Source organism: Pseudomonas sp. SWRI99, assembly GCF_014270125.1.
GTDB classification, from domain to species: Bacteria; Pseudomonadota; Gammaproteobacteria; order Pseudomonadales; family Pseudomonadaceae; genus Aquipseudomonas; species Aquipseudomonas hamedanensis.
On record NZ_JABWQR010000012.1, the window covers coordinates 57672 to 172607 of the forward strand.

General features: G+C 59.4%; 103 protein-coding genes, 10 tRNA genes and 3 pseudogenes (1 of these 116 cut by a window edge). 30 read left to right on the forward strand and 86 right to left on the reverse strand.

Annotation, left to right across the window (positions count from 1 at the left end; genetic code table 11):
* The 7 genes from HU743_RS11905 to HU743_RS11935 all read right to left on the reverse strand — a co-directional run.
* A protein-coding gene (locus HU743_RS11905) for an OmpA family protein (protein ID WP_186648801.1) crosses the window boundary here: on the reverse strand, positions 1 to 467 show its 5' portion. The gene continues 445 nt to the left of window position 1, outside the view; 467 of the gene's 912 nt are visible here — the first part of the coding sequence; it begins with the start codon at positions 465 to 467; its stop codon lies off the left edge, out of view.
* Between the two features lie 117 nt (positions 468 to 584).
* Complete coding sequence (locus HU743_RS11910; RefSeq protein WP_186648803.1) at positions 585 to 3986, reverse strand: Ig-like domain-containing protein; 3402 nt, start codon at positions 3984 to 3986, stop codon at positions 585 to 587.
* 210 nt (positions 3987 to 4196) lie between these two features.
* Positions 4197 to 6614, reverse strand: coding sequence for a transporter substrate-binding domain-containing protein (locus tag HU743_RS11915; protein WP_186648804.1), 2418 nt, complete (start codon positions 6612 to 6614; stop codon positions 4197 to 4199).
* Positions 6611 to 7423 (reverse strand): response regulator transcription factor, encoded by an 813-nt coding sequence (locus HU743_RS11920; RefSeq protein WP_346656522.1) that lies wholly within the window; start codon positions 7421 to 7423, stop codon positions 6611 to 6613. The genes HU743_RS11915 and HU743_RS11920 overlap by 4 nt, the downstream gene beginning before the upstream one ends.
* A 151-nt stretch (positions 7424 to 7574) precedes the next feature.
* On the reverse strand, positions 7575 to 8240 hold the full coding sequence (locus HU743_RS11925; RefSeq protein WP_186648805.1) for a response regulator transcription factor: 666 nt from the start codon (positions 8238 to 8240) through the stop codon (positions 7575 to 7577).
* A gap of 305 nt (positions 8241 to 8545) precedes the next feature.
* A complete protein-coding gene (locus HU743_RS11930) occupies positions 8546 to 9439 on the reverse strand; it encodes a LysR family transcriptional regulator (protein WP_186648806.1) in 894 nt (297 codons plus the stop codon).
* A 4-nt stretch (positions 9440 to 9443) separates the two neighbouring features.
* Complete coding sequence (locus HU743_RS11935; RefSeq protein WP_186552402.1) at positions 9444 to 10130, reverse strand: cysteine hydrolase family protein; 687 nt, start codon at positions 10128 to 10130, stop codon at positions 9444 to 9446.
* Between the two features lie 282 nt (positions 10131 to 10412).
* On the opposite strand from HU743_RS11935, the gene HU743_RS11940 reads away from it, so the two are divergent.
* Entirely contained in the window at positions 10413 to 10952 is a 540-nt protein-coding gene (locus HU743_RS11940) for a GAF domain-containing protein (protein WP_186648807.1), read from the forward strand.
* Between the two features lie 210 nt (positions 10953 to 11162).
* Here HU743_RS11940 and HU743_RS11945 read toward each other — a convergent pair whose 3' ends face one another.
* The 4 genes and pseudogenes from HU743_RS11945 to HU743_RS11960 form a co-directional block, all read right to left on the reverse strand.
* Positions 11163 to 11306: a hypothetical protein gene (locus HU743_RS11945; protein WP_186648808.1), complete on the reverse strand. Its 144-nt coding sequence runs from the start codon at positions 11304 to 11306 to the stop codon at positions 11163 to 11165.
* A gap of 384 nt (positions 11307 to 11690) precedes the next feature.
* Positions 11691 to 11887, reverse strand: a pseudogene (locus HU743_RS11950) (hypothetical protein); the annotation flags it as partial.
* Positions 11888 to 12374: 487 nt separating this feature from the next.
* On the reverse strand, positions 12375 to 12983 hold the full coding sequence (locus tag HU743_RS11955) for a tail assembly protein (RefSeq protein WP_186648809.1): 609 nt from the start codon (positions 12981 to 12983) through the stop codon (positions 12375 to 12377).
* Positions 12984 to 13519: 536 nt separating this feature from the next.
* Positions 13520 to 13951: a hypothetical protein gene (locus HU743_RS11960; RefSeq protein ID WP_186648810.1), complete on the reverse strand. Its 432-nt coding sequence runs from the start codon at positions 13949 to 13951 to the stop codon at positions 13520 to 13522.
* Between the two features lie 135 nt (positions 13952 to 14086).
* Here HU743_RS11960 and HU743_RS11965 point away from each other — a divergent pair, with 135 nt between their 5' ends.
* From HU743_RS11965 to HU743_RS11975, 3 genes are read left to right on the forward strand one after another with little or no spacing between them, the layout of a single operon-like run.
* Positions 14087 to 14896, forward strand: a complete 810-nt coding sequence (locus tag HU743_RS11965; protein WP_186648812.1) for a hypothetical protein — start codon at positions 14087 to 14089, stop codon at positions 14894 to 14896.
* Between the two features lie 8 nt (positions 14897 to 14904).
* Positions 14905 to 15663 (forward strand): hypothetical protein, encoded by a 759-nt coding sequence (locus tag HU743_RS11970; RefSeq protein WP_186648814.1) that lies wholly within the window; start codon positions 14905 to 14907, stop codon positions 15661 to 15663.
* Positions 15664 to 15713: 50 nt separating this feature from the next.
* Positions 15714 to 15926 (forward strand): hypothetical protein, encoded by a 213-nt coding sequence (locus HU743_RS11975; RefSeq protein WP_186648816.1) that lies wholly within the window; start codon positions 15714 to 15716, stop codon positions 15924 to 15926.
* Positions 15927 to 16084: 158 nt separating this feature from the next.
* On the opposite strand, the gene HU743_RS11980 is transcribed toward HU743_RS11975, so the two are convergent.
* On the reverse strand, positions 16085 to 16366 hold the full coding sequence (locus HU743_RS11980; RefSeq protein ID WP_186648818.1) for a DUF4236 domain-containing protein: 282 nt from the start codon (positions 16364 to 16366) through the stop codon (positions 16085 to 16087).
* 114 nt (positions 16367 to 16480) lie between these two features.
* Between HU743_RS11980 and HU743_RS11985 the strand changes: the two genes are divergently transcribed.
* On the forward strand, positions 16481 to 16822 hold the full coding sequence (locus tag HU743_RS11985) for a hypothetical protein (protein WP_186648820.1): 342 nt from the start codon (positions 16481 to 16483) through the stop codon (positions 16820 to 16822).
* Positions 16823 to 16901: 79 nt separating this feature from the next.
* The gene (locus tag HU743_RS11990; protein WP_186648822.1) at positions 16902 to 17105 is read left to right on the forward strand and encodes a hypothetical protein; all 204 of its coding nucleotides are present in this window, start codon (positions 16902 to 16904) and stop codon (positions 17103 to 17105) included.
* Positions 17106 to 17227: 122 nt separating this feature from the next.
* On the opposite strand, the pseudogene HU743_RS11995 reads toward HU743_RS11990, so the two are convergent.
* A pseudogene (locus tag HU743_RS11995) lies at positions 17228 to 17634 on the reverse strand (phage tail protein); the annotation flags it as partial.
* A 1-nt stretch (position 17635) separates the two neighbouring features.
* Here HU743_RS11995 and HU743_RS27185 point away from each other — a divergent pair.
* A pseudogene (locus HU743_RS27185) lies at positions 17636 to 17836 on the forward strand (site-specific integrase); the annotation flags it as partial.
* Between the two features lie 80 nt (positions 17837 to 17916).
* Here the strand turns inward: HU743_RS27185 and HU743_RS12000 are convergent.
* The 9 genes from HU743_RS12000 to thrS form a co-directional block, all read right to left on the reverse strand.
* Positions 17917 to 17993 (reverse strand) — tRNA-Pro (locus HU743_RS12000).
* A gap of 89 nt (positions 17994 to 18082) precedes the next feature.
* Positions 18083 to 18439 carry a MerR family transcriptional regulator gene (locus HU743_RS12005; RefSeq protein WP_003179985.1) on the reverse strand — a complete coding sequence of 119 codons (357 nt, stop codon included), beginning with the start codon at positions 18437 to 18439 and terminating at the stop codon, positions 18083 to 18085.
* On the reverse strand, positions 18420 to 18722 hold the full coding sequence (gene ihfA / locus HU743_RS12010; RefSeq protein WP_002553164.1) for an integration host factor subunit alpha: 303 nt from the start codon (positions 18720 to 18722) through the stop codon (positions 18420 to 18422). Before ihfA ends, HU743_RS12005 begins: the two co-directional genes overlap by 20 nt.
* A 3-nt stretch (positions 18723 to 18725) precedes the next feature.
* Complete coding sequence (gene pheT / locus HU743_RS12015; RefSeq protein ID WP_186648824.1) at positions 18726 to 21104, reverse strand: phenylalanine--tRNA ligase subunit beta; 2379 nt, start codon at positions 21102 to 21104, stop codon at positions 18726 to 18728.
* A gap of 26 nt (positions 21105 to 21130) precedes the next feature.
* Positions 21131 to 22147: a phenylalanine--tRNA ligase subunit alpha gene (gene pheS / locus HU743_RS12020; RefSeq protein WP_003226365.1), complete on the reverse strand. Its 1017-nt coding sequence runs from the start codon at positions 22145 to 22147 to the stop codon at positions 21131 to 21133.
* A 109-nt stretch (positions 22148 to 22256) separates the two neighbouring features.
* Positions 22257 to 22613, reverse strand: coding sequence for a 50S ribosomal protein L20 (gene rplT, locus HU743_RS12025; protein ID WP_002553161.1), 357 nt, complete (start codon positions 22611 to 22613; stop codon positions 22257 to 22259).
* Positions 22614 to 22640: 27 nt separating this feature from the next.
* Positions 22641 to 22835 carry a 50S ribosomal protein L35 gene (gene rpmI, locus HU743_RS12030; RefSeq protein ID WP_002553160.1) on the reverse strand — a complete coding sequence of 65 codons (195 nt, stop codon included), beginning with the start codon at positions 22833 to 22835 and terminating at the stop codon, positions 22641 to 22643.
* Between the two features lie 60 nt (positions 22836 to 22895).
* On the reverse strand, positions 22896 to 23447 hold the full coding sequence (infC, locus tag HU743_RS12035) for a translation initiation factor IF-3 (protein WP_169432615.1): 552 nt from the start codon (positions 23445 to 23447) through the stop codon (positions 22896 to 22898).
* Positions 23447 to 25369, reverse strand: coding sequence for a threonine--tRNA ligase (gene thrS, locus HU743_RS12040; RefSeq protein WP_186551927.1), 1923 nt, complete (start codon positions 25367 to 25369; stop codon positions 23447 to 23449). Before thrS ends, infC begins: the two co-directional genes overlap by 1 nt.
* A gap of 372 nt (positions 25370 to 25741) precedes the next feature.
* On the opposite strand from thrS, the gene HU743_RS12045 reads away from it, so the two are divergent.
* A complete protein-coding gene (locus HU743_RS12045; RefSeq protein ID WP_186551928.1) occupies positions 25742 to 26044 on the forward strand; it encodes a hypothetical protein in 303 nt (100 codons plus the stop codon).
* Between the two features lie 290 nt (positions 26045 to 26334).
* Positions 26335 to 26547 carry a cold-shock protein gene (locus tag HU743_RS12050; protein ID WP_047229330.1) on the forward strand — a complete coding sequence of 71 codons (213 nt, stop codon included), beginning with the start codon at positions 26335 to 26337 and terminating at the stop codon, positions 26545 to 26547.
* 72 nt (positions 26548 to 26619) lie between these two features.
* On the opposite strand, the gene HU743_RS12055 is transcribed toward HU743_RS12050, so the two are convergent.
* Together HU743_RS12055 and HU743_RS12060 are read right to left on the reverse strand one after the other, a co-directional pair.
* Positions 26620 to 26937 (reverse strand): I78 family peptidase inhibitor, encoded by a 318-nt coding sequence (locus tag HU743_RS12055; RefSeq protein WP_186636119.1) that lies wholly within the window; start codon positions 26935 to 26937, stop codon positions 26620 to 26622.
* Between the two features lie 166 nt (positions 26938 to 27103).
* Positions 27104 to 27406, reverse strand: coding sequence for a hypothetical protein (locus HU743_RS12060; protein WP_186648826.1), 303 nt, complete (start codon positions 27404 to 27406; stop codon positions 27104 to 27106).
* Between the two features lie 128 nt (positions 27407 to 27534).
* Here HU743_RS12060 and HU743_RS12065 point away from each other — a divergent pair, with 128 nt between their 5' ends.
* The gene (locus tag HU743_RS12065) at positions 27535 to 27735 is read left to right on the forward strand and encodes a hypothetical protein (protein ID WP_186648828.1); all 201 of its coding nucleotides are present in this window, start codon (positions 27535 to 27537) and stop codon (positions 27733 to 27735) included.
* A gap of 32 nt (positions 27736 to 27767) precedes the next feature.
* Here HU743_RS12065 and HU743_RS12070 read toward each other — a convergent pair whose 3' ends face one another.
* The 8 genes from HU743_RS12070 to HU743_RS12105 form a co-directional block, all read right to left on the reverse strand.
* A complete protein-coding gene (locus HU743_RS12070) occupies positions 27768 to 28796 on the reverse strand; it encodes a nucleoside hydrolase (RefSeq protein ID WP_186551932.1) in 1029 nt (342 codons plus the stop codon).
* A 31-nt stretch (positions 28797 to 28827) separates the two neighbouring features.
* Positions 28828 to 29232, reverse strand: a complete 405-nt coding sequence (rbsD, locus tag HU743_RS12075) for a D-ribose pyranase (RefSeq protein ID WP_186648829.1) — start codon at positions 29230 to 29232, stop codon at positions 28828 to 28830.
* Positions 29229 to 30146: a ribokinase gene (gene rbsK / locus HU743_RS12080; protein ID WP_186648830.1), complete on the reverse strand. Its 918-nt coding sequence runs from the start codon at positions 30144 to 30146 to the stop codon at positions 29229 to 29231. Before rbsK ends, rbsD begins: the two co-directional genes overlap by 4 nt.
* Before the next feature lie 24 nt (positions 30147 to 30170).
* On the reverse strand, positions 30171 to 31190 hold the full coding sequence (locus HU743_RS12085; protein ID WP_186551935.1) for a LacI family DNA-binding transcriptional regulator: 1020 nt from the start codon (positions 31188 to 31190) through the stop codon (positions 30171 to 30173).
* Positions 31191 to 31197: 7 nt separating this feature from the next.
* A complete protein-coding gene (locus tag HU743_RS12090; protein WP_186648831.1) occupies positions 31198 to 32175 on the reverse strand; it encodes an ABC transporter permease in 978 nt (325 codons plus the stop codon).
* Positions 32172 to 33725: a sugar ABC transporter ATP-binding protein gene (locus tag HU743_RS12095; protein WP_186551937.1), complete on the reverse strand. Its 1554-nt coding sequence runs from the start codon at positions 33723 to 33725 to the stop codon at positions 32172 to 32174. Before HU743_RS12095 ends, HU743_RS12090 begins: the two co-directional genes overlap by 4 nt.
* Before the next feature lie 56 nt (positions 33726 to 33781).
* Positions 33782 to 34738 carry a sugar ABC transporter substrate-binding protein gene (locus tag HU743_RS12100; protein WP_186551938.1) on the reverse strand — a complete coding sequence of 319 codons (957 nt, stop codon included), beginning with the start codon at positions 34736 to 34738 and terminating at the stop codon, positions 33782 to 33784.
* Between the two features lie 199 nt (positions 34739 to 34937).
* Positions 34938 to 35390, reverse strand: coding sequence for a hypothetical protein (locus HU743_RS12105; protein ID WP_186622506.1), 453 nt, complete (start codon positions 35388 to 35390; stop codon positions 34938 to 34940).
* Positions 35391 to 35738: 348 nt separating this feature from the next.
* Between HU743_RS12105 and HU743_RS12110 the strand changes: the two genes are divergently transcribed.
* From HU743_RS12110 to HU743_RS12120, 3 genes are all read left to right on the forward strand, one after another.
* Positions 35739 to 36827 carry an asparaginase gene (locus tag HU743_RS12110; protein ID WP_186648832.1) on the forward strand — a complete coding sequence of 363 codons (1089 nt, stop codon included), beginning with the start codon at positions 35739 to 35741 and terminating at the stop codon, positions 36825 to 36827.
* Positions 36828 to 37015: 188 nt separating this feature from the next.
* Complete coding sequence (locus HU743_RS12115) at positions 37016 to 37285, forward strand: DUF1654 domain-containing protein (protein ID WP_186622505.1); 270 nt, start codon at positions 37016 to 37018, stop codon at positions 37283 to 37285.
* A gap of 4 nt (positions 37286 to 37289) precedes the next feature.
* The gene (locus HU743_RS12120; RefSeq protein ID WP_186551942.1) at positions 37290 to 37979 is read left to right on the forward strand and encodes an endonuclease I family protein; all 690 of its coding nucleotides are present in this window, start codon (positions 37290 to 37292) and stop codon (positions 37977 to 37979) included.
* Between the two features lie 51 nt (positions 37980 to 38030).
* Here the strand turns inward: HU743_RS12120 and HU743_RS12125 are convergent, their stop codons facing one another.
* Both HU743_RS12125 and HU743_RS12130 read right to left on the reverse strand, forming a co-directional pair.
* Entirely contained in the window at positions 38031 to 38945 is a 915-nt protein-coding gene (locus HU743_RS12125) for a siderophore-interacting protein (RefSeq protein ID WP_186648833.1), read from the reverse strand.
* Between the two features lie 87 nt (positions 38946 to 39032).
* A complete protein-coding gene (locus HU743_RS12130; protein ID WP_186648834.1) occupies positions 39033 to 39401 on the reverse strand; it encodes an SPOR domain-containing protein in 369 nt (122 codons plus the stop codon).
* Between the two features lie 250 nt (positions 39402 to 39651).
* Between HU743_RS12130 and csrA the strand changes: the two genes are divergently transcribed.
* Complete coding sequence (csrA, locus tag HU743_RS12135) at positions 39652 to 39846, forward strand: carbon storage regulator CsrA (protein WP_003179932.1); 195 nt, start codon at positions 39652 to 39654, stop codon at positions 39844 to 39846.
* A gap of 217 nt (positions 39847 to 40063) precedes the next feature.
* Here the strand turns inward: csrA and HU743_RS12140 are convergent, their stop codons facing one another.
* The 3 genes from HU743_RS12140 to HU743_RS12150 form a co-directional block, all read right to left on the reverse strand.
* Positions 40064 to 40519 (reverse strand): DUF2214 family protein, encoded by a 456-nt coding sequence (locus HU743_RS12140; protein ID WP_186648836.1) that lies wholly within the window; start codon positions 40517 to 40519, stop codon positions 40064 to 40066.
* Positions 40520 to 41316: 797 nt separating this feature from the next.
* A complete protein-coding gene (locus tag HU743_RS12145) occupies positions 41317 to 41511 on the reverse strand; it encodes a hypothetical protein (protein ID WP_186648838.1) in 195 nt (64 codons plus the stop codon).
* Positions 41508 to 42239 (reverse strand): zeta toxin family protein, encoded by a 732-nt coding sequence (locus HU743_RS12150; RefSeq protein WP_186648840.1) that lies wholly within the window; start codon positions 42237 to 42239, stop codon positions 41508 to 41510. Before HU743_RS12150 ends, HU743_RS12145 begins: the two co-directional genes overlap by 4 nt.
* Positions 42240 to 42296: 57 nt before the next feature.
* Here HU743_RS12150 and HU743_RS12155 point away from each other — a divergent pair, with 57 nt between their 5' ends.
* Positions 42297 to 42557 carry a hypothetical protein gene (locus HU743_RS12155; protein ID WP_186648924.1) on the forward strand — a complete coding sequence of 87 codons (261 nt, stop codon included), beginning with the start codon at positions 42297 to 42299 and terminating at the stop codon, positions 42555 to 42557.
* Between the two features lie 98 nt (positions 42558 to 42655).
* Here the strand turns inward: HU743_RS12155 and HU743_RS12160 are convergent.
* Positions 42656 to 42732: transfer RNA gene (locus HU743_RS12160), tRNA-Val, on the reverse strand.
* 182 nt (positions 42733 to 42914) lie between these two features.
* Here HU743_RS12160 and HU743_RS12165 point away from each other — a divergent pair.
* Positions 42915 to 44198 (forward strand): FAD-binding oxidoreductase, encoded by a 1284-nt coding sequence (locus HU743_RS12165; RefSeq protein WP_186648842.1) that lies wholly within the window; start codon positions 42915 to 42917, stop codon positions 44196 to 44198.
* Positions 44199 to 44254: 56 nt separating this feature from the next.
* Here the strand turns inward: HU743_RS12165 and HU743_RS12170 are convergent, their stop codons facing one another.
* The 23 genes from HU743_RS12170 to leuC all read right to left on the reverse strand — a co-directional run bounded on the left by HU743_RS12170 (position 44255) and on the right by leuC (position 69395).
* Positions 44255 to 45226: an XdhC family protein gene (locus HU743_RS12170; protein ID WP_186648844.1), complete on the reverse strand. Its 972-nt coding sequence runs from the start codon at positions 45224 to 45226 to the stop codon at positions 44255 to 44257.
* 1 nt (position 45227) lies between these two features.
* On the reverse strand, positions 45228 to 46442 hold the full coding sequence (locus tag HU743_RS12175; protein ID WP_238351736.1) for a cytochrome c: 1215 nt from the start codon (positions 46440 to 46442) through the stop codon (positions 45228 to 45230).
* A gap of 29 nt (positions 46443 to 46471) precedes the next feature.
* The gene (locus HU743_RS12180; RefSeq protein ID WP_186648847.1) at positions 46472 to 47011 is read right to left on the reverse strand and encodes a (2Fe-2S)-binding protein; all 540 of its coding nucleotides are present in this window, start codon (positions 47009 to 47011) and stop codon (positions 46472 to 46474) included.
* Positions 47004 to 49835, reverse strand: coding sequence for a xanthine dehydrogenase family protein molybdopterin-binding subunit (locus tag HU743_RS12185; protein ID WP_186648848.1), 2832 nt, complete (start codon positions 49833 to 49835; stop codon positions 47004 to 47006). The genes HU743_RS12180 and HU743_RS12185 overlap by 8 nt, the downstream gene beginning before the upstream one ends.
* Before the next feature lie 481 nt (positions 49836 to 50316).
* A tRNA-Asp gene (locus HU743_RS12190) sits at positions 50317 to 50393 on the reverse strand.
* Between the two features lie 93 nt (positions 50394 to 50486).
* A tRNA-Asp gene (locus HU743_RS12195) sits at positions 50487 to 50563 on the reverse strand.
* 55 nt (positions 50564 to 50618) lie between these two features.
* Positions 50619 to 50694, reverse strand: a tRNA-Val gene (locus tag HU743_RS12200).
* Positions 50695 to 50880: 186 nt separating this feature from the next.
* Entirely contained in the window at positions 50881 to 51657 is a 777-nt protein-coding gene (locus HU743_RS12205; RefSeq protein WP_186648849.1) for an SDR family oxidoreductase, read from the reverse strand.
* Positions 51654 to 52865, reverse strand: coding sequence for an O-succinylhomoserine sulfhydrylase (locus tag HU743_RS12210; RefSeq protein ID WP_186648850.1), 1212 nt, complete (start codon positions 52863 to 52865; stop codon positions 51654 to 51656). Before HU743_RS12210 ends, HU743_RS12205 begins: the two co-directional genes overlap by 4 nt.
* Positions 52866 to 52938: 73 nt before the next feature.
* Positions 52939 to 54444 (reverse strand): amidophosphoribosyltransferase, encoded by a 1506-nt coding sequence (purF, locus tag HU743_RS12215; RefSeq protein WP_007956466.1) that lies wholly within the window; start codon positions 54442 to 54444, stop codon positions 52939 to 52941.
* Between the two features lie 41 nt (positions 54445 to 54485).
* The gene (locus HU743_RS12220) at positions 54486 to 55046 is read right to left on the reverse strand and encodes a CvpA family protein (protein ID WP_186552365.1); all 561 of its coding nucleotides are present in this window, start codon (positions 55044 to 55046) and stop codon (positions 54486 to 54488) included.
* Positions 55047 to 55144: 98 nt separating this feature from the next.
* The gene (locus tag HU743_RS12225; RefSeq protein ID WP_186624028.1) at positions 55145 to 55801 is read right to left on the reverse strand and encodes an SPOR domain-containing protein; all 657 of its coding nucleotides are present in this window, start codon (positions 55799 to 55801) and stop codon (positions 55145 to 55147) included.
* The gene (gene folC, locus HU743_RS12230; protein ID WP_186648851.1) at positions 55785 to 57092 is read right to left on the reverse strand and encodes a bifunctional tetrahydrofolate synthase/dihydrofolate synthase; all 1308 of its coding nucleotides are present in this window, start codon (positions 57090 to 57092) and stop codon (positions 55785 to 55787) included. The genes HU743_RS12225 and folC overlap by 17 nt, the downstream gene beginning before the upstream one ends.
* Entirely contained in the window at positions 57089 to 58009 is a 921-nt protein-coding gene (gene accD / locus HU743_RS12235; RefSeq protein WP_186624032.1) for an acetyl-CoA carboxylase, carboxyltransferase subunit beta, read from the reverse strand. Before accD ends, folC begins: the two co-directional genes overlap by 4 nt.
* A 200-nt stretch (positions 58010 to 58209) precedes the next feature.
* Complete coding sequence (locus tag HU743_RS12240; RefSeq protein ID WP_186648852.1) at positions 58210 to 58842, reverse strand: phosphoribosylanthranilate isomerase; 633 nt, start codon at positions 58840 to 58842, stop codon at positions 58210 to 58212.
* A gap of 63 nt (positions 58843 to 58905) precedes the next feature.
* Positions 58906 to 59730: a tRNA pseudouridine(38-40) synthase TruA gene (truA, locus tag HU743_RS12245; protein WP_186552368.1), complete on the reverse strand. Its 825-nt coding sequence runs from the start codon at positions 59728 to 59730 to the stop codon at positions 58906 to 58908.
* Positions 59731 to 59997: 267 nt separating this feature from the next.
* Entirely contained in the window at positions 59998 to 62628 is a 2631-nt protein-coding gene (locus HU743_RS12250) for a FimV family protein (RefSeq protein WP_186648853.1), read from the reverse strand.
* A gap of 208 nt (positions 62629 to 62836) precedes the next feature.
* A complete protein-coding gene (locus HU743_RS12255) occupies positions 62837 to 63847 on the reverse strand; it encodes an aspartate-semialdehyde dehydrogenase (protein WP_186648855.1) in 1011 nt (336 codons plus the stop codon).
* 246 nt (positions 63848 to 64093) lie between these two features.
* Positions 64094 to 65206: an aspartate-semialdehyde dehydrogenase gene (gene asd, locus HU743_RS12260; protein WP_186552358.1), complete on the reverse strand. Its 1113-nt coding sequence runs from the start codon at positions 65204 to 65206 to the stop codon at positions 64094 to 64096.
* Positions 65207 to 65272: 66 nt separating this feature from the next.
* The gene (leuB, locus tag HU743_RS12265) at positions 65273 to 66355 is read right to left on the reverse strand and encodes a 3-isopropylmalate dehydrogenase (RefSeq protein ID WP_186648857.1); all 1083 of its coding nucleotides are present in this window, start codon (positions 66353 to 66355) and stop codon (positions 65273 to 65275) included.
* 54 nt (positions 66356 to 66409) lie between these two features.
* A complete protein-coding gene (locus tag HU743_RS12270) occupies positions 66410 to 67177 on the reverse strand; it encodes a class I SAM-dependent methyltransferase (protein WP_186648858.1) in 768 nt (255 codons plus the stop codon).
* A gap of 143 nt (positions 67178 to 67320) precedes the next feature.
* A complete protein-coding gene (gene leuD / locus HU743_RS12275; RefSeq protein ID WP_186623428.1) occupies positions 67321 to 67965 on the reverse strand; it encodes a 3-isopropylmalate dehydratase small subunit in 645 nt (214 codons plus the stop codon).
* Positions 67966 to 67976: 11 nt separating this feature from the next.
* Positions 67977 to 69395, reverse strand: coding sequence for a 3-isopropylmalate dehydratase large subunit (gene leuC, locus HU743_RS12280; protein WP_186552354.1), 1419 nt, complete (start codon positions 69393 to 69395; stop codon positions 67977 to 67979).
* Positions 69396 to 69534: 139 nt separating this feature from the next.
* On the opposite strand from leuC, the gene HU743_RS12285 reads away from it, so the two are divergent.
* Positions 69535 to 70425: a LysR family transcriptional regulator gene (locus HU743_RS12285; protein ID WP_186648859.1), complete on the forward strand. Its 891-nt coding sequence runs from the start codon at positions 69535 to 69537 to the stop codon at positions 70423 to 70425.
* A 68-nt stretch (positions 70426 to 70493) separates the two neighbouring features.
* The gene (locus HU743_RS12290) at positions 70494 to 73772 is read left to right on the forward strand and encodes a PAS domain S-box protein (protein ID WP_186648860.1); all 3279 of its coding nucleotides are present in this window, start codon (positions 70494 to 70496) and stop codon (positions 73770 to 73772) included.
* Between the two features lie 49 nt (positions 73773 to 73821).
* Here the strand turns inward: HU743_RS12290 and HU743_RS12295 are convergent, their stop codons facing one another.
* The 11 genes from HU743_RS12295 to uvrB form a co-directional block, all read right to left on the reverse strand.
* On the reverse strand, positions 73822 to 74265 hold the full coding sequence (locus tag HU743_RS12295) for an Hsp20 family protein (protein WP_186648861.1): 444 nt from the start codon (positions 74263 to 74265) through the stop codon (positions 73822 to 73824).
* Positions 74266 to 74384: 119 nt separating this feature from the next.
* Positions 74385 to 75344 (reverse strand): tRNA-dihydrouridine synthase, encoded by a 960-nt coding sequence (locus tag HU743_RS12300; RefSeq protein ID WP_186552350.1) that lies wholly within the window; start codon positions 75342 to 75344, stop codon positions 74385 to 74387.
* Positions 75345 to 75502: 158 nt separating this feature from the next.
* Positions 75503 to 75952, reverse strand: coding sequence for a thioesterase family protein (locus HU743_RS12305; protein ID WP_186648862.1), 450 nt, complete (start codon positions 75950 to 75952; stop codon positions 75503 to 75505).
* 46 nt (positions 75953 to 75998) lie between these two features.
* Positions 75999 to 76832, reverse strand: a complete 834-nt coding sequence (locus tag HU743_RS12310) for an alpha/beta fold hydrolase (RefSeq protein ID WP_186648863.1) — start codon at positions 76830 to 76832, stop codon at positions 75999 to 76001.
* A 30-nt stretch (positions 76833 to 76862) separates the two neighbouring features.
* Entirely contained in the window at positions 76863 to 77402 is a 540-nt protein-coding gene (locus HU743_RS12315) for a TetR/AcrR family transcriptional regulator (protein ID WP_186552347.1), read from the reverse strand.
* 181 nt (positions 77403 to 77583) lie between these two features.
* Positions 77584 to 77659 (reverse strand) — tRNA-Glu (locus HU743_RS12320).
* 80 nt (positions 77660 to 77739) lie between these two features.
* A tRNA-Ala gene (locus tag HU743_RS12325) sits at positions 77740 to 77815 on the reverse strand.
* A gap of 53 nt (positions 77816 to 77868) precedes the next feature.
* Positions 77869 to 77944 (reverse strand) — tRNA-Glu (locus tag HU743_RS12330).
* Between the two features lie 79 nt (positions 77945 to 78023).
* A tRNA-Ala gene (locus HU743_RS12335) sits at positions 78024 to 78099 on the reverse strand.
* A gap of 201 nt (positions 78100 to 78300) precedes the next feature.
* The gene (gene gltX / locus HU743_RS12340) at positions 78301 to 79782 is read right to left on the reverse strand and encodes a glutamate--tRNA ligase (protein ID WP_186623423.1); all 1482 of its coding nucleotides are present in this window, start codon (positions 79780 to 79782) and stop codon (positions 78301 to 78303) included.
* 279 nt (positions 79783 to 80061) lie between these two features.
* Positions 80062 to 82077 (reverse strand): excinuclease ABC subunit UvrB, encoded by a 2016-nt coding sequence (gene uvrB, locus HU743_RS12345; protein ID WP_186637572.1) that lies wholly within the window; start codon positions 82075 to 82077, stop codon positions 80062 to 80064.
* A gap of 334 nt (positions 82078 to 82411) precedes the next feature.
* On the opposite strand from uvrB, the gene HU743_RS12350 reads away from it, so the two are divergent.
* On the forward strand, positions 82412 to 83608 hold the full coding sequence (locus HU743_RS12350) for an amino acid aminotransferase (RefSeq protein ID WP_186648864.1): 1197 nt from the start codon (positions 82412 to 82414) through the stop codon (positions 83606 to 83608).
* 229 nt (positions 83609 to 83837) lie between these two features.
* Entirely contained in the window at positions 83838 to 84038 is a 201-nt protein-coding gene (locus HU743_RS12355; RefSeq protein ID WP_186648865.1) for a hypothetical protein, read from the forward strand.
* Here HU743_RS12355 and HU743_RS12360 read toward each other — a convergent pair.
* On the reverse strand, positions 84035 to 84265 hold the full coding sequence (locus HU743_RS12360) for a hypothetical protein (protein ID WP_186648866.1): 231 nt from the start codon (positions 84263 to 84265) through the stop codon (positions 84035 to 84037). The genes HU743_RS12355 and HU743_RS12360 overlap by 4 nt on opposite strands.
* Positions 84266 to 84484: 219 nt before the next feature.
* Between HU743_RS12360 and HU743_RS12365 the strand changes: the two genes are divergently transcribed.
* Positions 84485 to 84560, forward strand: a tRNA-Asn gene (locus tag HU743_RS12365).
* Between the two features lie 126 nt (positions 84561 to 84686).
* Here the strand turns inward: HU743_RS12365 and HU743_RS12370 are convergent.
* The gene (locus HU743_RS12370) at positions 84687 to 86213 is read right to left on the reverse strand and encodes a nucleobase:cation symporter-2 family protein (RefSeq protein WP_186552474.1); all 1527 of its coding nucleotides are present in this window, start codon (positions 86211 to 86213) and stop codon (positions 84687 to 84689) included.
* A 253-nt stretch (positions 86214 to 86466) separates the two neighbouring features.
* Between HU743_RS12370 and HU743_RS12375 the strand changes: the two genes are divergently transcribed.
* Both HU743_RS12375 and HU743_RS12380 read left to right on the forward strand, forming a co-directional pair.
* On the forward strand, positions 86467 to 86751 hold the full coding sequence (locus tag HU743_RS12375; protein WP_186648868.1) for a BrnT family toxin: 285 nt from the start codon (positions 86467 to 86469) through the stop codon (positions 86749 to 86751).
* 3 nt (positions 86752 to 86754) lie between these two features.
* A complete protein-coding gene (locus HU743_RS12380; protein ID WP_186648870.1) occupies positions 86755 to 87090 on the forward strand; it encodes a BrnA antitoxin family protein in 336 nt (111 codons plus the stop codon).
* Here HU743_RS12380 and HU743_RS12385 read toward each other — a convergent pair.
* The 4 genes from HU743_RS12385 to HU743_RS12400 all read right to left on the reverse strand — a co-directional run bounded on the left by HU743_RS12385 (position 87087) and on the right by HU743_RS12400 (position 91436).
* Positions 87087 to 87920, reverse strand: coding sequence for an arylamine N-acetyltransferase (locus HU743_RS12385; protein WP_186648872.1), 834 nt, complete (start codon positions 87918 to 87920; stop codon positions 87087 to 87089). The genes HU743_RS12380 and HU743_RS12385 overlap by 4 nt on opposite strands.
* An 89-nt stretch (positions 87921 to 88009) precedes the next feature.
* Entirely contained in the window at positions 88010 to 88804 is a 795-nt protein-coding gene (gene xth / locus HU743_RS12390) for an exodeoxyribonuclease III (protein ID WP_186648874.1), read from the reverse strand.
* 82 nt (positions 88805 to 88886) lie between these two features.
* Positions 88887 to 90329, reverse strand: a complete 1443-nt coding sequence (locus HU743_RS12395) for a mechanosensitive ion channel family protein (RefSeq protein WP_186648876.1) — start codon at positions 90327 to 90329, stop codon at positions 88887 to 88889.
* Positions 90330 to 90569: 240 nt separating this feature from the next.
* Positions 90570 to 91436, reverse strand: a complete 867-nt coding sequence (locus HU743_RS12400; protein ID WP_186648878.1) for a pirin family protein — start codon at positions 91434 to 91436, stop codon at positions 90570 to 90572.
* A 346-nt stretch (positions 91437 to 91782) separates the two neighbouring features.
* Here HU743_RS12400 and dkgB point away from each other — a divergent pair, with 346 nt between their 5' ends.
* Positions 91783 to 92586: a 2,5-didehydrogluconate reductase DkgB gene (dkgB, locus tag HU743_RS12405; RefSeq protein WP_186648880.1), complete on the forward strand. Its 804-nt coding sequence runs from the start codon at positions 91783 to 91785 to the stop codon at positions 92584 to 92586.
* On the opposite strand, the gene HU743_RS12410 is transcribed toward dkgB, so the two are convergent.
* From HU743_RS12410 to HU743_RS12440, 7 genes are all read right to left on the reverse strand, one after another.
* Positions 92587 to 95805 (reverse strand): transporter substrate-binding domain-containing protein, encoded by a 3219-nt coding sequence (locus HU743_RS12410; RefSeq protein WP_186648882.1) that lies wholly within the window; start codon positions 95803 to 95805, stop codon positions 92587 to 92589.
* Between the two features lie 10 nt (positions 95806 to 95815).
* Positions 95816 to 96439 (reverse strand): response regulator transcription factor, encoded by a 624-nt coding sequence (locus HU743_RS12415; RefSeq protein WP_186648884.1) that lies wholly within the window; start codon positions 96437 to 96439, stop codon positions 95816 to 95818.
* 138 nt (positions 96440 to 96577) lie between these two features.
* On the reverse strand, positions 96578 to 97015 hold the full coding sequence (locus HU743_RS12420; RefSeq protein ID WP_186623404.1) for a chemotaxis protein CheY: 438 nt from the start codon (positions 97013 to 97015) through the stop codon (positions 96578 to 96580).
* Positions 97016 to 97106: 91 nt separating this feature from the next.
* Entirely contained in the window at positions 97107 to 98309 is a 1203-nt protein-coding gene (locus HU743_RS12425) for an EAL domain-containing response regulator (RefSeq protein WP_186648886.1), read from the reverse strand.
* 525 nt (positions 98310 to 98834) lie between these two features.
* Complete coding sequence (gene mgtA / locus HU743_RS12430) at positions 98835 to 101534, reverse strand: magnesium-translocating P-type ATPase (protein ID WP_186648888.1); 2700 nt, start codon at positions 101532 to 101534, stop codon at positions 98835 to 98837.
* A 569-nt stretch (positions 101535 to 102103) separates the two neighbouring features.
* Complete coding sequence (locus tag HU743_RS12435) at positions 102104 to 103441, reverse strand: SidA/IucD/PvdA family monooxygenase (RefSeq protein WP_186550995.1); 1338 nt, start codon at positions 103439 to 103441, stop codon at positions 102104 to 102106.
* Positions 103442 to 103575: 134 nt separating this feature from the next.
* The gene (locus tag HU743_RS12440; protein WP_186550994.1) at positions 103576 to 104058 is read right to left on the reverse strand and encodes a sigma-70 family RNA polymerase sigma factor; all 483 of its coding nucleotides are present in this window, start codon (positions 104056 to 104058) and stop codon (positions 103576 to 103578) included.
* A gap of 321 nt (positions 104059 to 104379) precedes the next feature.
* Between HU743_RS12440 and HU743_RS12445 the strand changes: the two genes are divergently transcribed.
* From HU743_RS12445 to HU743_RS12455, 3 genes are read left to right on the forward strand one after another with little or no spacing between them, the layout of a single operon-like run.
* Positions 104380 to 105555 (forward strand): efflux RND transporter periplasmic adaptor subunit, encoded by a 1176-nt coding sequence (locus HU743_RS12445; RefSeq protein WP_186648890.1) that lies wholly within the window; start codon positions 104380 to 104382, stop codon positions 105553 to 105555.
* On the forward strand, positions 105556 to 107526 hold the full coding sequence (locus HU743_RS12450; RefSeq protein ID WP_186622452.1) for a MacB family efflux pump subunit: 1971 nt from the start codon (positions 105556 to 105558) through the stop codon (positions 107524 to 107526).
* 7 nt (positions 107527 to 107533) lie between these two features.
* A complete protein-coding gene (locus tag HU743_RS12455) occupies positions 107534 to 108928 on the forward strand; it encodes an efflux transporter outer membrane subunit (RefSeq protein ID WP_186648892.1) in 1395 nt (464 codons plus the stop codon).
* Between the two features lie 173 nt (positions 108929 to 109101).
* Here HU743_RS12455 and HU743_RS12460 read toward each other — a convergent pair whose 3' ends face one another.
* The gene (locus tag HU743_RS12460) at positions 109102 to 110730 is read right to left on the reverse strand and encodes a PvdJ/PvdD/PvdP-like protein (RefSeq protein WP_186648894.1); all 1629 of its coding nucleotides are present in this window, start codon (positions 110728 to 110730) and stop codon (positions 109102 to 109104) included.
* 183 nt (positions 110731 to 110913) lie between these two features.
* Between HU743_RS12460 and pvdM the strand changes: the two genes are divergently transcribed.
* The 3 genes from pvdM to HU743_RS12475 are packed head-to-tail and all read left to right on the forward strand — an operon-like array spanning position 110914 to position 114524.
* A complete protein-coding gene (gene pvdM / locus HU743_RS12465; protein WP_186648895.1) occupies positions 110914 to 112263 on the forward strand; it encodes a pyoverdine-tailoring dipeptidase-like protein PvdM in 1350 nt (449 codons plus the stop codon).
* Between the two features lie 33 nt (positions 112264 to 112296).
* The gene (locus tag HU743_RS12470) at positions 112297 to 113583 is read left to right on the forward strand and encodes an aminotransferase class V-fold PLP-dependent enzyme (RefSeq protein WP_186648897.1); all 1287 of its coding nucleotides are present in this window, start codon (positions 112297 to 112299) and stop codon (positions 113581 to 113583) included.
* A gap of 50 nt (positions 113584 to 113633) precedes the next feature.
* Positions 113634 to 114524: a formylglycine-generating enzyme family protein gene (locus HU743_RS12475; protein ID WP_186648916.1), complete on the forward strand. Its 891-nt coding sequence runs from the start codon at positions 113634 to 113636 to the stop codon at positions 114522 to 114524.
* Positions 114525 to 114936: the final 412 nt, after the last annotated feature.

The following is a 114936-nucleotide window of genomic DNA, read 5'->3' on the forward strand; positions in this document are numbered from 1 at the left end:
TGGGCTTGCACGCGGCTCGCCGCCAGCTCGCGCTCGGCGTCGGCCCGCGCAACGACTTGCGGCGCGCCGGTGCTGGTGCTGTTGACGCGCAGGAAGTAGGTTTTGCCGCCCTGAAACTCAGCCCGATAGGTGTCGCTGTTCTTGCCTTTGTACAGCGGCGCGTCGTTCAGGTAGGCACCCAGAGTATGGTCGCCCGGCTTGACGCAGAACGCGGTGTAGCCACCGGGCAGCAAGCCGGTGTGGAAGCGGCGGTCTACATAAACGTGGGCCGCGCCCTTGTCGGCCTGCCCGGCTTCGGCCGCGCGGTAGTACACCACCTGAACCTGATCGTTGGCGACCGGAGCCACCGGCTGATAGGCCGCGCCAAAGGTCTTGGTTTCCGGCGCGGCCTGTGCCAGCAGTGGCAGACCGGCGAACAGCAGTGCGCCGCACAGGACAAAAGGGGTCGCGTGGTTTCGTTTGAACATGGTCGTGACTCCACCACGGGTGCCGTTCAAGCGGCACCCGGGTATTGAATGTATGGGAAAGTTGGCGAATAAACGGGTAACCCGCAGGGACAGAGCAAACGCCCCGCCCCGCTAGCCTTACACCAGGTTGGTGGTGACCCCGTCCTGGACCAGTAACTGAGCGTCCAGACTCGAATGCTGGAACACGTTGTAGGTAATACCTTCTACCGTGACCGCACCTTGCGCCGCCCAGTCGCCCGGATCGGTCCCGTCGGCGAGCAGGTCGTCGAGGTTGACCTCATCGCCGGCGTTGCCCTTGACCATCATCTGGACAGTTTCATCGCTGGTGAACAGTGAGGTTTCACCTTGTTCCAGTACGTCACCGAGGGACAGATTCAGGGTGTTGTTGCCGGTGCCGGTGATGTCGATGATTTCGATGGACTCCAGTTTTCCGATAATACCTAGATCAAGCGTCTGTGTTGTGCCTGTCAAACTCAGAGTATCGACCCCAAGACCACCGTTAATAGCGCCGCTGCCCGCCAATAGGCCGACGTCAGCTAACGAGAAAACATTGTCAGCTTCGCCACCGTAATACTGAACATCGCCTTGAGTAATCGTTTGGTTAATCTCTGCGACAGTTTCCCCAGTAGCCGAGTACCCCTCGACCCCCATCTGAATATCATCTATCCAGAATGCACCTATTGTTCGGCCGGTAGCCTCCAAAGTTACAGATGAAAAAGTTAGTCCGTATGGTAATTCAGCTGTAATGACGTAAGGGGTGCCACCAGGAGAATCATCAATAAAACTCTCCTCATAAACTTTTGTGTTGTTCTGATCATAGAATACGGCGGTAACCTGCTCACCGAAATTTAAGTCACCTATCGTCATAGACATGTAACTAAAGTCATGACTTTTCATATCAAGTTGGATTTTCGAACCTGCGCTAATGGTCATAGCCATGCTGGGCGAAGGTGTCGTCCATCCCCGTCCGTCGCCAAAGCCCGTTGTACCCCAACCCAGATCAGGGCCGACAGCGATAGCTCGAAAGTCGAAATTGGAGAGCGCAATCACATCGCCTGCCGCCATGGTCGTTGGTGACTGCGAATTGAAATCTTCAACAATTATATTTGAGTCGGTTTTCTCATAAATTACATAAGAAGAGACATTGCCAGCCGTATCAACGATAGCAGCCGCGATAACATTTGAATTTCCCTTATCTGCAGAAGACCACGATACCGATACAGCCCCCGCGTCAATATCATCCTGACTTAGTGACTGCTCGACAATGAAACCGTCGATTATCAAATGGATCTTGCTGCCTACAGTCAGACCACTACCATTGAACTCAATTTCAACATTCGTACCATCCCACTTCACCGTATCGGGCACAGCGACAGAGGTGTTCACGGTAACGGTCTGACTGGAAGCATTTGCATTACACGCTAAATCGGTAACGCGCGTTTGAATTTCCCAGCTACTGCTGTGGCTATTCTGGTCAATAAAGCTCCAGCCCCCAGCACCATCAACCAAAGCATCCAGCCAAGTGACACCACCATCCGTGGACACCTGCACTTTTTCGCCAGCCGCCAACGCAGCACTCAACGTGCCCTGAATCAAACGCCCCGCCGAACCGTCATTGGTAACGAAGTCACTGCTGTCAGCACCGCTGTCCTTGCCCATGCTGGTAACCACGGCCTGTGCCAAAGGCGCCGTGAGGTCTATAACAAAATCCAGCGCACCGCTCGGATCACTCTCGTTGCCCGCCTTGTCGCGGATTACGATATCGACGCTGTACGCATCTTCGGGAAGGTCGTGTTCTGGTGTCCAGGACCAGGTACCGTCGCTTTTTACGGGCGTAGTACCAATAATGGCGCCCTTGTTGCGGATGACCACGGTGTCGCCAAACTCCAGGCCGACGCCCTTGAACTCCGGTCGGGCGTCATTGGTTTCATCGCCCGGTTTGATTTTGTCAATAATCGGATCCTGGTCATCCCACGCACCTTCAAACGCCTTACCCTCCCCGATGCTGCCGTCACCCGGCATTACCGGCGCCTGGGTATCAACGATGATCAAGTGCGGATCGGAAGGATCACCTTCGTTGCCGGTAGGGTCTTTGATCACGACCACCACTTCATGGTTGCCGTCGTCCAGCGCAGGGACCGGAATGAATGACCAATTGCCGTCGCCATCGGCGGTGGCTTCGCCGATCACTTCGCCGTTGTCCCTGATGATCACGGTATCGCCCGGTTCCAGGCCGCCGCCATTGAAGATCGGCTGCTTGTCCGAAGTGGCGCCGCCGTTGCCGATAGGATCACCGGACTGGTCAACGACTTCGCCGATCACGCCTTTGCCCGGTATTACAGTATCGATAATGATGGTGTACGGATCGGACGGCAGGCCGGCATTGCCAGCGGCATCGACCGCGACAGTGGTAAGCACGTGCTGGCCATCGCCCCACGCGGTTTCCGGCGTATAGCTCCAGGTGCCGTCGGCATTGACAATGGTTGACCCGGTTTTCACACCATTGGCGTAGACGTCGATACGCGCGCCGGCTTCGCCGGTGCCGGTCAGCGTCGGACGGTTGTCGTCGGTGTAGCCGCCATTCGCAACAGGGCCGGTGTCGTTGCCTTCATTGTCAATCACAGCAGAAATTGTCGATTTGCCGGGTGCGGTCACATCGACGATCAGCTCAAAGCCTTCGGACGGGATGCCCTCGTTGCCGGCAGGGTCTTTTTCAACGACGACGAGGTTGTGCGCACCTTCAGGCAGCGGCGTGGTGGGGGTGAATTCCCAGCTGCCGTCTTCGCCAACCACTACTTCGCCAATGACGACACCGTTGTCCCTGATGACAACCGTGTTGCCCGGGGTGCCGGTGCCGGTGAAGGTCGGGGTGCGGTCGTCGGTGGCGCCACCGTGGCCGATCAGTCCCTGCTCGTCACCGACGTTGTCATAAACACCGGCGATGGGCGCGGTTGGCGGGACGCCCGGGGCGTGATCATTACCGCCGTCGCTTTTGTTACTGACGGCATACGCCACGCCACCCAGCGCCAACGCCCCGAGACCGAGCATGGCCGGCATGAAGCCCATGCCGGCCATGCCCATCAGACCAGCGCCAGCGCCCGCGACCAGACCAGTGCCAAAGCCCGGCAACTGATCCGAAGCCAGCACCTGGGCCGAAGAGTCGCCATCCATCAGGAACGCGGCTTCGTGTTCGGCGTCAGCGTCGGAAGCAACGTACTCGTGGTACTCGCCGTCTTCGGCCATGCCGACCAATTGGCTGTCGCTGCCGTAGAAGTCTTCGATGATCAGTTGCGGCTGATCCAGCTCGGCGCCTTCAAGGCTGACGTGCAGGTCTTTGCCGACCCGCTTGACGGTGATGTTCTGTGGCGCGACACCTTTCTCGCCTTCGGCGAGGATATAGCTGCCGCCGCGCACGGCTTTGATTCGTACCGGTTCACCCGCCGCGGCGCTGCGAAGCTCTTGCGTCTGGGTAATCGTCTTGCCGTCTACTACGGCGATATTCACTGCACTTGGGTTCACGTGCTCTGCCTTCAATTAGTCAGGTTGCTCATCACACCGGGAGTGCCCGGCACGCCTTCAATCAACCAAGGCATTCCGCTTTTTTGGGGGGCCTTAGAGGTATAAGAATTCTCTTGAAGGAGGCGGTCCGCCGATATGAGACCTGTCCCAAAAGCTCAACCATTCGGGATTTGCGAGGCAGCCAGCCGCCGCGAACGGGCGGCTGATTAATCAACTGCGGTGGTCGGCCTGCTCCGGACCGTGGCTGTTGCGCAGAGCACTTTCCAGGCGCTGGACCGCGCCAACCGAGAGCGCCGACAGTCCGGGCGCGGACGCTTCCTGCTCGATGGCTCTGGCGAAGCCGGCAATGTCCGGCCTGCCAAGGCTCAGCGCGGCACCGACGATACGGTGCGCTGTGCGTGCAACCTGACGCCAATCCGCTGCACTGACGGCTTGCCGCAACTTCGCCAGGTCGGCTTCGCTGGTCAGCAGAAATTCTTCGTGGAGGTTGGTCGCGGTGGCGGGCTCGTCCATGACAGCGGGGGTCAGGGATTGCCCGGTGTCGCACCACATTTCGATGGTCGCCCGCAGTTCGTTGAGGCGCAGGGGCTTGGATAGAACCCCATCGATACCCGCCGACAGGCTGGCGTCCAGATGTTCCGGCCCGACCATGGCCGAGATGGCAATGATCGGCACATGCCGGGCGCTGCCGAGTTCATTCTGGCGAATCCTCGACGCCACGGTATAACCGTCGATGTCCGGCAGATTGCAATCGAGCAAGACGATATCGAATGCCGTTTCAGCGATGCTGTCGAGCGCCGCTTGCCCTGTTTCCACCAGCACCGCGGCATAGCCCAAGGCGTGCAACTGGCGCTCGATGACGAAGCGGTTCTGGGGATGGTCTTCCACCACCAGCACCGTCAAGGATGCGGGCTGGTAATCCTCGGGATGCTGCTCGGCAGTCGCTTGCCGAGCGCTGTCGTCGAGGCTTTCCAACGGCGCGGCACTCGCGGCCTGCCGAGTAAGGGCTACCGGAATCCGCACCTCGACCACGGTGCCCTTCCCCGGCTGGCTATGCAGTTGGATATCGCCTTGCATCAGCTCCACCAGGTCCTTGCAGATTCTCAGCCCCAGCCCCGTCCCGCCGAACTGGCGTGTGGTCGATTGATCGGCCTGGGCAAACGCTCGAAACAGACGACTCTGCGCACGCTTGGCAATGCCGATGCCGCTGTCCTCAACCTTGATCGACAACACGCCCAGCGCCGAATCCTCCTGAGCCGTCGACAGGTCGACGCTCACCTCGACCCGCCCCGCCGCAGTGAACTTGACGGCGTTGGAGATCAGGTTGTTCAGCACCTGGCGCACGCGCTGGGCATCGATGACCGGCCAGACGCCCTCCTCCAATCGCAACTTGAGCATCAGCGGCAGGCCTTTTTCCTGGGCGCGGATTTCGGCAATGCTGACGGCCTCCCGCGCCAGCCCGGCAATGTCGCTGGCCTTGCAATCGAGCGTGACTTTTTTGGCCTCCATCTTGGAAAAATCGAGGACATCATCGAGCAGTTCGAGCAAGCCATTGGCCCCGGATGCCGCCACTTTGGCCAGTCGCGCTTCTTCGGGCGCGAGCTTCGCGCGTTCGAGCAATTCGATGGAGGACAGGATGGCGCTCATGGGCGTGCGGATTTCGTGGCTCATCACCGCCAGGAACATGGCTTTGTCACGCTCACTGCGCTCCGCCCGCCGACGGGCCTTGAGCGCCCGATAGACCAGCACCGCAAACAGTGCGAACAAACACGCCGCCGCCAGTGCCTGCCAGCGGTAGTAATGCAGCACGATCGGCCAGGACGGCAGACCATAATCGGTGGGCACCACCCAGCGCTCGATCATCTGGTCGGTTTCCAGCGCGGTCAGAGAACCGATCGATTTGTTGATGATGGAGAGCAGCAACGGCTGGTCTCTGGAGACGCCCATGCTGACCACGGCCGGCATGTCGACAATCGTCCCGGCGATGTGCAGCGCGCCGAGATAACGCCGCTGCATGATAGGCAGCAAGGCGGTATCGACATCGATTGCCGCCTCCGCCTCGCCGGTCGCCACCAGATCAAGGGCCTCGGAAGGTGTGACGACAGTCAGCAGTTGGATGCCCGGGTAATGCTCGCGAAGGCTGCGCTCGTATCCGCCACCGCCCTTGATCGCCACTTTTTTTCCGGATAACTGCCGTGGGTCGTACACCGTGGGGGAATTCGCCCGGGTCACGATAAGCGTCGAACCGGCAAAATAGGGTTGGCTGTAGGCAATTCTGTCGCGCAGTGCCGGCGTGGAAAACGCCTCGGAAACCGCTGGCAGCAGCTCGACCTGGCCTTTATTCAAGGCCTCCCGGGCCTCGCTCCAACTCGCCCCCGGCACCCAGCGGAACTGCAGGCCCGAGACCCGCGAAATAGCCTTCAGGTATTCGGCGCTCAGCCCTTTGTAGACGCCGTTTTCGACATATTCCAAGGGACGCCAATCGGCACCGACCGCAACGTTGATGACCGGATGCGAAGCGATCCACTCCTGCTCCTGCTCGGTGAACCCCGGGTCTTGCGCGGCGCACAACGGTAGGTAACCGATGCCGAACAGCAGCATCAGCAGCGCTCTGAACAACCGAATCAAGCCAGGCTCAGCTCGCCGTGAATCTTGTGCAGCTCGGAATCGCAACTCACCCCGAGCTTGCGAAAGGCAGATTGCTTTTGCCCGCTGATGGTCTTGCGACTGCGGGTGAACTTGTGCGCAATCTGCGACACCGACATACCATCCAGGCAGCATCGCAGGACCTCCTGTTCCTTGGGGGAAAGCAACGGATGGCTGACAAGGGCAGAATCGGAGTCGACGCGAATCGACTTGCCGACTTCATCTTCCCCTTGCCGGGACGGCACATGCCCCAGCTCCAATGCCACTTCCTGTGCCAGATAGACACGCTCGCACGCCACCGTCCGGATCGCTCCGAGCAGATCGTCGACCTCTTGCGACTTGCCGACAAAACCGCTGGCCCCGGCACGCAGGGCCAACGAGATGGTCGCCAGGCTTTCAGCCGAAGAAGACACCAGGATCCGGACCTCGGGATGGCGCACGCGCAGCAAACGAATCAGGTTCAAACCGTCCAATTCGTCCTGTTGCAGAGAATAGTCGAGGACCAGCACATCCACCGCTTCATCGCGCAGGCCAGCCAACAGCTCACGACTGCCTGCATACATCGCAACCAGCTTGAGGTCGCGTTCCGATTCAATCCGCGAGCCGAAGCCCCGGCGAACCAACGGGTGATCGTCCAGAATGGCCACGCGCAGAGGTGCAAGATTCGACCATTTCATTTTCGCTTCTCCCGGAATCGGCAAAGTAAAAGATTCATGCTGTCGCGGCGCGGCGGGCCATCGGAAAATCAACTGAAAAAGCAGCTTCCCAAGGCCTCGGCGCAATACAAACAAGTATCGGGATCGGGGGTAGCGAAGTGTCTAGGAAATTTCCGAGAGCACACTCGGAAACAGACGGTTCTGAGCTGCCGGATCTGGCATGCGCGAGTTTCGTCGGTCGGCGATACTGTCGTTGAACCTGCCAGGAACCTGATGGCAAGGCAGTTCAGGTCCCGCGTCGCGAGAGCCTTTTGAACAGCTCCATGTCGTTTTTCAAACCCAATTTGCGGTAAGCCGTCAGCTTCTGCGCACTCACGGTTTTGACGCTGCGCTCGAACATGATTGCAATCTGGGTCACGGTCATTCCACTGATGCACAACCGCAGCACTTCCCGCTCGCGCAGCGATAGCATCGGATGACCGAGTAGCTGCGTGCCAGGATGATCGGCCTGCGCGCCTGCGCCGGAAACCGACTGACACTGGCTAGCGTCGGCCACGGAGCCGGTGCAGCAATACGATTCTCCGGCCGCTACCGCGCGGACCGCTTCGACATATACACCCAGGGGCTGGGTCTTGCTGACCACGCCATGCCCGCCGGCCGTTAACAGAAGGCTCGCCACGGCGGTGTTGGGCTGCGCCATCAGGACGAGGACTTTCAAGGCCGGATAGTCTTTGTTCAGCGTCTTGATGAGCCCGATGCTATCGCTGTGATTCAGCCTGTGGTCCATCAGTAACAGGTCCAGCTCGCCTTGATCGGCAGCCTGCAAGGCATGCCCGGCGCTGCGATACGAACCCACCACGATCATGCCCGATTGACTGGCGAGGTGGTTGCACAGGCCGTAACGCACGACTTCCTGCTCATCGAGCACCCCAACCCTGATAGTGTTCAACACGGCTTGATTCCCTTTCCCGATAAGCAGCCTGTCCCTTGGCGTGGGGAAGGATGGGTCGTTTGACAGATGACAGAAATGGTTCGAAGCATCTTCGGAGTCTCTCGAAAGGCGCTCTCAAAAAAAAGCGAATGCCGGCTGACCTGCATTCTGGTTGCTCGCAGACTATCGATTTCATTGCGAGCGATCCCTAGGATTTGTCTCAAATTGCACAGCCGCCCATACCCCCCTCCGCAGAGGCAACGCGTGCCCTCAATGCCCCTGTTGAATTCAGTCGATGAACACGATTTGTTCGTTTCTGACGTTGCTCAACCTTGCGCCTTGAGCCGGTAATACTCGGCCATGAAATCGACAAATGCCCTGACTTTGGCGGGCAAATGTCGGGCATGGGGATACAACGCGTAGTAATGGCGCACGCCGAGGGTGTAGTCCGGAAGAATCCGCACCAGCCTCCCCGCCTGCAGGTCGTCCTGCACTGTGGCTAACGTAAAAGCCGCGATGCCGCCGCCCGCCAGTGCACAAGCGTGCAACGCGGCGATGGTATCGGTGTGAAAGCTGCTGTCGGGCGTGACGGATATCGGCTCGTCCCGCTCATTGATCAATGACCATTGAGCCGTGCCGGCAAATGTCAGCAGCCGGTGCTCGCCCAGTTCGGCGACGCTACGCGGCAAGCCGTGCCTGAATACATAGGCCGACGACGCGACCAGGACCATGGGCGAAACCGTGAGTAACCGCGCGACCAGACTGCTGTCGGCTAACGGGCCACAAATGCGAATGGCGACATCGAAGCCATCGGCCACCAGATCGACGAAAGGGTCCGAGCAGGACAGGTCGACCTGGATATCCGGGTAGCGCTGCTGGAACGCTGGCAACCACTGGGCCAGCTCCAGCGTACCGACCACCAGAGGAGCACTGACGCGCAACAAGCCGGAAGGTCGTTCCTGCTCCAGAGTGACGGCCTGCGCCGCCGCATCGACGCGATCCAGAATGTCCACGCACGCCGCGTAATAACGCTCGCCCGCAGCGGTGAGGCTCATGCGCCGGGTATTGCGGTTGATCAGACGCACGCCGAGCGTGGACTCCAGATGCTGCAAGTGTCGCGACACCGAGGAATGAGTCGTGTCCAGCCGCTCGGCAGCGGCCGAAAAACCCTGGGCCTCGACAATGCAACGAAATACACGCATGGCGAACATCTGATTCATAGGTTTAGCGCACCGGTAATTTAACGATCTGGGCCGTGGTCAGCACATCGCCGAAGGTGTCCTCGACTTCGGCCAATGCGGCCTTGTGCAATGCATCTTTGTCGATCTTGTCACCGTTGACCCGGGTAATGTCGCGAGTGGCCGACGCATCGGAGGCGACGATGACGTTGTAGCCAAGGGGCGCAGCGTCACGGGCGGCGCCGGCAACACAAGCGTGGGTCATCAGACCGGAAATGATCAGGGTCTTGATGCCTGCACTCTTCAGGCGCTGATCCAGGTCGGTACTGGCGAACACGCTGACGCTGGTTTTCTGCACAACCGAATCCTTGGCCCGCGGCAGCATGTCCGGGTGGAACTTCACGCTTTCTCCATCAATGGCAAACACCGCGGAACCTGCCGGTGCAACGTGCTGGACGTGATAGACCGGCATCTTGTGGCTGTCGGCGAACTTGATCAGCTCACGCGTCTTGGCCAACGCCTCGGCGCCGTCGGGAATCGGCATGCGCCCCGTGAAATATTCGTTCTGGAAGTCGATCACCAGCAGTGCGGATTTGCCGGCAGGCAACTCGCTGACCGGTTTGGCGCCGGACATGGCGCGAATGGTCGGATGGCCTTCGGCCAAGGCACCCGCGCTGGCAACTATGCCAGAAAATGCACAGGCAGCAAGAAAACGACGAGTCAAACGTGGCATGGGGCATTTCCTTTTCGATTGATGAGAAAGGGAATGCTAGGAAGGTACGCCTTGTTTGAACACATCACGTACAGCACAGATTCTGTGCTGTTTTTGCACAAACGAACCCGTTTCTTGCCTATACAACTGACGACGCATCGAGTTTGGCGCCAATCATTTTCTTCGCTGATGGCAATTCGCAACCAATTAAATGAACGAATCAGCTCCGTCTAGAATCAATAGGGGCAGCGTCCAGCGCGTGTATCGCTGCCAGCCCATCATTTGATTATTGGAGAAAACTGCATGCCTCTTAGTGACACCATTCACAGAGCGTTGCTAAGCGCGGAAGAGCGTTCCTCTATCGCCGAAATTGAGGCAACTACCAACATTTTACAGCTCGTCACACGCATGACAGGAACGCGCTTCGCGGCGATCGCAAAATTCACGGAAACGGAATGGATAGTCTGCTCCGCGTACGACCCAATCGAGCTGGGCATCCACACCGGCGATACGCTGGAACTGGAGACCACGCTCTGCAGTGAATTCCGAAGAGATCCCCAAGTGCTTTTCGTCCCGAAAATAAGTAAAGACGGCAGGTTCGCTACACGCCCGGTTGTGAAGCAATACATGATTGAAAGCTACGCCGGTGCACCTGTTTTCCTGCCCGACGGACAACTCTGGGGTGCGCTGTGTGCTTTGGATTCCAGGGCGGTGATATTCGACGACCCGGATCTGGCCGACACTTTAGGCCTGTTCGCGAGACTTATCGGGTGCATCTTTTACTCGAATTTGACAGAGGCCGGGAGCGGTTACGGCAAGACGGGATCGGGTGTTACGGATTAGTGATAACTACCTCTACAACGATTCAACCAGCTCACCGATAGTCGAGTTTCAGATAGGCAAGTCCGACTGCCTCTGAAGCTCGTCCCCTGATCCCCGTTCCGGCTGACGACTCGTGCAACTGGAGCCCTTCATGCTTTTGTGAGGCCGTGTGCCCCCAAACATGGGGGTCGCCATGCGTATATACTGCTACAAGGGGCCGCGGTGACGGCCTCAGGCTTGTTTTTTACTCTTGGCCCATCCGCACACCATCAAGGCCAAGCCCGGAATCCAGAAGGCCGGCGCCGTGATGGCGAAACCACAAACAGCCAACGGTAAGCCTGTCAAAAACAATGGATCTCGAAACGCCTTTTCCATAGCAACCTCTCCTTAACTTCTCTCATAAACCACAAGGTCTGCCGGTGTACGGCCCTGAAAAGGGTGTCGACTCAAAACCAACTCAGCAGGCGAAGTACCCTCGCGAATGCTCGTTCACTCGCCAAGCAGGTTAAAACCAACCCCGCTCCCATGACGGTGAATAGAACCCCGCCCACTCCCTTGATGACGATTAAAAATATTCCCAGCGTCATGACCGCGACACCAAGTGCGCAAAGCGCTTTCCTGCTCTGCTTCTGCTCAGGATATCGATCAAACATTCATTGCCTCCAGGTCACTGCGCATCGGACAACTGTAGTCCACGGCGCCTACCCCTTCCGCCGAATGCCGGTTGAGCCACGGCCAGATCAAGGCCCGAAAATCTTGGGTGGCATCGCGGATCGGCGTGTTGTCCAGGTAGATGTCGTAATCGGTCGGGACGCTGTCGAACTTCCCTCGCCTACAGCAATGAGCAGCTTGGCCAGGTTGGTCGAGCGCAGGCTGTCGCTGGCTTCGGTCGGCGACTTCGGCTTGCTGCTGCCGCCCATCTCGCCGCGGATATCGATCTGTGCTGCTGCTCCCATGCTTTCCTCCATGCGTAAAAAAACCCGCCGAAGCGGGTTAGGTGGTTATCAGTGCAGTGGCGTTTCTGACACTGCAGGCAGATGGAGAAAATCTAAAGACAGGTCTTGGCGCTCGCGGCGCGGCGATCCGATATCCAGCTACTGTCGGAGAAAAACTCAACCTTCGTTCGACCGTCGCGCTGCGTAACGTCGACCATCTCACGATAATTCGCACTAACGACTGTCTTCCCTCCGCCGGGCTTTGGCTGAAGATTGACGTTGTAATGAACGCCAGCCAATGACTCATTCTGCCAAGCGTAGAGGATGCACTCTGCCACCTGCTGCTCCGACTTTGATGAGGTGAAAGTCTTCAATGGCCCATCAGCCCTCAACTCCTGTGGAGACGCTGTACACCCAACAACTGCGAGCGCAATTACTAGGGCTGCGATGATCCTTTGCATATTCTCTCTCCTGCCAAAAGCGCGAATATATCATCAGTACCTCAAAGTTAAGCCTTGTCTTCAGCCAGGATCGAGGCCGAAATGATCATCCCGCCCCACCGGCGCTCGCCGATGCAGATCGGTACCGGGTTTCCGCTGGCCGTGGTGTTCTTGGCACTGCCGAAGGCGTAGGACGGAGAGTTCTCGGGGGATGCGCTTTGCTTCAGGCCTGAGGCTTGGGGGCTGAGCATTTGAATAACGCCGCCGATCGCCATCGACGCGCCGGCCGCATACAAAAACGGCGATGCGGCTGCAAACGGAGTGAATGACAGTACATAGGCTGCGGCGATCACCACTGTGCCGATGATGGTCTGTAGTCCCCCCGCACGCTTGCTGCCACCAATCACTAGAACAATGCGGATTTCCCGTGTACCACCGAGATCGAATCCGTCCATTCCGATGTTTTGGCGATTCCGGAAGATCGCAAACTTCAGTCCAAGGCGCTCCAATCGTTTAATTTCCTCGGCGAAACCATCAATGGTCGCATTGAGCGCGCGAAAAACCTCCACGGCCGATCCGCCGTCGAGAAGGAATGGCTTGCTTCGAAAAAACTTCTTCGCAAGCGAGCCGGACGACATGACTTTCGTCATGGGCGTGTAGGTAATTGCTGAGCACATGCCATTCTCCAGGCAATAAAAAACCGCCCGGAGGCGGTCTGTTCAGAGAGTCGTGGGCAGTATGTCGATCTGCCCATCGCCACCGGTGAAAACTCGGTATTTCTTGACCGCGCCTTCTTTCACGATCGCTTCCCGCTCCGTTCGGGCCGCGCCCATGGAGCAGATTCCAGAGCCGGTGTAAGCCGCGCCGACTGAAACCGAATCAGGCGGAGATAGAAAGATGCCTTCTGGCCCGGGTCGAGCTTGTCAGCCTGCTGCCATCGACGAAAACGGCCACTGAACAAAGGCTTCCGGTCTGCCCAGAGTCGCGGATCACTTGCAGCGTCCCATATGCCCCTGATGGCTTGGCCTGGTAGGCCGAAAGCTGACTGGCCGGCGCCTGCTTCGCTTCACTGGAGGGTGTGGACGAAGTCGCACACCCAGCCAAAAGAGCTGTCGCGAACGCAACAAAGATCAATCGCATGTAAGAATTTCCTATCCGTATCTTCAAAAGCGCCTCCTCTAGTCCGTCAATTGACATTCTATACGCCAGACGGTCAGCCCCCGCTGTAGTCGACGTAGGGAGCCAAAAACAATCCCCCGCTCAAGTCATTACTGATTCGAAATTGGCTTTGTCTTTCAGGCTTGAGGTTTGCATTGATAGTTTTAATCGCCACGCCGGTGCAAAGCCCGGAGTCGGCCAATCCGATACCTAAATTCACAGAACCGGGCTCATAATAAAAGCTTGCTCGCTCACTAGGTCCAATCTTGGCGGCCCGACGCCCCTCAATATAAAAGATCACATCGCAACCAGAGCCGAGAATGCCTCCGTCTCGGACGACAATGATCTGAGATGAGGCGTTTGCAAGCTTCTTCTGAAACGCATACAGCTCATCGCTAGGAACTGGCTTCGCTTCTCGAACAGATATTTGCGAGCTTGAGCACCCCGCCAACAGCGCTACCGCCAGCGCTCCTAAGATCATTTTCATGCAGGTCACTCCTCTGGGAAAGGATGCACTGTAGCGCAGCACTGTGCAGGCATCCAGCATGGACGAAAGGACAGTAGAATTCCGCGCGACTCAGCAAGTAGCATTGCGCCACTACAATCTTGAGATAAAGTAACCATGGAAGGCTTCCCAATACCACCAACAATCTTCGTAGCACTGGGCGTAATAGTGGCAGCACTGCTGGCGGGGTTTTTCTCATTTCTAAATCTTGTGAGTGCAAAGGAAAACAAGGTCTCTGAATTTAGACTCGCTTGGCTAGACGGGCTTCGAGATGAAATTTCAAAGTACACTGCGGGCGTGCAGGAACTTTTAAGACTAGAAAAAAACGGCTTATATAAAAGAACGACGGGTATGCAAGACGCAGATTATAAAACCCTAAGGAAGGAATGGTACAACGATACCCGCGAAGCCTACTCGAACATTTTAGAAAGCTTATCTCGCATACAGCTAAGGCTAAATAAAAAACATATTGAAGAAAATCCGAACGGCCACGAATCCATACTAATGGAATGTATAATTCGATCGAGGAAGCACTTTAGCCTAGGTGAATACAAAGAAGCCTTTGACTGCTGTGACGAAATCAGAAACGCAGCCGCGCCGCTGTTGAAATCAACCTGGGATTTGGTGAAAAATGGTGAACAGGGATATCAACGAGTCCGAACCATTGCAGCGAAGACTATTTCTTGGGGCATGATCGCTATAGTTTTAGTTTTCGCCACGTTTTGTATAGCTGCAATGAATCAATCCAGCTCCGAAACTAAAAAATACACGATTCAAAACTTCAATCTGAACATTGAGCATTTGCAGAATCTAGATTCCAAGCCAACTACAAACCCTTCTAAGATTGCGCCTGCGCCTGCGCCTGCGCCTGCGCCTGATAAAGTTTTATCAGATGATGAATCACCGTCTTCAAAGCAAGCTAACTGAGGCCTCTAATGCTTGGCAATCCCCCATTTTTTACTGTACAGATATTCAGCAACGCCCCGCCGACCTCCGATAGTAGCCTCTTGCCCTACCGCAACGGATCCCCAGTCCTTCGCCTGCAAGCCCAGGGACCGGGCTGCGGTGATACCAGCTCGAAAAACACAAGGACGCCTAAAACATTGAACATCAATAGGAATGCGTTAAAAGTTCTCGCAGTGACAGTTGCGACGGTCAGTGGCGCCTGCCTTGAAGCGACGACCAGTATTATAAAGAAGAACTTTGAGCCCGTGCTTATCAGCGCTAGAAACGCGTTTGAAGATTTGGCTTACCCCCTACCCTCAAATGCAATAATTGGCCTCACTCTCCAATCATTCATGCCCTCCGCAAAAATTGATGAGCCATGGGTGGAGGCTGTATCGGCCACGATTTCTGGCAAAAGCTGCCTTGAACCAGACGGACACGAAATTGTTCGCGCTTTCGACGAAGCACCCAACGGGCACCGTACCAACGCAATCATGATGATTCGCTGCCGGCCGTCAGGACGCGTATCAGTCAGCCTCACTCCGCAAAGCGGCAGCACAGTATTGATATACGATGGGCGTTTCAAAGACGGTGAAAAAGCAACGTTTCCGGGGATTCCAGGAAGCTATTACGCAGGCATCCTGACCATGTATCGGCTGGATTCAGTAGTTCCGAAAGGCTCTTGGGAACCGGTTAACAAATGTCAAATCGACAATAGCTGCGACTCCACAGAATTATCCGTCCATTAACGCCTTCACTACCCGGCATCAGCTCAAGACTGGTGCCCCTTGGAACTGGTATGTCTGACATCACCCTTACCTTCAAATGCCTACGCCAGACCAAACGTGATGAAGGTTTGATTGGGCGTTACAACCTAGAAGTCACCGATATCCGGAGCGGCAAGACCGCAACGGTCGATGTCGAGCCCAGGCACTTGGCCTCAGCTCGCGGCATGAAACCAATCCTACTTGACCGATGCATTGGTGTACTCAGTTACTCAGAAGGCGCATGATCAGATGCTTCTCGAGATGTTTGCCCACGCGAATGACCGAGCTGAGATCGCAGAATCTCGCTGAGTGGAAGGGAGCGCATCCCGCGTCCATGCCTGCGGGAAAGAATGCAGGCGGGGTGGACGGACATAAAAAAACCCAGCAACGAACTGGGCTTTGCTCATCTAAAGATTGCCCAGAGAACAGCGGCGATTATTAGCCATGAGACAATGTGCGCCCACACAGGTGTAGGCGCGGTTTTAGCAACGCCACTCTTCGCTCCACCAAACAGCTTGGATGAAGAAAGCCCTGCTCCCGGAAGGCTGCTCGTTACTTTCGTCCCGCGCTTGCTCAGATTCACCGTCGTGCCTTTTCCGCCTATCGATGTGCTGAGGCCGCTCTTACTGACATTGAGACGAATGCCTGGGGCGATTTTAAAACTTTTCCGGATGCGAAAGGCCATGGCTCAATTCCCTGAGAAAGCGAACAGCCATCATAGACCGATTACGATTTCCACCAAGCTGTGTGGGCATCCAGCGTGGACGAAAGCCCAGTGGATAAATTGGATCCTTGCGTAGTGCGTGAAGCCATTAACGAACGGAGCACAACAATGCCACATGCTGCAATTTCGATCCCGGAATACTTGAAAGAAAAATATGAAGATGCAAAAAAGCTTCGTCAGGAAATCGTGTGGAGCACAAAAAATCCATTGATGCTAAGCGTCCCTACGCAGGAAATATTGGAGGACTGCGACAACCACAAGATAACCGGTCTTTTCAGGTACTTCATGAAAGACTCGTTCTACGATTTGGACGAAAAGGGCGAACAGAAATACGTTCCACCAGACATTCGAACCTTCTCTTTTGAATATGCAATTCGAGAGAATGTCTGGCGCTTCACCTGCTCGACTGGAGATTGAAAATAGTCCAGTCCTTTGCCTGCAAGCCCAAGGACTGGGATTGCGCCAATATCGGCGCGTTAATGACCTAGAGGTCGAAATGGCAAAAAAACCTGAAAACGCCGGAAAGGCTTGGAGCGCGGCTGACGTAGCCGAACTGAAAAAACTGGCCAAAGAAAACACTCCGACCAGGGTAATCGGACTAAAACTAGGCGGGTCAGAGGATTCCATCTACTCGAAAGCTGCCGAGGAAAACGAAAGCCTCAAACCGACGAACCAGTCTCCTTACAATCGCCAGAAGTAAGGTAGGCAACGCTTGATTCATATGCCTAGCGCTGTTCATGTTTCCACTCATGATCATGCTCCGCCAGAGAAAGCGCCATCGAGTCCAGGCACTTGAGCAATTCTGAATTGTCGTTATCCATTTTAGTTCTCCTGCGGTCCAGCCACGTTATTTGACTGTGAATCTTTGTGCCTGAGGATCAGGCGGGTTCGGTCAAGCCACGGGCCGCCGAATACAATGACCTCCAACGGCCTGCCATACAGGTGGTGCAGCAGGAACGGCCCGGGGCCGAAAGTAGCTGCATCCTCGCCAGGCAATGCAGGATCGGCTCCGAGGAAGATTCCTGCATGATTCGGGTAAACCGTCCGCCCACTTCTATGACGATCATGTCGCCGCGCTGCGGCTGGTCGACTCGGAAGAAGCCGGCGGCCTCGTATTTCGCTTCGTAGAGGCTGGTGTTGTCCTTGCTTTCCCACCAGCCATCAGCGCGCTTGAAGGTCTCGAACTCCAGCCCCCACTCGCGCTTGTACCAATCCGCGCATACCTGCCAGAAGCACACCTTTGGGAGAAGGCTGCGTGCTGCTGGCGTAACTGAGGAGGATCGCAAAGCGCTGCTCGGCCACAAGAACGGGAGCATCACCAGCCACTACTCGGCAGCGGAGTTGGATCAGCTCATTGCGGCGGCAAACAAGGTATCAGCAACCGACTCGCGCGCACCAGCGCTGACGATTCTGAAGAGGAGGGAAGCATGATCGAAAATGCCAAGGTCACTCGGAAGTCACTACGGCAGAAACAACAAAGCCGCTCGAAAGCGGCTAAGTCATTGAAAATATGGTCGGGACGGAGTGATTCGAACACTCGACCCCTAGCACCCCATGCTAGTGCGCTACCGGACTGCGCTACGCCCCGACTGATGTTGCATGTGTTCTTCAGCTTCGAAGAACGCTCAAGAATATATCGCAAGCATTTGAAAACTGGAAGTATTCAAACGCAGCTTTTTATTTCTTGAGTACCACCAGTACGTCTTCCAGCTCGGCAATCATCTGCCGAATCATTTGTTTGTACTGGGTGGTGTCGTCTTTGGCTTCGTCGCCGGACAAGCGCAGACGTGCGCCGCCGATGGTGAAACCCTGATCGTAAAGGAGCGCGCGGATCTGCCGGATCATCAGCACGTCCTGGCGCTGATAATACCGGCGGTTTCCGCGGCGTTTGACGGGGTTTAGCTGAGGAAACTCCTGCTCCCAGTAGCGCAGCACGTGTGGCTTTACGGCACACAACTCGCTGACTTCACCGATGGTGAAGTAGCGTTTGCCCGGGATGACGGGTAGTTCGTCGTTATGACTTGGTTCCAGCATAAGCCTCAACTCGGGCCTTCAACTTCTGCCCTGGACGAAAGGTGACCACACGGCGAGCCGTGATCGGAATTTCTTCCCCCGTTTTCGGGTTGCGGCCAGGCCGCTGGCGTTTGTCCCGAAGGTCGAAATTGCCGAAACCGGACAATTTGACCTGCTCGTTGTCTTCGAGAGCGTGCCTGATTTCCTCGAAAAACAGTTCGACCAATTCCTTGGCTTCCCGCTTGTTCAGGCCCAGCTCTTCATACAGACGTTCCGCCATCTCAGCTTTCGTCAAAGCCCCCATACGTCACTTCCTTAACGTGGCGTTCAACCTTTGTTCGAGCGAGGTGAGGATATTTTGCGTCGTCGAATTCACCTCATCGTCATTAAGAGTGCGCGATGGATGCTGCCAGGTCAAGCCAACTGCAAGGCTTTTTCTATCAGGATCAATGCCTTTACCCTGATACACGTCAAACAGCCTGAGATCTGTGAGCCATTCGCCTGCATTTTCACGGATTACGTCCAGTACCGCCGCGGACGCGACCTCTTTGTGCGCGATCAGTGCAAGGTCACGACGCACTTCAGGAAAGCGCGACAACTCGTGGAATTTCGGCATTTTACCGAGTGCCACTTCCGCCAGAACCAGCTCGAAAACGAACACAGGGCGGTCCAGACCCAACGCTTTCGACAGCTCAGGGTGAATGGCGCCAATGAAACCCACTTCGCGACCTTCGCGTTCGATGCGCGCGGTTTGACCCGGGTGCAGCGCCGGATGTTTGCCCGGTGCGAAGGTGAACGAATCCAGTGCACCGGCGAAGCCCAGTACTGCTTCCACGTCGGCTTTGACGTCGAAGAAATCAACGGTGTCGCGACCTTGCGCCCAGCCTTCCGGCAGACGGCTACCGCAGACAACACCGGAGAGCATCGGCTCTTGCTTCAGGCCTTCGAGCTGACCGACAAAGCGCAGACCGCTTTCGAACAGACGCACGCGATCCTGTTGACGGTTGAGGTTGTGCTGCAATGCCTTGACCAGACCCGGCCACAGCGACGAGCGCATGGCGGCCATGTCATTGGAGATCGGATTGGCCAGCAGCAGCGGCTCGACGCCGGGGTTGAACAGTTCGAACTGCTTCGGATCGATGAAGCTATAGGTGATCGCTTCCTGATAGCCACGTGCTACCAACAGGCGACGCAGCTCAGGCAGGTCGCTACGCGCTTCAGCCTTGGCTTGCGGCGCCAGACGCGCTTGCGGGTAACGAACCGGCAGGCGGTTGTAGCCGTACAGACGGGCCAGCTCTTCGATCAGGTCGACTTCCAGGCTGATATCGAAGCGATGGCTTGGCACTTCTACGCGCCACTGCCCTGCCCCCTCGGCACTGATGGTCAGACCCAGCGCGCCGAGCAGACGCTCGACCTGCGCCGAATCCATCTCCATGCCGAGCATCTGCGTGATGCGCTGGGCACGCAAAGTGATCGGTGCGATCGACGGCAGATGCGCCTCGCTGACGGTTTCGATGATCGGGCCCGCTTCGCCACCGGTGATGTCCAGCAGCAGGCCAGTGGCGCGCTCCATGGCTTCACGGGCCAGTTGCCAGTCGACGCCACGCTCGTAGCGGTGCGACGCGTCGGTGTGCAGGCCATAGGAACGGGCCTTGCCCGCCACAGCGATCTGATCGAAGAACGCCGACTCAAGGAATACGTCGCGCGTGGTCGCGGACACACCGCTGTGCTCGCCGCCCATGACACCGGCAATCGCCAGCGCGCGGGTGTGGTCGGCGATGACCAGCGTATCGCTGCGCAGGCTGACTTCCTGACCGTCGAGCAGCACCAGCTTCTCGCCGTCTTCGGCCATGCGCACACGGATGCCGCCATTGATCTCGGCAAGATCGAAGGCGTGCAACGGCTGACCCAGCTCAAGCATCACGTAGTTGGTGATGTCGACGGCCGCATCGATGCTGCGCACGTCGGCGCGACGCAGACGCTCAACCATCCACAGCGGCGTTGGTTTGGACAGATCAACGTTGCGAATCACTCGACCCAGGTAACGTGGGCAGGCGGCTGGCGCCAGCACTTCGACAGGACGCACTTCGTCGTGTACGGCAGGAACCGCCGCCACCACAGGACGGGTTACCGGCGCGGCATACAGCGCGCCGACTTCACGGGCCAGACCGGCCAGCGACAGGCAGTCACCACGGTTCGGGGTCAGGTCGACCTCGATGCTGGCGTCTTCCAGGTCCAGATACACACGAATGTCTTCACCCACTGGCGCATCGGCCGGCAGCTCCATCAGACCATCGTTGCCTTCGCCAATCTGCAACTCGGCTTGCGAGCACAGCATGCCGTTGGACTCAACGCCGCGCAGCTTGGCCTTCTTGATCTTGAAATCGCCTGGCAGCTCGGCACCGATCATGGCGAACGGAATCTTCAGGCCCGGACGCACGTTTGGCGCACCGCACACGACCTGGAAGGTTTCCGCGCCATTGCTGACCTGGCACACGCGCAACTTGTCGGCATCCGGGTGTTGCTCGGTGCTCAGCACCTCGCCCACCACCACGCCACTGAATACACCGGCGGCCGGAGTGACGCTATCGACCTCAAGACCGGCCATCGACAGACGGGCAACCAGCTCGTCGCGATTTACCTGCGGGCTAACCCAGCCACGCAGCCATTGTTCACTGAATTTCATCCTGCTCTCCTAAGAATTCGTTACGACTAGCGAAATTGCGCGAGGAACCGCAAGTCGTTGTCGAAGAACAGACGCAAGTCGTTCACGCCGTAACGGAGCATGGCCAGACGCTCGACGCCCATGCCGAAAGCAAAGCCGGAAAATTCTTCCGGATCGATGCCAGACATGCGCAGCACGTTCGGGTGAACCATGCCGCAGCCCATCACTTCCAGCCAGCCGGTCTGCTTGCAGACGCGGCAGCCTTTACCGCTGCACATCACGCACTCCATATCGACTTCAGCGGAGGGCTCGGTGAACGGGAAGTACGAAGGACGGAAACGCACGGCCAGTTCTTTCTCGAAGAACACCCGCAGGAACTCTTCGATGGTGCCTTTGAGATCGGCAAAATTGATATCGCGATCAACCAGCAGGCCTTCGACCTGATGGAACATCGGCGAATGGGTGATATCGGAGTCGCTGCGGTACACACGGCCTGGGCAGACGATGCGGATCGGCGGCTGTTTCGATTCCATGGTGCGGACCTGGACCGGCGAGGTATGGGTGCGCAGCAACATGTTGGCATTGAAATAGAAGGTGTCATGCATCGACCGGGCCGGGTGATGGCCTGGGATGTTGAGCGCTTCAAAGTTGTGATAATCGTCTTCGACCTCAGGGCCTTCGGCGATGCCGTAGCCGATGCGGGTGAAGAACTGCTCGACACGTTCCAGAGTCCGGGTGACCGGATGCAGACCACCGGAGGTCTGGCCACGGCCCGGCAATGTCACGTCGATGGATTCGGCGGACAGTTTGGCAGCCAGTTCGGCTTCTTCAAACAGCGCCATGCGCGCATTGAGAACGCCTGTAACACGTTCCTTGGCAACGTTGATCAGGGCGCCGACTTGCGGACGCTCTTCTGCTGGCAAATTCCCCAGGGTCTTCATCACCTGAGTCAATTCGCCCTTCTTGCCAAGGTATTGAACCCGGATTTGCTCCAGGGCATTGATGTCTTCAGCGCTTTGCACAGCCTCTAGTGCTTGAGAGACCAGCGCATCCAGGTTTTCCATGTACAGACTCCAGATACAAAATAGGGGAAGAGCTTGAAGGCTCTTCCCCTATTTATGACGTTTAACACCTGACCCCACAGAGGTGAGGCCGGGTGACTGTCGGGGGTACTTAAGCCAAGGTGGCTTTAGCTTTCTCGACAATCGCAGCAAACGCCGCTTTTTCGTTCACTGCCAGATCAGCCAGAACCTTACGGTCGATCTCGATGGACGCTTTTTTCAGGCCAGCGATGAAACGGCTGTAGGACAGACCGTTAACACGAGCACCAGCGTTGATACGAGCGATCCACAGAGCGCGGAACTGACGTTTTTTCTGACGACGGTCACGGTAGGCGTATTGGCCTGCCTTGATTACCGCTTGCTTGGCAACACGGAATACGCGGGAGCGTGCGCCGTAGTAGCCTTTAGCAAGTTTCAGAATTTTTTTGTGACGTTTACGGGCAATGACGCCACGCTTTACACGAGCCATGAGTTACTTCCTCTATTCTTGACTAAATTAACGAAGGCGCAGCATGCGCTCGACTTTTGCCACGTCAGACGGATGCAGCAAGCTGCTACCGCGCAGTTGACGCTTACGCTTGGTCGACATTTTAGTCAGGATGTGGCTCTTGAAAGCGTGCTTGTGCTTGATGCCGTTAGCAGTTTTCAGAAACCGCTTGGCAGCACCACTTTTGGTTTTCATTTTTGGCATGTTCGGATACTCCGCATTCAGTTGATAAACATAATCAGAAGGCCTGCCGTGCCCTGTTGATTACTTCTTCTTTTTCGGGGCGATGACCATGATCAGCTGGCGTCCTTCCATCTTAGGATGCTGTTCGACCGAACCGTACTCGAGCAGGTCTTGTTCAACCCGCTTGAGGAGTTCCATCCCCAGCTCCTGGTGGGCCATCTCACGGCCGCGGAATCGCAAGGATACCTTGGCCCTGTCCCCGTCACTCAGGAAACGTACCAGGTTGCGCAGTTTTACCTGGTAATCCCCTTCCTCCGTCCCTGGACGAAACTTGATTTCTTTAACCTGAATCTGCTTCTGGTTCTTCTTCGCCGCAGCAATCTGCTTCTTCTTTTCGAAGATCGACTTGCCGTAGTCCATCACCCGGCAAACAGGCGGGACTGCGTCTGCGGAAATTTCCACCAGATCAAGCTTTGCTTCTTCAGCGATACGAAGCGCTTCATCAATCGAGACGATGCCAATCTGCTCGCCATCAGCGCCAATTAACCGAACCTCGCGTGCCGAGATATTCTCGTTGATCGGGGCTTTCGGTGCAGCTCGTTTATCTTGTCTCATTTCACGCTTAATAATAATTACTCCGAATCTGGGCGACCACGCCGGGAAACCGCTTGCGCGAGAAACTCAGCGAATTCGGCGACGGGCATCGAGCCCAGGTCAGCACCTTCACGAGTACGCACAGCGACAGTCTGCATCTCGACTTCCTTATCTCCGATAACCAAAAGATAGGGAACCTTGAGCAAAGTATGCTCGCGGATTTTAAAGCCGATCTTTTCATTTCTCAAGTCAGACTTGGCACGAAATCCGCTTTCGTTGAGAGTTTTTTCGACTTCTGCAACAAAATCTGCCTGTTTATCAGTGATATTCATGATCACCGCCTGGGTTGGCGCCAGCCAGGCCGGGAAAGCACCTTCGTAGTGCTCGATCAGAATCCCGACGAAACGCTCGAAGGAACCGAGGATCGCACGGTGCAGCATCACAGGGTGTTTGCGGCTGTTGTCTTCGGAGACGTATTCAGCGCCCAAACGGACAGGCAGGTTAAAATCGAGCTGCAAGGTACCACATTGCCAGACGCGACCGAGGCAATCTTTCAGCGAGAACTCGATCTTCGGACCGTAGAAAGCGCCCTCACCCGGCTGCAGATCGTACGGCAAGCCCGCAGAATCAAGGGCTGCGGCCAATGCGGCTTCAGCGCGATCCCACAGCTCGTCGGAACCGACGCGTTTTTCCGGACGAGTGGACAGTTTCATCTCGACTTCGGTAAAGCCGAAATCGCGATAAACGTCCATGGTCAGCTTGATGAACGCGGCGGATTCGGCCTGCATCTGCTCTTCGGTGCAGAAGATGTGGGCATCGTCCTGCGTAAACGCACGTACACGCATGATGCCGTGCAACGCACCTGACGGCTCGTTACGGTGGCAGGCACCGAATTCGGCCAGACGCATCGGCAGCTCGCGGTAGCTCTTCAGGCCTTGATTGAACACCTGCACGTGGCACGGGCAGTTCATCGGCTTGATGGCGTAATCGCGGTTTTCCGACTGAGTGGTGAACATGTTGTCGGCGTAGTTGGCCCAGTGCCCGGATTTCTCCCACAGGCTGCGGTCAACGACTTGCGGCGTCTTGATCTCGAGATAGCCGTTGTCGCGCTGAATCTTGCGCATGTACTGCTCGAGCACCTGATACAACGTCCAGCCGTTCGGGTGCCAGAACACCATGCCCGGGGATTCTTCCTGGGTGTGGAACAGGCCCAGGCGCTTGCCGATCTTGCGGTGATCGCGTTTTTCGGCTTCTTCGATGCGCTGGATGTACGCTGCCAGTTGCTTCTTGTCGGCCCACGCGGTGCCGTAAACGCGCTGCAATTGCTCGTTTTTGGCATCGCCGCGCCAGTAAGCACCGGACAGCTTGGTCAACTTGAAGGATTTCAGGAAACGCGTATTCGGCACGTGCGGACCGCGGCACATGTCGACGTATTCTTCGTGGTAGTACAGACCCATGGCCTGCTCGTTCGGCATGTCTTCGACCAGACGCAGCTTGTAGTCTTCGCCGCGGGCCTTGAACACTTCGATCACTTCGGCGCGCGGAGTGACTTTTTTGATGACGTCGTAATCCTTCTCGATCAACTGCTGCATGCGCTGTTCGATGGCCGCCATGTCTTCCGGCGTGAACGGACGCTCGTAGGCGATATCGTAATAGAAGCCTTCGTCGATGACCGGACCGATGACCATCTTCGCGGTCGGGTACAGTTGCTTGACCGCGTGACCGACCAGGTGAGCGCAAGAGTGGCGAATGATCTCCAGCCCCTCTTCATCCTTTGGCGTAATGATTTGCAGGGTCGCATCGCTGCTGATGATGTCGCTGGCGTCGACCAGTTGGCCATTGACCTTGCCGGCGAGCGTTGCCTTGGCCAGACCTGCACCGATGGATGCGGCGACCTCGGCTACGGAAACCGGGTGATCGAATGAACGTTGACTGCCGTCGGGAAGAGTAATAGTTGGCATGGCGCCTCCTCTCCTAGTGGTGACCCCTACCAAAGGTCACGTGGGTTGGGATGAGCCAGTACAAGATCCGATCCAGGCCATTCAATGACGAACGCCTGCCTTACAGCGGCAGGAGCCTTGCGGCCAACCGGAAAACCGAACCAGAGTGACTGGGATTCAAATCGGGAAATAATTCGCACGCCGACCGCACCGGGACTGAGGGTCATCCGGCGCCTGAGAACGCTTGAGCCCGGCATGCTAGCACAGATGAGCGGTCGCTTACGCCCTGATTTAGCAGAAGGCGGATTGTCCGTTTTTATGCCAGAGTGCTGAACTTGAAAGGCCCTTGCACCCTCAGATAACAAGACATTGACCCACAAGGAGCATCCTCGCATGCGTCTGAAAAGCTTATTCGCCGTCGTCGCCCCCGTCGTTCTGCTGCTGCCACTGAGCGCCCATGCCGACTGGCCGAAGGGCGAGCGCGAGAAGTACATGGCCCAGTGCACTCAGGCAGCCACTCAGCAAATCGGTGCTGCCGCGGCCAAATCCCACTGTGCGTGCGGTGCTGACGCCATCAAGTCCTATCCGGCCAGCGACATTCAGGCGCTGATGGACAACAAGGCCACCCCTGAGCTGCAACAGAAAGCCCTTGGCCAGATCGCCAAATGCAAGGCAAATCCCCCAGCGAAAAAGTGAGAAAACCGAGCTTCCTGATCGGCTGAAAGCTGTAAAAAAATGCTGGAAATGAAGCTTTTCAGACGATTTATGCAGGTTTTACAGGTTTTTTTATCGCCTTTACGTTTCGCTGCAGGCCTTTCAAACCGGGGCTTTCAGCAGAAACAGACGGTAAAGAAAACACGACTGATTGGCAAACAGCACGTCCGGGGGGCTACCAAAGCGAACATTTCGACTATGATACCCGGGTGTGCCCAGTTGGCCTGAGCAGCACAGCACTACTGAAAATATATGTTTCTTGGAGATACACCATGTCTAATCGCCAAACCGGCACCGTTAAATGGTTCAACGATGAAAAAGGCTTCGGCTTCATCACTCCTACAGGTGGCGGTGACGACCTGTTCGTACACTTCAAAGCTATCGAAAGCGACGGTTTCAAAAGCCTGAAAGAAGGCCAGACCGTTTCCTTCGTGGCTGAGAAAGGCCAAAAGGGTATGCAAGCTGCACAGGTTCGCCCAGAGTAATTTCTCGGCGCACTAAAAAAACCCCGTCCATGTGACGGGGTTTTTTATGCCTGCAACGAAAGCAGTCTACGATCAGCCGCAGTTGACGCGAGTCACCACCAGATTGTTGTCGGTGTTGAGATTCAGCCGATCGGAACGATATTCCAGGGTGATCATATCGGTTGGCTTGAGGAAGCGTGCGTTCTGTGCGCCGGCCTTGGCCCGCGCCTCCTCCAGCAGTTGCGGCGATGCCTTTTTACCAATGGTGAACTCTGCCGCCGTCGCTTCACAGCGGCTGTGACCGGATTCGGATGCCACTGGATCCTTGGCTGACTCGCTGGAGGTCGTGGAGCAACCCGCCAACATGGCAGCAGCCATCAATGCACCCAGTGTCGCGAACTTCAAAGGCATGAAGCCTCCTTGTTTTAAATGGTTAAGCTGAGATCGTGCGACCGCCAATCCGGCGTTTGGTTTCCCGGCGAGTGCCATCACCCTGCCCCACAATCGAAAAACGCCGAGTGTGCCTGAGCCTTGCCCGACTCTTTATCAAACAATCGTGACTGAATATTAACGACGCTCAATAAACGTCAATGTAGTCAAACGGTGGATTCGGCCAGTTGTCTTTGAGCGCGTTGTAAATCTGCATCACCCAGACTTCGTCGCTGGCAGCGACCTTGCCCACATAGCCCGAGCCCTTCGCCCACGTTTCGAGGCGAAACAGCAGACCGTCGATCTCTTGTCCACCGGTCACGGTGGACAAATAGGCGATGCCACCTTTGGTCACGCGCAACTGGGTGTGCTCGTCATCGCTGGCTGAGGCCAGTAGTTGGCGCACAGCTTCGAGTGTCAGGCCGTCGGGGGTATTCAAATCGATCTGCACAGCAGGGTCCTCGGAAAGCCGAAAAGACCAAGTGTCGCATAGCGCTTCGTTCATGCCTAAGTCGCAGTGCCAAATGTCACGCAAAATGGTTAACTCGAAAACAGACCTCCTGACCTTTCGAGCCTCTCATGATCAGCCTCAGCATCGACGCCGCCATTAACGCCAAATGGGCAGACGGACATAGCTCTTACAGCCCCGGCACGACGGAAGAGCTGGCGCTGATCGGTATCGATTTATTGGTCAAGGAGTTGGGAATAGAGGCAGCGCAGCAATTTATCAATCAGGCATTTGAACGATACACGACCGTACAGGCCGAACAGACGCAGTAAAAACCCGCAAGCAACGGCCTGCGGGTACTGGCTTATTTCAGACGTTTCAGACGCTCGGTCAGCAGATCGAAAAATCCCTGGGCGTCGCCATTCTCGACCCAGAAGGCATTCTTCGGCGCTTTCAAACCGTCGTACCAGTCAACGATCGTTTGGCCGAATGTCGGCCCTTCCCGGCTGTCCACGACGACATTGACCGACCGCCCGGTGAACAGCTCAGGCTTGAGCAAATAAGCCACGACCGTCGCGTCATGCACCGGACCACCTGGAATACCGTAGTGCTCCATATCGCCCTTGATGTATTCGTTGAGGATGCCGCCGACAATCTTGCTCGCATTGTTGTTCAGCGCGGCAATCTGCTTCAGGCGCGCGTCACTGGTGAGGATCTTGTGCGTCACGTCCAGCGGCAGATACGTCAGCTTCACGCCACTCTTGAGCACCACCTCAGCCGCCTGCGGATCAGCAAACAGGTTGAATTCAGCCACGGGGGTGATGTTGCCACCGTTGAAATGCGCCCCGCCCATGATTACCACTTCCTTGATGCCCTGGACGATCTCGGGCTCCTGGATCAGCGCCAGTGCCAGGTTGGTTTGCGGGCCGAGCATGGCAATAGTGATGCTGTGTGGTTTGGCGCTTTTGAGCGTATCGATCAGATAGTTGACCGCACTGCCTTGCGCGAGGCCTTTTTTCGGTTCGTGAACCGTGACACCCGACAAACCTTCCTTGCCATGAATGTTCTCGGCATAGATCGGCGTGCGCATCAGCGGCTTCGGCGCGCCAGCGTAAACCGGCACGTCTTCGCGCCCCGCCCATTCCCGCGCCAGGCGCGCGTTGCGCGAAGTCTTGTCGAGGCGCACGTTGCCAGCCACGGTGGTCAACGCACGAATATTCAGCTCGTCGGGCGAGGCCAGGGCGAACAGCAAGGCGACCACGTCGTCAGCGCCCGGATCGGTATCGATGATCAGATCGATTTTTTCCGCCGCCTGAGCGCCGGTCGCGGTTATCACGGACAAAAGCAGCAGGCTCCGGATCAGGTGATGGATTTTTTCAGCATAGCGTTGCATGGCGCATTCCTTGTGCAGTTGAAAATCGAAATCAGAATGTAACCCCGGCGACCAGCACGATGTTGCAGTACGGCTGACATTCGCCTGTACGAATAATCGCCCGTGCCTGTCGGCTGAGCACTTTGAACTGCTCGTGAGTGAGCAAATCGCGACGTCCCAGCGCACCTTCGGCATTCAATGCCTCCAGCGTAGCCAGCGCCGCGGGCTGCTTGTCGAAGATCTCCCTGGCCAGCGCATGGCTCTCGACCTGCATCTCGCTGAGTATGACCTTCAGCGTGCTGACGAAATCCGGGACCCCATGCGTCAGGGCCAGATCGATCAGTTCGACTCCCGGCGGCACCGGCAGCCCGGCGTCGCCGATGACCACCCTGTCGCCATGACCCAAAGAGGCGATCAGGCGCGATAGCGCGATGTTCAGCAGAGGTGTTTTTTTCATGCAGGTTTAAACCCCTGAACGTCGGATAAGCGTGGAATGGACGGCTGCGCACCTGCGCGAGTGACCGACAGCGCGGCGGCGATTTGTCCGTAGCGGATAGCCTCGGCCTCGGAACTGCCAGCCGCGAGCGCAGCGGCAAAACCACCAACAAAGGTGTCGCCTGCTGCCGTGGTATCGACCGCCTTCACTTTCGGCGCAGGAAAATGTTCGAAGCCCTTGCCGTTGGCGAACAGCGAGCCCTCGGCACCGAGGGTGACGATAACCTTGCTCGCGCCCATGGCGAGCAGGTGGCTGGCAGCCTTTTCAGCGGTTTGCAGCGAGTCGACCGGCAGGCCGCTCAACGCGGCCGCTTCACTCTCGTTGGGAATCAGATAATCGATGGCGGCAAACCAGTCTGCCGGCAGTGGTCGGCTGGCCGGTGCCGGATTGAGAATCACCGTCTTGCCCAGTGCACGTGCGCGCTTGAGCGCATGCCCCACCGTGGCATCGGGGATTTCCAACTGGCAGATCACCACATCGGCGTCCTGCAACACCGCATCGAACCGGTCAATCACCGCCGGCGTCATCGCTGCGTTGGCGCCGGCAACAATCACGATAGCGTTCTGACTGTGGTCATCGACCACGATCAGCGCCACGCCACTGGAACCCTCGACAACGCTAACGGCCTGGCAATCGATCTGCTCGGCCAGCAGCGCATCACGCAACTGCACACCGTAATCGTCAGAGCCGACGCAACCGACCATCGCCACTTGCGCCCCGAGGCGCGCCGCGGCCACGGCCTGGTTGGCGCCCTTGCCACCGGACACGGTGGCGAAAGAGTGACCGATCAGCGTTTCACCGCCTGTCGGCAGCCGTGGCGCCCGGGTGACCAGGTCCATGTTCAAGCTGCCTATTACCACTACATTTGCTGGCATACATCACTACTCGTCAATTCGGTTTCAGCGGTATTCGGTGAACACGCCGGACTGCGGCGCAGTGGATTCGCGCAAGACAATACTCGGGGTCACGATCCGCTGATCAGTGCCCAGATTCGGCGTAGCAATCCTTCGCAACAAGACTTCAGCCGCCATTTCTCCCAGTTGCAGGATCGACTGGCCAACTGTGGTCAGCGCCGGATAAACGTAGCGGCTCATCTGGATGTCGTCGAAGCCGATCACTGACAGCTCGGCCGGTACCCGCACGTTACGTTCGGCCGCCGCGCGCAACACGCCGATGCCGATCATGTCGTTACCGGCAAAAATCGCACTGGGCGGATTGCTTTCAAGCAGCCGGGCCGCGGCGTTGTAACCGCCGGTGCTGGTAAAGTCGCTCTCCAGCATGCGCTCCGCGCGCGCCTCGATGCCTGCCTCTTTCAGCGCTCGGCAGTATCCGGCCTGACGCATTTGCGCCACGCTGGTACTCGCCGGACCACCAATAGTGGCGATGTCGCGGTGGCCTAACTCGAGCAGGTGACGTGTCGCCAGATAAGCGCCGTACTCGTGGTCGATGCGCACCAGATCGGCATTCACACCTTCCAGGCCACGGTCGACAATCACCATCGGTGTTTTCACGCCCGCCAGCCCCTCCGCCAGGCTACTGTCACCGCCGGCGGAGGCAACGATCAGGCCGTCGATGCGTTTTTCCAGCAACACGCGCAAATAGCTGCGCTGTTTTTCCGGGTTGTCGTCGGAGTTGCAAAGAATCACGCAGTAGCCGTTTCGCTCGCAATAGTCCTCGATACCACGGGCCAGCTCGGCGAAGTACGGGTTGAGACTGTTGGGCACCAGCAAGCCGATGGTGGCAGTGGTCTTGGCTTTCAGCGAACGGGCCACCGCACTGGGCACATAATCGAGACTCTTGATCGCGGCTTCGACTTTCAAACGCACTTCCTGACTGACCGGCCGGGTGTTGTTCACCACGTGGGACACGGTCGTGTAGGAAATGCCTGCGAGTGCCGCTACATCCTTGATCGTTGCCATCGTTATCTCAGCTCCGTCGACTGGCGCGTTGACTGCGATAAGTGTCGAGCACCACCGCAATCACGATCACCGCACCCGTGATGATGCGCTTGGTCGGTTCGGTCGCACCGATCTGGGCAAGCCCTGCCGCCAGCACGGAAATAATCAACACGCCGAAGAACGTACTGATCACCGAGCCACGCCCGCCCATCAGGCTCGTGCCGCCGATTACCACGGCAGCAATCACTTGCAGTTCCAGGCCGGAACCGGCATTCGGGTCAGCCGCTTCCAGTCGGGAAATCTGAAACAGCGCAGCGATCCCGGCCAGCAGCCCCATCAGGCTGAACACCAGAATTTTGTAGGGTTTCGGATTGATCCCGGCCAGGCGTACCGCCTCTTCGTTGATGCCGATGCCGATCAGGTAGCGGCCGAACACCGTGCGGGTCAAAACGGCCTGGGCGATGAAAATCACCAGCAAGGCAATGATGAATGACGGCGAGATGCCGAAAGCGATCGGGTTCGACAGCCAGGCAAATGCATCGCCAATGTACGCAGTCCGCGACCCGGTCATCTGATAGGCCACGCCCCGGGCCATTTCCAGCACACCCAGGGACACGATGAACGATGGAATCCGCCAGGCCACGGTGATCGAGCCAGTGATCGTGCCAGCCAGCGCCGCAACCGCCATGCCGAGCAGCGCAGCTGGCAATACGCTCCAGCCCCAACCGAGAATGGCAACGCTGACCGTCGACGCCGCCAGTGCCAGCACCGAACCCACCGACAGGTCGATACCGCCAATGATCAGCACGAAGGTCATACCGACCGCCAGCACCATCAAATCGGGAATCTGATTGGCCAGCGTGCTGAACGTGTTATAGGACAAAAAGTGGCTGCTCAACATCGAGAACAGCGCGACCATTGCCAGCAAGGCACCGGCCAGGCCGAGATAAGTGCCCAGGCCGTAGAAATTGCCACTACGTTTGCCGGCAGGAGATGCAGTTTTCATGGGAGATCCCTAGGCGCCGCTTCGTTGAGCAACGCATCACGTTTTTGGTAGCCGGCGAACGCGGCGGCAAGCAAATCATCCTGAGTCCAGCTATCGCGCTCGAAGGTGTCGATCAGGCGCCCTGCCGACAGCACGCCGATCCGGTCGCAGATCAGCATCAGCTCACGCAAGTCACTGGAAACCACCACCAGCGCTTTGCCCTGGCGAGTCAATTCACCGAGCAAAGCATAAATGTCGAACTTGGCACCGACGTCGATGCCGCGGGTAGGCTCATCGAACAGCAGCACCGAACAATCGCGCTCCAGCCAGCGACCAATCACCACTTTCTGTTGATTACCGCCCGACAGCTCCGACACCAACTGTGTCGGGCTGGAACTGCGGATACGCATGGCGTCTATCTGACGCTGGGCCAAAGAGATTTCGTCGCCGTTATTGACGAACCCGCCACTGGAAATTTCCGGCATGTTGCCCAGCGCGATATTGGCGCTGATCGACTGGCTGAGCAGCAAGCCCTCGCCCTTGCGATCCTCGGTGATCAAGGCAATACCGTGGCGCACCGCGTCGACCGGCGACCGCACACTGACCACCTGAGCCGGCGAACCGAGCGCGATGCTGCCGCTATCGGCAGTATCAGCGCCGAAGATCAACCGCAGCAGCTCGGTACGCCCTGCCCCGATCAGCCCGGAAATACCGAAGATTTCTCCGGCACGCACTTCAAAGGACACATCGCGCACCTTGTCCGAGCGGGTCAGGCCCTTGACCGTCAGCGCCGCAGCGCCAATCTTGCGCGGCCCCATGTCGATGTGCTCGCCCAGTTCGCGACCGACCATCAGCGTGACCAGTTGCTCGCTGTTGTAATTGGCCATCGGCTCGACGCAGACCAGATTGCCGTCGCGCAACACGGCAATCCGCTGAGCTACGCGGGCCAGTTCTTCGAGGCGATGGGAAATATAAATGATGGAAACACCGCGAGCCTGCAGACGAGTGATCTGTTCGAAGAGCATTTCGACTTCGCGCGCGGTGAGCATCGCGGTCGGCTCGTCGAGGATCAGCACATGGCAGTCACCGATCAGGTTGCGCGCAATTTCGACCATCTGCTGATGACCGATGCCCAACTCGCCGACCAGCGTATCGGGATCGATCGCGTCGAGACCGACTTGCGCCATGGCTTCGATAGCGGCCTTGCGCAATTGCTTGCGACTGATCCAGCCGCCGTGACTCGGCAGGTTATCGAGAAACAGGTTCTCCGCCACCGACAACGTCGGCAACAGATTGAGTTCCTGCATGACCATGCGCACGCCGAGGTCTTCGGCCTGGGTACGGCTGCCAGGGCAGTATTCTTTGCCCTGGAATTCCATGCGGCCGGTGGTCGGGGTGACCAGGCCACCGATGATCTTCGAGAGGGTGCTTTTGCCAGCGCCATTCTCGCCGGTCAGCGCCAACACTTCACCACGCATCAGCGTCAGATCGATGCCGCTGAGCACCGGTTGCGCATAAGTCTTACCGATACCGCTGACCGAGAGGACAGCGTTCGGGGCGGAAACTGACATAAAAACTCTCCATGCGCTCGCCCGGACGGACGAGCGCCGTTGTGTCGCCAGAAGACTTATTGGGTAACCAGTTCGACCGGCGTTTCGATCACGCCATTGGCAGCGCCGTCGACTTTCTCGCCCTTGATGATTTTCAGCGCGGTCTCGATGCCGAACACGGCTTGTCTGGCCGCGAACTGATCAGCCGTCGCCAACACGCGACCGTCCTTCAACATCGGTTTGATGGCGTTGATGTTGTCGTAGCCGACCACTTTCACCTGACCGGCCTTGCCAGCGGCACGCACCGCGGAAACGGCACCGACCGCCATGCTGTCATTGCCAGCCAGCAGCGCCTTGATCTGCGGGTACTCGCTGAGCATGGAAGAGGCAACCTGATTGCCCTTGTTGATTTCCCAGTCACCGGACTGCAGCGACACCACCTTGATCTGCGCCGCGTCCATCGCGTCCTTGAAGCCGGCCGTGCGTGCCTGGGCATTGGTCGTGGTGGAGACACCTTCGATGATGCCGACCTCGTCGCCCGCCTTCAGTTGCTTGGCCAGGTATTCGCCGACCAGACGTGCACCCTTGCGGTTGTCCGGCCCTACGAATGGCACGCTGATGTTCTTGCTTTTGACGATGGCAGGATCGAGCTGGTTGTCGATGTTGATGACCGTGATGCCGGCATCGACGGCTTTCTTGATGACAGGCACCATGGCCTTGGAGTCGGCGGGCGCGATGACCAGCGCATCGACTTTCGAGACGATCATCTGCTCGACGATACGGATCTGGTTCGCGGTGTCGGTTTCGTCCTTGATGCCGTTGGAAATCAGGTCGAAATCGGCAGCGTGTTCTTTCTGGTAAGCCTTGGCGCCGTCTTCCATGGTCAGGAAGAATTCGTTGGCCAGAGACTTCATGACCAGCGCGACCTTGGGTTTTTCAGGGGATTCGGCGAATGCCGACGAGACGGGTAGTGCGGCGGCTGTGGCAGCCAGCATAGCGACAGCAAGAAGACGTCCAGCGAATGGCAGCTTCATGGGTTCACTCCGATCTTATGATTATTGTGAGCAACGCTCGCGCTGGCGTAAGCTTCATCGCTTCTCCCGGCCATACCGCGCCGTATGAGTCGCGCAAACGTTTGCGTAGACCGAACTATGCGAATCCCGCCGACATTTGTCAACAATCACAAATCGTCATTTATTGTAGGGCGAATCGTCCGACCCGCCCTTTCGCTGCTTACACCGTGGTGCTGACAAAATTACCGCTGGTAGTGCTCTTGGACATTTCCTTGACCAGCGAACCCGCCACTTCAGCCAGCGCGGCGCTGGTCTGTGCGATCTGCCCCTGAATGGCCATGAGCGCCTGCGACTTTGCCTCCGGCGTCGGATAGCTGCGGGCCTGAGCGGCCGCCAGTTGCTGCTGCTGTTCCTGCAACTGCTTTTGCAGCTCCTGCATCCGCTTCAACAGCATCTTGACGGTGACGCCCAGATTATCGCCGCTTTCAGCCTTGCTGTCTGCTGGTGCAGCAGGACCACCACCGGTTCTGACCTGCGTGACGTCAGCCTTCTCGGTGCCAGACGCCTCGGCAGAAGCATCCGCTTGCTCCTGATTCATTGTGTTGATCGTTGCCGCGGTCTTGCCGCCGATCGTGACAGCGCCAGGATTTGTAAAACCGACCGTCAGTGACATGGGAACTCCCTACGTTTTAGTTTCCTTGAACACCCATCGGCCCGAACGAATGTTTCTTTAGCAGAAAGACGCAAATCGGCAATCCGCATAACCGGACAGAACCGGTAGTCCCTTTCGGAGAGCCGAACAGGAAGACGCGCAGTGTTCGGAAACCCGGATAACCGACTCACTCCGCAATTTGAAGATTTATAAAATATTGATGCAAATCATCGAGTTAAGCATTTTTACGGCGCAAAGTACGAGTGGTACAGATCCTGCTCCGTTCATTGCACCCCAGCCTCCAGATCGGCTCGGGGCGCATCTAGATGAACCTGCATCAGCACCGTCTCACTACTAGAGAGAAAAATAATGAAATCTGCTTTCAACACTTTGGTTCCGGGCGCTTTGGCCCTCCTCCTGCTCCTGCCCACAGCCCTTCAGGCAAAAGAAGTCGAAACCCAGACCAGGCTCGCTAACGTCGTGGTACTTGCCACTGGCGGCACCATCGCCGGTGCCGGTGCGAGCGCCGCCAACAGCGCCACCTACCAAGCCGCCAAGGTCGGCGTTGAACAACTGATCGCCGGCATTCCCGAGCTGAGCAAGCTGGCCAATGTACGTGGCGAACAAGTCATGCAGATTGCCTCCGAAAGCATCACCAACGAAAACCTGCTGCAACTGGGTCGTCGCGTGGCCGAACTGGCCGACAGCAAAGATGTCGACGGCATCGTCATCACCCACGGCACCGACACCCTGGAAGAAACCGCTTACTTCCTGAACTTGGTAGAGAAAACCGACAAGCCGATCATCGTGGTCGGCTCGATGCGTCCGGGTACCGCCATGTCTGCTGACGGCATGCTCAATCTGTACAACGCCGTGGCCGTGGCCAGCAGCAAAGAAGCTCGCGGCAAAGGCGTGCTGGTGACCATGAACGATGAGATCCAGTCCGGTCGCGACGTCAGCAAAACGATCAACATCAAGACCGAAGCGTTCAAAAGCGCGTGGGGCCCGATGGGCATGGTCGTTGAAGGCAAATCCTACTGGTTCCGCTTGCCAGCCAAGCGCCATACCATGGATTCGGAATTCGACATCAAAACCATCAAAAGCCTGCCGGACGTAGAAATCGCCTACTCCTATGGCAACGTCAGCGATACCGCTTACAAGGCCCTCGCGCAATCCGGCGCCAAGGCGATCATCCATGCCGGCACCGGCAACGGCTCGGTGTCTTCCCGCGTTGTCCCGGCCCTGCAAGCGCTGCGCAAGGATGGTGTGCAAATCATTCGCTCGTCCCACGTCAACGCTGGCGGCTTTGTCCTGCGTAACGCCGAACAACCCGATGACAAGTATGACTGGGTGGTCGCGCATGACTTGAACCCGCAAAAAGCCCGCATCCTGGCGATGGTCGCACTGACCAAAACCAACGACAGCAAAGAGCTGCAACGGATGTTCTGGGAATACTGATTGCCCCTCGCCCGATCCAGTCTGGACCGGGCATTCGATTCATCACTCGCCTGATCGGCGGGTGATGCCCCGTCCAGCATCTTTCCTACAAAAAACTCGACGCGCCTTACACCAAAAACCCAAAACCGCTGTCAGAGGATTTTCTTGAAATTTAAGCAGTTGCGAAATTGCTTACAGTTAAATACTGTATGCACGTACAGCTTAATAAGGATAACCTCGTGGCCACCTCTCCTGATGCTCCTGACGCTTACGAACGCATGGGCATGCGCGTTCAGAAAATCATCAACTCCCCCACCGCACAGAAAGCCAAAGCCGCACTGATCTTCCGCCTGCCAGACGAGCCGATGGACCAGTGGGAGCGTCTGCTTGAGGAAATCGACGAGAACGACAACGTCACCCTCGCCTACCGCGACGACGGTGGCGTGCAGATTTTTTGGGTTGTGCCGAAGGAAGATTGATTCAATGATTGTCCGCTGTTTTGCTCTACTGCTGCTGTTCGTCACCGTGGGTGCCTATGCTGGCGCTCCCCGCACATTCACTGAAGCCAAGAAGGTCGCCTGGACACTGTACGCACCGCAGTCCACCGAGTTTTACTGCGGCTGCAAATACACCGGCAACAGGGTCGACTTGAAGGCGTGTGGTTACGTTCCGCGCAAGAACGCCAAACGCGCGTCTCGTATCGAATGGGAGCACATCGTGCCGGCCTGGCAAATCGGCCATCAGCGCCAATGCTGGCAAGAAGGCGGGCGTAAAAACTGCACACGCTACGACCCGATCTATCAGAAAGCCGAAGCGGATTTGCACAACCTGGTACCGAGCATCGGCGAGGTCAACGGTGACCGCAGCAACTTCAGCTTCGGCTGGCTGCCAGTGCAGTCCGGCCAGTACGGCTCATGCCTGACCCAAGTCGACTTCAAGGCAAAGAAGGTCATGCCCCGCCCGTCGATTCGCGGAATGATCGCGCGCACCTATTTCTACATGAGCAAGCAATACGGCTTGCGCCTGTCGAAACAGGATCGGCGCTTGTACGAAGCATGGGACAAGACCTACCCGGTGCAGGACTGGGAGCGTCAGCGCAATCAAAGCGTGGCGTGCGTGATGGGACGAGGCAACGAGTTCGTCGGCCCGGTTAATCTGAAAGCTTGCGGCTGATCAATCGCGACAAAAAAAAGGGCCTCGAACAGGAATGTTCGAGGCCCTTTTTTACGCCTGAACACCAGGCTTGGTGTCGCGCCAATAGCCCATCAGGTTGAGCGCTTCGCGGGGAATGCCGCACTCCTTGATCAAGTACCTGCGCAGGCTCATGACCGCGGCACTTTCTCCGGCGATCCAGCCATAGAAACCTTCACTGGCCGTCTCGGCAACTTCCCAGAGAATGTCTTTATCGATATCGACCTCAGCCAACTCTACCGCCTGCCCCACAGCTGGCTGCACGGGCAGGATTGCACGACGCACTGCCTCCACCATCAGAGCACCGGCAATCACCGCGTCGGCTTGATCGCGAATCAGCCATTGTACTGAGAGCCCCGGCCAGTCCGGCACGGCGAGCATGTCTTGCGCGCTGTCGACTTCGAAGAATGCCTGCGTTTGCGGTGGCTTCGCGAGGGTCGCCAACTCATCGAGAATCCCCATCGCCGCTGGCAATGCCGTCGCATCCGCGACAATCAGCAACTGCGTGAGCGTTTTTGGGGGCTTCCATTCAAACCCACCGGTTTCTTTCGCTGAAAATTGCTTGTCAGGCGCAAGAATCTGCATCGAGTCCCCTGGCTGCGCTCGCAACGCCCAACGCGATGCCGGACCGGTTTCCCCATGCAATACAAAATCGATATCCACCTCGCCCTGTTCGGCACGCAGATGCCGGATGGTGTAAGTGCGCATCGCGGGACGACGATCCGCAAGCATCGACTTGAATCGAGCGTACCAACCATCTTCCCGGGCAAGCTTTGAGTGCGTGCCGTCAGCGGCGGGAAAAAACAGCTTTACTCGTTGGTCCGGTGCCCATGTTGCCATTTCGGTGACTGGCGGCCCCGTCAGCGTGAGCCGCATCATGTGTGGACTCAATTGCGTTTTGCGGTGCAAGGTGACATCGAACAGCCTGTAAGGATTGGCGGAAGCCATCGGGCGCTCCTTGTGGAAATCATCAGCGACTCCCATGAAAACGAATCGCGCCGGATCGCCTTTAGGCAACTCCGCCGAATGGCATGCTTACGGCGCGATCGGATGTTCGACCAACACCGATTCAATGTTCTGCTTTTTGGCTTTCACCAAAGCCGCATCAACCTGCACCTTGCGCGCTTCAGCTTCAGCCCGGGAATTGAACGGTCCGATGAGAATCCGCGTCTTGCCGCTGCTGTCCTTGATAACGGTCGGAACGAAAGCATGCTCGATCAACCAGCCACTCAGATCGCTGACGGCCTGAGGGGTTTCGCCACGCACTTCGAGATCCCACTGCGGCGCCGATGCCACCGCCGGCGCTGTCGCTACCGCCGCTTTCGGTTTTTGCTCCTCTACAGGATTGCCTTCACCACACCCTGCCAATGCCAGTGCCACGACCAACCAGACCAATTTGCGCACAACGCTTTCCTCGGAATTCTCAAAGCGGCGATCTTAACATTCATAAATACTTCGCGAGCCCCGCAAAATGGGCACAAAACAACGAGATTGATGATTGCAGCCTCTGTATAGTTACGCCCTGGGAATTAATGCCGCTTCTGCGCGTCAGAAAGAGGCACCCAAACCGTGAGACTTCGCACTAATCTATACGTACCACCGACTTCTGCACTGTCTGAATCAGGTGCCCTACAAAGCAATCAAGGAGAAGACCATGCTGATACTCACCCGCAAAGTCGGTGAAAGCATAAACATCGGTGATGACATCACCATCACCATTCTGGGCGTCAGCGGCCAACAGGTCCGCATCGGTATCAACGCTCCGAAGAATGTTGCCGTGCACCGTGAAGAAATCTATCAGCGCATCCAGGCTGGCCTGACCGCCCCAGACAAGCCACAGACGCCCTGAGCCACCCGCAGTCAGTAGCCAGTTCGTGTGCCTGCGCGCAATGACTGGCTAAAGATTCACGCGCCGTTTTGCCATCCGCTTCCCACTCCACTGGGTACGGCGCTTGAAACACCGGAACACTTCGTTACGCCCCCCTCCCTCTTGCCGCACGATACTACCTGCCATTCCTGTCACTGACTGTCGGACGTTTCCGATAGCGCACGGGGAATTCGCGCTCCTACCCCAAAGAGATGCCCCGCGCCATACCCGTCGCCGCGATGACCATGAGCGCCAGCAGCAGCGCTTCGACGTGACTGAGACGCGCAAACAGCCTTGCTCGCCCAGTGTCAGGCACCGCTCCCCGCGCCTTGCCGATCCGCCATTTGATCAATGTGATCATCGGTGCAAGCTCAATTAGCAGAATCAGTACAAACAGCGTCATCTTCAGATGAAACAGCGATTGATGAAGGTAGTAGTCAGCACCTTTTTCGTAGCCAGCAAAGGCTCGCATCCCGCCGGTGGTGAGCAAGATCAGCGCCGACACTCCCCAGATATTATCGGCCAGCAAAACCCGCCCGACCTCTCCCGTACCGGCCGCCAGACGACTGAACGCTGCACCGCGCGTCAGCACGGCCCAGAAGCCCAAGGCAAAAGCCAGAAGATGCACAGCGGCGAGGAACCAGTGACTCAGCATCGCTACCCCCAATCGGCAATCGTTAGAAAATCGGCCAGTCAGTAGTAGTCGAAAAAACCGCGACGTGCCTGTGGCTTGTCGCCGGGGATCAACGAGACACCAGGAGAGGAAATTTAACGGAGGGCAAAAGCCAAATCGCGGGCAAAAAAAATCCCAAGCAGCTGATGGAAGCTTGGGATTTAAAAATGCATAAACCGTGGTGGTGAACGCGGGACGGATGTTACTTAAATTCACAACCCTCAACAAGGCTTTTTGGATAACCGGTCGGTTAAAAAAAATCGTAACCTGTTCAATATCAGACAGATTTACGTTTTTCTCGGCATCAACGCCTTACGCCCACACTGAATCCCGAGCTACCTGGAGCGGACCACAATCGTGGAGGCAAGCATGTCGCCGAGGCGCTTACGTGAACCAAAGAAGATAAAGATCCAGTCCGGAATATTTAAAAACGGGGTAATGATAGTGCGCATAAAGGATTGGTAGAGATTGCAGTCCAGATGGCTGCGCTCGTCGATCAGGCCACCGATATGCGCCAGTATGGTACTGGTGGAGAGGCCCCAAGCCGACACCGAAGTCGTATGTCCATATCAAGCCGTGCAAAAGAATGCTTCGCCCACGCGATTGCTGTTATCGAGAAGCTAACCAGAGCCGTGGCGAAGGGAAGGCTCAAGGAGTCGGATCTGATGCTGCTGGAGCGCATCGCCGGCATGATGGAGAAGACCAACGCCCCCCAAGCCTTGAGCCAGACGCGAAAAAGCCCGGCAACTGCAGGCCGGGCTTTGGTGGTAGATACAGAATTATTTACATTTTGCAGCCATAAATTCGCCAGATTTCGTCGAGAGGATCACATCCTTCTGCTCGTCAATGGCCGCACGAGCCGCCATGCTATAGATCTCTCGCCTTTCTTCCGCAGACCCGTGGCGGAAAAAATCAGACATCGTCGACGAACCATGAAGTTTCGTCGAAGCGCCTGCTGCCTTCTCGCCTTTCATGGGAATTCTCCGTTCAAAATACGTTCAAGCTCGCTGGGATCATAGGGCTGGTTGATGAACCCGTCAATTTCGTCAGCCGAAAGGTTAATGCCAATATCGCCGTTCACCCCATCGTTATCCTTGATAATCACATCCACTTGCAACGCATCCTGAAACTCATCCTTGAGCGTACAGACAGAGACCTTTGCGGCATAGAATTGCCTGACAAACTCAGGACACGGGATGCTCCTTCCATCTTTCCTCTCTCTCGCAAGCACGAATTCCCAAGCAAGTTCAGGACGCTGATAGACATAGATTATTTGGGCGGACCTGTTTTCTTTATCGAGAGCTCGCGAGATATTTCGGCGCGCCACATCGAGATTCGCAAGAGTCCCATCCAGCAGGAACGATTGACGCTGCTGATAAACCAAATCAAGGGTTCGCTCGACAATGGTCGTTACTCCACGCTGAAAGAGCCTGGAATTCCGCCCTGTGTATTCACGGAAATAGACTCTAAAATCGTCAGGATCGATTCGTAACGCTTTCGACACGCCGACCTGCATCATCCCAATAAATGCCTTGGACACCTCAGTTTTCCCTGCGCCAGGCGACCCTGCCATGAACACAGAGACGGGGTACTCATCGCTCGGATAGGTCTTCAAACAGGCCAACTCCCGGGCAATACGGGTTCGGTTTTGCTTCGCAAACATCACAGCACGCTCAGAAACTGCTTGCTCTTCCTGGGTCATGGCTCATCCCTCTAAGGGGCTGGACTTTAACACCTCTATCCTGCGTAAGCCCGGCGCATGGCCGGAATGCTGTTCACTTACCTGACCCACTACTCGACGAAAGCCCGCAAGCGGTCGCCGTTCGACGCCAAGCTTCACTGGAACGCCGTCACGCCCGACCACCTGACCAAGTCATTTGCCCAGGCGCGGGACTCCTCGCAGGAATACATCCAGGCGCTGCTGGGCCACGCGGACGAGAAGATGACGAAGCACTATCAGGAGGGTCACGGCGACAAGACGATCGACTACGTTGAGGTGAGCGCCGAACTGGCGTTTTGAGGTGGGGGTTTTGCAAAAGTTTTGCAAATCGCAGACAACAAAAAAGGGCCCACCTTTCGGTGAGCCCTTCCAGACCGCCCAGCAGAGCGGATTTTGTTTGGTAGGCGCGATTGGACTCGAACCAACGACCCCCACCATGTCAAGGTGGTGCTCTAACCAACTGAGCTACGTGCCTGCTGTGAGGCGGCATTCTACGGAATTCCGTAGGGGTGTCAACACCTTTTTTTCACCTAACCCTATGAATATGCAAAATATTTAATTTCAGCGTGCCGACAGAGATTTTCAGTGGCTGGCGGAGGTTTTTCAACTCGGGTAGGATCGGCGCACTCGTAAAATATATTAAACAGAGGCTGCAGGATGGCGAACACCCCTTACCCAGAGTCTTATTATGCGGCGTCGGCCAATCCCGCACCGCCACGCCCTGTCCTGCAGGACGATGTGGAGACGGATGTCTGCGTGATCGGCGCCGGGTATACCGGGCTGTCCTCTGCCCTCTTCCTGCTGGAGAGCGGTTTTCGAGTGACGGTACTGGAAGCGGCCAGGGTCGGTTTCGGTGCCTCGGGGCGCAATGGCGGGCAGATCGTTAATAGCTATAGCCGTGATATTGATGTGATCGAGCGCAGCGTTGGCCCTCGGCAGGCGCAGATGCTTGGGCAGATGGCTTTCGAAGGCGGGCGGATCATTCGTGAACGCGTGGCCACGTACAACATCCAGTGCGATTTGAAGGACGGCGGCGTGTTCGCCGCCCTGACGGCGAAGCAGATGGGCCATCTGGAATCTCAAAAGCGCCTTTGGGAGCGTTTCGGCCATAGCCAACTCGAATTGCTCGATCAGCACCGGATCCGCGAAGTCGTGGCTTGCGATCAGTACGTGGGCGGCATGCTCGACATGAGCGGCGGCCACATCCATCCGCTGAACCTGGCGCTCGGCGAAGCGGCTGCTGTCGAATCCCTCGGTGGCACTATTTATGAGCAGTCGCCTGCGGTGCGCATCGAGCGCGGCGCCAATCCGGTCGTGCATACCCCGCAAGGCAAGGTCAGGGCGAAATTCATCATCGTTGCCGGCAACGCCTACCTCGGCAATCTGGTGCCGGAACTGGCCGCCAAATCGATGCCCTGCGGCACACAGGTAATCGCCACGCAACCGCTGGGCGATGAGCTGGCAAACACCCTGTTGCCGCAGGATTACTGCGTCGAAGACTGCAATTACTTGCTCGATTACTATCGCCTGACGGCTGACAAACGCCTGATCTTCGGCGGCGGCGTGGTGTACGGCGCGCGGGATCCGGCGAATATCGAAGCGATTATCCGCCCGAAAATGCTCAAGGCCTTTCCGCAACTCAAGGATGTAAAAATAGATTACGCGTGGACGGGCAACTTCCTGCTGACCTTGTCGCGCTTGCCGCAGGTTGGGCGTCTGGGTGACAACATCTATTACTCGCAGGGCTGCAGCGGCCACGGCGTGACTTATACGCACCTGGCCGGCAAGGTGCTGGCCGAGGCGTTGCGTGGGCAGGCTGAGCGTTTCGATGCGTTCGCTGATCTGCCGCATTACCCGTTCCCGGGCGGGCAATTGCTGCGTACGCCGTTTGCGGCGATGGGGGCCTGGTATTACGGGTTGCGTGACAAGCTCGGGTTCTGATCAGTGCTGTGGTGAGGGGATTTATTCCCTCACCACAGGGTTTGTGTAACGGCGGTCTATAGCTGATCCCGAGCAATCCCTCTGCGAATCCGCAGGATATCCGCCAGCACCGCCAAGGCAATTTCTGCCGGTGTCTTGCTGCCAAGATTAAGACCGATCGGCGCATGAATCCGCGCCAGTTCCGCCTCACTCAAACCACCAATGCGCCGCAAGCGCTCGAAACGCTTTTGCGATGTCTGCTGCGATCCCATCACGCCGATGTAGAAAGCGTCAGTGCGCACCGCTTCCATCATCGCCAGATCGTCGATGCGCGGATCGTGGGTCAGTGCCACCACCGCCGTGTCGCGATGACAACCGCCATCGGCAATAAACATCGATGGCAATTGCCGACGGATTTCCACGCCGTCGAGCAGCACGCCTTCAAGCACCTCGTCGCGCGGATCGCAGAGAATCACTTCAAACCCGAGCCCAAGCGCAAACTCGGCGCACGCCTGCGCCACACTGGAATAGCCGGCGAGCAACAAGCGCTGCGCTGCGCCAACACGAATGCGTACCCGATCGTTTTCGCGCGCAATCCGCGCACCCTGCTCGCCATCAGCGAACAGACTGCGCGCACCACTGACCAGATCGATCTCGCGAATCAAGCGACGCTGCCCCAGCAGCGCCGATTGCAATTCTCGCAAGTGCATCTGCACCGCGCAGTCGGCGTCGAGTTTCTCGACCAGCACATCGAGAATGCCGCCACAGGGCAGGCTGACCCGCGAGCGCGGGTCCTCGGCGGCGCCGTAACGCACGATGCTGACCGGATCGAGAAATGCACCTTCGGCGACGCGTTCGAGAAAATCCTCTTCGACGCAGCCACCGGACAGCGAACCGATCCACTGTCCGCCATCGTTCACCGCCAGCAGCGATCCTGGCGCACGCGGTGCCGAACCGTAAGTCGTCAGCACCGTGCACAACCAAATGCGCCGCCCCGCTGCCGACCACTCCAGCGCTCGCCGCATCACTTGCAGATCAAGATGCTGCATGTCAGTGCGCCTTGTGCTCGATCGACGGCGCATCCGCCTGCAGCTTCTGCACTTCGCTCACCGCCAGTTCAGCGGGCTGCCCGCCCCAGCCTTGGCGCAGATAATTGAGCAGATCGGTCAATTGCTCCGGGCTGAGTTTGCCGGCGAAGCCAGGCATCGGCTGCATGTGTTCAAAGCCGGAGAACTTCTGCTCGCCGATACCATCTTCGATGACCCGCAATAGATTGCGTGGATCTTCCAGACGCAACGTGGTGTTGCCACGCATGGCCACCGCGATATGCGGTTTGCCTTCGCCACCGACCGCGTGGCATCCGGCGCAGACGTTCAAATACTCCTGACGACCGCGCTGGGCACTGACGCCAAGCTTCTCTGCCGGTACCTCAACAAGCGCTTGGGCCACTGGAGGTTTGTCGCCGAGCAAGAACGTCGCCATCGCCGCCAGATCGGCATCGTCGAGGCCTTGCGTGCTGTTGTGGAACACCGGGAACATCTCGTTGAACATCGTCCCTTGCGCGCTCATGCCGTGTTTAAGGAAGGTGCTCAGATCCTCCTGGTTCCAGCCACGAGCCGCCAAGTCGGTGGCCAGCAGACTCGGCGCCAGATAACCATTGAGAATGCCGCCGGTCATGCGTTTGTCCAGTTGCATCGCGCCGGGCAGGCCGCGCGGGGTGTGGCATTCACCGCAGTGGCCAAGAACATCGACCATGTACTGGCCACGCTTCCACGCTTGGCTTTTGCCTTCGGCTGGCTCCAGCTTGAGGTCTTTGCCGTACAGCATATTCCAGCCGGTCAGGCCCAGACGGACGTTGAATGGAAAGCTGAGGCTGGTCACCGGTGCTGCACGGTCGATCGGCTCGATAGTTTTCAGGTACGCGTGAATCGCATCGGAATCGGCGCGTGGCATCAGGTGATACGAGGTATACGGCATCGCCGGATACAGGTTCGCACCATCTCGCCGCTTGCCCTCGGTCAGCGCCGCAAAGAACTCGTCGTCGTTATACAAACCGATGCCATGTTCCTTGCTCGGCGTGATGTTGGTGCCGTAGATCGTGCCGAACGGCGACACGATCGGCAGGCCGCCCGCATAAGGCGCGCCACCCGGCGCGGTGTGGCAGGCCATGCAGTCGGCGGCGCGGGCGAGGTACTCGCCGCGCTTGACCTGATCGTCGGCATGTGCAAACAGCAGCGGCGCAGCCAGCCCGAGCGTCAGGGTCATGGTCAGGCGGGTCAGTAACAGCTTCATGCTCAACCCTCCTTGACCAAACCGAGATCGGTCAGCACGTTGCGGGTAGCGTTGTAGTAACGCACGTACCCTGTACAACGGCAGACGTGATGACCGAGGCTTTCCTCGATGACCTGTTCGAGCTGGCTTTTGACGATTGGCTGGCGTTGCAGCTTTTCAACCAGCACCGTCGCGGCGTTGACGAAGCCCGGCGCGCAGTAGCTGCACTGGAAGGCGAACTCATCGACGAAGCGTTGCTGGATCGGGTTCAGCGCGGTGACCTGACCCTGCTCGTCGCGGGTCGCATGGCCTTCAATCGTGCGAACCTTCTTGCCCTCGAAGTAATGCGCGCCGGTGATGCAGGTGCGCACTTCTTCGCTGGTGCCGTCGGGGTTGTCGACGATCACCACACAGGCATGGCAGATGCCTTGGCCGCAACCCAGGCGCGAACCGGTGAGGTTTTTGTATTCGTGCAGATAGTCGATCATTGGCAGGTCATCAGGGATGTCCACCGGGCCGACGGATTGACCGTTGAGAGTCATTTGAAGCGGACGGTTAGCCATTGAGGGCCTCCTTGATGCGCGCAGCAGTGATGGGCAGATCGCGAACACGTTTACCGATGGCATGGGCCACGGCGTTACCGATGGCACCGACAATCGGGATCATCACCACCTCGGCGATGCCTTTGGACGGATCACTTGGCGACAGCGGCGGCAGAATTTCCGCGGTCTGTTTCCACACCGCAACGTGGCGCGCCATCGGCAAACGGTAACGGTTGAAGTTCCAGTCACCCTCCCCCGGCCCGCCTTCGTACAACGGCATTTCTTCCATCAGCGCGTGACCAATTCCCATGGCGATACCGCCTTCGAGCTGGCCCTTGACCAGCTCTTCAACCAACACACGCCCGCACTCGACCCATGAATGGTGGTTGAGTACTTCAACTTGCGCCGAGCCTTTGTTGACTTTGAGTTCGACCAGCGTGGCGACCGGGCTGTAGTAAGTCACCGCTGCGTTGTTCAGTTGAACCAACGGGTAGTTGACGTTCTGGCGATCGAGCAAGTGGAAACCGGCACTGTTCATCTGCGCCTTTTTCGCTTGTGGTGCACCCTCACCGTACTTCACCGCAAGACCGTCCAGCGGCAGCCGCTCGCGCACGCCGTCGATGCTGTATTCAGCCTCGGCCCAGCTCCAGCGGTTGAAACCGTGCACCGTGGCAGCTGTCACCAGACCGCGTTCGTGGGCACGCTTGGCCAGCTCCTCGAAACTCAGTGGCTGCATACCGTTGGCGGTCAGTTTGCCGTCGACCCAATGCGCGTCTTCGCGACGCACCACGTAAGGGTTGGCCTGGCCGCCATACGGGCCCTGACGCCAGATCTCCAGCGCTGCCGGCCACAGGCCGTGATTGAACAGTACGCGCGCGGCTTCCCGCGTGGCGTGACTAAAGTAGTAAGCCGAGTTGGTCGCCGACGACGCCGACGCCAATTTGCCGACCCAGCGCGGGTTGCGCAGCAGCGTGTCTTGCTCGGCCTGACTCATGATGTAAGGGTTGCCGCTGGTGATCAGCTGCATCTCCTTCCATTCGGTTTCACCGGTCTTCACTTCGTGCGCCGGGCTGCCGAGGAAATCTGCCACGACCAAGGCTTGCGAGGTGGACATTCCGGTGCCGATCTCGATACCGATGTGGCGCAAGGTGATGCGCCCGTCGGCGGTGAACTCGATGCTGGCCATCGGTGCTTCGGAACCGGTACCGAAGTCTTTCTGGCAGATGGCGAAACCGACGCCATACCAGTTGTCCGGGTCAGCCGCTTCGCGCTGCTGCTTGATTGCGTCGCGATTCTTCCAGACTTCGTGGACTGCGGCCTTGTCGAGAATCTCGTGCAGGCGCAGCGCACCGGCCGGGATCGCGCCCTGAGTGTTTTTCATCCCCGAACGCAGAGCGTTCTTGCGGCGTAAATCGATCGCGTCGACACCCAGGCGATCGGCAATTTCGTCAACCATCATCTCGGTCGAGGCCATGCTCTGCAGAGTGCCGTAGCCGCGCATCGAACCCGCTTCTACCGCCCGCGAGTGATACGCGGTGACCTGCAGATCATTCTGCGGCATGTAATAGATCGACTGCGCCGCGGTGGCGCCAACCGCGGCCACCGACGGGCTGTAGTTGATCCGGCCACCGCCGTCGACGCTCATCTCGGCGCGGAAGACCTTGAAGGTGTAGTCGTTCTTGTCCACGGCCAATTGGTAGCGGATGTCGAACGGGTGGCGCTTGATGCCGCTCTGGAACTGCTCGTAGCGATCATTGGCCAGACGCACCGGCACACCGTCGCCATACAGCGCAGCGAGCGCTGCGTAGTAGACGAAAATGTTGTGGTCCTTGGAGCCGTAACCGACGGTGTAACCTGGGTGCATGTTCAGATTGGCGAGACCAAAGCGCGACGGCGCGATCATTTTCGCGGTATCGGTCGCCACTTCCAGCGGGCACTGAGTCGCCACAACGAAATGCAGGGTCTTGGTTTTCGGGTCGTACCAGCCGTTGCCGTTGTCCGGCTCCAGTGCGGCCGGTTCGATCGATGGCGTCTTGTAACGCTCATCGAACACCAGCCAGTTGTCTGGCGGGGTATCGATCTGTTTCTTCATCCGTTCGGCGTAGAACAGACCACGCTCGGTCAGGTTGCCGTGCAGGTTCGGTTGGGAATTCCACACCGGACGGCGGTTTTTCAGCATCGGGAACAGGATCGAGTCCTTGAGGCTGGCGAACTCGTCTTCGTCTGCCGAGGTCGGCCCGCCGACGCGCACATAGCGGAAGCTGCCGTAGGGATCGCCTTCGTAGAACGGCACTTTGGCGCCGTAACGAATCGCCTTGTCATTGAACTTGAGTTGGTTCTTGGCCTGGCGAAAGCGCTCGAAATCATTCCAGATCAGGATCGCCACCGGGTGACCGATGAACATCGGCACCTTGCCTTGCGGCAGCAACGGATCGGGGGCGTGTTCTTCGGGGAAGACGATACCGTCCTTGTCCAGGTCGGCGGCGGTGACGATGCGGTCCGGCTGCAGCTCGGCGCCGAGCCACGACAAGTCGTAGCCGTCATAGATGCGGTCGGCCTTGATGGTTTTCAGCAGCATGGCGTGACCTTGCTGCTGCGGCCAGCCCGGCATGTCCTTGGCACGGATGTCGCGGGCAAACACCTTGGCCCCGCAGACCTTGGACAAGGCGTCGTTACGCTGCCGCGCCTTGCCGTTATTGCCGAGCCACTGCTCGGAGGGCACGGTCACACTGGTTTCCATCAAGGCAGCCAGCGCCTGACTGCTGAGCGGTGTCAGCGTGACGCTCACACCCGCCACCAGCCCGCCCTGAAGGAACGAGCGCCGGGATATATCACGGTTGGACATGGATCATCCTCTGGGCGGTTATGGGTCCGCCCTTTTGGTTATGTACTGGGAATCTCGAGTCGTGCAGAAGCCCTTTCTGGCGAAGCAAAGAGCTGTGTTGACAGTGCAAAGCTGACCGAAAGGTTAACTTTAAAGGTTTCTGAGGCCGCAGCAAACAACCAGTTACAAAAACCTGACTAAATAATCAAAAAATCAATGCGACGTGGCATCGCACCATGTGATTTGAAATCAGATCCCTGTAGGAGTGAGCCTGCTCGCGATAGCAGTATTCCAGTCGCCGATGTTCGTGACTGACAAACCGCTATCGCGAGCAAGCTCACTCCTACAGGACTTGTGCGAAGTTTCGAGAAAGGAAGAGGAAAGGACAAATTTCAGACACAAAAAACCCCGGTCTTTCGACCGGGGTCTTTGCTATCGATTCCGACTCAACCAATGGCTGACTTCGGTGTTCCAAGGCGTTCAGTGGTCCTTGAAACAGATATGGCGCAGCGGACGGGACTCGAACCCGCGACCCCCGGCGTGACAGGCCGGTATTCTAACCGACTGAACTACCGCTGCGTATCGCTTTGAGCTTGCGCTCAAGTAACTCGTTTTGATTGAAAGCTTCGGTGCTTTGCAATCGCGAACCAGACATGTCTGACTCGTAAAATATGGCGCAGCGGACGGGACTCGAACCCGCGACCCCCGGCGTGACAGGCCGGTATTCTAACCGACTGAACTACCGCTGCGCGTCGGTGCAGGCACTTTCAGCCTACTCTCTTGCTTGCGCAAGCTTCTCGGGAGTGGTGGGTGATGACGGGATCGAACCGCCGACATTCTGCTTGTAAGGCAGACGCTCTCCCAGCTGAGCTAATCACCCGTTTGCATCTCCGAGGCCGCGAAATTTACGCAGGTGGCGAAGCTAAGTCAATAGCGGGATTGAAGTTTTTTTCAAAAACAGCTTTTAGCTACAAGCTGCAAGCTTCAAGGAAAAGCAAGATCACCGAAAGCAGGCACACTACCATCATGCTTCTACTTGCCGCTTGAAGCTTGAAGCTTGAAGCTGCTACTGCTCGTAAATCATTTTCTTGGTCATGCCGCCATCGACGACGAATTCCTGGCCAGTCACAAACCCGGCATTCCTCGACAATAGCCATGCAACCATTGCCGCCACGTCCTCGACCGTGCCTACCCTGCCCGCCGGATGCTGGGCGTGATCGGCATCAGCCAGAGGCTCGGCCCGCCGCACAGAGGGATCACGAGTATCGATCCAGCCCGGGCTGACGGCGTTCACGCGGATTTCCGGCCCAAGGCTGATTGCCAGCGCATGGGTCAGCGCCAGCAAGCCGCCCTTGCTCGCCGCATACGCCTCAGAGTCCGCCTCGGACTGTCGCGCACGGGTCGAGGCCAGATTGACGATCGAGCCGTTGTGCGCACGCAGATACGGCGCACAGTGCTTGGCCAGCAGCATCGGCCCGCTGAGATTCACCGCAAGCACCCGATTCCAATAAGCCAGATCAAGGCTTTCCAGGGTGATGTTGTGCGGATCAGCCACCGCCGCGTTGCAGACCAGCGCATCGAGCCGGCCAAACTGCCCCAGCACTTCGGCCACACCCAGTGCGACCTGATTTTCGTCAGCTACGTCCATGGCGATGAACCAGGCGTTTTCGCCGAGCACCTTCGCCACTTTCGAACCGCGCGCCCGATCAAGATCGGTCAGCACCACTTGCCAGCCTTCGCTGATCAGCCACGCCGCAATGCCCAGCCCGATGCCGCGCGCGGCACCGGTGACCAACGCAACGCGGCCATGGGTATTGGCCGACGGTGTGGACAACTCGATCACAACGCCGCCAGACCGCGTGCCAGGTCGGCCTGCAGATCTGCCACGTCTTCCAGCCCGACCGCAACGCGGATAAGACTGTCGCGAATGCCTGCTGCCTCACGCTCCGCCGGCGCCAAGCGACCATGGGAGGTCGTGCTTGGGTGTGTAATCGTGGTTTTGCTGTCGCCGAGGTTGGCGGTGATCGAAATCAGCCGCGTCGCATCAATGAAACGCCATGCGCCCTCTTTGCCGCCCCTGACCTCAAAGCTGACCACGGCACCGAAGCCCTTCTGCTGACGCTGAGCCAGCGCGTGCTGCGGATGGCTCTTGAGACCGGCGTAATGGACTTTCTCGATACCGTCCTGCTGCTCCAGCCATTCGGCCAGCGCCTGCGCGTTGGCGCAATGCGCCTTCATCCGCAGATTCAGGGTTTCCAGACCTTTGAGGAAGATCCATGCGTTGAACGGGCTCAGGGTCGGCCCGGCCGTACGCAAGAAGCCGACGACTTCCTTCATCTGCTCACTGCGACCGGCGACGACACCGCCCATGCAACGACCCTGGCCGTCGATGAACTTGGTCGCCGAGTGCACGACGATATCCGCGCCCAGTTTCAGCGGCTGCTGCAAAGCAGGCGTGCAGAAGCAGTTGTCGACCACCAGCATCGCGCCTTTGGCGTGCGCGATTTCTGCCAGCGCGGCGATGTCGACCAGCTCGGCCAGAGGATTGGACGGCGACTCGACGAACAACAATTTGGTATGGGTCTGGATTGCCGCTTCCCAGGCCGAGAGATCAGCCAGCGGCACGTAATCGACTTCAACGCCGAAGCGCTTGAAGTATTTCTCGAACAGGCTGATGGTCGAACCGAACACACTGCGCGACACCAGCACATGATCGCCAGCGCTGCACAGGCTCATCACCACCGCCATGATCGCGGCCATGCCGGTTGCCGTCGCGACGGCCTGCTCGGCGCTTTCCAGTGCGGCGATGCGCTCTTCGAACGCACGCACGGTCGGGTTGGTGTAGCGCGAGTAAACGTTACCCGGCACTTCCCCGGCAAACCGCGCGGCAGCATCGGCAGCGGTGCGAAACACGTAGCTGGAGGTGAAGAACATCGGATCACCGTGTTCGCCTTCCGGCGTACGGTGCTGACCGGCACGGACGGCCAGGGTATCGAACGCTACGCCTTCAAGGTCGCTGTCCAGCCGACCGGCATCCCATTCCTGACTCATGCTGTCACTCCTTGCTGTGTTCTCGAAAAATAAAAGTCAGATACAAAACCGGCCCCTCAGGGCCGGTTGAAACTCAGTTGTTGTACAGATCGATGATCGCACTGACCGCCTGGGTCTTGACCTTCGAGGCATCGTTACGAGCCTGTTCGATCTTGTTCAGGTAAGCCTCGTCGACGTCACCGGTCACGTACTTGCCGTCGAACACGGCGCAATCGAAGTTCTCGATCTTGATCTTGCCGCCACCGACCGCTTCGATCAAGTCAGGCAGGTCCTGATAAATCAGCCAGTCGGCGCCGATCAGGTCAGCGACGTCCTGCGTCGAGCGGTTGTGTGCGATCAGTTCGTGAGCGCTTGGCATGTCGATGCCGTACACGTTCGGGAAGCGAACCGCCGGTGCCGCCGAACAGAAGTAGACGTTTTTCGCGCCGGCTTCGCGGGCCATCTGGATGATCTGCTTGCAGGTGGTGCCGCGCACGATCGAGTCGTCGACCAGCATCACGTTCTTGCCGCGGAACTCCAGTTCGATGGCGTTGAGCTTCTGGCGTACCGACTTCTTGCGCGCCGCCTGGCCTGGCATGATGAAGGTGCGGCCGATGTAACGGTTCTTGACGAAACCTTCGCGGAATTTCACACCCAGATGGTTGGCCAGTTCCAGCGCCGCTGTACGGCTGGTGTCCGGAATCGGGATGACCACGTCGATATCATGTTCCGGACGCTCGCGCAGGATCTTCTCGGCGAGCTTCTCGCCCATGCGCAGACGTGCCTTGTAAACCGACACGCCGTCGATAATCGAATCCGGACGCGCCAGATAAACGTGTTCGAAGATGCACGGAGTCAGCGATGGATTGGTCGCGCACTGACGGGTGTGCAGCTTGCCGTCTTCGGTGATGTACACCGCTTCGCCCGGCGCCAGGTCGCGGATCAGGGTGAAACCGAGCACGTCCAGCGAAACGCTTTCGGAGGCGATCATGTACTCGACGCCTTCGTCGGTGTGACGCTGGCCAAACACGATCGGACGGATGCCATGCGGGTCGCGGAAACCGACGATGCCGTAACCGGTCACCATCGCCACCACCGCGTAACCGCCAACGCAACGGTTATGCACGTCGGTCACAGCGGCGAACACGTCCTCTTCGGTCGGTTGCAGCTTGCCGCGCTGCGCCAGTTCGTGAGCGAACACGTTGAGCAACACTTCCGAGTCGGAACTGGTGTTGACGTGACGCAGGTCGGATTCATAGATCTCTTTGGCCAACTGTTCAACGTTGGTCAGGTTGCCGTTGTGCGCCAGGGTGATGCCGTAAGGCGAGTTGACGTAGAACGGCTGGGCTTCGGCCGACGTCGAGCTGCCGGCGGTCGGGTAACGGACGTGACCAATACCCATGTGACCGACCAGACGCTGCATGTGACGCTGCTGGAACACGTCACGCACCAGGCCATTGTCCTTGCGCAGGAACAACCGGCCATCATGGCTGGTCACGATACCGGCAGCGTCCTGGCCGCGGTGCTGGAGCACGGTTAGCGCGTCATACAGCGCCTGATTGACGTTCGACTTACCGACGATACCGACGATGCCACACATGCGACGCAACCCCTACTTAATGGATCTGAACTGAACAACACTCACTGTGGCGTTTTCGCCGACGGCAAGAGTTGCTCCTTGAACGGAATATCAGCGGGTACGCTGATTCCGCTGGCAAGCCACTGACTGCTCCACCCGAGAATCAGGTTTTTGGACCAGTCGGCGACCAATAGAAACTTTGGCACGAGCTGTGATTCTTTCCACCACCCGTCCTGCTGTACCGGCCCCAGGCTCAACAGCCCGACCGCCACGACCACCAGCAGCACGCCACGCGCAGCGCCGAAAGCCATGCCGAGGAATCGATCGGTCCCGGACAACCCGGTGACGCGAACCAACTCGCCGATAAGATAATTGATCATTGCGCCCACGATCAGTGTGGCGACAAACATGATGGCACAGCCCGCGATCACGCGAGCCGATGGGGTTTCGATGTATCCGGCGAGGTACTCGGACAATGAGCCACCGAACATCCAGGCAACCGCTCCTGCGATGATCCAGGTCACCAGCGATAATGCTTCCTTGACGAAGCCGCGGCTCAAACTGATCAAAGCGGAGATGGCGACGATTGCAACGATCGCCCAGTCAACCCAGGTAAATGGCACAGTGCAGCCTACAGACGGATAAGGCGGCGCATTTTAGCAGAGCGCATGCCACTCGGTAAGCTGCGATTGTCAGTGCTTTTCAATCGGAGTGATAGATTTCAGCCACGTTCAGGCTGGAAACGGACAACGAAGCCCTTGAGGTTCTGCTGACGACTCAACAAGTCACGCAGACGGTCGGCTTCGGCGCGCTCGATCAGTGGACCTACGAATACCCGGTTTTTGCCATCCGCAGAGCGAATGTAGGCGTTGTAGCCCTGACTGCGCAGGGTTTTCTGCAGGCTCTCGGCACTGGCGCGACTCGACAGACTGGCCAATTGCACCGACCAGCTTACCGACAGGCCGTTGGCATCGACGCGGCTTTGCGTGGTGTCAGGCTTGCTCGTTGCGGACGTGATCGGCTGGGCCGGCGCCGGAATCGGCTTGGCGACCGCCGGCGGCGCAGCCGGTTTGGCGATAGCGATGGGGGCGACTGGCGCAGGCGCGGGCGCCACCGGGGCGGCAGGCGCGATATCCTGCGTGACTTCCTCGTCAGTCGGTACCGGCTCTTGCGGCAAGGCTTGCGGCTCCGGCACCGCCACGGTTTCCATTTGCACTTGCGGCACGACCGGCGCTTGCGGAGCCGCCGGCGCCTCGACAGTCACCTGACGCTGCTCATCCTGACGGGAAAACAGCATCGGCAGGAAAATCACCGCCAGCGCCACCAGCACCAAAGCACCGACCATGCGCTGCTTGTACGCTTTATCCAGCAAAGCCATTTGCCGCGTCCTCCGTGGAGCGCCGGGCCAACCATTCAAGGGCCTCGGCGACACAATAAAATGATCCGAACAACAGAATCTCGTCGTCGCCGGTCGCTACAGCGCACTGCCCTTCCAGAGCGGCCGCCACGCTATCGTACGACGTGACCGAAGCACCCAGGTTCTGCAAGGCAGCGTGCAATTGGGCCACCGGGCGGGCACGCGGCGAATCCAACGGTGCAACGGCCCAATGCGCGACACTAGCATTCAATTCGCCAACAACACCATCGAGATCCTTGTCCGCCAGCAGACCGAACACGGCGAGACGTTTGCCCGCCGGCGGGCGCGCAGCCAGCCGACGAGCAAGATATTCAGCGGCATGCGGATTGTGACCGACATCCAGCAACAAATTCAGGCGCTTGCCCTGCCACTCGAACACGCGACGATCCAGACGCCCGACCACGCGCGTCGCCTGCAACGCCGCCGCAATTTGCCACGCCTCCCACGGCAAGCCGAGCAGCAGATAGGCCTGCAACGCCAGTGCGGCGTTTTCCATCGGCAGATCAAGCAACGGCAAGTCGTGCAATTCGACTGCGTGGCCCTGCGCATCGGTACCGCGCCACTGCCAGTGCCGATCGGTAACACCGAGGTCGAAATCGCGCCCGCGCAGAAAGAACGGGCAAGCCAGTTCGCGCGCCTTGTCGAGCAGCGGTTGCGGAGGATTCAGATCGCCACACAAGGCAGGCTTGCCCTGACGGAAAATACCGGCCTTCTCAAAGGCTACGGATTCGCGGGTATCGCCCAGATAATCGGCGTGATCGACGCCAATACTGGTGACCAGAGCGATGTCGGCATCGACCACGTTGACCGTGTCCAGACGCCCGCCCAGACCGACCTCCAGAACCACCGCATCAAGGCCGGCCTGCTGAAACAGCCAGAACGCCGCCAGAGTGCCCATTTCGAAGTACGTCAGGGAAGTGTCGCCACGCCCGGCCTCGACCGCCGCGAAGGCTTCGCACAACTGCGCGTCAGTGGCTTCGACGCCATTGAGCTGCACCCGCTCGTTATAACGCAGCAGATGCGGGGAATTATAGACACCTACGTTCAGGCCCTGCGCGCGCAGCAACGAAGCCACGAACGCGCAGGTCGATCCCTTGCCGTTGGTGCCGGTGACCGTAATCACCCGAGGCGCCGGCTGGCCCAGCCCCATACGGGACGCTACCTGTTGCGAACGCTCCAGCCCCATGTCGATGGCGGACGGATGCAACTGCTCAAGGTAGGCGAGCCATTCGCCAAGGGTGCGCTCGGTCATACGTTGGCAGGCACCGGCGGGACCACGATCGGCTCGACGGGCGCAGCGACGAATTTCGGCGTTGGCTTGCCGGTCATTTGTGCCAGCAGGTTACCCAGGCGCGGACGTAGCTCCTGACGATGAATAATCATGTCGATCGCGCCGTGTTCCAGCAGGAACTCGCTGCGCTGGAAACCTTCCGGCAGTTTTTCGCGCACGGTTTGCTCGATCACCCGCGGACCGGCAAAACCGATCAGCGCCTTCGGCTCGCCGACAATCACGTCGCCCAACATTGCCAGACTGGCGGAAACACCACCGTAGACCGGGTCGGTCAGCACGGAGATGAATGGAATGCCCTCTTCGCGCAGACGCGCCAGCACGGCGGAAGTCTTGGCCATCTGCATCAGCGAGATCAGGGCTTCCTGCATGCGCGCACCGCCGGAAGCGGCGAAGCAGATCATCGGGCAACGGTTTTCCAGGGCGTAGTTGGCGGCGCGTACAAAGCGCTCACCGACGATGGCGCCCATGGAACCGCCCATGAAGTTGAACTCGAACGCCGAAACCACCACCGGCATGCCGAGCAGCGTGCCACTGACGGAGATCAACGCATCCTTTTCGCCGGTCTGCTTCTGGGCCGCGGTCAGACGGTCCTTGTATTTTTTGCCGTCGCGAAATTTCAGACGGTCAACCGGCTCCAGATCGGCGCCCAGTTCGTTGCGGCCCTCGGCATCGAGGAAGATGTCGATGCGCGCGCGTGCGCCGATGCGCATGTGATGGTTGCACTTGGGGCAAACGTCCAGGGTCTTTTCCAGCTCCGGACGATACAGCACAGCCTCGCAAGACGGGCATTTGTGCCACAGACCTTCAGGCACCGAGCTCTTCTTGACCTCGGAACGCATGATCGAAGGGATCAGTTTGTCTACTAACCAGTTGCTCATGCTTTCTTTTCTCCAGTACCGGCGGCCCGAACGCTCTGGTTCGCAGCCCCGCGTATGCCCTTGAGCTAAATTCATGTGTGTGGCGATGGTTGGTGAACAGCCGCGGTCAGCGCGAAACATGACCTGCGTGCGATCCAGAAACCCTCAGCCGCGCCTGCTGTGTGCAAGTGCATTGATGGACGGCGGCAGACTGCCAGCCGTCACATCGGCGATGTATTGCCGCGCACCGCGTTGATGAATGCGCGAATCTTGTGGTGATCCTTGATGCCCTTGCTCGCCTCTACCCCGCCGCTGACATCCACCGCGTACGGCTTGACCCGCGCCACAGCCTCAGCAACGTTTTGCGGCGTCAAGCCACCCGCGAGAATCAGCGGCTTGCTCAAGCGCTGCGGAATCAGTGACCAGTCAAACGCCTCGCCAGTTCCGCCAGGCACCCCTTCGACATACGTGTCGAGCAGCACACCGCTGGCGCCGGGATAGGCATCGCAGGCGGCGGCAATGTCATCGCCAGCCTTGACCCGCAGCGCCTTGATGTACGGACGATGCCAGCCTTCGCAGGCCTCGGCGCTTTCGTCGCCATGGAACTGCAGCAGGTCCAGCGGCACCGCGTCGAGGATCTCGCCCAGCTCGCAGCGACTGGCATTGACGAACAGACCCACGGTGGTCACGAACGGCGGCAGTGCATTGATGATCGCCCGCGCCTGCTGCACGTTCACCGCACGCGGGCTCCTGGCGTAAAACACCAGGCCGATCGCATCCGCGCCGGCCTCAACCGCAGCCAAGGCATCTTCGATGCGGGTAATCCCGCAAATCTTGCTGCGAACGGCGGACATGTCGATAACAACCTCAAGCAAAATCCGGAAAGTCCCGGATGGTAACAAAAGCGTTCGAGGGCGTCAGCCGTCAAGTTCGGAGAAACCCGTAAGGAAATGTGGCCCGATAAAGCGCTCCGGCAGCGGGAACTCGTCGTGATACTCAACTTGCACCAGATACAGTCCGTAAGGATGCGCTGTTACACCACCGGAGCGGCGCTCACGACTTTCCAGCACTTCTTTCATCCACTCCACCGGGCGCTCGCCGGCACCGATGGTCATCAGCACCCCGGCAATATTGCGCACCATGTGATGCAGAAAGGCGTTGGCGCGAATGTCGAGCACGATCATCTTGCCGTGCCGGGTTACGCGCAAATGATGCATTTTCTTGATCGGCGACTTGGCCTGGCACTGGCCGGCGCGAAAAGCGCTGAAATCATGAGTACCGATCAGGTATTGCGCGGCCTCGGCCATGCGCTCGACATCAAGCGGGCGGTGATTCCAGGTGATTTCTTCGTTCAGATGCGCCGGGCGGATCTGATCGTTGTAGATCACGTAGCGATAACGCCGCGCAATCGCCTTGAAGCGTGCGTGAAAATGCGCCGGCATGACCTTGGCCCAACTGACGCTGATGTCATGGGGCAGATTGATATTGGCGCCCATCACCCAGGCTTTCAGCGAACGATCGACCTGAGTGTCGAAATGCACCACTTGTCCGCAGGCATGCACGCCAGCGTCGGTGCGCCCGGCGCACTGCAGGGAAACTGGCGAGTTGGCGACTTTCGACAAAGCTTTTTCAAGCTCTTCCTGCACCGTCGCCACGCCGGTCAGCTGACGCTGCCAGCCACTGTAGCGCGAGCCTTTGTACTCAACGCCCAGCGCAACGCGGTAAAAGCCGTCGGGAGCCATTTCGGCGACCGGGTTATCTATGTTTGCCAAGGTGGGACAGCCTGCTGATTTTGCAAAGGCGGGCATTATAAGGCGGTGGGCTGGGGATGCCAGAGTTCTCTATCGGCGAATCGGGCCCCATCGCGAGCAGGCTCACTCCTACAAGGGGTATGCATTTCAACTGAAGGAGTGAGCCTGCTCGCGATAGCAATCTTTCGAACGCCGCTGAAACGGGCAAAAACAAAAACGGCAGCCTCACCGGGCTGCCGCTTTTGTTTAGCGCTGAACTTACGCCAGTCTGGAAAGCATTTCCTTCGCCTCGCTCTGCTGCGTCTCGTTACCGTCTTTGATAACTTCCTCCAGGATTTCGAGTGCACCTTCATTGTCACCCATGTCGATGTAGGCCTGGGCCAGATCGAGCTTGGTGGCGGCTTCGTCGGTGCCGGCAAGGAAGTCGAAATCATCTTCACCCAAATCATCGCCCAGCGCCGCGTCCGCTTCGGTAAAGGTCGGCTCGGCAATGCTTTGCGACAGACGATCAAGCTCAGCGTTGACGTCATCCAGTTCAGCCGCAAAGGCATCCGGCTCGGCGGCTGGATGGCTGTCCATTTCGTCTGCCAGCGACAAATCAAAATCATCCGGCAACTCCAGATCGTCCTGCGGTACGTCAGCGACGACCGGCGCCTCGACGGGTGGCAGATCTTTCACGCCCTCGTCCAGATCCAGCAGGAAGTCATCTTCCGCCAGGGTGGACGGCGATGGCTCTGCACCCAGATCCAGATCCAGGTCGAAATCCGACAGATCGTCCAGATTGTCCTTCACCTCGGTTTGCTGTTGCAGCACCGATTCGAAGCTCAGATCGTCTTCGGCCGGAAACGCATCCAACTCGACCGGCGCTTCTGGTTCAACGACCGGCGCAGGATCTACCGGCGTGATGTTGTCGAGATCGTCCAGGCTCAGATCAAAAGCGGTGTCGAGGCCGTCAGCGGCAGCCTCGGGCGCCTCTGGCTCGTCCTGCAGAAGATCCTTGACGTATTGAGCGTCCAGCTCGGCGGCGACGGCAGCCGCAGCCAGCCCACCGGCAGCAACCACGGCCATGGCCGGGAAGCGGCTTTTCAGCGCTTCGACCTTGGCGAAGTTGTCGCCATTGGCTACCAACTGACGCTCCTGGCCGACGAACGCATCGCGATCGCCCTGCTGACCATAGACTTCCATCAGCTTCAGGCGCAGATCGCTGCGCTGCGGCTCCAGGCTGACGCCCTCTTCCAGCAGTGCGGCAGCCTGATTCAAACGACCGGCGTTGATATGCGACTGAGCCTTGTCGAGTACGTCATCGGAACGCTCGGCGGCCGGCGCCACCAGCGGCGCGGCGATCGGTTCGGCCATGACCACCGGCGTTACGACCGGAGCAGGTGTTGGCGCTGGCGCCGGGGTATTGAGCTTGACGCTCGCAGCCGGGGTTTCCAGGCCTTCGAAACTGCTCTCAGGCAGATCCTGCTCGGCAGAGAACGTCTGCTCTTCTGCCAGCGCGCGAGCCATACGCAGATGTTTTTCGGCTTCTTGCTGGGCTTTGCGGCGACGCGCCAGCAGCAACAGCAAGAGCAGCAGAACGACGGCACCGCCACCGATCAGCCCCAGCAGGATCGGATTGGTCAGCAGTTCGTTGAAGGTTTTCTCTTCATCGACAGGCGGTTTCGGTTCAGCAGCCGGCTCAACCGGCGTATCGACGGGTGGTGCAATCGCCGATTCCGGTGTGGGTGCCGCTTCTGCTGGCGTTGCCGGTGGCGTGGCGGCCAATTCGGCGGTGATCGCCGGAACCGCTGGCACTGCGGCAGCGTCGCCTGGTGCAGCAGCACCTGCCCCTTGCGCCTGCATCTTCGCCAATTGATTGTTCTTCAGCTCGATCAGCTTTTGCAGTTTGTCCAACTGGCTCTGCAGATCGGCCATGCGACTTTTCAGTTCCTCGTTGTCACGACGGGTCGTGTCGAGGTTTTCCTGAGTGATCGCCAGTTTGTTGCTCAGCGCCTTGGCATCGCCCGCCGGACCTTTTGCGCCCGGCTTGGCACTTTCGGCCGACACAAGGCTCAGGTTGTCCTGCGTGTTGGGCGCCGCGCCGGCATTGCCACGGCCGCGATTGGTTGCATCAAGCTGCTGCTGACCGGTACCAGGCTTGGCCACGTAACGACGACCCTGACGCCAGGCCTCGTTCTGAGCCGCCACTTCAGCGATGGCGGCCGACTGTGGCAGCGCCGTGCTTTGCACCGGGTCCGGCAGGCGCAGCACCTGTCCGGTTTTCAGACGGTTGATGTTGCCGTCGATAAACGCATTCGGATTGAGCGCCTGAATCGCCAGCATGGTCTGCTGCACCGACCCGCCGTTGCGCGCCTTCGCCGCGATTTCCCACAGGGTGTCGCGCGGCGTGGTGGTGTATTGATTGCGATGGGTGGCGCCAGTGGTCGGCGCGGCAATGGTCGACGACGGTGCCGGTTGCGCGGCGGCGTCAGCGGTCTGCGGCGAGAACTTCGACGGGTCCAGCAGCACGCTGTAATCACGCAGCAGACGGCCGTTCGGCCACATCACCTGCACGAGAAATTTCACCATCGGTTCCGACAGTGGCTGACTCGAGGTCACGCGCAGCACGCTTTTGCCGCCGGCGTTGAGCACCGGAGTGAACGTCAGGTCATTGAGGAAAGCCTGACGATCAACGCCGGCCTTGGCGAAATCTTCAGGTGAAGCCAGGCTCGGCACCACTTCGGCAGCGGTGAGATCCTTGACATCGAGCAGCTCGATTTCAGCCACCAGCGGCTGGTTCAGGGTCGACTTCAGGGTCAGCTCCCCGAGCCCGAGGGCATGCGCCATACCGGAGGACAGCGCCGAGGCGGCCGCTATTGCTAACACCAGTTTGCGAACTTGAACCATAGCCTCATCCTTTGTTTGAACGTTCCTCGGCCAGCGAGAAGATGTTGAATACCGCTGCCGTAAGGCATTGCGCGCAACGACGACAGCCGTCGCGCGCGATCATTTCTTTGATGCCCCGGAAAGTCCCGGAGAGTGACACGTTATCAAGTGCTTCGGGCAAGCATAGCGCTCACCTAGAATCAGTCGACAAATTGTTGCCAAGTATCTTTTACAGCAGGCCTTTTATCAACAACTCAGCCACCTGCACCGCGTTGAGTGCGGCGCCCTTGCGTACGTTATCTGACGTCAGCCACAGATTAAGTTCCGCCGGGTCGTCAACACCACTGCGCACGCGGCCGACGTAGACCACGTCCTGCCCCACCGCATCGCCAACGGCGGTCGGGTAATCGCCAGCGTCGACCAGTTCGATGCCGGGCGCGGCTTCCAGCGCAGCATTGATTTTTTGCAGGTCAACAGCCGTTGTTGACTGCAAGGTCACGCTAAAGCTATCGCCAAAAAACACCGGGGCTTGAACACAAGTTGCGGAAATCTTCAATAAAGGCAATGCCAGCACCTGACGCAACTCGCGCACCAGACGTTTTTCCAGCAGCGTATGGCCTTGAGCGTCGGGCGTGCCGACCTGAGCCAGCAGGTTGAACGCCATCTGCCGGTCGAAGAAAGTCGGCTCCAGCGGACGCATGTTCAGCAGCTCGGCGGTTTGCCGCGCCAGTTCGGCAACAGCTTCGCGCCCCTGGGCGGAAACGGCCAGGTTGGCGGTGACGTTGACGTATTGCAGGTCGATCAGGGCGAGCAACGGCGCCAGTACCACGGCGAGCGAAGTGGCCGACGGGCTCGGGCTGCTGACCTGGAACGGCGCTGTCAGGCCGGCGAGCACGCTGGCGTTGGCTTCCGGCACCACTTGCGGCGCCTGATCGGCCGGCAAGGCGCCGGACAAGTCGATCAGCGAACAACCCGCAGCATGGACGCGGGCGGCATAGCTCAGGGTGATGGCCGGGCCGGCGGCGAAAAACACCAGTTTAACCTTGGCAAAATCGAACTCGTCGACTTCGCGCACGCGCACGTTTTTGTTGCGGAACAGCACCGAACTGCCGGCGGACTCGCTGCTGGCCAACAAATGCAGATTGCCGACCGGGAAATTGCGTTCTTCGAGAATCTGTACGAGGGTTTCGCCGACAGTACCGGTGGCGCCGACAACGGCGATATCGAAAGTCTGGGTCATGGAGCTACCTCTGGCAAAACGGGGGGAGCGGCACTTTACCGGGTGGTTGGCGTGCAGGCAATTTCTGCCCGTACCGATCGTTCCCACGCTCTGCGTGGGAATGCCTCAACGGACGCTCCGCGTTCGGCTTTGGAAGGGACGCAGAGCGTCCCGGGATGCATTCCCACGCGGAGCATGGGAACGATCATTGCGCAAAAAAAACCCGCACCTCTCGCAAGGCACGGGTCCTTTCACAACTTCAAGCGATCAACGCTCCAGCAGGATCCGCAGCATGCGGCGCAGCGGTTCGGCCGCGCCCCACAGCAACTGGTCGCCGACGGTGAAGGCACCGACGAATTGCGAACCCATGTTCAGCTTGCGCAAACGGCCGACCGGTACATTCAGGGTGCCGGTGACCTTGGTCGGGCTCAGCTCCTGCATGCTGATGTCGCGGTTGTTCGGCACCAGTTTGACCCAAGGGTTGTGCTGGCTGATCAGCCCTTCGATATCGGCGATGGGTACGTCTTTGTTCAGCTTGATGGTCAGCGCCTGGCTGTGGCAACGCATGGCGCCGATGCGCACGCAGATGCCGTCGACCGGGATCGGGCTCTTGAAGCGACCGAGGATCTTGTTGGTCTCGGCCTGGGCCTTCCACTCTTCGCGGCTCTGGCCGTTCGGCAGTTCCTTGTCGATCCAGGGGATCAGGCTGCCGGCCAGCGGAACACCGAAGTTCTCGGTCGGGTACGCGTCGCTGCGCATGGCCTCGGCTACACGACGGTCGATGTCGAGGATCGCGCTGGCCGGATCGGCCAGTTGATCGGCGACAGCGGCGTGGGTCGCGCCCATCTGCTTGATCAGTTCACGCATGTTCTGCGCGCCGGCACCGGAGGCCGCCTGATAAGTCATGGCGCTCATCCACTCGACCAGACCGGCTTCGAACAGACCGCCCAGGCCCATCAGCATCAGGCTGACGGTGCAGTTGCCGCCGATGTAGTTCCTGGTGCCTGCATCGAGTTGCTGATCGATGACCTTGCGGTTGACCGGATCGAGAATGATCACCGCGTCATCGTTCATGCGCAGGCTCGACGCCGCGTCGATCCAGTAACCTTGCCAGCCGGCTTCGCGCAGTTTCGGGAACACTTCGCTGGTGTAGTCGCCGCCCTGGCAGGTCAGAATCACGTCGAGGGTCTTCAGCTCGTCAATGCTGTAAGCGTCCTTGAGCGGAGCAATGTCCTTGCCCACGGACGGGCCTTGGCCACCGACATTGGACGTGGTGAAAAACACCGGCTCGATAAGATCGAAATCCTGCTCTTCCAGCATCCGCTGCATGAGCACGGAACCGACCATCCCGCGCCAACCGATCAGACCTACACGTTTCATCGCAACTACACCTTCTTGAAAAGTGGGCCGCTGCTTTGTATTGAATTTCGCAGCGGGCCCGAGAGATTACAGATTCCGCAGCGCGGCGACTACTGCGTCGCCCATTTCCTGCGTACCGACTTTGGTGCAACCGGGCGAATAAATGTCGCCTGTGCGCAGCCCTTGATCGAGCACCACGCTGACGGCTTTTTCGATGGCACCGGCGGCGTCATGCAGATTGAAGCTGTAACGCAGCATCATCGACACCGACAGGATCGTCGCCAACGGGTTGGCGATACCTTGGCCGGCGATGTCTGGCGCCGAACCGTGGCACGGCTCGTACATGCCCTTGTTGTTGGCATCCAGCGAAGCCGACGGCAGCATGCCGATGGAACCGGTGAGCATCGACGCTTCGTCGGACAGAATGTCGCCGAACAAGTTGTCGGTGACGATCACGTCGAACTGCTTCGGCGCGCGCACCAGTTGCATGGCGGCGTTGTCGACGTACATGTGGCTCAGTTCGACTTGCGGGTAATCCTTGGCGACCTGCTCGACCACTTCACGCCACAACTGGCTGGACGCCAGCACGTTGGCCTTGTCCACCGAGCAGAGCTTTTTGCCGCGGACCATGGCCATGTCGAAACCGACGCGGGCGATGCGACGGATCTCGCTCTCGCTGTACGGCAGAGTGTCGTAGGACTGACGCTCGCCGTTGTCCAGGGTACGGGTGCCACGCGGTGCGCCGAAGTAGATACCACCGGTCAGTTCACGCACGATGAGGATATCCAGACCGGCAACGATTTCCGCCTTCAGGCTCGATGCCTCAGCCAGTTGCGGGTACAGAATCGCCGGGCGCAGGTTGCCGAACAGGCCCAGTTGCGCACGGATCTTCAGCAGGCCGCGTTCAGGGCGGATGTCACGCTCGATGGTGTCCCATTTCGGACCGCCGACCGCGCCCAGCAGCACGGCATCGGCAGCGCGGGCACGATCGAGGGTTTCGTCGGCCAGCGGCACGCCGTGCTTGTCGATGGCAGCGCCACCGATCACGTCGTGGCTCAGTTCGAAGCCCAGACTGTACTTGTCGTTGGCCAGCTCCAGCACCTTGACCGCTTCGGCCATGATTTCCGGGCCAATACCATCACCTGGGAGAATCAGAATCTGCTTGCTCATGCTTTCCTCATGTCTTCAGTCGGTGCGCCCATCACGACGCGCCCGGAAAAATGCTTATCGTTCGGCCATCAGTACCAGCACATCGGTGCTGAACGAACCATCGGCCGCAATCTCGAAATATTCGCGTACTTCATCGCCCATCGAATGCTGCAACTGGCGGATCGCCGCGCGCATCACCTCTGGGGTGCGCATGCGCTCGACCCAACTGCTGTATTCCAGATGCAGGCGTTGGCGCGAAGTGCTGCGCACATGCAGGCCCGCTTCGCTGACCTGGCGCAGCCATTCGGCGCCGGAGTAATTGCGCACATGACTGGTGTCACGCAGCACTTCGACGCTTTGAAGGTAAGTGTCGAACAATGGACTGCCCGGTGACAACACGTCGACGAACGCCGCCACGCCGCCCGGTTTCAATACACGGCGCACTTCGCGCAGGGCCAGGCCGAGATCGCTCCAGTGATGCGCCGAATAACGGCTGAACACAAAATCGAACTCGCCGTCGGCGAACGGCAAGCGCTCGGCGGCGCCGTGGACCGTGACGATGTTGTTCAGGCCGCGATCAACCGCAGCAGCGGCGACCACGTCGAGCATCTGCTGCGACAGGTCATACGCCACCACTTCCCGGACCAGCGACGCCACATGAAAACTCACATGACCGGCGCCGCAACCCAGATCCAGTACCCGCGCCTCGCCCTGCCCGGCCAGCTCAGCCTGTAGCAGTGCGAATTCGCGGCCCTGAGCGTGAACGGCGCTGCTCAGGTAAGCGGCGGCCTGTTCGCCGAATTGCTTCTGGACGACCTGGGTGTGCTGGGCGGTGCTGGTCATGGGGACATCCTGTTCAATTTTGCGTTGCTTTGGAGGGCCTCATCGCTGGCAAGCCAGCTCCCACAGGTTTTGTGAACTGCGCAAATCCCTGTGGGAGCTGGCTTGCCAGCGATGGGGGCCGGCCTGACTAGATCAATCTCGAATCAAACGTCGCGAAACAACCACGGCTGACTCACCCGATGTTTGGCCTCGAACGTCGCAATCGCATCGCCGTCCTGCAAGGTCAGGCCGATATCGTCCAGGCCGTTGAGCAGGCAATGCTTGCGAAACGCATCGATCTCGAAGCTGTACACCTTGCCATCCGGGCGGATCACGGTCTGCGCTTGCAGGTCGATCTGCAATTGATAACCCGGCTCGGCCTCAACCTGTTTAAACAGTTCATCAACTTCTGCGTCGCTGAGGATGATCGGCAGCAAGCCGTTCTTGAAGCTGTTGTTGAAAAAGATGTCGGCGTAGCTCGGCGCGATGATGCTGCGGAAACCGTACTCTTCCAGCGCCCAGGGCGCGTGTTCACGGCTGGAGCCGCAGCCGAAGTTCTCGCGGGCCAGCAAAACGCTGGCGCCTTGATAACGCTCGGCGTTGAGGACGAAATCCTTGTTCAGTGGACGTTTGGAGTTGTCCTGATACGGCTGGCCGACATCCAGGTAACGCCATTCATCGAACAGGTTCGGACCAAAACCGGTGCGTTTGATCGACTTCAAAAACTGCTTTGGAATAATCTGGTCGGTGTCGACGTTGGCACGATCCAGAGGCGCGACAAGACCAGTGTGCTGGGTAAAAGCTTTCATGCTGCGCTCCTTCAGATCAATTCACGAACGTCGATGAAACGACCGTTCACTGCCGCCGCCGCGGCCATGGCCGGGCTGACGAGGTGGGTACGGCCACCGGCACCCTGACGGCCTTCGAAGTTACGGTTGGACGTCGAGGCGCAATGCTCGCCGGACTCCAGGCGGTCCGGGTTCATCGCCAGACACATCGAGCACCCTGGCTCACGCCATTCGAAACCGGCTTCGAGGAAAATCTTGTCCAGACCTTCGGCTTCAGCCTGCGCCTTCACCAGGCCCGAGCCCGGCACGACGATGGCCTGCTTGATGGTCGCGGCAACCTTGCGGCCCTTGGCGATCACCGCAGCGGCGCGCAGATCTTCGATCCGCGAGTTGGTGCAAGAGCCGATGAACACGCGATCGAGCTGGATGTCGGTGATCGCCTGATTGGCGGTCAACCCCATGTATTTCAGGGCGCGGACGATCGAGTCGCGCTTGACCAGATCCATCTCCTTGGCCGGATCCGGCACGTTCTGATCAACGGCCAAGACCATCTCCGGGGAAGTGCCCCAACTGACTTGTGGCTTGATTTGCGCCGCGTCCAGCTCAACCACCGTGTCGAATTTGGCATCGGCGTCGGAGACCAGATCTTTCCACGCTTCGACGGCCATGTCCCACTGCTCGCCTTTTGGCGCGAACGGGCGGCCCTTGACGTAGTCGATGGTCTTTTGGTCCGCCGCCACCAGGCCTACGCGGGCGCCGGCCTCAATGGACATGTTGCAGATGGTCATGCGGCCTTCGACGGACAAATCGCGAATCGCGCTGCCGGCAAATTCGATGGCGTGGCCGTTACCACCGGCGGTGCCGATCTTGCCGATCACCGCGAGGACGATGTCCTTGGCGGTCACGCCGAACGGCAATTGGCCTTCGACGCGCACCAGCATGTTTTTCATTTTCTTGGCGACCAGGCACTGGGTGGCGAGGACGTGTTCGACCTCGGAAGTGCCGATACCGTGGGCCAGCGCACCGAATGCGCCGTGGGTCGAGGTGTGCGAGTCGCCGCAGACCACGGTCATGCCTGGCAAGGTCGCGCCCTGCTCCGGGCTGATGACGTGGACGATGCCCTGGCGCACATCGTTCATCTTGAACTCGACGATGCCGTACTCATCGCAGTTGTCATCGAGGGTCTGCACCTGCAAACGCGAAACCTGATCGGCAATGGCCTCGATGCCGCCCTTGCGCTCCGGCGTGGTCGGCACGTTGTGGTCCGGGGTCGCGATGTTGGCATCGATGCGCCAAGGCTTGCGCCCGGCCAGACGCAGGCCTTCGAAGGCCTGCGGCGAGGTCACTTCGTGGATGATGTGACGATCGATGTAGATCAGCGCAGAGCCATCGTCGCGCTGCTTGACCAAATGCGAATCCCAGAGCTTGTCGTAGAGCGTTTTGCCGGCCATCAGACGGTTCCTCATCAGCTTGTTTCTATGCCCTGGGCTTATCAATAACCCTTTGGCTTGTGAGGCCGATCCTATGGGGTTAGATTAAATAACTCAAATTCATATTTTTCATGCTTTGGATAACCAACTGGAATGCGACATGGACTTGGCTAACCTCAACGCTTTCATCGCCATCGCCGAGACCGGCAGTTTCTCCGGTGCCGGCGAGCGCCTGCACCTGACGCAACCGGCGATCAGCAAACGCATCGCCGGTCTCGAGCAGCAATTGAAGGTGCGCCTGTTCGACCGACTGGGCCGTGAAGTCGGCCTGACCGAGGCCGGCCGCGCCTTGCTACCGCGGGCTTATCAGATTCTGAATGTGCTGGACGACACGCGTCGTGCCCTGACCAATCTGACCGGCGAAGTCGGCGGCCGCCTGACGCTCGCCACCAGTCACCACATAGGCCTGCACCGCCTGCCCCCTCTATTAAGGGAATTCACCCGGCGCTATCCGAAGGTGGCGCTGGATATTCAGTTCCTCGATTCGGAAGTGGCCTACGAGGAAATTCTTCACGGCCGCGCCGAACTGGCGGTCATCACCCTCGCGCCCGAGCCACACGCGCTGGTGCATGCGGTGCCGGTGTGGGACGACCCGCTGGATTTCGTGGTCGCCCCGGAACATTCGCTGATCAATAACGGCGCCGTCAGTCTGGCCGATATTGCCGGGCATCCGGCCGTGTTCCCCGGCGGCAACACCTTTACCCACCATATTGTGCAGCGTCTGTTCGAAGCCCAGGGCCTGACGCCGAACATCGCCATGAGCACCAACTACCTGGAAACCATCAAGATGATGGTCTCTATCGGCCTGGCCTGGAGCGTGCTGCCGCGCACCATGCTCGACGATCAGGTCGCAAGTATCGCTTTGCCGGGCATACAGCTCACTCGCCAGCTAGGCTATATCCTGCACACCGAACGGACGCTGTCGAATGCGGCAAAAGCCTTCATGGCCTTGCTGGATGCGCAAATCGATCGGCCAGGGACTCCGGGCTGACTTGTGCCACGCCGGTAAACCACCGTTTTTGTGCCTAACGCCCCACATCAGCTCAAGGCCCGTGATCAATGCCGAAATCTGTTGACCGAATTCCGCCGATGCCGCGCATCCAGGCCATCGACCCGCGTCATTCCGAGCAGAGCTGGGAGAGCGCGCCGCAATTGCTCGCCGCGCTCAATGGCGCCCGGCTCGGCGCCTGGTATTGGGACATCGAGCGCGGGCAGATCAGCTGGTCGCGCGGCACGCAGGCATTGTTCGGCTTCGATCCGCGGCAACCGTTGCCGCAGGACCTGGAATACCTCGACCTGCTGCCGCCGGAAGACCGTGCGAAGACCGTTCGCGCCTTTCACGCGGTGATTGCCGGCGCGCCGCTGGAACAAGCGATGCATCATCGCATTCGCTGGCCCGACGGCAGCCTGCACTGGCTGGAGGTCAGCGGCAGCCTGCTGCCGGACAAACACGGGCGCCCGCGGATGATCGGGGTGATTCGCGAGATCACCCAACAGCGTCAACGCGAGCAAGCCCTGAGCAGTTCGGAGAAACGTTTCGCGACACTTTTTCACCTGTGCCCGAATATGGTGCTGCTGACCCGTCAGGAAGACGGCCTGATCAGCGAGGCCAATCAGTATTTCGAAAGCCTGTTCGGCTGGCCCGTGCAAAGCGCGATTGGCCGCACCACGCTGGAGCTGGGCCTGTGGGTGCACCCCGAGCAACGCGGTGAACTGGTGAAAAAAACCAAGGCCAAGGGCGATCTGGTCAGCATGGAAGTGCAGTTTCGTGCCAGCAACGGCCAGGTTCACGACGGCATCCTCAGCGCTCAGAAAGTCGAACTTGAAGGCCAGCCGTACCTGCTGAGCACATTCCTCGACACCACCGAGCGCAAAGCCGCCGAACTCGCGCTCAAAGACAGCCAGGAACGCCTCGATCTGGCGCTGGACTCGGCACAACTGGGCACCTGGGACTGGCACATCCCCAGCGGCATGCTCTATGGCTCGGCGCGGGCGGCGCAATTGCACGGGCTGGAGCCGATTCCGTTTCACGAATCCTTCGAAGCGTTCTTCGAGGGCGTACCGGGCGAGGAGCGCGACAGCATGCGCGATGCCTACCGCAGCCTGCGTGAAGGCCCGGCAGGCAATTACCAGCTGACGTATCGCGTACAACTGCCGGACGGCAGCTCGCGTTATCTGGAAAGCCGCGCCCGCCTCTATCGCGATGAAAAGGGCGCGCCGTTGCGCATGGCCGGCACGCTGCTGGACATCACCGATCAGGTCGAGCGCGAACAGCGCCTGGTGGCCTCGGAAGAAAAATTCGCCACGCTGTTTCAGGTCAGCCCCGATCCGATCTGCGTCACGCGCCAGGAAACCGGCGAGTTCATCGAGATCAATTCCAGCTTTACCCAGACCTTCGGCTGGAGCGCCGCCGACGTCATCGGCCACACCGCCGAGGAAATCGGCCTGTGGGACGCTTCGGCAAAAAGTCTGCAACGCATCGAGCGGGTGATCCGCGAGCAAGGCCTGAGCAATGTCGCGATCATCGTCCAGCACAAGGACGGGCAGTCGCTGACCTGCGTCATTTCCAGCCGACAGATCAGCGTCGGGGATCTGCCCTGCATCGTTACCACACTGCGCGACATCACCCAGCAGCAACGCTCGGAAGCTGCGCTCAAGGCCAGCGAAGAGAAATTCGCCAAGGCCTTTCACTCCAGCCCCGACGCAATCACCATCACCGAACGCGACACTGGCCGCTACTTGGAGGTCAACGACGGGTTCTGCCGCCTCACCGGTTATCGCGCCGATGAAGTGCTGGGCAAAACCGTCTATCAGGTCGGCATCTGGGCCGAAGAAAAACAGCGCTCGGCCTTGCTCGCCGAATTGCAGATCAAGGGCCGCGTGCACCATCAGGAAATGCTCGGGCGCAACAAGCGTGGCGAACGGCTGACGGTGGAGGTCTCGGTCGAGCCGATCACGCTCAATGAAACCGCGTGCCTGTTGCTGACGGCACGGGACGTCAGCCTGCTGAAAAACGCCGAAGCGCAGATTCGCCACCTCGCCTATCACGACCCGTTGACCAACCTGCCCAACCGCGCGCTGCTGATGGATCGCCTGAGCCAGCAGATTGCCTTGCTCAAGCGCCACAATTTGCGCGGGGCCTTGCTGTTTCTCGACCTCGATCATTTCAAGCACATCAACGACTCGCTCGGCCACCCGGTGGGCGACACGGTGCTGAAGATCATCACCGCGCGGCTCGAAGCCAGCGTGCGCATGGAAGACACCGTGGCGCGCCTGGGCGGTGACGAATTCGTCGTTTTGCTCAGTGGCCTGGAGGGCTCGCGCCATGAAGTCAGCACGCAGGTCCGTGCGCTGGCCGACACCCTGCGCGAGCTGCTCTCCGAGCCGATGTTCCTCGATGGCCAGCGTCTGCAAGTGACGCCGAGCATCGGCGTGGCGCTGATTCCCGACCACGGCTCGACCCCGACTGACTTGCTCAAGCGCGCCGACATCGCCCTGTATCGGGCCAAGGATTCCGGGCGCAATACCACGCAGATGTATCACAACACCATGCAGAAAGCGGCCAGCGAAAGGCTGCGCATGGAGACCGATCTGCGCCTGGCGTTGTCGCGCGGTGAATTCAATGTGCACTTCCAGCCGCAGGTCGACGCCCGGGATAACCGCATCATCGGCGCCGAAGCACTGGTGCGCTGGAACCACCCGGAACTCGGCGCGCAGTCGCCCACCGAATTCATCAAGGTGCTGGAGGACAGCGGCCTGATTCTGGAGGTCGGCACGTGGATTCTCGATGAAGCCTGCGAGGCGTTCAAAAAGCTGATCGCGCTGCAATTGGTCGATCCGTTGAATTTCAGCCTGTGCGTGAATATCAGCCCGCGGCAGTTCCGCCAGAACGATTTCGTCGAGCGTATCGAACACAGCATGAGCAGCCATGGCCTGCCCTGCTCGCTGCTGAAACTGGAGATCACCGAAGGCATCGTCATTCAGAATCTGGACGACACCATCGGCAAAATGCGCCGCTTGAAGAAACTCGGCGTCAGCTTCGCCATGGATGATTTCGGCACCGGCTATTCGTCGTTGACTTATCTGAAGCGCTTACCGGTGGACACGCTGAAAATCGACCAGTCGTTTATTCGCGACGCGACCACCGACTCCAATGTTGCGGAGATCATTCGCGCGATTGTCGCCATGGCGCGCAGCCTGGAGCTGGAAGTGATTGCCGAGGGGGTGGAGACACCCGAACAGCTGGCGTTTTTACAGGGTCTGGGCTGCCATTTGTATCAGGGCTACCTGCACAGCCGGCCGGTGGCGCTGGAGGACTTGAAAGCATTGCTTAAATAACAGGCACAAAAAAGGGCGCCATTACTGGCGCCCTTCTTCTTGCCCGGCGTTATTGCAGAACCGCCTGCTGCGCTCCATTGATCGGGATGCGCTTGGCTTTCGCTTCTTCCGGAACCACTCGCAACAGGTCGATGCTCAGCAGACCGTTGCGCAGGTCGGCGGCCTTGATCTCGATGTGATCGGCCAGACGGAAAGACAGCTTGAAGGCTCGCTGCGCGATGCCCTGATGCAGGAACGTGACGTTCTCGTCAGTTTCACGCTTGCCACCACTGATGGTCAGCACACCTTTCTCGACTTGCAGGTCCAGGTCATCTTCCTGGAAGCCAGCGGCCGCGACGACGATACGGTATTGGTCATCACCGTGTTTTTCGACGTTGTAAGGAGGATAGCTGCTGCCTGGCTCGTTGCGCAGGGCGGTTTCGAACAGGTCGTTGAAACGGTCGAAACCTACCGAGGAACGGAACAGTGGCGCGAGAGAAAATGCAGTACTCATGGTTCAAATCTCCTGAAAACAATCAGCAAGGTTTTGTGTCTCCGCGACCCGAATTCGGCATCGCGTAACCCTTAGATAGGGACCGCTGTTTTGATTTCAAGAGATTTTTTTCAGATTTTTCAGGCGGCGTCGACGAGCGGCAATCCAAGTAAACGCGAGACGTGATCAGGCTCGGTTTCGCGGCGCAGAACGCTGAAAAGCTCGGTGGCTTCGGGATAATTTCGCGTCAGCATGGCCAGCCATTGCTTGAGGCGACCGGGCGATTGACGCGCGGTCATCTGCGCTTTGGCCTGCAGCCAGAAATCCTGAATCAAAGGCATCAGTTCGGCCCAGGTCATCTCGACGACCTCTTCTCCGGCGCGGGCCGCAGCGATCTGGCGGGCCAGATCCGGGCGCGAGACCAGACCTCGGCCGAGCATGATGTCTTCCACGCCGCTGATCTCGCGGCAACGACGCCAGTCCTCGACACTCCAGATATCGCCGTTGGCGAACACCGGCACCTTGACCACGTCCTGCACACGCGGGATCCACTCCCAATGAGCGGGTGGTTTGTAGCCGTCCACTTTGGTCCGCGCATGGACCACGATGTGCTCGGCGCCACCTTCGGCCAGCGCCGTGGCACAGACCAGCGAGCCGTCCGGGCTGTCGAAACCCAAGCGCATTTTCGCGGTGACGGGTATGTGTGCAGGCACGGCGCGACGGACGTGCTCGACGATCTGGTTAAGCAGCTCCGGCTCCTTGAGCAGCACCGCACCGCCACGAGACTTATTGACGGTCTTGGCCGGGCAGCCGAAATTCAGGTCGATGACTTCCGAGCCGAGTTCGCAGGCCAGCGCAGCGTTTTCCGCCAGACACACCGGATCGGACCCCAGCAATTGCACGCGCAATGGCACGCCGGAGGCGGTGCGGGCGCCATTGAGCAGCTCCGGGCCGAACTTGTGGAAATACGCCGGCGTGAGTAACTGATCGTTGACCCGAATAAATTCGGTCACGCACCAGTCAATGCCGCCAACGCGGGTCAGCACGTCGCGAAGGATGTCGTCGACCAACCCTTCCATGGGCGCCAGAGCAATTTGCATGGGAAAACACTACTTGAAGAAAAACGTGCGGCAGTTTACTGGATATCGCGGAAACCCGCAGATCCCATGTAGGAGTGAGCCTGCTCGCGATAGCGATGTATCTGCCACATATGCATCGACTGATACACCGCGATCGCGAGCAGGCTCACTCCTACCATTTAGATTTGAGCTTTATCCGGGAGCTGGATCGCCGGACCATAGCCTTCGATGAACTCCGCCGGCATACGCTTGGGCTTGCCGGTCGAGAGTTCGATGCAGACGAAAGTGGTCTGGGCGCGCAGCAGCGTGGCGTTGTCGCTCGGACGTTTGAGCTGGAAATGCCGGGTCATTTTCAGGCGCTGATCCCAGTCGACGATCCAGGTCGCCAATTGCAGCTCGTCGCCTTCGTAGGCCGCGGCCAGATAATCGATCTCATGACGCACCACGGCCATCGCCCGATCCAGTCGCCGATACTCGACCAGATCCAGCCCCAAACGCTGCGAATGGCGCCACGCGCAGCGTTCAAGCCAGGTCACGTAGACCGCGTTGTTCGCATGGCCCAGCCCGTCGATATCCTCGGCGCCCACTTGCAGATCAATGGTAAACGGCGTTGCCCGATCCCAGCCCATGCCCCACTCCCGGTCATTTGATTCAACCGGGGCAGTGTAACGGAGCTCACGCCGATTGGCGCGCCTGAAGGCTGCGACCGGCCAGCAGTGATAACACGCCATCAATCACTCGCGGATCGGCCAGTACGCGCTGATGACCGCCGCCCTCGAGGCGCAGCAAGCGGCTGTCGAACCAGGCTTCATGAATCAATTGCGACTCCTTGACCGAGACGAAATTGTCGTCCTCGGCATGGACAATCAGGCCGGGCATGTCGAGCTGATAATGCGCGACATCCAATGTGGCCGCGCGCATTCCGACATCCTGCTCGACCTGTCGAATGAAGGCGGAACGGGCTTTGGGCGGCATGCCGACGTGACGGGCGAAACCGCGCAGCACGCCAAGGATTCGCGACGGCGCGGCGATACTGACGAGGGTTTCGGTGCGCAGGCCCAACTGCACGGCGAGCATCGCGCTGGCACCGCCCATGGAGTGGCCGATGACGGCTTGCAGGGGTGGCAATTCGGCAGCCGCTTCGAGCATGGCGCGGGCGAACAGCACCACGTTGGCTTCTCGCCCGGGCGAACGGCCGTGAGCCGGGCCATCGAGCGCGACGACGGTATAGCCGGCGTCGACCAGAGCGTTGATCAGCGAAGCGAATTGCGTCGGCCGCCCTTCCCAGCCGTGCATCAGCAACACCGTGGGGCCTTGACCCCAGCGCAGCGCCGACAGGCCAAAACGCAAAGTGATGCGCTCGGAACTGGCCAGCAATGGCAGCTCCCAGTCACGCAGCGGCAGCGCACGCGGCGTCATGAACGCCAGACGCATTTTGCTTGCTACCAGTTTCGGTGCAAACCAGCCCAAGGTGCCGTTAACGCCACGAATCCACTTCAACGTGTTCATCGCTCTCTCCTCAGGCGTGCTGCCTTCAGGTCAACGCACCGCCGACTTGGCGGCGCGCAGCAATCGATCGGATAACTCGCCCGGGCCCAACGCTCTTGCCAGCGCCAGACCACCTACCATCAGCGCGACATCGGCCAGCGCCTTGTCGGTGTCTTCAGGACTGGCCGCCAGTTGCGCCACCATCAACTCCATGTGCTCGTTCAGCGCCAGACGGAACGACTCCGGCAAACGCCCCAGCTCACCGATCGAAGCCGGAATCGGGCAAGCCGCCTCGCTGGAGTCGCGGTGTTTGCGCGACAGGTAGAAGGCAGCGACCAGGGCGCGACGCTCTTCACCGGTCAGATCGGCATCCATGTCGGCAATCAGGTCGCGGCGCCGGCCCAGCAGTTGTTTGAACGCTTCGAGCATCATCGCGTCCTTGCTTTCGAAGTGCGCATAAAAGCCTCCTACCGTGAGGCCGGCTGCGCCCATCACTTCGCCCACGCTCGGGTCTGCCGGGCCACGCTGAATCAGGGCGGCGCTGGCAGCCTTGAGGATGCGTTCGCGGGTTTGAGCTTTTTTATCGTTCATCGTTGCCTCCGAATATTACGACTAGAATATTATTCGCATAATAATACTCCGCAAGTCAAGAATATGACCGCTGGTCTGAAGCACAGTGTAAGGAGAAAGGAGAATTGGCCAAACGCCAGACAAACAAAAGGGCCATTCAATAATTGAATGACCCTTATAAATCCCGCAGAGCGGGTAATCGTGGCGTCCCCTAGGGGACTCGAACCCCTGTTACCGCCGTGAAAGGGCGGTGTCCTAGGCCACTAGACGAAGGGGACACAAACCCTTCTATACAACTGATCAGTGCTGAGAGCTGATCGATTCAAGGCCGGTGTGGCCAGACCTTGAACTGTAAAATTGGTGGAGCTAAGCGGGATCGAACCGCTGACCTCCTGCATGCCATGCAGGCGCTCTCCCAGCTGAGCTATAGCCCCGGATTTTTCGCCTCGCGGCGGAGTGAAGTCTTGCAACATCACTTCTGTAAAACTGGCGTCCCCTAGGGGACTCGAACCCCTGTTACCGCCGTGAAAGGGCGGTGTCCTAGGCCACTAGACGAAGGGGACGCAAACCCTTCTATACAACTGATCAACGCTGAGTGTTGATCGCTTCAAGGCCGGTGTGGCCAGGCCTTGAAGTGTAAATTGGTGGAGCTAGACGGGATCGAACCGTCGACCTCTTGCATGCCATGCAAGCGCTCTCCCAGCTGAGCTATAGCCCCTCATCGTTGATGTCATCGCTGAGGACGGGGCGAATCTTAAGGGCGTATCGAAAGCCTGTCAAACTTATTTTTGAAAAATTTCAAAGTTTTTTGTCGGGATTACAATCACTTACCGCCCTCCCCCGTAAATTCGGGAGAAACGCCGAACGCAGGATCAAAAGATCGCAGCCTTCGGCAGCTCCTACAGAGACACAAAAGCCATCAGGCGATGGCGCCCAACAGTTTTTCCCATTCCTTGTTTTCTTTCTTCGACACGCCGCCCAACAGGTCAATCGCCTGACGCAAGCGGAAACGGGTGAGATCCGGGCCGAGGATTTCCATCGCGTCGAGCACCGACACCGAGCTTGCCTGGCCGGTGATCGCGGCGAACATCAGCGGCATCGCATCGCGCAGTTTCAGCTCCAGGGATTCGACCACCGCCTGAATCGTCGCGGTGATGTTGTCCTTTTCCCACTGACGCAGGCTTTCCAGCTTCCACAGGATCAACTGCATCAACTGACGAACCTGATCGCCCGAGAGCTTCTTGGACTCAAACAGTTTGGCGTCCGGGTTGACGCCACCGGCAAAGAAGAACCCCGCCAACGGCGCGACCTGGCTGAACGTCTCGACGCGGCCCTGTACGTGCGGGGCGATTTTCATCATATAGTCGGCATTGAATGCCCATTTTTGCACGCGTGCGGCAAACTCTTCGACCGGCAGGTCGCGCAGCCACTGGCCGTTGAGCCACGACAGCTTCTCGATGTCGAAAATCGGCCCGCCGAGGGACACGCGCTTGAGGTCGAAGTTGTCGACCATTTCCTGCAGCGAGAACTTCTCACGCTCGTCCGGCATCGACCAGCCCATGCGCCCCAGGTAGTTGAGCATTGCTTCGGGCATGAAACCCATGCGCTCGTAGAATGTCACCGAGGTGGGGTTCTTGCGCTTGGATAGCTTGCTCTTGTCCGGGTTACGCAGCAGTGGCATGTAGCACAGCTCCGGTTGTTCCCAGCCGAAGTATTCGTACAAAAGAATCAGTTTCGGTGCCGATGGCAGCCATTCTTCGCCGCGCAGGACGTGGGTGATGCCCATCAGGTGGTCGTCGACCACGTTGGCGAGGAAGTACGTCGGCAGGCCGTCGGTCTTCATCAATACCTGCATGTCCATGCGATCCCACGGGATCTCGACATCGCCACGCAGCATGTCCGGCACCACACAAACGCCCTCGCTTGGCACTTTCATGCGGATCACGTGGGGTTCGCCGGCAGCCAGACGGGCAGCGACTTCTTCCTTCGACAACAGCAGCGCGCGGCCGTCGTAGCGCGGGGTTTCGCCGCGAGCCATTTGCTCGGCGCGCATCTGATCGAGTTCTTCAGCAGTGCAGAAGCATGGGAACGCGTGGCCCATGTCGACCAGTTGCTGGCAGTATTTCTGGTAGATGTCGCCGCGTTCGCTCTGCCGGTACGGGCCGTGCGGGCCGCCGACGTCCGGGCCTTCGCTCCAGTCGATGCCGAGCCAGCGCAGCGCGTCGAAAATTTGCTGTTCGGACTCGCGGGTCGAACGCAACTGGTCGGTGTCTTCGATGCGCAGGATGAACTCACCGCCATGCTGCTTGGCAAAGCAGTAGTTGAACAATGCGATGTAAGCGGTACCTACGTGGGGGTCCCCGGTAGGCGATGGCGCGATGCGAGTGCGGACGGTGGTCATGGCATGTCTCGAAAAAATGAAGAGCAGAACAATCAAGCGGCGAATGGTAACAGGCGAGACCTGCCCGGCTCCAGCGGGCAGGGTATTTAAGCCGGAGCGTCGCAAGGCAGGCGACCGCGTGAGGGTCATTCGCGAGCAGGCTCGCTCCCACAGGGATACACACTGATCGTTCCCATGCTCTGCGTGGGAATGCATCCTGTGACGCTCTGCGTCACGCATGCGATGGGACGCGGAGCGTCCCGGGCGGCATTCCCACGCAGAGCGTGGGAACGATCCTTTTTACACCGTGAGCAATCGTTCGCGCAGCTTGGCAATCTCATCACGCATCTGCGCCGCCGCCTCAAATTCCAGATCGCGCGCCAGTTGATACATCTTCTCTTCCAGTGCGCGAATGCGTTTGGCGATTTCGCTCGGCGAACGCAGTTCGGCTTCGTACTTGGCGTTTTCTTCGGCAGCCTTGGCCATGCCTTTGCGCTTCTTGCTGCGCGACCCCGGCACGGTGGCGCCTTCCATGATATCGGCGACGTCCTTGAACACGCCTTTCGGGGTGATGCCGTGTTCGAGGTTAAAGGCGATTTGCTTATCGCGACGGCGCTCGGTCTCGCCAATCGCGCGCTCCATCGAGCCGGTCATGCGATCGGCATACAGAATCGCCCGACCATTGAGGTTACGCGCGGCACGGCCGATGGTCTGAATCAATGAACGCTCGGAACGCAGAAATCCTTCCTTGTCCGCATCGAGAATCGCCACCAGCGACACTTCCGGCATGTCCAGGCCTTCACGCAGCAAGTTGATCCCCACCAGTACGTCGAACGTGCCGAGGCGCAGATCGCGGATGATCTCGACGCGCTCGACCGTGTCGATGTCCGAGTGCAGATAACGCACGCGCACGCCGTGGTCGGCGAGATAATCAGTGAGGTCTTCGGCCATGCGCTTGGTCAGCGTGGTCACCAGCACGCGCTCTTCGATCGCCACCCGCTTGGTGATTTCCGAGAGCAAGTCGTCGACCTGAGTCAGCGCCGGCCGCACTTCGATCTGCGGATCGACCAGCCCGGTCGGCCGCACCACTTGCTCGACCACACGCCCGGCGTGTTCAGCTTCATAGTTGCCCGGCGTCGCCGAGACGAAAATGGTCTGTGGGCTGACCCCTTCCCACTCGTCGAAACGCATGGGCCGGTTGTCCAGCGCCGACGGCAAGCGGAAGCCGTATTCGACCAGCGTCTCCTTGCGCGACCGGTCGCCCTTATACATGGCGCCAACCTGCGGCACGCTGACGTGGGATTCGTCGATGACCAGCAAGGCGTCCGCCGGCAGGTAATCGTAAAGGGTTGGCGGCGCAGCGCCGGACGGGCGCCCGGACAGATAACGCGAGTAGTTTTCGATGCCATTGCAATAGCCCAGTTCGAGGATCATCTCCAGATCGAAACGGGTGCGTTGCTCCAGGCGCTGGGCCTCCACCAGTTTATTGTTGCTGCGCAGGTATTCGAGACGCTCCTGCAACTCGACCTTGATCCCTTCGATGGCGTCGAGCAGGGTTTCCCGCGGCGTCACATAGTGGCTCTTCGGATAGAAGGTGAAGCGCGGCATTTTGCGGATGACTTCGCCGGTCAGCGGGTCGAACGCGGAAATGCTTTCTACCTCGTCATCGAACAACTCGATGCGGATCGCTTCGAGGTCGGATTCCGCGGGGTAGATGTCGATCACATCGCCACGTACGCGGAAGGTCGCACGGGCAAAGTCCATGTCGTTGCGGGTGTACTGAAGGTCAGCCAGCCGGCGCAGCAGCGCACGCTGATCGAGCTTGTCGCCGCGATCGACGTGCAAGACCATCTTCAAGTAGGTTTCCGGACTGCCCAGACCGTAGATGCACGACACCGTGGTGACGATGATCGCGTCTTTGCGCTCCAGCAACGCCTTGGTCGCGGACAGACGCATCTGCTCGATGTGGTCGTTGATCGACGCATCCTTCTCGATGAAGGTGTCGGATGACGGCACATAAGCTTCGGGCTGGTAATAGTCGTAATAGGAAACGAAGTATTCGACGGCGTTGTTGGGGAAGAATGCCTTGAACTCGCCGTACAACTGCGCGGCGAGAGTCTTGTTCGGCGCCAACACCAGCGTCGGACGCTGTACCTGCGAGATGACGTTGGCGATGCTGAATGTCTTGCCCGAACCGGTCACACCAAGCAGCGTCTGGTGCGCCAGCCCGGCTTCAATGCCTTCGACCAACTGGCGAATGGCTTCCGGCTGATCGCCGGCGGGATCGAAGCGGGTGACTAGCTGGAATTCCGACATACACACCTCTGGAATCGCGGCGTTCCGCCTCAGACGGAGCACCACGAGGACGACCGCAAACGACCGATGTCGCGCAAGAAAAAACCTGGATTGTGCTTAATGGTGGCGATTGCCCGGCCTTTCAAGGCAAACGTCCTACATCCGGTAAAGACTCTGACAAAGACAATCGACTAACGGTCAAGAAATAATCGGAAAAACTTACGTAAAAGCCGATTCGCCTGTCGCCATTGCGCCGTGATGGCCTCTATACTAGCTCCCCGTTTGTGCACCGCTCTAGTGCATTCGGCTGGAGCGCGACACGTCCCTCCACTCTCCATTCAGAGCCGCCGTAATAATGAGCCTGTTCTCCGCTGTCGAAATGGCACCCCGCGATCCAATCCTGGGCCTCAACGAAGCATTCAACGCCGATACCCGGACCACCAAGGTCAATCTGGGCGTGGGTGTTTACTGCAACGAAGAGGGGCGAATTCCACTGCTGCGCGCGGTGATCGAAGCTGAGGCGATTCGCGTCGCTCAACACGCTTCGCGCGGCTACCTGCCGATCGACGGCATCGCCGCCTACGATCAGGCCGTGCAAAAGCTGCTGTTTGGCAACGACTCGCCGCTGATCAGCGCCGGTCGGGTCATCACCACTCAGGCAGTCGGCGGGACCGGCGCACTGAAAATCGGTGCCGACTTCCTCAAGCAACTGCTGCCCGACGCCGTGGTCGCGATCAGTGACCCGAGCTGGGAAAACCATCGCGCACTGTTCGAAACCGCTGGTTTCCCGGTGCAGAACTACCGCTACTACGACGCGGCCACCCACGACGTCAACCGTGCCGGCATGCTCGACGACCTCAACGCCCTGCCGAACGGCTCGGTCGTTGTTCTGCACGCTTGCTGCCACAACCCGACCGGCGTTGACCTGACCCCGGCGGACTGGAACAAGGTGCTGGAAGTGGTCAAGGCCAAAGGTCACGTGCCGTTCCTCGACATGGCTTATCAGGGCTTTGGCGACGGCATCGACGAAGACGCTGCGGCCGTGCGCCTGTTCGCGGAATCCGGCCTGACTTTCTTCGTCTCGAGTTCGTTCTCCAAATCATTCTCGCTGTACGGCGAGCGTGTGGGCGCGTTGTCGATCATCAGCGAGTCGAAAGAAGAAAGCGCACGTGTGCTGTCGCAGGTAAAACGCGTGATCCGCACCAACTACTCCAACCCGCCGACCCACGGCGCCAGCATCGTTGCCGCCGTGCTGAACAGCCCGGAACTGCGCGCACAGTGGGAAGCGGAACTGGCCGAGATGCGCCTGCGCATTCGTGGCATGCGCACGCAGATGGTCGATCTGCTGGCGGAGAACGCGCCGGGCCGCGACTTCAGCTTCGTCGGTCGCCAGCGTGGCATGTTCTCCTACTCCGGCCTGACCACTGAACAGGTACATCGCCTGCGCAACGAGTTCGGCATCTATGCCCTGGACACCGGCCGCATCTGCGTGGCGGCGCTGAACCAGAGCAACATCAAGGCCGTGACGGATGCGATTGTTCAGGTCATCTGATTTCGCGGCGTGATGAAAAACGGGAAGCTCGCAAGGCTTCCCGTTTTTTATTTGTGTCTGGAAACGTCCCACAACCTCTAGACTGCACAGAGCTTTAACTGTGGGAGCGGGCTTGCTCGCGAAAGCGGTCTGTCAGCCAAAAATGGATTGACTGACCTACCGCATTCGCGAGCAAGCCCGCTCCCACAATTGGTTTTGTGTACGCCCTGCATTTTTGATGAGAACCCACATGAAAAACGACAACCTGCGTGCCGACCGTGACGAGCTGGATGATTTCATTCCCCGTGTGTCGGCCAAACGGGAAAAAAGCCTGGTCCTGCAAATCGCCACCGGGGTTTTCCTCGGCGGCCTGGCCCTGTGGCTGGTGCAACTGGCGGCCACGGCCGCTTACGCCAGGCTAATGCTCGGCACGATTACCTTTGGCGGTTAAGCCAACTCGGTCGAGCGTTGACTCGCGGCATCGTCATAGGCGACATACAGCGATTCGGCAATCTGACTCTTGATTGCCTTGGTGCTTTCGAGGCCGAGCACGAAACCTTCGGCCTTGCCGCCGGCGCGGTTCAATTCTTCGGCGGTGCTGGCCTGAGTGATCGCGTCGAAGAGTTTTTCGGCGTGGGGGCCGACGCCTTTTGGCAGGCTGATCTGCGTGATGCTCATACGGATACCTCGGTGTTATAGCTGATCTGACTCATGGCGCGTACCTTTTCGGCGAATGGCCGGCAGCGCGTGTGACCACTTCCGGGTGGCCATGGTAGACCTCCGGTGCCGCTCTGGTAAGCGCCAATCGCTGACAAAACGCCGTCCGTCCCGACGAATCGCAAAAGGTGTTATTCGGAGCTTGACTTCTCTTTTTGAATCAGTAACATACGCACCAATTCCGCAATAGCTCAGTTGGTAGAGCAAATGACTGTTAATCATTGGGTCCCTGGTTCGAGTCCAGGTTGTGGAGCCAAATAGCAAAGCCCCTGAATTGAAAGATTCAGGGGCTTTTTTGTGGGCGCTCCAAAAGATCAAAACATCGACAATAAAAAGGGCCGATCAGTACTTAACAGATCGGCCCTTTTTTCAGACGCCGCGGTCAAACATGTTCGCTGCTTTTCGCCTGCGCTTTCGGTGCGCCATGCCCATGATCGTGCTCCGAATCCACCTCGATTACCGGCACTTCCTTGCCGTCGCAGTCATGCAGCTTGCCGTCGCTGAAGTAATCGCCTTCACGCAGTGCGGCCAGATCGCGATAACGCAGGGTTCGCTCTTCCGCCGCGGCAAACACAGACTGCTGATCCGAGTTGCCAGCCGTAAAGTGGTTGAACGCCAGGTTGAGCAGGATCGCCATGATCGCCGACGAGCTGATGCCGGAGTGGAAAATCGTCGCAAACCAGCTCGGGAACTGGTCGTAGAAGTTCGGCGCAGCAATCGGAATCATGCCGAAACCGATCGACGTGGCGACGATGATCAGGTTGACGTTATTGCGGTAGTCAACCTTCGACAGCGTACGAATGCCGCTTGCTGCTACGGTACCGAACAGCACGATACCGGCGCCGCCGAGGACCGACGTCGGCACAGCGGCAATCACCCTTCCCATGAATGGCAACAGGCCAAGGACCACCAGAAACAGACCGCCGGTGGCGACCACGAAACGGCTCTTGATCCCGGTCACCGCCACCAGCCCGACGTTCTGGGCGAAAGCGCTCTGGGTGAAGGAACCGAAGATCGGCGCGAACATGCTCGACAACATGTCGGCGCGCAGGCCATTGCCCAGACGTTTTGAATCAACCTTGGTTTCGATGATTTCGCCGACCGCCAGAATGTCCGCCGAGGTTTCCACCAGCGTCACCATGACCACAATGCACATCGACAGAATCGCGGCGAAGTGGAAGGTGGGCATGCCGAAGTGGAACGGCGTCGGGAAGCCGAACATGGGACCTGTGGTGACGCTGGAGAAATCCGCCATGCCGAGGAACACCGCCAGCACCGTGCCGATCACCATCGCCAACAGGATCGACAAGCGCGAAATGGTTGCACTGCCGACCTTGCTCAGCAGCAACACCAGCACCAGCGTGACCGCCGCCAGACCGATGTTCTGCATGCTGCCAAAATCCGGCGCATGGCTGTTACCGCCCATGGCCCAGCGGGCGGCCACCGGCATCAGCGTCAGGCCGATGGTGGTGATTACAATGCCAGTGACCAACGGCGGAAAGAACTTGGTGATGCGTGAGAACACCGGCGTGATCAGCAAACCGATCAACGAAGCGGCAATCACCGCGCCCAGCACCGACTGGAAGCCGCCCTCCCCGCCACTGCTGACGATCGCAACCATGGTCGCCACGCCGGAGAACGACACGCCCTGTACCAGCGGCAACTGACAGCCAAAAAACGGCAGACCCAGGGTTTGCAGCAGTGTCGCCAGCCCCCCCGCAAACAATGAAGCAGCAATCAACAAGCCGATGTCCGCCGGCGACAAACCCGCCGCCTGGCCAATGATCAGTGGCACCGCAACGATACCGCCGTACATCGTCAGAACATGTTGGAGGCCGTAAGCCATATTCGCGCCGACCCCGAGATTTTCATCCTCGGGCCGTTGGTGTGAAACATGGGGCGTTTTCATGGTGGGGGGTTCCCTGGTTTTTGTTATGCGCACACTGTATTCAATACTCGGGACAAATGTCCATAGAGTTGTATACAACTTATCAGTCACATAATGGTTAGCTAGCCACCCAACTTTCCAGGCTGCGGTTTGCGTCCGCACAAATCCGGCAACACATCCCCGACTGCGCCAGCGCACCTGCCCACTAGGCTGAAGTGTTCATGGCGACCGACGGCGCAGTCCCGCCCTTTTTTATACATATAAAGTATGCATAATGAAGTCATTCGACATTCAGTACGACAAAAGCAAGAACGCAGCCAACAAACTCAAGCACAAAGGCATCAGCCTCGCCGAAGCCGAACCGGTCTTCTACGACGAACGCGCGCTTACTCTTGAGGACAGCGACCATGACGAACAACGCTGGATCACCGTTGGCCTCGATGGCAAAGGACGCTTGCTGGTCGTTGCATACAGCTATCGCGCAGCCAATGTGGTTCGAATCATTTCTGCACGTGCCGCCAGTCCGAGCGAACGGCGCGCGTATTTTCCGGAGGCTTGACCGATGAACGATGAATATGACTTTTCCCAGGGCAAACGCGGTGCCGTGGCGTCCAGCAAAGGTAAAACGCGCATTACCATCATGCTTGACGATGCGGTGATCGAGGCGGCGCGCGCAGTCGCCGAAAACGAGGGTTTTGGTTATCAGACAGTGATCAACAACACGCTGCGCCATGCCCTGCTGGAAAACCCTCGCCCGCAGACCAACGCGGAGAATGGCGAGGTGTCCGGGCAGTTTAAAAAAGGCATAACGGCCGCTGACCTCAAGAGCCTCGAGAGAAAATTGTCGGCGGCCATCGGCGAAATCCGCCGCGTGCTGGAACCAGACGTGAAGCCCTAGGCAGACACTCGCGCGATCACCTGCGCCAGCGATTGCCGCATTGACGGCGAATCAACCACCTGCAGGCCAAACTCGCGCGCCAGCAATTCGATCAACTCATCGACCTGCGTCACATCGCGCCGCTCACTCTCGTCACCGATGCGGTGAAGGGCAAAGCTGCCGTTGTTCAACGTCTTGCGCCAGCCCTCCCCGGTGCGCGCGACCATTAATCGCTGGGCAAACGGTGAGTCAGGGTGCGTCGAGACGTACCAGTTGCCGACGGTGTAATCGATGTCTTCCTGGCGTTGCAGGTCGAACAGATACATCGGCCGCCACTCGCCCGCGACGTTGGCATGCAACATATAGCCGTCGGCCTGTTTTTCGATGCGATAAGGTTCGTGAGGGGTGGGTTGCACGGCTTCGGTGTCGAGCATCAGCGGTGCGGTCGGCACCATGCCGCCGAAGCCGACGTCAGTGATATAGCGAACACCGTCGAGGGTGACCAGGCTCAAGCGGTGAGTCCGCGCCGTCCAGCTGCCTTCAGGCTGATTCATCACCACGCGCCCGCTGATCGCGCGAACGTCGAAGCCCAGTTCAAGCAACAGGGTGAAAAACAGCTTGTTGAGCTCGTAGCAGTAACCGCCGCGACCACCCAACAGGATTTTTTCTTCAGTTGACGGCAAATCGATCAACACCGGCGCGCCAGTAACCGTGGCCAGGTTTTCGAAAACAAACACAGCGGTGTGGCGCAACTGTAACTGGCGCAGGGTAGCCAGCGTCGGCGATGGAGGCGCATCAAAACCCAGGCGTTGCAGGTACAGCTTCAGGTGGGTCAGGCGTGGCTCGCTCATTGCTCGGTCCTTATGCAGGGGGCGTTGATAGACACCCTGTATACGGGATCGAGCAGGGTTTTCGACAATTGATTTCGCCAATCAACCGCTCAGCGTTTTTTACGCGAGCCGATACGAATCCACGTCGGCGCATGATCACTGGCGTGCGGTTCGTTGCGCACCCAGGCATCGACTCCCGCCTCGTGCAAATACGGACTCAGCGCCGGGTTCAGCAAAAGATGGTCGATGCGCAGGCCGGAGTTGGTTTGCCAGTGCTGGCGGAAATAATCCCAGAAGGTGTAGAGGCGTTCCTCGGGATACAAATGCCGCAGGGAATCGGTCCAGCCTTGATCCAGCAGACGTTGGTAGCACTCGCGACTTTGCGGTTGCAGCAAGGCGTCCTTGAGCCAGGAACGGGTATTGTAGATGTCCATGTCAGTAGGCACGACGTTGTAGTCACCGGCCAGCACCACCGGGTGGTCGCTGCTTTGCAAGTCCTTGGCGTAGCTGATCAACCGCTCGAACCAGGCCAGTTTGTACTCGAATTTCGGCCCCGGCTGCGGATTGCCATTGGGCAGGTACAGGCAACCGACCAGCACCCCGTGCACCGCCGCTTCGATATAGCGGCTCTGGGCGTCGTCTGGATCGCCGGGCAGCCCGCGCCGGCTCTCCAGCGGTTGTGCATCCCGCGCCAGAATCGCCACACCGTTCCACGACGCCTGGCCTTGCCAGATCGCGCCGTAACCGGCCGCTTCCAGCTCGGCTGCCGGAAACGCGCTGTCCACCGATTTCAGTTCTTGCAGGCAGGCGATGTCCGGTTGCTCACGCTCCAGCCACGCCAGCAGATTCGGCAGCCGCGCGCGCAGGCCGTTGACGTTGAACGTGGCAATGCGCAGGTTTTTCATCGTTCGCCGCTCCTGTCAGGGGGATTGCACTTGTGACCCCCGAACCGTTGCGCAGGTTGCATTCAATCACCACGGCCAGCCCTCAGGCGCGATTGCGCAGCCACTGCAAAAAGCCTCGTTTCGGCGCAACGGCTGGCGCTTCTTCGGTGAGCGATTGCGCCTTGTGCAGACGAAAATCGAGCAACGCCTGCATGGCATCGTGGATCTCATGGCGGGCGTCCAGGCACGGCTTCAGGTATGACTTTTCGATGCGATACAAGGTGCAAAACGTCTTCGCCGTAAAGTCGGCAGGCAGCGCCGTGTCGCTGAGAATCCCCGCCTCCCCGATCACTTCGCCCGGCCCCATGCGCCCGGACTCCAGCGCTGTGCCGTGCCGCTTCAACGTCACCGAAACGACGCCGGACTCGATAATGAACAAATGATCGCTGACCTCCCCGCCCGCCAGAAGAGTCTCGCCGGCGCGGAACGTCTGCAGGGTCATGTTCTGGCTGAACGTATCTTTTTCCTCCTCACGCAGCGTGGAAAAAATTGGCGAACTGTCGAGCAATGCCCGTGGCCGCGACAGCGTAGACGCTGTACTGGCTTCATTGCTCGACAGCAGATTGACCCCGGACGCCTGCAAGTGGCGGTAAGCCAGATCGAACAACTGATTGCGCACTGCGCGCTTCTCGCCCATCGAGGCGACGAAACCACTGATCTCGTATTCCGCGCCGCTGCTGCCAGAGCTTTTCAGCGCGACACTCGGCGCCGGACTGTCGAGCAACTGGCGGCACCCCTGCATGGCCCGCTCCAGCGCCTCGATCACCGAGCTGGGCCGCGCATGCGGGCTGACTTGCACGCCGACCGCTACGCCAAACATGTTGCTCGGCCGACTGAAGTTGATGATCTTGGCCTTGGCCGCCAGCGAATTGGGAATCACCGCCATGCTGCCCTGACTGGTTTGCAGACGCGTGGCGCGCCAATCGATATCGGTGACCCGGCCTTCGGTGCCGTCGATGGAAATCCAGTCATCGAGCTGATAGGGCTTGGTGGTGTTGAGGACGATGCCGGAAAACACATCGCTCAAGGTGCTCTGCAAGGCCAGACCGACAATGATCGCCAGCGCGCCCGACGTAGCCAGCACGCCTTTGACCGGCAGGTCCAGCACATACGCCAGCGCGGCGATGATCGCGATGAGGAAAATCACGGCGCCAAGCAAATCCTGCAACAGCCGTCCGGTGTGGCCGACCCGCTGCATCATCACCGCGCCGATCAACACCGTCAGGGTCCGCGCGCCGAACAGCCACCAACCGATCTGCAACGCCGTCGCCGCCAGGTGCAGCGGCACGTTGTCGGCCCACGGTGCCGGCTCCATCGGATTCAGGCCTTCGTTGAACAGTACGATGCTGAACAGGGTAAAAATCAGCACCCGCACCAACAGCTTCCACTCGCTGCCTCGGGAACTGATCAGACGCCAGAATCCGAGGTCGAGGAGGATCAGGACAAATGCGCAAAACAGCGGATGTTCGGTCAGCAAAGACAACATCAAACCACTCCGACGAAGGCCAATCGCGAGAAGATCGCACAGATTGAGCCAGTGTAGGAGCAATTGATTTCAGCGGATGAACACCCGCACAAAAACACCGCAAAACAACTGTGGGAGCGGGCTTGCTCGCGAAGTCGGCGGAACAGTCAAAGACGTATTGACTGACACAACGCCTTCGCGAGCAAGCCCGCTCCCACATTGGGTTTTTGGGGTGTGTCAGGTGACTGCCCCGGCTGTGACTCAAGCCTGCATCCGGCCGAAGCGGCCCGACTGGAAGTCGGCGAACGCCTGGTGGATTTCCTGCTCGGTGTTCATCACGAACGGGCCATGGCCGACGATCGGTTCGTCGATCGGCTCGCCGCTGAGCAACAGCACTACCGCTTGTTGGCTGGCTTGGAGGGTCAATCGATCGCCATCACGCTCGAAGAGCACTAACTGCCCTTCCCCCACCGATTCCGCGCCGTTGACCTGCACCGAACCTTTCAACACCACCAGCGCGGTGTTGCGCCCATCGTGCAGATCCAGCGTCAGCAACTTGCCGGCGTTCAGGCGCAAGTCCCAGACGTCGATGGGCGTAAACGTGCGCGACGGACCTTTATGGCCTTCGAACTCACCGGCGATCAGACGCAGGCTGCCTGCGTTGTCCTTGAGCGCAATGCGCGGGATATCGCTGTCCAGAATGGTCTGGTAGCCCGGCGCGGCCATTTTGTCCTTGGCCGGCAGGTTGACCCACAGTTGCACCATTTCCATACGGCCGCCGGTTTTGGCGAAATCGTCGGAGTGGAACTCCTCGTGGAGAATTCCCGACGCGGCTGTCATCCATTGCACGTCGCCCGGGCCGATAGTGCCGCCGCTGCCGGTGGAGTCGCGGTGCTGCACTTCGCCGTCGTACACGATCGTCACGGTTTCGAAACCACGGTGTGGGTGCTGGCCCACGCCGCGCCGCTCGGTGGTCGGGGTGAATTCGGCCGGACCGGCGTGATCGAGCAGCAGGAACGGGCTGATGTGTTTGCCCAGGTTGTCGTAGGAAAACAGCGTGCGAACCGGAAAACCATCGCCGACCCAATGGCCGCGCGGGCTGGTGTAGATACCGAGAATGTTTTTCATGGGCTCTCCAATGGGTAAATGCCTTGGATTAAGCCTAAAGGGAGATCGAGTTTCGCACTAGACTGCCAAAATCGGCTTGAGTGTTCTATATGCAGAACGCTGGATCGGCGGTGCGCCCTTCGCGAGCAGGCTCGCTCCCACAGGATTCTGGGTGAACCCATGATTTGTGCTTAACCACAACTTCTGTGAGAGCGAGCTTGCTCGCGAAGGGGGCAGGCCGGACAACCCGGATCTCGAAAATGATTCATGACTTCTGCTCAACATTGCTTTGTCCCACCAGCGGTTTTTCTCACTGATCCGGACGCGGATACTGCGGCCATTCCCACTGCATTCCAGGAGTCATTCCATGTCTGTTCCCGCTTTCGGTCTTGGTACGTTTCGCCTGCAAGGCCAGGTGGTCATTGATTCAGTGAGCACGGCCCTTGAACTCGGCTACCGCGCCATCGACACCGCGCAGATTTACGAAAACGAAACCGAGGTGGGTCAGGCGATCGCTGCCAGTGGAATCGCGCGCGACGCGCTGTTCATCACCAGCAAGATCTGGGTGGCCAACTTCGCCGCAGATCGCCTGATCGCCAGTCTCAAGGAAAGCCTGCACAAATTGCAGACCGACTACCTCGACCTGACGCTGATCCACTGGCCCTCGCCCAACCATGAGGTCCCTGTCGAGGCGTTCATGGGCGCGCTGCTGGAGGCAAAACGCCTGGGCCTGACGCGACAGATCGGCGTGTCCAACTTCACCATCGACCTGATGAAACAGGCCATCGCCGCAGTCGGTGCCGAGCACATTGCGACGAATCAGATCGAACTGCACCCGTACCTGCAAAACCGTAAAGTCGTCGAGTTCGCCCGTAGCCAAGGCATTCACATCACTTCGTACATGACCCTCGCCTACGGCGAAGTGTTGCAGGATCCGCTGATTCAGAAGATTGCCGAGCGCCTGCACGCCACCCCGGCGCAGGTCACGCTGGCCTGGGCGATGCAGTCGGGTTTTGCGGTGATTCCGTCCTCGACCCGACGCGCCAACCTGCACAGCAACCTCGGTGCGACCGCGCTGACATTGAGCGATGCGGACATGGCGCTGATCGCCAGCCTGGACCGCGGCCATCGCCTGACCAGCCCGAAAGGCCTGGCCCCTGCCTGGGACTGATCAGGCCTGAAGACGTTGCGCGAGGTTATGCATGGCTTCGCGCAGCGTCTTGATTGCCGGCAGAACCGCCACCGCATCGGCCTGCTGGCAAGCCTGTTCGAGTTCGACACACGCGGCCACCAGGCGCGCCGCGCCGACCATTTGCGCACCGCCCTTGATGTGATGGGCCAGTTCGCGCAAGCCACTGTGGTCATCCCCGCCCTGCAAACTCGCCAGACGCTGCAGGTCCTGGTCCAGGCTGCGCGAGACTTCGGCGCGCAGGCGTTCAATCAACGCGTGGTCATTGCCGGCCATTTGCTCCAGCGCACTGAGGTCGATTTCCGTTAACACAGGGGCCGGCAATGGCTCGATTTCTTGCTGGCAATGAGCAACGCCCTTTAAGGCCTGTGCCAGGTCGCTCAAGCGGATCGGTTTGAACAGGCAATCGTCCATACCGGCCTCGAAACAGCGCACCCGCTCCTGTACTTGGGCGTTGGCGGTAAATCCAATGATCCGGCACGGTGCGCGTGCGCTGTGCGCTTCCTCATCGCGGATTGCCCGTGCCAGCTCATAGCCGTTGCGATGCGGCATGTTGCAGTCAGTGATCACCACATCGAACACCCGAGCGCGCCAACGCTCCAGGCCCTGCTCGCCATTCTCGGTGTCGACGGTGCGATGCCCGAGGTCGCTGAGTTGCCAACACAGCAACAACCGATTGACCGGATGGTCGTCGACCACCAGCACGTCGAGCGATCGCAGCGCGCACGGCGCCTCTTGCGTACTTGGCGGAGCCGCTGCGAGTGCAGTGAGGCGCGGCAGTTCAAAGCGCAGCTCGACCCGCGTGCCGAGCCCCGGTTCGCTGTCGAGTTGCAAGGTGCCGCCCATCATCTCGCAGAGGCTGCGACTGATCACCAGTCCCAGTCCAGACCCGCTGCGCACCGCACCCGGAAGGTTGCCGACCTGGACAAACGGACTGAACAACCGCTGCCGATCAACGGCACTGATGCCCAACCCGCTGTCCTCGATGATCACGATCAGTGCCAGTTTTTCTGCCGATTTCAGCTTGAGTTCGAGCGACAGACTGACTTCTCCCTGCTCAGTGAACTTGATGGCGTTGCTCAGCAGGTTCGACAGCACTTGCTTGAAACGTGTCGGATCGATCAGTACATCGACGTCACTGTGTTCGTCCAGATCGATGCGCCACAACAGCCGCTTTTGCCGCGCCAGCCCTTCGAAGACACGGCTCACCGACGTCACCAGATCGCGCAGGTTGGCGCGTTCCGGTGCCACTGAAAGGTGCCCGGACTCAATCCTGGCAATGTCGAGAATGTCGCCGATCAACGCCAGCAGTTGCTGCCCGGCGTTGGCCGCAACCTGAATCGCCAACCGATCGGTTTCGCCCTCCTCCGCCCGCTTGAGCGCCAGTTCGAGCATGCCGATCAAGGCGTTCATCGGCGTACGGATTTCATGGCTCATGGTCGCCAGAAACGTGGTTTTTGCGCGGTTGGCGTCGTCGGCCGTCTGCTTGGCTTGCCGCAATTGTTGCAACCACTGCTGACGCTGGCGAATCTGCCGGCGCTGAAAACCGATCCACAGCAGCGCCAGCACCAGCAGCACGGCCGCAGCGGCGAAGCTCAGCAAAATCGACTGGCGATGGCGCAACCAGTAGCTGTCATCCACCACCACATCATGGCTCCAGCGCTCGACCAATTCATCCATATGCTGCGGCGCAATACTCAGCAGCGCCTTGTTCAAAATCGAGTGCAGCGCGGTCGCCTGCGGAGCAGTGGCCAAGGCAATCCGCGCCGGCTGGTCGCCGACTGTCCCGATGATGCGCAAGCGATCACGGTAATGACGGGTCAGTAAAAAGCGCGCAACCAGCAACGAACTGACCGTGGCGTCCACCTGCCCCTTGGCGATCAGGACCATGCCCTCGGCGGGGCTTGCGACTTCGACCAGACGCACGCCGGGAATGCGTCCCGACAGGTAGTCGCGCAGCGGGTGGCCGCGATAGATGGCCACCCGCTTGCCGGTCAGGTCATCGAGGCGACGCGGGCTCTGCGCGGCTGTCGAAGCAACCAGGACAAACGGATTGTTGAGGTAGGCGCGGGTGAAGGCCAGTTCGGCTTCGCGTTCATTGCTCGGCGTTACCACCGGCAGCAGATCGAGTTCACCGGCCTTGAGCTGCTCGATCTGACGGTCGAGGGAAACCCCGCGCACCCGTTCGAACTGCAAACCGCTGCGCTGACTGATCAGAGTCAGCAGCTGCGCGCCAAGCCCACTGAAACGGCCGTCGGCGTCGAAAAAAGTCAGCGGGGCGAAATCATCAATGACACCGACCCGCACCACCGGATGTCGATTCAGCCAGTCTTGCTCCATCACACTGAGTTGCACCTGTGACTGTTCCGCCATCTCCGCATGACCGACACTCCAACGCTGCTCGATGAGCTGGCGGCGCTCCATGGGCACGGCCTCAAGCGCCTTGTCGACAAGGCGCTTGAGGCGCACGTCGGTGCGCAACAGGGCAAAGCCGAACGGGTTGGCATCCAGCCCGGACGGCCCGGCCAGCTGCAGATCGTTGCGGTAATTGGTGTTGATCAGGTAGTTGGAACTGATGAAGTCTCCCAGGTAGACATCATCCGCACCGAAAGCCACCGCACCGAGGGCATCCATGGCCGACGGGTAGCGTTGCACCTGAGCGTCGGGATAGAACGCTTGTACGCTCGCCAGCGGCAGATAGTCCTCGACCATGGCGATACGCTTGCCGGCAAGATCGGCCGACAGGGTGTCGTCGTGGCGGATCACCAGCATCGGCTGGTCTTCGGCGTACGCGCGCGACAGCACAAAATCGGGGTCGGCGATTTCAAAGCGGTTGGAGGTGCCCAGCAAGTCCAGTTCGCCACGCTTGAGCGCCGCCATCAAGGCCGGCCGGTCGGCGAAGCGCCGGACGTCGATGCGCACACCGAGCAGTTGCGCCAGCAGGTCGGCGTAATCGGCCGTAAGCCCCTCCAGCTCGTGCTGATGACGGGTGATTTCAAACGGCGGGTAATCCGGCCCGGAAATGCCCATGCGCAATACCGGGTGCTCACGCAACCACTGGCGATCCTGCGCGTCGAGGCGAACCTCGGCATGCGCCGCCCCGGCACGCGTCACCAGTTCCAGCCGCTGCGATGTTTCATCCGCCCAAGCGCTGGTCAGGCAGCTCAGCCACAGCCCGAAAAGCCGATATCCCAGTGCCATGTCCGTGCGTTCAGATCAAATGATTGCGTATCGCGAATTCGCGCAAATGCACGACCGAATTCAGCCCGAGCTTTTGCATCAGCCGTTTCTTATACGTGCTCACTGTTTTATGGCTAAGGTGCATGCCCTCGGCAATTGCCTTGTTGGTCTTGCCTTGGCTCAATTGCAGGAAAATGCTCAGTTCGCGATCGGAAAGCCGGTCGATCAGGTCTTTTTCCGAGCGCTGCGCAATGCTCGACGCGTGGCCGTCCGGCAAAGAAGAGAAAAATGTATAGCCCGACATCACCGCGCGAATGGCTTCGTGCAGTTGTTGCAGTTGATTGGTTTTGGTCACGTAGGCCATGGCCCCGGCGCGCTGGCAGCGCTCCTGGTAAAACAACGGATCATAGGAACTGAACACCACGATGCGACAGTCAAGCCCAGTGGTTTTGATCCGCGCCATGACCTCCAGTCCGTCGAATACCGGCAGATGCAAGTCAAGGATCACCAGTTGCGGCGCGTGCTCGCGAATCAGCGACACCACCTCGTTGCCATTGCTGGCCTCGTAGATTACCTTGAAGCCTTCGGCTTGCAGCACAATCCGGACGGCAGCGCACACCACTGGATGGTCGTCGACGATCAGCGCTGACTTCATGGACACTCCCGAGGCAAAACTGGCAATGCAGTCGACCACTGGACTGTTCCAGACACGGTGGCTGCACAGCGACTGTTACACGGGATGAAAATCGAAACACCTGTCAAGTCTGACAGGTGCGCAAAACAACAAACTGTGTTAGGCCCGACGCTGCAGCGCTGCTTGCGGTGCCCAGCCTGACGCGTCCGGTTGCTGCTCTGGCGCATCGACGAACGCCATCAATTGCCGGATCAACGCCGATGAGGGCAATGCGACAGGGCTGATCTGGACATTTTCCTGGGCAAAACCGGCCGCCATCTGCAGGGGTGCGCTGGGTTCGTTGTAGATCAGGGCATGGCGCACCTGTGCATTGCCGAGGAAGAAGCCCAGCAGGTCGAGCCGGCCAGCGGCCAGCTCGGCGTTGATGACCACCACATCGAAGGGGTCACAGCCGTAGTCGACCAGGGTCAACAACTCGGCGAGGTCCTGCACCGGGGCAACGCGGTAGTAATCGAGGTGGTTGAACAGGCGCTCGATCTTCATCCGGTGAAAATGCTGCGGGTCGGCGATCAGGATTCGCAGGGCTTTGTTGATCATGGTCAATCTCCCGAGGGTGAAATTTTCTTGGGATAAGGCTACGCAGGACACCTGGAAGACTCTGTAAGACTTTTCCTAAAAAACCGGTTATTCATCCGAGGTCCGCCGAGCTGCGCTGCTGCAACCAGACGAGAAGATCCGCTCCGGCCATGGGCTTCGCGTACCAGTAGCCCTGACCTTGCGTGCAGCCCAGCGCAAGAAGTTCGCGGCGTTGGGCATCGGTCTCGATGCCCTCGATCACCACGCTCATGCCCAAGGCCTCACCCAGCGCCAGCGTGCTGCTGATTGCCGCCCGGCAGCGCGGCTCATCGGCGAGGTTGCGAACGAAATCAGCGTCGAGCTTGATCTCGTTGAACGGCAACTGACACAAACGCTGCAAGGAGGAGAACCCGGCGCCGAAGTCATCGATCGACAAGCGGCAGCCCATCATCCGCAGACGTACCAGGGTTTCCAGGCTGGTGGCCGGCGCTTCCAGCAAGCCGCTTTCCGTCAGTTCGAAGGTCAGGCTGGCGCCGCACGCGCCGTGGCGCCGGAGCAAAGCCTTGAGACTGGCGGCCAGCTCAGCGTTGGCCAGTTGCACCGTTTGCAGATTGAACGCCATGTTCACGGCGAAACCGTTGGCCCCGGCGCTGCGTTGCACCGTCAGGGCCTGTTCCATTTGAGAAAACAACAACGCGTCGAGCAACCCGCATTGTTCCAGCACGGGCATGAACAACGCCGGGGCAATGATCCCCTGCTGCGGATGCAGCCAGCGGCACAACACTTCGACGCCACAGACTTCACCGGTGTGCAGGTTGAACTTGGGCTGGTACCAGGCGCGCAACTGCTGTTCAGCCAAGGCCTGGCGCACCGCCGCTGCGCTGGCCAGCTGCACGGTGGCTGCCGGCGGGCAGGTCACGCGCGGCCTGTCGACGGCTTTTTTCAACAGCTCTGCCAGCCCCTGTATGTGCACCGGCTTGCCAACATCGCCGAGCAGTTCCAGGCCGAGTAACGCAACCATTTGATGCACAGCCCGGCGTATATCCACCGACAGCGAACTGCTGATGATCACTGACTTGACCTGGCCTGACGCGCCGACCCGCTGCAAAAATTCCAACCCATCCATGCCTTCCATCTGCAAGTCGCACAGGGCCACGTCGACCGTGCCGACCTTGTCCAGCAAAGCCAGCGCCTGGGCACCGTCACTCGCCTCAAGTACCTCGCGACAGCCCAGGGTGCGCAAGATATTCACCGCAACCGAACGTTGAAAAGGATGGTCCTCCAGTACTAAAGCCCGTAGCGGCAGATCGGACATGGGGACGGACTCACGGGTTGAATGGCGTGAGTCAGTCTGGGTCATTCGAGGAGGCAAATCTTCAGGAAACGTCTCAAAATTCGTGAGAAATTTCCTAAACGTCGAACGTCAACAATGGCCCCAGGGCCAGGATCAGCCGACGTGGTTTGCGCGCACTGTGCCCGCGAAGACGTCAGGCCGGTCAACGCATCTGCGGCTGACACTGCGCTTTCGCGAGCAAGCTCGCTCCCACACTGGCTTTCCAGTGTTGCCACTACCGCGAACAACCGCCGAAACCTGTGGGAGCGGCTTGCCCGCGAAGGGGTTTCGTCAGTCAACGTATCTGCGGCTGACACTGCGCTTTCGCGAGCAAGCCTGCTCCCACATCGTTTTTTAGTGTTGCCACTATCGCGAACACACCGCCAAAACCTGTGGGAGCGGGCTTGCCCGCGAAGGCGTTTCGTCAGTAAACGCACCTGCAACTGACACTGCGCTTTCGCGAGCAAGCTCGCTCCCCTCAGGGAATAAATACTGATGGCCGTGGTGTTATTGCCAGCCGAACCGGCGAATGTAGAATCCTTTCACCGCCTGGGTCAGCGCCATGTACGCCAGCAGAATCACCGGCAGGAACACGAAGTACAGCGACGGCAGCGCCTGCAGTTTGAAGTAGTGCGCCAGCGGTCCCATCGGCAGGAAAATACCGACCGCCATGATGATCCCGGTCATCACCAGCAACGGCATTGCGGCACGGCTCTGCAGGAACGGAATCTTAGGCGTGCGGATCATGTGCACGATCAGCGTCTGCGTCAGCAACCCAACCACGAACCAGCCGGACTGGAACAGAGTCTGCTGCTCCGGCGTGTTGGCGGCGAACACGTACCACATCAAGGCAAACGTGGTGATGTCGAAAATCGAACTGATCGGGCCGAAGAACAGCATGAAGCGTCCGACGTCGCCCGGCTGCCAGCGCTGTGGTTTTTTCAGCATGTCCTCGTCGACGTTATCGAACGGAATGGCGATCTGCGAAATGTCATAGAGCAGGTTCTGCACCAGCAAGTGCATCGGCAACATCGGCAGAAACGGAATGAACGCACTGGCGACCAGCACCGAGAACACGTTGCCGAAATTGGAACTGGCGGTCATCTTGATGTACTTGAGCATGTTGGCGAAGGTGCGACGGCCTTCGAGCACGCCCTCCTCCAGCACCATCAGGCTTTTTTCCAAGAGGATGATGTCGGCCGCTTCCTTGGCAATGTCTACCGCGCTGTCCACGGAAATACCGATGTCGGCGGTGCGCAATGCCGGCGCATCGTTGATCCCGTCACCCATGAACCCGACCACATGGCCATTGCCCTTTAGCAGACGCACGATGCGCTCTTTGTGCGATGGCGTCAGGCGGGCGAAAACGTTGGTGGTTTCCACGGCCACGGCCAGTTCGGCATCACTCATGCGCTCAACGTCATTGCCCAGCAGCAACCCCTGTTGCGCGAGGCCGACTTCGCGGCAGATCTTGGCGGTGACCAGCTCGTTGTCGCCGGTCAGCACCTTCACCGCCACGCCATGTTCGGCCAAGGCCTTGAGCGCCGGCGCGGTGCTTTCCTTGGGTGGGTCGAGGAACGCCACGTAGCCGATCAGCGTCAGTTGCTGCTCATCGGCCAGGCTGTAAGTGTCGCGTCCTTGGGGCATCGAGCGCGCGGCCACTGCAACGACGCGCAAGCCCTCGGCATTGAAGGTTGCGGTGACCTGACGAATCCGCGTCAGCAATTCTTCACTGAGGGCTTCATCGGCCTCGCCGTGACGCACTCGGCTGCACACCGCCAGCACTTCTTCCACCGCGCCTTTGCAGATCAATTGATGCGGCTGGCCGCGCCCTTCGACCACCACCGACATGCGCCGCCGATTGAAGTCGAACGGGATCTCGTCGACTTTGCGAAACGCCGTGCCGACTTTCAATTCGCGGTGGACTTCCACGTGTTCCAGCACGGCGACATCCAGCAGGTTTTTCAGGCCGGTCTGGTAGTAGCTGTTCAAATAGGCCATTTCCAGCACGTCGTCGCAGTCCTTGCCCCAGACGTCGACGTGGCGCGCCAGAAAGATCTTGTCCTGAGTCAGCGTGCCGGTCTTGTCGGTGCACAGCACGTCCATCGCGCCGAAGTTCTGGATCGCGTCGAGGCGCTTGACGATGACTTTCTTGCGCGACAGGAATACCGCACCCTTGGCCAGGGTTGAGGTGACGATCATCGGCAGCATTTCCGGGGTCAGGCCGACGGCAATCGACAGGGCGAACAGCAGCGCTTCGGTCCAGTCGCCCTTGGTGAACCCGTTGATGAACAGCACCAGCGGCGCCATGACGAACATGAACCGGATCAATAGCCAACTGACTTTGTTCACGCCCATCTGGAAGGATGTCACCGCTCGGTCGGTCGCTCCGACGCGCTGCGCCAGCGCACCGAAATAGGTGCGGTTGCCGGTAGTCAGGACCACCGCCACCGCGGTGCCGGAGACCACGTTGGTGCCCATGAACACAATGTTGTCCAGCTCCAGCGGATTGCGCGTGTCGCGTTGCGCCTGATGGGCGAATTTCTCCACCGGCATCGATTCCCCCGTCATCGCGGCCTGACTGACAAACAGATCCTTGGCACTGAGCACCCGGCAATCGGCGGGAATCATGTCGCCGGCCGAGAGTGCAATGAGATCGCCCGGCACCAGTTGCTTGATCGGCAATTCGCGGCGCGGCGCGTCACGGCGCAGTACCGTGGCGGTATTGCTGACCATGGCTTTGAGCGCATCGGCGGCCTGGTTGGATTTGCTTTCCTGCCAGAAGCGCAGCAGCGTCGACAGCACCACCATGGAAAAAATCACCACGGCGGCCTTGAGGTCTTCAGTCAGCCACGAGATCACCGCGAGCAAAGTCAGCAGCAGGTTGAACGGGTTTTTGTAGCAGTGCCACAGGTGCACCCACCACGGCAGCGGCTGCTCGTGTTCGACTTCATTGAGTCCGTATTGCACACGCAGCGCGGCGGCCTCGACATCATTGAGGCCATCGCCGTGCGTACCCAGTGCGGACAACACGGCGGTGCTGTCGCCCTGGGCGGCATCAACCAGCGTATTGGCCAGGGTTGGCGGCACCTCACGGCTGACCGTGCTGTCGTTGATCGATTCCAGCAGCGCCAGGCGACGGAAGTGCCGGGCGATGTGGCGAGTACGCAGGAAACCTGCGAAAAATTCCTTGAGCGTCAGTTTCATGGCTGTGGCCCCTATGGTCAGCCGGGAAACCGTCAAGCAGGTACGGCCGCGCCGCTGCCACCGGAAAAGCCGGCACGGCAAGGCGTGGCGCGCCGGTCAAAAGACCGGCGTGTCGATAGCGTGCGATCACGACAGCAAGTCGCAATCACGCATCGTTCAGCGTCGATGAGAAGGACGTCGAGACATGCCCCGGGACGGGCCATGCACGGGATGCCGCTGCTCGCTTTTTTCGGCGAGACAACGGCAGGGAAAGGCTGCGCGTTATCTTGCCGAGAATCTGCCGGTTACCGAGACCGGCCGACAACTGTCACTCGAACAAGTACCCACTGTGGGTCTCCGCTTTGGTTGAAAACGCGCGAAGCTTACGCCCCGATGTCTGGGGAGTAAACCGGAAAAAGAGGTGATCGGAGAGAATGTGGCGGGTGTTCAGGATGGGTTCAGATTCAGCATTTGCGCTGTGTTCAACGGCCCCTTCGCGAGCAGGCTCGCTCCCACATTTTGTCCGCGTACACAGAATCATTGTGGGAGCGAGCCTGCTCGCGAAGGCGGTGTGTCGGGCGATGCAGAACTCAGCTGGCGGTGGCCAGCAACAGGTCTGCCACCGAACGGCTGTGTCCGCGATGCTTGCCATGCTCGTACAACGAGCCGGCAATTTCATCGGCACGGATCGGCAGCACCGACAGCAGTGTATCGCTCAGGCCATGACTGGCCTGACAGAAACCCTGCATGTAGATACCGGCCTTGCAGCGCTCGTCAGTGATCAGTTTGTAGTTGCGATCGACCTCGAAGTCGCCCAGGTATTCTTCCAGCGGCGCCAGCAACTGGCGGTGCATCTGGCGTTCGTAACCGGTGGCCAGGACCACGGCATCGTAATGACGCACCGTGACCTCACCCGTGGCGTTGTTGCGCACGGCCAGTTCGACACCGTTTTCGGTCGCCGTGGCTTTCTCGACGGTGGTCAAAGTGCGGAAGGCGTGACGGGCGACGCCGGAGACCTTCTGGCGATAGAAGATGCCGTAGATGCGCTCGATCAGGTCGATGTCGACCACTGAATAGTTGGTGTTGTGGTACTCGTTGACCAGGCGCTCGCGCTCGGCGCTGTTCTGCTGGAATACCAGGTCGGTGAACTCCGGCGAGAACACTTCGTTGACGAACGGGCTGTCGTCCGCCGGTTTCAACGCCGAGCCGCGCAAAATCATGTCGACCTGCACCGACGGGAACGAATCGTTCAGGTCGATGAACGCTTCTGCCGCGCTCTGCCCGCCGCCGATGATCGCGATGCTCATCGGCTGATTGTTTACACACGGCTGTTTGGCCATTTGCGACAGGTATTGCGAATGGTGGAACACCCGGCGATCGCCTTTCAGCGCCTTGAACGCCTCGGGAATACGCGGCGTGCCGCCGGCGCTGACCACCACTGAACGCGTGGTGCGCACGAACTGCTGGCCGTCGCTGCCACGGGAAATCACCCGCAACGCCTCAACCTGATGGTTGTGCAGCACCGGCTCGATGGTCAGCACTTCTTCGCCATACCGGCTCTGCGCGGTGAACTGCCCGGCCACCCAGCGCAGGTAGTCGTTGTACTCCATGCGGCACGGGTAAAAGGTGCCGAGGTTGATGAAATCGACCAGACGCCCGTGGTGCTTGAGGTAGTTGACGAACGAATACGGGCTGGTCGGATTGCGCAAGGTCACCAGATCCTTGAGGAAGGAAATCTGTAACTCGCTTTGCGTTGACAGGGTGTTGCCGTGCCAGCTGTAGTCGGCCTGCTTGTCGAGGAACAGCACATCCAGCTCGCCGTGGCTCGGACCGCGCTCTTGCAGAGCGATGGCCAGCGCCAGGTTCGAAGGGCCGAAACCGACGCCGATCAGGTCGTGAACGATGGGCGATGCAATTGCCTGAGTCATTTCCAGTGTCCTCTGGATGAACCCCTCAACAAGGGGCAAGGAGAGCCTAAGTAACCCGTCTGGCCTTGTGCAGGACAGCAGGTCGTCTGTTGAGTAGGAACGAGGACAGTGAAATAAAATTTAACGCCGACAGCTCAATGGGCATCCCATTGTTTGATGCGCAGGCGGCAATGTTTCATGGCGTTGACGATGTGTTTCTCGACCAGCGCTTTGGAAATGCCAAGCTGTTCGGCAATTTCAGCGTGCGACAGCCCTTCGATCTTGCGCAGCAGAAAACTCTCGCGGCACGCTGGCGACAGCTCTGCCAATGCACGCTGAAGCATGTCCAGGCGTTGACCATGGTCCAGAGGACACTGCGGAGATTGAGCGAAATAGCGCTCTTCGTTATCGAGTACTTCCAGCGGCTCGACCTGACGCAGCGCATTGCGCCGATGGTCATCGATGACCAGATTCAGCGCCGTGCGATAAAGAAACGCCCGGGGTTGCTCGATCGGCGTGTCGCTGGAACGCTCCAGCACACGCAGATAAGCGTCATGCACCACATCTTCGGCGACCTGACGGTTGCCGAGCTTGGCGTTCAGGAAACACACCAGCTCTCGATAGTAGTTTTCCAACAAGACTCCCGGCCGCAAACCTGCGGGTTCTGTGCTAGGCACACTGATCCACGAGCGCGTCAGACGCAGTAGCAAGATAGTGGCAGCTTGAGCCGCGTAATTTATAGTAATTCTCATATAGATTTAAAGTGGTGTTTGTCATTGCCTGATAAAAAATCCTCGTCTATAGCTGTTACTTCGTGTGTCTGCGCTTAAATTCCCTCGCCTGTTTATCGTTTACAGGACAGCTCCCCGTATCTGTCGCGCCCCTGCGACAGCGTTCATGCTGCCCGAATCTGTCTGCCAGCCGAACGACGGGCCGATTTTCACTGGCCGGAACCCTGCATGAAACGTCCCCGCCCTGCCCGACGCGCGCTGCTCGCAGTCCTTTGTCTGATCCCGGTTGTCGCTTATGCCGCGTGGCAATTCCTGCCGCCAGGCCGGGATAAATTCACCACCGTGCAAGTCACCCGGGGTGATATAGAAAGTAGCGTCACCGCGCTGGGCACCCTGCAACCGCGGCGTTACGTGGACGTCGGTGCGCAGGCCTCGGGCCAGATCCAGAAGATCCACGTGGAAGTCGGTGACGTGGTCAAGGAAGGCCAGTTGTTGGTGGAAATCGATCCGTCGACACAAAAAGCCAAACTCGACGCCGGACAGTTCTCCATCGAGAATCTCAAGGCGCAACTGCAGGAGCAACGCGCCCAGCACGAACTGGCGCAACAGAAATTCCAGCGTCAGCAGAATCTCGCCGCCGGTGGCGCGACCCGTGAAGAAGACGTGCAGACCGCCCGCGCTGAATTGAAAGCCACCCAAGCGCGCATCGACATGTTCCAGGCACAGATTCGCCAGGCCCAGGCGAGCCTGCGCAGCGATCAGGCCGAGCTGGGCTACACGCGCATTTATGCGCCGATGTCGGGCACGGTGGTCAATATCGATGCCCGCGAAGGCCAGACCCTCAACGCACAGCAGCAGACACCCTTGATCCTGCGGATCGCCAAGCTGTCGCCGATGACCGTGTGGGCGGAGGTTTCCGAGGCCGACATTGGCCACGTCAAACCCGGCATGAGCGCTTACTTCACCACCCTGAGCGGCGGCAACCGGCGCTGGAGCAGCACCGTGCGGCAGATCCTGCCGGTGCCGCCGAAACCGCTGGACCAGACCAGCCAGGGCAGCGGCAGCCCCAATAGCACGAACAAAAGCGGCAGCGGCCGTGTGGTGCTCTATACGGTGTTGCTCGATGTCGAAAACGGCGACAACGCGCTGATGGCCGAGATGACCACCCAGGTGTTCTTCGTCGCCGGCGCCGCGAAAGGCGTGCTGACTGCCCCGGTCGCCGCCCTGCACAGCGACGGCCTGCAAGCCGGCAGCCAGACCGCGCGCGTCGTGGCGAAGAACGGCGACATCGAGCACCGTCAGGTCCGTACCGGACTCAGCGACCGCTTGCAGGTGCAGATCCTCGACGGCCTGCAAGAAGGCGATTACCTGTTGATCGGCCCGGCCGAAGGCAGCGGAAGCTAAATGCCAACGCCGCTGATCGACCTCAAAGACATCCGCAAATCCTACGGCGGTCAGGACACGCCGCAAGTCGACGTGCTGCGCGGGATCGACCTGTCGATTCATGCCGGCGAGTTCGTGGCGATCGTCGGCGCTTCCGGCTCCGGCAAGTCGACACTGATGAACATCCTTGGCTGCCTCGACCGGCCGACCTCGGGCGAATACCTGTTCGCCGGGGAAAACGTCGCCCATCTGAGCAGCGATGAACTGGCCTGGTTGCGCCGCGAAGCCTTCGGCTTTGTGTTTCAGGGTTACCACCTGATTCCGTCGAGCTCCGCGCAGGAAAACGTCGAGATGCCGGCCATTTATGCTGGCACACCTGCCGCCGAACGCCACGCCCGGGCGGCGGCCCTGCTGCAGCGCCTGGGTCTGGCTGAACGCACAGGCAACCGCCCACATCAATTATCCGGCGGTCAGCAGCAGCGGGTTTCGATTGCCCGGGCCTTGATGAACGGTGGCCATATCATCCTTGCCGACGAACCGACCGGTGCGCTCGACAGCCACAGCGGCAAAGAGGTCATGGCGCTGCTCGACGAGCTGGCGAGCCAGGGCCACGTGGTGATTCTGATCACGCACGATCGCGAAGTCGCCGCCCGCGCCAAGCGCATCATCGAGATTCGCGACGGGCTGATCATCAGTGACAGCGCCGAGGAAACGCCTCACGCACAAACCCCGGCCAATCCCGGCGCCTTGCAGGCCGTGGACTTGCGCAAACGCCTCAGCGAAGGCGCCGAAGCCACGGGCGCCTGGAAAGGCGAACTGGTCGATGCCGTGCAGGCGGCATGGCGAGTCATGTGGATCAACCGCTTTCGCACCGCGCTGACCCTGCTCGGCATCGTCATTGGCGTCGCCTCGGTGGTGGTCATGCTTGCGGTCGGCGAAGGCAGCAAGCGCCAGGTCATGGCGCAAATGGGCGCATTCGGTTCGAACCTGCTGTACCTGGGTGGCGCCTCGCCCAATCCGCGCACGCCGCAGGGCATCATCACCCTGGATGACGTGGCGGCGCTGAAAACCCTGCCACAAGTCAAACGCATCATGCCGGTGGCCGGCGCCGAAGTGGTGGTGCGTTTCGGCAACCTCGACCAGAGCGCTTATGTCGGCGGCAACGACACCAACTTCCCGAGCATCTTCAACTGGCCGGTGATCCAGGGCAGTTACTTCACCGACGCCGACGAGCGCAACGCAGCGCCGGTGGCGGTGATCGGCACGAAGATTCGCGACAAACTGCTCAAAGGCGTCGCCGACCCGATCGGCCAGTACATCCTCATCGAAAACGTGCCGTTCCAGGTGGTCGGCGTGCTTGCCGAAAAGGGTGCAAGCTCCGGCGACCAGGACAGCGACAACCGGATCGCGGTGCCCTACTCCGCCGCGGCCATTCGCCTGCTCGGCGGGCACACGCCGGAATACGTGGTGATTGCCGCCAGTGATGCACGCAAGGTCAAAGAAGCCGAGCTGGCCATCGACGACCTGATGCGACGCCTGCACGGCAAACACGATTACGAACTGACCAACAACGCGGCGATGATCCAGGCCGAGGCCCGCACGCAAAACACCCTGTCGCTGATGCTCGGCTCGATTGCCGCGATCTCGCTGCTGGTGGGCGGCATCGGCGTGATGAACATCATGCTCATGACCGTGCGCGAGCGCACCCGCGAGATCGGTATCCGCATGGCGACCGGCGCGCGCCAACGCGACATTCTGCGGCAGTTCCTCACCGAGGCGGTGATGCTTTCGGTGGTCGGCGGACTGGCCGGCATCGTCCTCGCGCTGCTGGTCGGCGGGGTCCTGCTGATCAGCGAAGTCGCCGTCGCCTTTTCCTTGCTGGCGGTACTCGGCGCGTTTGGCTGCGCCTTGGTCACCGGCGTCGTCTTCGGCTTCATGCCCGCTCGCAAAGCTGCCCGGCTCGACCCGGTCACGGCCCTTACCAGTGAATGATCGATCTATGAAACCGTGTCTCAGTCTCTTGACCGTGTGCCTGTTGCTCAGCGCTTGCGGCAGCCCCGCCCAGCGTCCGCAGAGCGGCATCCAGCCGCCCGCCGCGTGGCAGATGGCGCACAACGACCGCCTCGTGCGCAACGACGCACAATGGTGGACGCAGTTCGGCAGCCGCGAACTTGACGGCTTGATCAGCCAGGCCCGGGCCGGCAGTTTCGACCTGGCCGCTGCTGTCGCGCGCGTGCAGCAGGCCCGTGCCACCACCGTGATCGCCGGCGGCTCGTTACTGCCAGAGGTCAAGGCAGGCATGAACGCCAATCGACAAAAGCTGCTGCGCGGCAACGGCTACAGCCAACTGGACGCCGACAGCAGCAGCAAGGCGGTGGATTACTTTGATGCCAATCTCAACGCCAGCTATGAAATCGACTTCTGGGGCGGCCAACGCGCCAGCCGCGACAGCGCACAATTGAACCTGCGCGCCAGCGAATTCGATCAGGCCACGGTTGAGCTGACCCTGCTCGGCAGCGTCGCCGACAGCTACGCGCAAACCTTGTCGTTGAACGAGCAAAGCCGTATCGCCGAGCTCAATCTGAACAACGCCCTGAGCGTACTCAAGCTGGTCCAGACGCGTTTCGACTCAGGCTCGGCCACCGCACTCGAACTGGCTCAGCAAAAAAGTCTGGTAGCGGCGCAACAAAGGCAATTACCGCGAGTACAACAACAGGCGCAAGAAGCCAGAATCACCCTCGCCGCCCTCCTCGGCCGCCCGGTCCAGGAACTGCCGGCCAGCGAGGAAAACTTTGATCAATTGCAATGGCCGGTCATCGGTGCCGGCGTACCGAGCGAACTGCTCAATCGCCGTCCGGACATCGCCCGTGCCGAAGCGCAGTTGGCCGCCGCCCGTGCCGACGTCACGGTGGCTCGGGCGAAGATGCTGCCCAGCGTCACCCTCAGCGCCGAACTGGGTTCGGGCTCCGATCGCTTCAGCGACATGCTGCGCAGTCCTTTCTACAACCTGACCGCCGGACTGGTGGCGCCGATCTTCAACAACGGCCGTCTCAGTGCCGAACGCGACAAGGCCAGCGCCCGCCAGGAAGAGCTGTTGCAAAACTATCGCGGCGCAATCATCAACGGCTTTGCCGACGTCGAAAAAGCCCTCAACAGCATCCGCGGGCTGGACGAACAACGGCAGTGGCAAAGCGAAGAACTGAACCAGGCCCAGGTTGCCTTCAACATCGCCCAGAGCCGCTATCAGGCCGGCGCCGAAGACTTGCTGACCGTGCTGGAAACCCAGCGCACGCTGTACGCGGCGCAGGATCAGAACGTGCAATTGCGACTGTCGCGGTTGCAGGCAAGCATTGCGTTGTACAAGGCGCTGGGTGGGGGGTGGCAGGCGCAGTAATCCGGCGCCGGCGAAACTGTCTTCGCGAGCAGGCTCGCTCCCACATGTTGCCCTGCGAATACAGAATCATTGTGGGAGCGAGCCTGCTCGCGAAGGCGGTGGCGGTGGCGGTGGCGGTGGCGGTGGCGGTGGCGGGTCCAGACAAAACATCTGCTGAACCCGCATGACAGACGTCAAACCTCTTTTTGCCTGACCTTCAAATGGCGCGCATACCACGGCCGCTTCGGCACGCGACGGAACAATCCGGAGAGGATTTTCTCGTCTTCGCTGAAGGTAATGCGCAGCGCCAGCTTCATGGTTTCCGGGTCCATTTCCATCGACTTGCCGACCTGCAAACCCGGCGTCGCGCTGCAGCCATGGGTGACCGGGCCCAGCCACGGATCATCGATCTCGACCCAGCGTCCCGGCGCGAACCAGTCCACGCCATTGACCTGCTGACGACGGACTTCGCCCGGATGAAAACGCTCGTGCGCCCTGAACCAGTCTTCGAGGCGGTCATCGATCCAGCCGTGAAAGTGCCAGAACACCGGATTCACATGGGAGGAAAACGGATCGCCCAGAAAGTCGTTTTCAGCGGCGTACCAACGCGCGGAGAAATCCGCCGGATCGCGGGCGAACGGCACTGGCTGACCGTTGGACGGATCACGCGGTACCGAGGCCCAGCGCATGTGCAACCAGTCATGCAGACCCAGCTCCATCTCTGAACCCAATTGCCCCAGGGTGAGCTTCGACAGATAACGCGGGTCGCGGTACTGCGACTCCCAGACCTGAAAGTTGCTGTGATAGGTCTCGGCCGTTTTGATGTCGCTGACCCACTGGGTGTAGTCAGCGTCATCGCTGGCGATCCAGGTCGGGGGCAAGGCGTAGCCGTCATGGTTATCAAAATAACGGGCAAATCCCTGGCGATCGCGTTCAAGCTCCGGCTGCGGCATCGGGAAGGCCGGCCACGACGGCAAGTCCTGCATCGAGCGCGCCGTACCGAGCATGTGCCGGTGCATGAAAAAGAAGTCGATGCCCGAGCCATTGCGATCTTTGCGCGGCCCACGCGCGTCCCGTTCCTTGTCGCGCGGCCCCGGCTGCCAGCCGATACCCCGCAACGCTTCACGCTTGTCCTCGGGCAAGGTGTGCCACTTGTCACGCGATGCATGCCAGAGCTGATGGAACAGACGATGTTCAGGAGAAATCAGCCAGGCCAGCAAGGTCGGGTTGAGACCGATGCGCTGGCGTGCCTCGGGAAACAGCTGTTTGTGCGCGACAAAACGGTTGTCCTGCTCGGGCAGACCCAGCGGTCGATCCAGGCGCACAATGCGCCCACTGATCGTGCCACTGCCGGCATTGCCGAAATCCGCCCAGACCTCATCCAGCACCACGGCCAGTTCATAAGTCGGCGCGCCGTTCGCCGCCCGTGAATCAATCAGACGCCAGTACAACTCGGCAGGTTTGCCCTGCGCCAGATCGCCAATGATCCGGTAACGCGGCTCCTCGTCACCGCGCAGGCGTTGCGCACTATCCAGATAGCCGCGCAAACCGCGGCCGCGCTGGGCAACATCAAGAAACAGTTCCAGTCCGTGCAGCGGCAAGTTATCGAAGCCGATTTGCGCACCGTCGAAACGAATGCTCCAGACCCCGCGCAATGCGTTCGCCAATTGTTGACCGGCCGTGTCCGCCAGATCGACCGTAGCTTCGCCGGGCGTGATCGTCGGATCAGGCTTCGTCCATTGGCGATGCCCGTAAAACGCGGCAGGCACGGCAGCGCCGGTCAGCGCCAGGCCTGCCATGAACCATCGTCGAGAAATCTTCATTGCCCTACCTGTGTCAGCCATGAAGCAGGCTTTATCCAAGCTAGAACGTTTGCTGAGCGGGCAAATTTACGCGAGCGCTGCGATCTTTTCGGGCCAGCTAAATTTCCTGCCCAATCGCTCGTTCTTTCCAGATAGCAAAGGCCACTGCGCCTGCACCTCGACGGCGAACTGACTGAGATGGCAATGACAAAACCACGTTCGAAAAAGGCTCTATACATCGGCCTGCCGCTGGCTCTGGCGATCAGCGCCGGTGCAGGCTTTGCCGCCTGGGATCACTGGTTCAAGGACAACCCTGGCTACCCGGCCAAGGTGCTCAAACAGGCCGATGAACTGCAGGATCGCTTGCTCTCGTTCGACAGCCACATCACCGTGCCGCTAAATTTCGGTACTGCCGGCAATGAGGTCGACAAGGACGGCAGTGGCCAGTTCGACCTGGTCAAGGCCAGTCGCGGACGTCTGTCCGGTGCAGCACTGACGATTTTTGGCTGGCCGGAAATGTGGAACGGCCCGAACGCGCCCCACAAGCCCACCGACGGTTTTGTCGAGGAGGCGCGCAACCAGCAGGAGGTGCGCTACAAAATCATCTCCGGCATGGTTCGCGACTTCCCCAATCAGGTCGCCATCGCCTACACCCCGGATGACTTCCGCCGTCTGCACGGCGAAGGCAAGTTTGCCATCTTCATCAGCATGCTTAACGCCTATCCGCTGGGCAACGATCTGGACCTGCTGGACACCTGGGCTGCGCGCGGCATGCGCATGTTCGGCTTCAGCTACATCGGCAACAACCAGTGGAGCGATTCGTCGCGACCGCTGCCGTTTTTCAATGATTCCCCGGACGCCCTCAACGGCCTCTCGGAGGTCGGCAAGCAAGCCGTGCACCGCCTCAACGACCTGGGCGTGATCATCGACGTTTCGCAGATGTCGACCAAGGCCCTGGAGCAAGTCGCACAACTGAGCCGCACGCCCATGGTCGCCTCGCATTCGGCGCCGCGTGCCTCGGTGGATATCCCGCGCAACCTCAGCGACAAGGAGATGCAACTGATCAAGCAAAGCGGTGGCGTGGTGCAAGTGGTCGGTTTCTCGGCCTACCTGCGACCGCTGACCCAAGGCACCCAGGACAAACTCAACGCCCTGCGCGCACGCTTTGATCTGCCACCGCTGCCGAACCTGGCGATGGCGTTGATGCCGGGCGATCCGATCATTGCCGCGTGGCCGGAACAGAAGTTCGGCCAGTACGCCGGCCAGCTGTACGCAATCCTCGAAGAAGAGCCGAAAGCCACGCTCAAGGATCTCGGCGATGCGATCGATTACACCGTGCGCAAAATCGGCATCGACCACGTCGGCATCGCCTCGGACTTCAATGAGGGCGGCGGCGTCAAGGGCTGGGAAAACGTCGGCGAGATCCGCAACGTCACTGCCGAACTGTTGCAGCGCGGCTATTCCGAAGCCGACATCGCCAAACTCTGGGGCGGCAACTTCCTGCGCGTCTGGGACCAGGTGCAAAAATCCGCGAAACCCTTGGCCAGCCGATGAATTCTTCTTTGCGAGCAGAAGCGAACCGTCCCCATGACTGACCGTCGTACCTTTCTCAAACAGGCCGGCATCCTTGCCGCCAGCCTGCCGCTGGGCGCTGCCGTTCACGCCTCGGCGCCCGGCACCGCAGCGATTGCGACAGCCGTGCCGAAGGACAAGTGGGCGCAACTGCGCCAACTGTTCAATCAGGATCCCGCTTACCTGCACTTCTCCAACTTTCTCATCACTTCGCACCCGCGTCCGGTGCAGGAAGCCATCGACCGGCACCGCGCAACCCTGGACCGCAACCCTGGCTTGATGATGGATTGGGACCTCGAGGAAACCTGGAAGCACGAGGCCGACGTGCGCGAATGGGCCGGGCGTTATCTGCAAGCCAAACCGGCGCAGATCGCCCTGACGGGCAGTACCACTGAAGGTCTCGCGGCGATCTACGGCGGTATTCATGTGCGTGCGGATCAGGAGATCCTCACAACCGTTCACGAGCATTATTCGACCGAGTTTTCCCTCGACTTTCGGGTAAAAAAGGAAGGCACGCAGGTTCGCAAGATCAAACTGTTCGAAGACGCCCATCGGGTCTCGACAGAGGAAGTGCTGAGCGCGATTCGCCAGGCGATTCGCCCCAACACTCGGGTGTTGGGCATGACGTGGGTGCAATCGGGCAGCGGCGTGAAACTGCCCATCGGCGAGATTGGCCAACTGGTCGATGAGGTCAACCGCACGCGCGCCGACGCCGACCGGATTCTCTATGTGGTCGATGGCGTTCACGGCTTTGGTGTGGAAGACCTCAGTTTCCCGGACATGCACTGCGATTTCTTCATTGCCGGCACCCATAAATGGATGTTCGGCCCGCGCGGCACCGGGATCATCTGTGCCCGTTCCGAGCAACTCAAGGACGTCACGCCGAGCGTGCCGACGTTTTCTCAAGACACCGATTTCGCCACCAGCATGTCACCCGGCGGCTATCACGCCTTCGAACATCGCTGGGCGTTGAGCGAAGCGTTCAAGTTGCATCTGCAACTGGGCAAGGCCGAGGTGCAGGCACGCATCCATGAACTCAACACGTATCTCAAGCGACGCCTGCAAGAACATCCGCAGATCGAACTGGTAACGCCGCTGAGCCCGGCACTGTCGGCCGGGTTCACCTTCTTCCGGGTCAAGGACCGCGACTGCGACAAAATCGCCGCCTACCTGATGAAAAACCGCGTGGTGGTCGATGCCGTGGAACGCGACGTCGGTCCGGTGGTGCGCACCGCGCCGGGCCTGCTCAACACCGAAGCGGAAATTGATCGATTCATGACGCTGCTGGTCACGCAGCTATGACCTTCACGACTGTTGTCTTCCCCTGCTCGAGACCCCACATGAACAGTGACATGCTTATCCCAACGCGACGCGTCCCGACCTTGAAACTGCTGGCCGGGCTGGCGCTGAGCGCATCGCTCGCCGGCCTGTTGCCGGGCACCGCCGCGGCCGCCGAACCGCTGCCGGCGGGCAAGGTGTTCAAGGACTGTAAAAATTGCCCGGAAATGGTCGTGCTGCCCGCGGGCAAATTCACCATGGGCACCCCGGAAACCGAAGTCGGCCGCGAGCCCGACGAAGGCCCGATGCATGAAGTGACGTTTGCCAAGGCGTTCGCCATGAGCCGCTTCCAGATCACCGCCGGTGAATGGGACAGCTACGTCAAGGAAACCGGGGTGAAGATCGCCGACGGCGATACGCGCCCGGGTCGCGAATGCGTGGCAAGCAAGCCACGCTATAAACAGGAACCGCGACAACCCGCGGTGTGCATGGATTTTGCCGACGTGCAGGCGTATGTCGCCTGGCTGTCGAAAAAGACCGGGCAGAACTACCGCATGGTCAGCGAAGCCCAACGCGAATACGCCGCGCGCGCCGGCTCGACCGGGCCCTTCCCGTTCCCGTTCGATGCAGCGGGCGAATACAGCATCGCCAAGCATGCCAACACCTACGGCCCGACCGATGGCTACAGCTTCAGCTCGCCGGTAGGTAGCTATCCGCCGAACGCCTTTGGCGTGTACGACATGCATGGCAATGTCTACGAATGGATCGCCGACTGCGAACACCCCAACTATGTTGGCGCGCCAACCGATGGCAGCGCCTGGGTCGAACCCGGTTGCGAGTCGTACAACATCCGCGGCAACGACTGGGGCGAAGCGCCGGTATTCTCGCGCTCCGGAAACCGCAACAATATCTACCCCTCCACCCGTGGCGACTGGATCGGCTTTCGCGTAGTGCGCGATCTCTGAAACGCGCCGCAACGACAAGATCCGAGTGGGAACGAGCTTGCTCGCGAAAGCGCACTGTCAGCTACAGATGCACCGCCTGATCTGACGCATTCGCGGGCAAGCCCGCTCCCACAGGTTTTGTGCCGGCCCCGGTCAGGGACACCATCACAAGCCAGTGTGGGAGCGAGCCTGCTCGCGAAAGCGGTGGGTCAGGCGGCAGAGACGTTGGCTGCGCTGGCCTCTTCGCGGGCAAGCCCGCTCCCACAGTTTTTGTGCCAAACCCGGTCAGGAACATCACCACAAGCCAGTGTGGGAGCGAGCTTGCTCGCGAAAGCGGTGGGTCAGGCGGCAGAGATGTTGGCTGCGCTGGCCTCTTCGCGGGCAAGCCCGCTCCCACAGTTTTTGTGCCAAACCCGGTCAGGAACATCACCAC

What these genes read in the sequence shown, in the direction of transcription:
- HU743_RS11930 (WP_186648806.1), bottom strand. Translation starts at nt 9,439, where the DNA reads ATGAATCAGATGTTCGCCATGCGTGTATTTCGTTGCATTGTCGAGGCC.
- HU743_RS11935 (WP_186552402.1), bottom strand. Translation starts at nt 10,130, where the DNA reads ATGCCACGTTTGACTCGTCGTTTTCTTGCTGCCTGTGCATTTTCTGGC.
- HU743_RS11940 (WP_186648807.1), top strand. Translation starts at nt 10,413, where the DNA reads ATGCCTCTTAGTGACACCATTCACAGAGCGTTGCTAAGCGCGGAAGAG.
- HU743_RS11945 (WP_186648808.1), bottom strand. Translation starts at nt 11,306, where the DNA reads ATGGAAAAGGCGTTTCGAGATCCATTGTTTTTGACAGGCTTACCGTTG.
- HU743_RS11955 (WP_186648809.1), bottom strand. Translation starts at nt 12,983, where the DNA reads ATGTGCTCAGCAATTACCTACACGCCCATGACGAAAGTCATGTCGTCC.
- HU743_RS11960 (WP_186648810.1), bottom strand. Translation starts at nt 13,951, where the DNA reads ATGAAAATGATCTTAGGAGCGCTGGCGGTAGCGCTGTTGGCGGGGTGC.
- HU743_RS11965 (WP_186648812.1), top strand. Translation starts at nt 14,087, where the DNA reads ATGGAAGGCTTCCCAATACCACCAACAATCTTCGTAGCACTGGGCGTA.
- HU743_RS11970 (WP_186648814.1), top strand. Translation starts at nt 14,905, where the DNA reads ATGCTTGGCAATCCCCCATTTTTTACTGTACAGATATTCAGCAACGCC.
- HU743_RS11975 (WP_186648816.1), top strand. Translation starts at nt 15,714, where the DNA reads ATGTCTGACATCACCCTTACCTTCAAATGCCTACGCCAGACCAAACGT.
- HU743_RS11980 (WP_186648818.1), bottom strand. Translation starts at nt 16,366, where the DNA reads ATGGCCTTTCGCATCCGGAAAAGTTTTAAAATCGCCCCAGGCATTCGT.
- HU743_RS11990 (WP_186648822.1), top strand. Translation starts at nt 16,902, where the DNA reads ATGGCAAAAAAACCTGAAAACGCCGGAAAGGCTTGGAGCGCGGCTGAC.
- HU743_RS12005 (WP_003179985.1), bottom strand. Translation starts at nt 18,439, where the DNA reads ATGCTGGAACCAAGTCATAACGACGAACTACCCGTCATCCCGGGCAAA.
- ihfA (WP_002553164.1), bottom strand. Translation starts at nt 18,722, where the DNA reads ATGGGGGCTTTGACGAAAGCTGAGATGGCGGAACGTCTGTATGAAGAG.
- pheT (WP_186648824.1), bottom strand. Translation starts at nt 21,104, where the DNA reads ATGAAATTCAGTGAACAATGGCTGCGTGGCTGGGTTAGCCCGCAGGTA.
- pheS (WP_003226365.1), bottom strand. Translation starts at nt 22,147, where the DNA reads ATGGAAAACCTGGATGCGCTGGTCTCTCAAGCACTAGAGGCTGTGCAA.
- rplT (WP_002553161.1), bottom strand. Translation starts at nt 22,613, where the DNA reads ATGGCTCGTGTAAAGCGTGGCGTCATTGCCCGTAAACGTCACAAAAAA.
- rpmI (WP_002553160.1), bottom strand. Translation starts at nt 22,835, where the DNA reads ATGCCAAAAATGAAAACCAAAAGTGGTGCTGCCAAGCGGTTTCTGAAA.
- thrS (WP_186551927.1), bottom strand. Translation starts at nt 25,369, where the DNA reads ATGCCAACTATTACTCTTCCCGACGGCAGTCAACGTTCATTCGATCAC.
- HU743_RS12045 (WP_186551928.1), top strand. Translation starts at nt 25,742, where the DNA reads ATGCGTCTGAAAAGCTTATTCGCCGTCGTCGCCCCCGTCGTTCTGCTG.
- HU743_RS12050 (WP_047229330.1), top strand. Translation starts at nt 26,335, where the DNA reads ATGTCTAATCGCCAAACCGGCACCGTTAAATGGTTCAACGATGAAAAA.
- HU743_RS12055 (WP_186636119.1), bottom strand. Translation starts at nt 26,937, where the DNA reads ATGCCTTTGAAGTTCGCGACACTGGGTGCATTGATGGCTGCTGCCATG.
- HU743_RS12065 (WP_186648828.1), top strand. Translation starts at nt 27,535, where the DNA reads ATGATCAGCCTCAGCATCGACGCCGCCATTAACGCCAAATGGGCAGAC.
- HU743_RS12070 (WP_186551932.1), bottom strand. Translation starts at nt 28,796, where the DNA reads ATGCAACGCTATGCTGAAAAAATCCATCACCTGATCCGGAGCCTGCTG.
- rbsD (WP_186648829.1), bottom strand. Translation starts at nt 29,232, where the DNA reads ATGAAAAAAACACCTCTGCTGAACATCGCGCTATCGCGCCTGATCGCC.
- rbsK (WP_186648830.1), bottom strand. Translation starts at nt 30,146, where the DNA reads ATGCCAGCAAATGTAGTGGTAATAGGCAGCTTGAACATGGACCTGGTC.
- HU743_RS12085 (WP_186551935.1), bottom strand. Translation starts at nt 31,190, where the DNA reads ATGGCAACGATCAAGGATGTAGCGGCACTCGCAGGCATTTCCTACACG.
- HU743_RS12090 (WP_186648831.1), bottom strand. Translation starts at nt 32,175, where the DNA reads ATGAAAACTGCATCTCCTGCCGGCAAACGTAGTGGCAATTTCTACGGC.
- HU743_RS12095 (WP_186551937.1), bottom strand. Translation starts at nt 33,725, where the DNA reads ATGTCAGTTTCCGCCCCGAACGCTGTCCTCTCGGTCAGCGGTATCGGT.
- HU743_RS12100 (WP_186551938.1), bottom strand. Translation starts at nt 34,738, where the DNA reads ATGAAGCTGCCATTCGCTGGACGTCTTCTTGCTGTCGCTATGCTGGCT.
- HU743_RS12105 (WP_186622506.1), bottom strand. Translation starts at nt 35,390, where the DNA reads ATGTCACTGACGGTCGGTTTTACAAATCCTGGCGCTGTCACGATCGGC.
- HU743_RS12110 (WP_186648832.1), top strand. Translation starts at nt 35,739, where the DNA reads ATGAAATCTGCTTTCAACACTTTGGTTCCGGGCGCTTTGGCCCTCCTC.
- HU743_RS12115 (WP_186622505.1), top strand. Translation starts at nt 37,016, where the DNA reads ATGCACGTACAGCTTAATAAGGATAACCTCGTGGCCACCTCTCCTGAT.
- HU743_RS12120 (WP_186551942.1), top strand. Translation starts at nt 37,290, where the DNA reads ATGATTGTCCGCTGTTTTGCTCTACTGCTGCTGTTCGTCACCGTGGGT.
- HU743_RS12125 (WP_186648833.1), bottom strand. Translation starts at nt 38,945, where the DNA reads ATGGCTTCCGCCAATCCTTACAGGCTGTTCGATGTCACCTTGCACCGC.
- csrA (WP_003179932.1), top strand. Translation starts at nt 39,652, where the DNA reads ATGCTGATACTCACCCGCAAAGTCGGTGAAAGCATAAACATCGGTGAT.
- HU743_RS12140 (WP_186648836.1), bottom strand. Translation starts at nt 40,519, where the DNA reads ATGCTGAGTCACTGGTTCCTCGCCGCTGTGCATCTTCTGGCTTTTGCC.
- HU743_RS12145 (WP_186648838.1), bottom strand. Translation starts at nt 41,511, where the DNA reads ATGAAAGGCGAGAAGGCAGCAGGCGCTTCGACGAAACTTCATGGTTCG.
- HU743_RS12150 (WP_186648840.1), bottom strand. Translation starts at nt 42,239, where the DNA reads ATGACCCAGGAAGAGCAAGCAGTTTCTGAGCGTGCTGTGATGTTTGCG.
- HU743_RS12155 (WP_186648924.1), top strand. Translation starts at nt 42,297, where the DNA reads ATGGCCGGAATGCTGTTCACTTACCTGACCCACTACTCGACGAAAGCC.
- HU743_RS12165 (WP_186648842.1), top strand. Translation starts at nt 42,915, where the DNA reads ATGGCGAACACCCCTTACCCAGAGTCTTATTATGCGGCGTCGGCCAAT.
- HU743_RS12170 (WP_186648844.1), bottom strand. Translation starts at nt 45,226, where the DNA reads ATGCAGCATCTTGATCTGCAAGTGATGCGGCGAGCGCTGGAGTGGTCG.
- HU743_RS12175 (WP_238351736.1), bottom strand. Translation starts at nt 46,442, where the DNA reads ATGACCCTGACGCTCGGGCTGGCTGCGCCGCTGCTGTTTGCACATGCC.
- HU743_RS12180 (WP_186648847.1), bottom strand. Translation starts at nt 47,011, where the DNA reads ATGGCTAACCGTCCGCTTCAAATGACTCTCAACGGTCAATCCGTCGGC.
- HU743_RS12185 (WP_186648848.1), bottom strand. Translation starts at nt 49,835, where the DNA reads ATGTCCAACCGTGATATATCCCGGCGCTCGTTCCTTCAGGGCGGGCTG.
- HU743_RS12210 (WP_186648850.1), bottom strand. Translation starts at nt 52,865, where the DNA reads ATGAGTCAGGAATGGGATGCCGGTCGGCTGGACAGCGACCTTGAAGGC.
- purF (WP_007956466.1), bottom strand. Translation starts at nt 54,444, where the DNA reads ATGTGTGGCATCGTCGGTATCGTCGGTAAGTCGAACGTCAATCAGGCG.
- HU743_RS12225 (WP_186624028.1), bottom strand. Translation starts at nt 55,801, where the DNA reads ATGGCTTTGCTGGATAAAGCGTACAAGCAGCGCATGGTCGGTGCTTTG.
- folC (WP_186648851.1), bottom strand. Translation starts at nt 57,092, where the DNA reads ATGACCGAGCGCACCCTTGGCGAATGGCTCGCCTACCTTGAGCAGTTG.
- accD (WP_186624032.1), bottom strand. Translation starts at nt 58,009, where the DNA reads ATGAGCAACTGGTTAGTAGACAAACTGATCCCTTCGATCATGCGTTCC.
- HU743_RS12240 (WP_186648852.1), bottom strand. Translation starts at nt 58,842, where the DNA reads ATGTCCGCCGTTCGCAGCAAGATTTGCGGGATTACCCGCATCGAAGAT.
- truA (WP_186552368.1), bottom strand. Translation starts at nt 59,730, where the DNA reads ATGGCTCCCGACGGCTTTTACCGCGTTGCGCTGGGCGTTGAGTACAAA.
- HU743_RS12250 (WP_186648853.1), bottom strand. Translation starts at nt 62,628, where the DNA reads ATGGTTCAAGTTCGCAAACTGGTGTTAGCAATAGCGGCCGCCTCGGCG.
- HU743_RS12255 (WP_186648855.1), bottom strand. Translation starts at nt 63,847, where the DNA reads ATGACCCAGACTTTCGATATCGCCGTTGTCGGCGCCACCGGTACTGTC.
- asd (WP_186552358.1), bottom strand. Translation starts at nt 65,206, where the DNA reads ATGAAACGTGTAGGTCTGATCGGTTGGCGCGGGATGGTCGGTTCCGTG.
- leuB (WP_186648857.1), bottom strand. Translation starts at nt 66,355, where the DNA reads ATGAGCAAGCAGATTCTGATTCTCCCAGGTGATGGTATTGGCCCGGAA.
- HU743_RS12270 (WP_186648858.1), bottom strand. Translation starts at nt 67,177, where the DNA reads ATGACCAGCACCGCCCAGCACACCCAGGTCGTCCAGAAGCAATTCGGC.
- leuD (WP_186623428.1), bottom strand. Translation starts at nt 67,965, where the DNA reads ATGAAAGCTTTTACCCAGCACACTGGTCTTGTCGCGCCTCTGGATCGT.
- leuC (WP_186552354.1), bottom strand. Translation starts at nt 69,395, where the DNA reads ATGGCCGGCAAAACGCTCTACGACAAGCTCTGGGATTCGCATTTGGTC.
- HU743_RS12285 (WP_186648859.1), top strand. Translation starts at nt 69,535, where the DNA reads ATGGACTTGGCTAACCTCAACGCTTTCATCGCCATCGCCGAGACCGGC.
- HU743_RS12290 (WP_186648860.1), top strand. Translation starts at nt 70,494, where the DNA reads ATGCCGAAATCTGTTGACCGAATTCCGCCGATGCCGCGCATCCAGGCC.
- HU743_RS12295 (WP_186648861.1), bottom strand. Translation starts at nt 74,265, where the DNA reads ATGAGTACTGCATTTTCTCTCGCGCCACTGTTCCGTTCCTCGGTAGGT.
- HU743_RS12300 (WP_186552350.1), bottom strand. Translation starts at nt 75,344, where the DNA reads ATGCAAATTGCTCTGGCGCCCATGGAAGGGTTGGTCGACGACATCCTT.
- HU743_RS12305 (WP_186648862.1), bottom strand. Translation starts at nt 75,952, where the DNA reads ATGGGCTGGGATCGGGCAACGCCGTTTACCATTGATCTGCAAGTGGGC.
- HU743_RS12310 (WP_186648863.1), bottom strand. Translation starts at nt 76,832, where the DNA reads ATGAACACGTTGAAGTGGATTCGTGGCGTTAACGGCACCTTGGGCTGG.
- HU743_RS12315 (WP_186552347.1), bottom strand. Translation starts at nt 77,402, where the DNA reads ATGAACGATAAAAAAGCTCAAACCCGCGAACGCATCCTCAAGGCTGCC.
- gltX (WP_186623423.1), bottom strand. Translation starts at nt 79,782, where the DNA reads ATGACCACCGTCCGCACTCGCATCGCGCCATCGCCTACCGGGGACCCC.
- uvrB (WP_186637572.1), bottom strand. Translation starts at nt 82,077, where the DNA reads ATGTCGGAATTCCAGCTAGTCACCCGCTTCGATCCCGCCGGCGATCAG.
- HU743_RS12350 (WP_186648864.1), top strand. Translation starts at nt 82,412, where the DNA reads ATGAGCCTGTTCTCCGCTGTCGAAATGGCACCCCGCGATCCAATCCTG.
- HU743_RS12355 (WP_186648865.1), top strand. Translation starts at nt 83,838, where the DNA reads ATGAAAAACGACAACCTGCGTGCCGACCGTGACGAGCTGGATGATTTC.
- HU743_RS12360 (WP_186648866.1), bottom strand. Translation starts at nt 84,265, where the DNA reads ATGAGCATCACGCAGATCAGCCTGCCAAAAGGCGTCGGCCCCCACGCC.
- HU743_RS12370 (WP_186552474.1), bottom strand. Translation starts at nt 86,213, where the DNA reads ATGAAAACGCCCCATGTTTCACACCAACGGCCCGAGGATGAAAATCTC.
- HU743_RS12375 (WP_186648868.1), top strand. Translation starts at nt 86,467, where the DNA reads ATGAAGTCATTCGACATTCAGTACGACAAAAGCAAGAACGCAGCCAAC.
- HU743_RS12380 (WP_186648870.1), top strand. Translation starts at nt 86,755, where the DNA reads ATGAACGATGAATATGACTTTTCCCAGGGCAAACGCGGTGCCGTGGCG.
- HU743_RS12385 (WP_186648872.1), bottom strand. Translation starts at nt 87,920, where the DNA reads ATGAGCGAGCCACGCCTGACCCACCTGAAGCTGTACCTGCAACGCCTG.
- xth (WP_186648874.1), bottom strand. Translation starts at nt 88,804, where the DNA reads ATGAAAAACCTGCGCATTGCCACGTTCAACGTCAACGGCCTGCGCGCG.
- HU743_RS12395 (WP_186648876.1), bottom strand. Translation starts at nt 90,329, where the DNA reads ATGTTGTCTTTGCTGACCGAACATCCGCTGTTTTGCGCATTTGTCCTG.
- HU743_RS12400 (WP_186648878.1), bottom strand. Translation starts at nt 91,436, where the DNA reads ATGAAAAACATTCTCGGTATCTACACCAGCCCGCGCGGCCATTGGGTC.
- dkgB (WP_186648880.1), top strand. Translation starts at nt 91,783, where the DNA reads ATGTCTGTTCCCGCTTTCGGTCTTGGTACGTTTCGCCTGCAAGGCCAG.
- HU743_RS12410 (WP_186648882.1), bottom strand. Translation starts at nt 95,805, where the DNA reads ATGGCACTGGGATATCGGCTTTTCGGGCTGTGGCTGAGCTGCCTGACC.
- HU743_RS12415 (WP_186648884.1), bottom strand. Translation starts at nt 96,439, where the DNA reads ATGAAGTCAGCGCTGATCGTCGACGACCATCCAGTGGTGTGCGCTGCC.
- HU743_RS12420 (WP_186623404.1), bottom strand. Translation starts at nt 97,015, where the DNA reads ATGATCAACAAAGCCCTGCGAATCCTGATCGCCGACCCGCAGCATTTT.
- HU743_RS12425 (WP_186648886.1), bottom strand. Translation starts at nt 98,309, where the DNA reads ATGTCCGATCTGCCGCTACGGGCTTTAGTACTGGAGGACCATCCTTTT.
- mgtA (WP_186648888.1), bottom strand. Translation starts at nt 101,534, where the DNA reads ATGAAACTGACGCTCAAGGAATTTTTCGCAGGTTTCCTGCGTACTCGC.
- HU743_RS12435 (WP_186550995.1), bottom strand. Translation starts at nt 103,441, where the DNA reads ATGACTCAGGCAATTGCATCGCCCATCGTTCACGACCTGATCGGCGTC.
- HU743_RS12445 (WP_186648890.1), top strand. Translation starts at nt 104,380, where the DNA reads ATGAAACGTCCCCGCCCTGCCCGACGCGCGCTGCTCGCAGTCCTTTGT.
- HU743_RS12450 (WP_186622452.1), top strand. Translation starts at nt 105,556, where the DNA reads ATGCCAACGCCGCTGATCGACCTCAAAGACATCCGCAAATCCTACGGC.
- HU743_RS12455 (WP_186648892.1), top strand. Translation starts at nt 107,534, where the DNA reads ATGAAACCGTGTCTCAGTCTCTTGACCGTGTGCCTGTTGCTCAGCGCT.
- HU743_RS12460 (WP_186648894.1), bottom strand. Translation starts at nt 110,730, where the DNA reads ATGAAGATTTCTCGACGATGGTTCATGGCAGGCCTGGCGCTGACCGGC.
- pvdM (WP_186648895.1), top strand. Translation starts at nt 110,914, where the DNA reads ATGACAAAACCACGTTCGAAAAAGGCTCTATACATCGGCCTGCCGCTG.
- HU743_RS12470 (WP_186648897.1), top strand. Translation starts at nt 112,297, where the DNA reads ATGACTGACCGTCGTACCTTTCTCAAACAGGCCGGCATCCTTGCCGCC.
- HU743_RS12475 (WP_186648916.1), top strand. Translation starts at nt 113,634, where the DNA reads ATGCTTATCCCAACGCGACGCGTCCCGACCTTGAAACTGCTGGCCGGG.